The organism is Oceanicella actignis, from assembly GCF_008124525.1.
In the GTDB taxonomy this organism is placed as follows: domain Bacteria; phylum Pseudomonadota; class Alphaproteobacteria; order Rhodobacterales; family Rhodobacteraceae; genus Oceanicella; species Oceanicella actignis.
The window spans coordinates 111,600-224,808 of record NZ_VNHJ01000002.1 but is presented as its reverse complement, the minus strand read 5'-3'; the positions used below and the strand labels follow the sequence as shown (position 1 = coordinate 224,808).

Below are 113,209 nucleotides of genomic sequence, written 5' to 3'. Positions count from 1 at the left end.
GCCCCCGCCGAGGCCGACGCCTTCATCGCCGATTGCCGGGCCATGGACCTGCCGCTGGTCGGGCTCATGTGCATCCCGCCCGTGAACGAAGAGCCCGCGCCCCATTTCGCGCTGCTGCGCAAGATCGCCGAGCGCAACGGCCTGTCCGGCCTGTCGATGGGCATGAGCGACGATTTCGAATCGGCCATCTCGCTGGGCGCGACGACGGTGCGCGTGGGCTCGGCGCTGTTCGGCCCGCGCGAGGCGGGCGGCGGCTCTCGGCCGGCCTGACGGCCCGGCGCGGGCGGCGGAACAGGGCCGCGCCGATCGGGGGGCCGATCCGGGCCGGCATGATGGCGACCGCGATGATCCTGCCCCCAATCCTGGCCGCCCGATCCCGGCCCCCAAATCCCGGCCCCTGATCCGGGCCGCCCAACCGCCCCGACCGAACGAGGCCGCCCCGGCCGGGCGTCCGTCGCGCGCAGGTCGAAGGGCGAAGACCGGCCGCCAGGGCCGCGCAGCGCCCCCAAGACGCGCGCCGCGCCCCGGGCGCGTCGCCCGCCGCCCCGCCCCCTCAACGCCGCGGGGGCGCGAGCGGGCCGGGGCGGATCTCGATGCGGCTCCAGGGCCGCCAGCCGGCCAGGATGCGGCGCAGGTCGCGCTCGGCGAAGGCGACGCAGCCCTGGGTCGGATGGCGCGGCCCGCGCCAGACGTGCAGGAATATGGCGCTGCCCGCCCCCGGCCTTGGCGCGGCGCGGTTCCAGTCGATGTCGCCCACCAGGTCGTAAAGGCGATCGGCGCGGCGCATGCGCTCGGCGCCGAAGCCCCGCCCCAGCCGCACGGGCCGGTTGTAGAGCGGATCGGCCGGATCGTCGGACCAGCCCATCCCCGGCCCGATGGCGCGCGCATCCGCCCGCGGCCTCGGCCCGCGATCGGGCCGCCACCACACCCCCAGCAGGGCGAAGCGCCCGGCGGGGGTGACGCCGTCGCCCTCGCGCTTGTCGCGCGCGATGCCGCCCCGCCCCACCGCGCAGGGCATGAAGCGCCCGCGAAACAGCGCGCCCCAGGGGGTGACGAGCAGATCGTCCGGGCTCACATCAGATGCCCGCTCTTGGCGGCCTTGGTGCGCAGATAGGCGGCGTTGAGCGGGTTCTCGCCCACGATCAGGGGAACGCGCTCGGCCACCGTCAGGCCCGATTGCTCCATCATGCCGACCTTGCGCGGGTTGTTGGTCAGCAGCCGCACCGCCGAAAAGCCCAGCCGCCGCAGGATCGTGGCGCCGATGCGGAAATCGCGCTCGTCATCCTCGAAGCCGATGCGGTGATTGGCCTCGACCGTGTCGAAGCCCTGATCCTGCAGCGAATAGGCGCGCATCTTGTTCGCGAGGCCAATGCCCCGCCCCTCCTGGTTGAGGTAGAGCAGCACGCCCGCCCCCTCCTGCGCCATGCGCGCCAGCGCCGCGCGCAGCTGCGGGCCGCAGTCGCATTTGAGCGAGCCGATCACGTCGCCCGTGAAGCAGGCCGAATGCAGCCGCGCCAGCACCGGCGCGTCGCGGGGCGGATCGCCGATCTCGACCGCGTAATGCTCTTCCGAGCCGTCGCGCGGGCGAAAGACATGCACGCGCCCCGCCTCGGAGGCGGCCAGCGGCACGCGGGCGCGCGCAACCGGGTCCACGACCAGCGCCTCTGCCTCGGCGGCCGCCAGCTCGGCCGCGTCCAGCACCGACAGGCCGTGCTCGGCCGCCAGGGCGCGCGCCTGCTCGGCCCCGCCGGGCAGCTCGGCCACCAGCGCGGCGGGCAGCAGATGCGCCTGCTTGGTCAGGCGGATCGCGGCGCGGTGCAGGTCGGCCGGGCCCTCGCGCCGGGTGCGGAACGGCCCCTTGAGCGGCGCGTCCAGATCCGAGGCCGGATCGGCGGCGCTGCGGATCAGCGCGGCGCCGTCCTCGGGGCCGAGGATGATGCGCGCGATGTCGCCGTCATAGGCCCGGGCCTTGAGCGTTTCGGCCCGCCGCGCCGTGATCGCCAGGTCCAGCGACGCGCCCAGGCGCCGCATGTCCTCGAGCCGCTCGGGCGCCAGCGCCTCGGCCGCGCCGATCAGGGCGGCGCGCGCGCCGCTGGTCAGGGCCGCCGCCGCGCCGATGCGCAGCTCGGCGCGCGCGCGCGCGGCGCGCTCCTCTATGGTCAGGGCAAGGGTCATGGCGCCTCCGGGGTCATGGCGCGTTATATAGGGCGCTGGCGGGCGTTGAAACAATCGCCCGCCGCCGCTGACGCTTGCGTGAAGGCGCAGCGCCGGGGTTTGCGCGCCGCGCGCGGCTGCGCCACATCGAAGGGGTGGCATCGCAAGGCCCCGCCCGGGGCCGCATGACGACGGACGGAGGAGAGAGCATGGCCGCGCTCAAGAAGATCCTGCTGGTGGACGACGACGCCGACCTGCGCGAGGCGCTGGCCGACCAGCTGGTGCTGACCGAGGATTTCGACGTGTTCGAGGCCGAGACCGGCGCCGCCGGCCTCACGCGCGCGCGCGAGCAGATCCACGACCTGGTGATCCTGGACGTGGGCCTGCCCGACATGGACGGGCGCGAGGTCTGCCGCCTGATGCGCAAGCAGGGCGTCAAGTCGCCCATCATCATGCTGACCGGACACGCCACCGACGCCGACGCCATCCTCGGCCTGGACAGCGGCGCGAACGACTACGTCGCCAAGCCGTTCCGCTTTCCGGTCCTGCTGGCGCGCATCCGCGCCCAGCTGCGCCAGCACGAGCAGTCCGAGGACGCGGTCTTCGCGATCGGCCCCTATGTGTTCAAGCCGGCGGCGAAGATGCTGGTGGACGAGAACGACCGCAAGATCCGGCTGACCGAAAAGGAAGCCAGCATACTCAAGTTCCTCTACCGCGCCGGCGACGCCGTGGTGCCGCGCGACGTGCTGCTGCACGAGGTCTGGGGCTACAACGCGGGCGTCACCACCCACACGCTCGAGACGCACATCTACCGCCTGCGCCAGAAGATCGAGCCCAACCCCTCGGAGGCGCGCCTCCTGGTCACGGAATCGGGAGGATACCGCCTGGTGCAGTAGCCGCCCCTTGCCCCGCGCGCGCGGGCGCCTAGATGTATTGCGCCCAAGGAGGAGCGACGCCGCGCGACGGCGGCGCAGGCCGGGTCCCCCTCGCCCGGCCGGATCCTTCTCCAAGGCGGCGCCCGGCGGCCCCCTCCCGCCGGGCGCCTCAGCGCCGCGGACGGGGTGTGCGCCGTCGCCACGGCGCGCTACAAGGGCGGGGTCGCTTCTCCGGAGACCCCGATGCCCCTCACCGTATGCACCTGGAACATCAACTCGATCCGCCTGCGCGAAGGGCTTGTCCTGCGCCTGTTGCGCGAACACGCCCCCGACATCCTTTGCCTGCAGGAGATCAAATCCCCCCTCGACAAGATCCCCCTCGCCGGCTTCGCCGAGCTGGGCTGGCGGCACGTGGTCGCCCGCGGCGAGAAGGGCTACAACGGCGTCGCCATCCTCTCGCGCATCCCGCTCGCCGACGCGGGGCACGAGGACTGGTGCGCCAGGGGCGATTCGCGCCACGTCGCCGCCCGCCTGCCCGACGGCACGCTGCTGCACAACTTCTACATCCCCGCCGGCGGCGACGAGCCCGACCCCGTCGCCAACCCCAAATTCGCCCACAAGCTGGCCTTCCTTGACGAGATGGCCGCCCATTTCGCCGCCGCCGAGGGCCCGCAGATCCTGACCGGCGATCTGAACATCGCCCCGCGCGAGGACGACGTCTGGTCTCATCGCCAGCTTCTGAACGTGGTCTCGCACACCCCCGTCGAGGTCGAGAAGCTGACCGCCGTCATGCGCGCCGGCGGCTGGCGCGACGTGGTGCGCGAGCTCATCCCCCAGGGCAAGCTCTACTCGTGGTGGTCCTACCGCGCGCGCGACTGGTCCGCCTCGGACCGCGGGCGCCGGCTCGACCACATCTGGGCGCGCGGCGGCCCCGAAACCCGCGCCCGCGCCGCCCGCATCCTGCGCGAGGCCCGCGGGTGGGAGCGCCCCTCGGACCACGCCCCCGTCCTTGCCGAATTCGACATCTGAGGCCCCCATGATCCGCTTCCACGCCGAAAACGACGTCGCCACCCTGACCCTCGACCGCCCCGAGCGCCACAACGCGCTCGAGCTGGACGACATCGCCGCCCTGCGCCGCGCCCTCGACCAGGCCGCCGCCGCCAATCCGCGCGCCATGATCCTGACCGGCAAGGGCCGCAGCTTCTGCGCCGGCGTCTCGCTGGGCGACGTGGGCGGCGAGGCCTGGAGCGAAAACCCCCTGACCGCCCTGTGCGACGCGATCGAATCGCTGCCCTTCCCCACCGTCGCGGCGCTGAACGGCGGGGTCTATGGCGGCGGGGCCGAAATCGCGCTGTCCTGCGACTTTCGAATCGGCGTGCGCGGGATGCGCTGCTTCGTCCCCCCCGCGCGCCTCGGCGTTCACTACGAACCGGCCGGGCTGGCCCGCGCCATGCGCGTGATCGGGCTTCAGGCCGCGCGCCGCATGTTCCTGGCCGCCGACGAGTTCACGGACGAGGACCTTCTCCGAATCGGCTTCCTTGACGACCTGACCGCCCCCGAGGACCTGCCCGCCGCCGCCATGGCCCGCGCCCGCCGCCTGGCCGACCTGGCGCCCCTGGCGGTGCAGGGCATGAAGCGCACGCTGGGCGAGCTGTCGCGCGGCGCGCTCGACGCCCAGGCCGCCGCCCGCCGCGTGGCGCGCTGCTGGGCCTCCGAGGACCTGCGCGAGGGGTTGGCGGCGATGCGCGACAAGCGCGCGCCGGTCTTCAAGGGGCGCTGAGCCCTTGCAAAAAAGTTAATCTTTTCAATTCGATGCACCCGCCGCATTTTTCCGCGGCGGGTAACCGTCTCTTATGATTTTCCCCCGATGCTCGTCTCAGCAGCCCAGAAGGGGCCCTCGCGGCGAACGGCCACACCCGGCGCCGCAAACGTCAAGAAGGCGCGGAAGCGGCCGGCAAATCCCGGCCATCGACAATCCGCGGCGCTAAAGCGTCGCCCGCCAAGGGAAGACAGAGCATGAGCAGCATCCTGACCAACAACAGCGCGATGGTCGCGCTCCAGACCCTCAAGGGCATCAACAAGGGCCTCGACCAGGTCCAGAGCCAGATCTCGACCGGCAAGAAGGTCGGCAACGCCAAGGACAACGCCGCCGTCTGGGCCATCGCCTCGGTCATGCAGTCCGACGTCAAGGGCTTCAAGGGCATCTCCGAATCGCTGGCGCTCGGCTCCTCCACCGTCTCGGTGGCCCGCCAGGCGGCCGAAACCGTCACCGACCTTCTGACCGAGATGAAGGGCAAGATCGTCGCGGCGCAGGAAGACAACGTCGACCGCGCCAAGCTTCAGACCGACATCGTCGCCCTGCGCGACCAGATCTCCTCGGTGGTCAGCGCCGCCCAGTTCAACGGCCTGAACCTGGTTGACGGCTCGGTCTCCAGCGCGACCGTTCTCGCCTCGCTCGACCGCGACTCGTCCGGCAACGTGACCGCCAGCCAGATCACCGTGACCGCGCAGGACCTGTCGATCGGGAACTACAGCGCCAACGACGTCTTCGCGGCCGGCGGCGGCTCCGCGACGGTTTCCGGCGATGGCGACACCTTCGTCATGTCGCTCGACAATGGCGGCGGCAACGACTCGATCACGATCCAGGACGGCAGCACCGCCTGGGCGGCCGGCGACAGCATCTCGATCACCATCGGCGAACAGACGGTGACCTATACCGTGACCGCCGAAGACGCGGCCGCCACCACGCCGGCGGACATCGTGGCGGTGGGCCTGAAGAACGCCATCGACGCCCTGGACATCTCGGGTCTGGTGGTCGACTATGACAGCTCCAGCCCGGGCGTGCTCGACTTCACCAACAACGGCGCCGTCGATCTGGCGGTGAGCGGCCAGTTCACGAATGCCGGCGCCGGCGGCTTGGGCGCCCTCCAGGGCATCGACGTCAGCACCGCGGCCGGCGCCGCCTCCGCGCTTGGCAGCATCGAAGGGCTGCTCGACACGGCCATCGACGCCGCGGCCGCCTTCGGCTCGGTCCAGAAGCGCATCGAGATCCAGGCCGACTTCGTGTCCAAGCTGACCGACTCGCTCACCTCGGGCATCGGCTCGCTGGTCGACGCCGATCTGGAAGAGGCCTCGGCACGCCTCCAGGCCCTGCAGGTGCAGCAGCAGCTGGGCACCCAGGCTCTGTCGATCGCCAACCAGGCGCCGCAGAACGTCCTGTCGCTGTTCCGCTGACGCCTCGGCCGGGGCCGGCCGCCGGCCGGCCCCGGACCTGACCGGCCGCCGCCCAGCGCTCGAAAGGCGCGGCGCGGTCCCGCCGCCACCCGACAGCGCCATCCCAGGAACAAGCCATGCAGAACGCCGCCTACGCGCATACGGCCTACGGGAACGCGCAAACCGGTCTGCGCACGCCGCGCCAGGACGAGTATCGCGTGTTCGCCCAGGTCACCAGCCGCATCTCCGACGCCGCCGAACGCGGCAAGGAGGCCTTCCCCGACCTCGCAAGGGCCCTTTACGACAACAACCGCCTGTGGGCGGCCCTCGCCGCGGATGTGCTTCTCGACTCCAACCCCCTGCCGGTCGATCTGCGCGCCCGCATCTTCAATCTCGCCGAGTTCACGCGCCAGCACACGCTCCGCGTTCTCGCCGGCGACGCCGACCCCGCGGTTCTGGTGGACATCAACACCGCCGTCATGCGTGGTCTGCGCGGCTGCACCGGAGACGCCTGATGCCCGGCCTCATCCTGAAGCTCGCGCCCAACGAACGCGTCATGATAAACGGCGTCGTCATCGAGAACGGCCTGCGCCGCTCGCGCCTCAACATCCTGACGCCCAACGCCAACGTCCTGCGCCTGCGCGACGCCATCCATCCCGAGCAGGCCAACACGCCCGTCCGCCGGGTGTGCTACATCGCCCAGCTCGTCCTCGCCGGCGAGGCCGACCCCGCCCTGGGCCGCAAGCAGCTGCTCACGGGCATCGAACAGCTCAGCCAGGTCTTCACCGACCCGGACAGCCAGAAGCGCCTGAACGAAGCCACCGGGCATGTGCTCGAGCAACGCTTCTACCCGGCCCTCAAATCGCTCCGCGCCCTTCTCCCGCGCGAGGCGCGCCTGCTCGAGGTGGCCGCGCAATGACCTTCCAGCCGGCGATCCCCCTGAGCGGGTTTGCCGGTTGGCGCCTGCTCCAACGCACCGAGGCCGCCCAGCGCGAGGCCTTCAACGCGGACCCGCAGATTCAGCGCGACATCGCGTATTTCCGCGCTCACGCCGCCGAAGCGAAAACGGCCGAGGACCTGGTCAACGACCGCCGCCTTCTGAAGGTGGCCCTCGGGGCATATGGCCTCGACGAGGACATCGACAAGAAGGCCTTCATCCGCAAGGTCCTCGAAGAAGGCACGCTCGATCCTGAAAGCTTCGCCAATCGGCTGGTCGACTCGCGCTACCGCGACCTGGCCCGGGATTTCGGATACGGAGACTTCGCCGCCCGCACCAGTCTGTCGACCTTCGTTGAAAAGGTCATTTCGCGGTATCAGGAACGCCAGTTCGAGGCCGCCGTGGGCGATGTCGACAACGACATGCGGCTGGCGATGAACTTCCGACGCGAGATCGGCGACGTCGTGTCCGGCGACAAGAGCGCCTCGACCAAATGGTTCGCCATACTCGGCAACACGCCGCTGCGCGAGGTCGTCACCGCCGCCCTTGGCCTGCCCAACAGCTTCGGCTCGATCGACGTGGACAAGCAGGTCGAGATGCTCGAGCGCAAGAGCTCGGAGATCCTGAAGATCGACGATCCATCCGGCCTCGCCGACCCGGAGGTCATGGAAAACGTCATCAAGCGCTTCTTCATCAAGCAAAGCATCGAAAACGGCTCGACGACCTACAACCCGGCCCTCGCGCTCATCACCGCCGGCCAAAGCTCGTTTCAGAGCATCCTGAACTCCTGATCCGCGTCAGGCGCCGGCGTCCCGCGCGCCGGCCAGGCGGCTGGGCAGCAGCTCGCCCGCATCCTCCACGATGGAATAGGCGACGATGCACACGGCGCTGTGGACCTGCTTGAGCGCGCGAAGCATCTCCTGATGCAGGTTGCTGGTCTCGACGCTGGCCGAACTGTCGCGCAGACGCGCCAGATGGCGGGCCTGCAGCTCCTTCTCCATCTCCCGGATCGCGTCCTTCTCCTCGATCAGGTGCCGGGCGCTTTCCACATCGCCGCTCAGCAACAGGTTCAGCGCCAGCTGCACGTTGCCCAGAACCCGGTCGTGCAGCGCGGTCAGGTCCTTCAGACCGGCGTCCGAAAACCGCCGCCCCTCGTTGTTGAGGCGCCTTGCGATGGCCAGCATCTGGGTCGAGATCTGGTCGGCGGCGTCCTCGAAGCTGTTGGCCATGGCCGCGATCTCCATGGCGCGGCGCGACTGGGCGTCGGTGAGCCGCTCGCGCTGCAGCTTCGCCACATAGAGCTTGATGTCGAAGTGCATGCGATCGACCTGATCCTCGGCCTCGGCGATGAAGCCGGCGACCTCGTCGTCCCACTTGCTGCACAGCCCGAGCACCGGCGCCAGCATGGCGTGCACCATTTCGCCCATGCGCAGGAGCTCGCGCCGCGCGCAGCCCAGCGCCAGATCGGGCGAGTCGAGAACCGAAGGGTCCAGATTGCTGATGCGCGCCGGCCCCGGCGCCGTTCCGCGATCGGGCGCCATGATCGCCGCCAGCCGCAGCGCGCCGCCGGCAAGCGGCAGCGCCAGAAGCGCGACCGCCAGGTTGAACGCCAGGTGCAGGTTCAGCACCTGCTCGGCGGCGCTCGGCCCCAGCCGCGCAAGCTCATGTTCCAGAAACGCCAGCGCCGCCAGCGCGATCATCGCGCCGCCGCCGCGAAACAGCAGGTTCGCCAGAATGATCTGCCGCGCCGCACTCGGCGCCGCCAGCGTCAGCACGGCTGGAATGGCGGCGCCGCCCAGATTGGCGCCCAAAGTCATGGCCCCGGCCGCCTGCGCGGGCAGCATGTCATGAGAAGCGAAGGCGACGAAGGTCAGAACCGCCGCAAGGCTCGAATGCATCGCCCAGGCCAGCAGCGCCCCCAACACGAACGCGCCGACAAGGTCCGACGACAGATAGCCGATGATCACGTTCACGATCGGGCTGTCGCGCAGCGGGGCCGTCGCCTCGCGGATCATGGCGAGGGCGACGAACGCCAGCCCCAACCCGATCAGCATCCGCCCGGCCTGCTTCATGGGCCTGTTGCGCGCGTTCATGAACAGCGCGACGCCAACCAGCAGCAGCGGCGCGGTCAGCGCGCTCACCGGCAGCGAATAGAGCCGCGCCGTCAGCGCCGAGCCGACGTCCGCCCCCAGCGTCATCGCCAGCCCCGCGCGCCCGGCCAGCGCGCCCGCCGAGACGAAGCCGGCGGCCAGGATCGCGACGGCGGTCGAGCTTTGCAGCGCCAGCGCGGCGGGCACGCCAAGGATGGCGGCGCGCAGCGAACCGCCATTCGCCGAGCGCAACGCCGCGCGCAGCTGGGGCATGAATCCGCGTTCGACGCCGGTGCGGATCATCCGCACCGCCCAAAGAAGAAGCGCAACCGCGCCGGCCAGATGAAGCGCGAACCCGACTATGCCGAACCTCCTGCGCAATGGGTGAAAGATGCCGCCGGGCGCCGATGCGCCGGGCGAGCGGGCAATTCAGCACCGAACGGCGCCGCGCGCAACAATCATCCTTGCGCGGCGCGCAAAAAACCGCAACGCTTCGAGCGAAACCGAAAGGAAGAGCGCGCCCCTGCATGCGACCCGCCTGTCGTCGAATCGTCACCGAAGTTTCGCCATGCCGTCGCGCGCAGGGGGCAGAACGCGCCGGATCGAAGCGGCGCGGTCCAGGGCCGCGCCAAACAGGGAGAGAAGACGCATGACCTCGATCACCCGCATCCTTGCCGGCGCGGCCGCGCTGCTGAGCGCCGCCGCCTTCGCCGTCCCGGCCTCGGCCGCCGAGGACTGCCCCCGAGGCGATCTCGACGCGCGCTACTGCGACCGCGACGGCGACCTGGTCGCCGACATTCCCGAGGATCCGTCGCAGTGGCTCGACCCCGACACGCTGATCTTCGCCTACACGCCGGTCGAGGATCCGGCCGTCTACAAGACCGCATGGTCGGACTTCCTGGCGCATCTCGAGAAGGTGACCGGCAAGAAGGTCGTGTTCTTCCCGGTCCAGTCCAACGCCGCCCAGATCGAGGCCATGCGCTCGGGCCGGCTGCACATCTCGGGCTTCAACACCGGCTCGAACCCGCTGGCGGTGAACTGCGCGGGCTTCCGTCCGTTCACGATCATGGCCTCCGACGACGGCAGCTTCGGCTACGAGATGGAGATCATCACCTATCCCGGCTCGGGCATCGAGAAGGTCGAGGACATCCGCGGGCGCAAGCTGGCCTTCACCTCGCCGACCTCGAATTCGGGCTTCAAGGCGCCCTCGGCCATCCTCAAGGCCGATTTCGACATGCTGCCCGAGCGCGATTTCGAGCCCGTCTTCTCGGGCAAGCATGACAACTCGATCCTGGGCGTGGCCAACAAGGATTACGACGCCGCCGCCATCGCCAACTCGGTCATGCACCGCATGATCCGGCGCGGCGTCATCACGCCCGATCAGGTCGTCTCGATCTACAAGTCCGAGACCTTCCCCACCACGGGCTTCGGCGTGGTCTACAACCTCAAGCCCGAGCTGCAGGAGAAGATCAAGGAGGCCTTCTTCACCTTCGACTGGGAGGGCACGACCCTGCAGGAAGAGTTCTCGAAGTCGGGCGAGTCGCAGTTCATTCCCATGAACTACAAGGACTTCTGGGCCGTCATCCGCAAGATCGACGCGGCCAACGGCGTCAAGTACACCTGCCAGTGACAGGAACCGCGCGGCGCCCGCCCCTGGGCGCCGCGCGATCATGAGGCGCGCATGCTCAGACTCGAGAAGCTGACCAAGACCTACCCGACCGGCGACATGGCCCTGCAGGCCGTGGATCTGGAGATTCCCGCCGGGCAGATCGTGGCCCTGATCGGCCCGTCCGGCGCGGGCAAATCCACCCTCATCCGCTGCATCAACCGCCTGGTCGAGCCCAGCTCGGGCGCGGCCTGGCTGGACGACGTGAACCTGACGCGGCTGAGCCAGGCGGCGCTGCGCCGGCAGCGGCGGCGCATGGGCATGATCTTTCAGGAATACGCGCTGGTCGAGCGCCTGACGGTGATGGAGAACGTCCTGTCCGGGCGCCTGGGCTATGTGGGCTTCTGGCGCAGCTTCACGCGTCGCTTCCCGCAAAAGAACGTGGACGAGGCCTATCGCCTGCTCGACCGCGTCGGCCTGCTGGACATGGCCGACAAGCGCGCCGACGAGCTGTCGGGCGGCCAGCGCCAGCGCGTGGGCATCTGCCGGGCGCTGATCCAGGACCCGGCGCTGCTGCTGGTCGACGAGCCGACGGCCTCGCTCGACCCCAAGACCAGCCGCCAGATCATGCGCCTGATCGTCGAGCTGTGCGCCGAGCGCGGGCTTGCCGCCATCATCAACATCCACGACGTCGCGCTGGCGCAGATGTTCGTGAACCGCGTCATCGGCCTGCAGAAGGGCCGCGTCGTCTTCGACGGCCCGCCCGACGCGCTCACCGCCGAGGTGCTGACCCAGATCTACGGCGAAGAGGACTGGGAGGCCACCATCCGCAAGCCCGAGGACGAGGACGAAGCAGAGGCTGCGCCGCTTCCCGCCGGCGCGGGGGGCGCATGACCGTCAGCGAAGCCGAGGCGCAGATGGCGCTCGAGGCGCGGCTGGGCCGCCCCTGGCGCAAGCCGCCGCTGATCCGGCGCGCCTGGCTGCGCTGGGCGCTGGGGATCGGGGCGCTGGTCTATCTGGCGCTGGCCGTCGCCTCGGTCGAGGTCAACTGGGCCCGCGTCTATGAGGGGCTGGACCGCGGCGCCGCCTTCATCGCCGCCTTCATGAGCCCCGACTTCGCCAGCCGCGCCTCGGACATCTACGCCGGGATGCTGGAAAGCATCGTGATGACGGTGGCGGCCTCGGTGGTGGGCATCGGCGTGTCGATCCCCATCGGGCTGGGCGCCGCGCGCAACGTCGCGCCGCTGCCGGTCTATCTGGCCTGCCGCGGCCTGATCGCCGTCAGCCGCGCGTTTCAGGAGGTGATCGTCGCCATCCTGCTGGTCGCGATCTTCGGCTTCGGGCCGCTGGCCGGGTTCCTGACCCTGTCCTTCGCCACCATCGGCTTTCTGTCCAAGCTGCTGGCCGAGGACATCGAGGCCATGGACCGCGTGCAGGCCGAGGCCGTGCGCGCCACCGGCGCGCGCTGGCTGCAATGGATCAATTACGGCGTCCAGCCGCAGTTCATGCCGCGGCTGATCGGGCTGTCCATGTATCGCATCGACATCAACTTTCGCGAAAGCGCGGTGCTGGGGCTGGTCGGCGCCGGCGGCATCGGCGCGACGCTGAACACCGCCTTCGACCGTTACGAGTTCGACACCGCCGCGGCGATCCTGATCATGATCATCGCCATCGTGATGGGGCTCGAATACCTGTCCGGCATTGTCCGCGCGAGGGTGCAGTGATGGCCGAGCGCATCGACCCCCAGGGCCGCCGCATCTGGCGCCGTTTCACCCCCGCGCAGTCGCTCTTGCGCTGGAGCGCGTGGCTGATCGGCGTCGCAGCCTTCGTGTGGTGCTGGAACCGCATCTCGGAATCGACGACGTGGTTCTTCGTGTGGGACGCGCCGCGCATCGCCGGCGACATCCTCGACCGCGCCACCCCGCCCGACTGGTCCTACATCGACCGGCTGTGGGTTCCGCTGTGGGACACGATCAACATCGCCACGCTGGGCACGCTGGGGGCGCTGGTCATGGCCGTGCCGGTGGCGTTCCTGGCGGCGCGCAACACGACGCCCTCGCGCTGGCTGCTGCGCCCGCCGGCGCTGCTGATCATCGTGGCCACGCGCTCGATCAACTCGCTGATCTGGGCGCTGCTTCTGATCGCGATCATCGGCCCGGGCGTGTTCGCGGGCATCGTGGCCATCGCCATCCGCTCGATCGGCTTCTGCGCCAAGCTGCTTTACGAAGCGATCGAGGAGATCGACGAAACCCAGGTCGAGGCCATCGCGGCCACGGGCGCCTCGCGCTGGCAGGTGATGGCCTACGGGATCGTGCCGCAGGTCATGCCCGCCTTCGCCGGCGTCGCGGTGTTCCGCTGGGACATCAACATCCGCGAATCCACCGTGCTTGGGCTGGTCGGCGCCGGAGGCATCGGGCTCGAGCTGTCCTCGTCGCTGAACACGCTGGCCTGGGGGCAGGTGTCGCTGATCCTGCTCATCATCCTTGCCGCCGTCGGCGCGAGCGAGTGGGTTTCGGCCAAGGTGCGCGGGGCGATCATCTGATGACGTTGCAAGAGCGCGAAGCCTCGGGCCCCGAGGCGATCTTCGCATTGTATCTGCGCGCCGCGCCGCGGCTGCCGCGCGCGCCGCGCCGCGGCGCGGCGCGGCCGGCGCCCGATCTGGGCGCGCTGGCCGGCTCGTTCGACCTGTTCGTGCTCGACGCGTTCGGCGTCTTGAACATCGGCGAGCGCGCCGTGCCCGGCGCGGCCGAGCGCATCGCCCGGCTGCGCGCCATGGGCAAGAAGGTGATGGTCGCCACCAACGCCGCGGGTTATCCCAAGAGCCGCCTTCTGGCGCGCTACGCGGCGCTGGGTTTCGACTTCGCGCCGGACGAGGTGGTGTCCAGCCGCGAGACCCTGCTGGCCGCGCTGCAGGACCAGCCCCCGCGCCGCTGGGGCGTGATGGCCGACCCCGCCTGGGGCGAGGAGGAGCTCGAGGGACTGGACGCGCGTTTCCTGCTGGACGATCCCGCCGACTACGCCCGCGCCGAGGGCTTTCTGCTGCTGGGCTCGGGCGCGTGGACGCCCGCGCGCCAGGCCATGCTGGCCGAGACGCTGGCGCGCGATCCGCGGCCGGTTCTGGTCGGCAACCCCGATCTTGCGGCCCCGCGCGACCGCGGCCACAGCCAGGAGCCGGGGCGCTTTGCGCACATGCTGGCCGAGATCCCCGGCGTGACGCCGCAATTCTACGGCAAGCCCTTCGGCGCGATCTTCGAGCGCGTCCTGGCCCGCGCCGGAACCGCCCCCGAGCGCGCGGTGATGGTCGGCGACACGCTGCACACCGACGTTCTGGGCGGGCTTGCGGCGGGCATGTCGGCGGCGCTGGTGACGGATGCCGGCTCGATCCACCAGGGCCGCGCCGGGCGCGACATGGCGCGCGCCGATCTGTGGCCCGATTACGTGCTGCCGCGCATCTGAGGGCCCTGGGCGATAAGTTTTGTCTATCGTCGACGGAAGAATTTCAAATTTTTCCAAATCGCGCAAAGCTGCTACCAATCCCCTGCCAAGCGATGCGCCGCCCCCTGGGCGCGCGTCGCCGACCAGCCGCGCGCATCGCGCCGCGGCCATGACAGGAGAGCACCATGAACGTTCACGCGAGCGGCGGGGGCAAATGCCCCGTCATCCACACGCAGGCGCGCCTCGGGGCGCGCTCGATCCGCGACTGGTGGCCCAACCAGCTCAACCTCCGCATCCTGCACCAGCAGCCCCCGGCGGGCGATCCGCTGGCCGGCAAGGTGGACTATCGCAAGGAGTTCCAGAAGCTTGACCTCGAGGCCGTCAAGCGCGACCTGCACGCCCTGATGACCGACAGCCAAAGCTGGTGGCCCGCCGATTACGGCCATTACGGCGGCCTGTTCATCCGCATGGCCTGGCACTCGGCCGGCTCCTACCGCACCGGCGACGGCCGCGGCGGCGCCTCGCGCGGGAACGAGCGGCTGGCGCCGCTGAACTCGTGGCCCGACAACGCCAACCTCGACAAGGCGCGCCGGCTGCTGTGGCCGATCAAGAAGAAATACGGCGCCCGACTGTCCTGGGCCGATCTGATGATCCTGGCGGGCAACGTGGCCATCGAGTCGATGGGCGGCAAGATCATCGGCTTCGGCGGCGGCCGCGAGGACATCTACGAGCCCGAGGAGGACATCTACTGGGGCCCTGAATCCGAATGGCTGGGCGACTCGCGCCACATGAAGGAGGGCGAGCTCGAAAGCCCCCTGGCCGCCGTTCAGATGGGCCTGATCTACGTCAACCCCGAGGGGCCGAACGGCAATCCCGATCCGCTGGCCTCGGCGCGCGACATCCGCGAGACCTTCGGGCGCATGGGCATGAACGATTACGAGACCGTCGCCCTGACCGCCGGCGGGCACACCTTCGGCAAGACCCATGGCGCGGGCGACCCGGCGCATGTCGGCCCCGACCCCGAGGCCGCGCCGATTCACCAGATGGGCCTCGGCTGGATCTCGACCTACGGCAGCGGCAAGGGCCGCGACGCCATCACCTCGGGCCTCGAGGGCGCGTGGACCCCGAACCCCACCCGCTGGGACACGGGCTATTTCGACGTGCTGTTCGGCTACGAGTGGGAGCTGACCAAGTCGCCCGCCGGCGCCTGGCAGTGGACGCCCATCGGCCTCAAGCCCGAGGACATGGCCCCCGATCCCGAGGATCCCTCGAAGCGCGTGCCGATCATGATGTCCACCGCGGACATGGCCATGCGCATGGACCCCGAGTTCGAGAAGATCTCGCGCCGCTTCCACGCCAACCCCGACGAGTTCGCGGACGCCTTCGCCAAGGCCTGGTTCAAGCTGACCCACCGCGACATGGGGCCGAAGATCCGCTATCTGGGCCCGGACGTCCCCAAGGAGGACTTCCTGTGGCAGGACCCCCTGCCGGCGGTCGATCACCCGCTGATCGAGGCCGAGGACATCCGCGCGCTCAAGGCGCGGCTGCTGGACTCGGGGCTGACGACGGCCGAGCTGGCCAAGGTCGCCTGGGCCTCGGCGGCCACCTTCCGCGGCTCGGACCGGCGCGGCGGCGCCAATGGCGCGCGCATCCGCCTTGCGCCGCAGCGCGGCTGGGAGGTCAACGAGCCCGAGCTTCTGGCCCGCGCCCTGCCGATCTACGAAGCGATCAAGGCCGAGTTCGACGCCGCCGCGCCCGGCGGCAAGAAGGTGTCGCTGGCCGATCTGATCGTGCTGGGCGGCGCGGCCGCGATCGAGAAGGCGGCGCGCGACGCCGGCCATGAGGTCGAGGTTCCCTTCGCTCCGGGCCGCGTCGATGCGGGCGAAGAGCACACCGACGCCGAGTCCTTCGAGGTGCTCGAGCCGGTCTATGACGGCTTCCGCAACTACCTCAAATGCGACTTCGCCGTTTCGGCCGAAGAGCTGCTGCTCGACCGCGCGCAGCTTCTGGGCCTGACCGCGCCCGAGATGACGGCGCTGATCGGCGGAATGCGCGTTCTGGGGCTGAACCACGGCGACTCGCCGCATGGCGTGTTCACCCGGCGCAAGGGCCAGCTGACCCGCGACTGGTTCGTCAACCTTCTGGACATGAGCGTCGAGTGGCGTCCGACCTCCGAGAAGGCCGACCTGTTCGAGGGCCGCGACCGCGAAAGCGGCGAAACGCTGTGGACCGCGACCCGGGTCGATCTGGTGTTCGGCGCGAACTCGCAGCTGCGCGCCATCGCCGAGGTCTACGGCGCCGACGACGCCGACGAGCGCTTCGTGCAGGACTTCGTCGCCGCCTGGAACAAGGTGATGAACGCCGACCGCTTCGACCTGCACGGCTGAACCGCCCGGGCGGGGCCGCGCGCCCCGCCCGACGCGATCCGCCGGCCGAAGCCCGGCCCCGCGCATCCGCCGCGGACAGGGCCGGACGGCAAAAGGAAAGGCCCGCGGGCGCTGCCGCCCGCGGGCCTTCTTCGTTTCCTTGCGTCGATCTCCCGGCTCGCGGGGGCCGCTCAGCAGCCGGTCTGCCGCAGCACCACCCCGACCGTGCGCAGGATCGTCGCGACATCGGCCGCCAGGCTGATCTCGCGCGCATAGCGCGCGTCATGCACGGCGCGGGCCGCGAAGGACGAATCGTTCCGGTCGCCCACCTGCCAGTAGCCCGTCAGCCCCGGGCGCAGCGCGTAGTAGGCCGTGCCGGGATAGAGCTCTTCCTGCTCGGGCAGGAAGGGGCGCGGGCCGACCAGGCTCATCTCGCCGCGCAGCACGTTCCACAGCTGCGGCAGCTCGTCGAGCGAGGACTTGCGCAGGAAGGCGCCGATCCGCGTCACGCGCGGATCGCGGCGCAGCTTCTGACGCTCGCGCCACTCGCGGGCGGCCTCGGGATCGCTGGCCAGCAGCTCGGCCAGGCGCGCCTCGGCGTCGGGCACCATCGTGCGCAGCTTCCAGCAGCGGAAGCGCTTGCCGCCCATGCCCACGCGTTCTTGCGAGTAGAAGGCCGGTCCGCCGTCGCGCCGCACCAGAAGCGCCAGCAGAAACACCACCGGCGCCACGATCGGCGCGGCGGCGATCACAAGCAGAAGATCCAGCGCGCGTTTGCCCCAGCGCGCATAGATCCCGCGCGCGCGGCCCTCGGCTTCGGCCATGCCATGGGCCAAGCCCGAACGCCCCTCGGTCGCTTCGTGATACAATGCCTCATCCCCCATCGTCGGCGAAAATCCGCCGCTCGGCTTGCGCCGATCCGTAAAAATCGCTCCGCCGCTCAAAAAACGACGCGGCACCACAACCACCTCACAGGCGTCAAAGTCCCACAAGGTTTGATAAAATTCAACCTGAATCTGGGTAAATCCCGGCGCGTCCGGCCCGCCCCGCGTGCCGCGGGGCGTGCGGCGCTTGCGCGGCGGCGGCGTTTGTAGTGATATGCGTCCAATGCATTTTCCATCGCGCTGCGCCATGCGCATGCGCCGCTTTCCGGGGGGACGGAACTTGAAGAAACTGGTGTTCGCCGCGATGGGCCTTCTGGCCGCGATTCTCTGGAGCGCCGACCAGGCCGGCGCGCAGGAAGAGCTTTACAAGATCCAGCCGGGCGACCAGCTGGCCGTGTCGGTGCTTGAGGATCCGAATCTGAACCAGACCGTTCTGGTGCGCCCCGACGGCCGCATCACCCTGCCGATCGCCGGCTCGGTCCGCGCCGAGGGGCTTTCCCCCGAACAGCTGCAGGAAGTGCTGCGCCAGCGCTTCGCCCGCGGCTTCGAGATCACGCCGACCGTGACCGTCTCGTTGCGCTACATCGCCGCCCGCGACGAGGTCGTGGACGCCGAAGACGTCGCCACCGTCTTCGTGATCGGCCAGGTCGCGCGCCCGGGCGCGCTCGAGCTGACCCGGCCGACCAACCTGCTGCAGGCCCTGGCGCTGGCCGGCGGCCCGGGGCGCTTCGCGAAGCTGGACGGGATTCAGCTGCGCCGCCACGACGAAGACGGGACCGAGACGGAGGTCATGACCTTCGATTACGAGCGCATCGAAGACGGCATGGCCGCGCTGGGGAACGTCCTTGTCAAGGACGGCGACGTGATCGTCGTTCCCGAACGCGGCCTGTTCGACTGAAGGCGCGCGGCATGGCGCGCATGCGCACGACCCCCGCCGCCCGCCGCCGCGCGCTGGCGGCGACGGCGGCCGCCGCGGCCGCGGCGCTGGCGGGGCCCGGCGCGGCCGACCAGTCGCTGCGGGCGACGCTCAGCCAGACCTTCGCGGCCGCGACGAACCCCACCCTTGCGACGGATGGCGGCGATTCCGGCCTGCGCTCGACGACGCGCCTGAACCTGGCCTACGCCCTCGAAACGCCGCGCTCGTCGCTGTCGCTGGCCACCGGCGTGGACGCGACCCTGGCCACGGGCGACGCCGAGGACGACCTGACGGGCCTGTTCCCCGACCTGTCCGCCGCCTACGCCTACGCCTTCGACGACGCCACGCTGCGCGGCACGTTCGGGCTGGTGGTGCGGCCGGTCAACTACCTGGCCACCGAGGGCGTGCTGGTCGTCGACGAGGGCGGAGAGGTCGCCATCGAGGACCGCGACTTCGAGGACACCTCGACCGAAATCACCTGGCGCGCCGGGCTGAGCCTGTCGCACGAGATCAACGCCCGCAACAGCGTCTCGCTCTCGTTCAACGTCCGCGACACCGACTATTCCAGCGTCGCGGCCGGATCGACGCTGACGCCCACCCGCACGATCTCGGCCGGCGCCGGATGGAGCGTGGCGCTGACCCCGCGCACCGGGGCGGGGCTCAACACCTCGCTCAGCCGCTTCGAGGCGGACGACGCGCGCGACCGCGAATCCTGGACCTGGAGCGCGAACGCCAGCGTCTCGCACGACGCCACGCCGCGCCTGTCGCTGAGCGGGCGCCTGGGCCCCGCGGTGACCTTTTCCAGGCGCACCAGCACCATCACCGGCCGGCGCGAGAGCGACACGCAGCTGTCCGCCGACGCCGGCTTCGGGCTCAGATACGAGGGGCCGGACACGGTCTATTCGCTGGGTCTGAGCAACGACGTCACGCCAAGCTCGCTAGGCGCGCTGAGCAACGTCGCCTCGCTGCGGCTGGGGCTGAGCCACGCCGTCAACGCCGACACCAGCCTGGGCGCGAACGCCACCGTCGCCTTCCGCACGGCCCTGTCCTCGACCGACGAGGACACGATCGAGGACCAGCTCTCGACCGGCTTCGGCATGAGCGTCTCGCACGCGCTGACGCGAACGGTCGACCTGACGGCGGGCTATTCGTATTTCTGGCGCGACACGGAAGGCGAGAGCGGCGACAACCACCGCGTCTACCTGACCCTGAGCAAACGTTTCGACCTGCTGCCCTGAACGCGCCGCCGCGCGCATCCCGGAAGGACGCGATGGAGATCGAGGATCTGGGCCTGCCGGGCCTCAAGCTGATACGCCCGCGCCGCTTCGCCGATGCGCGCGGGTGGTTCTCGGAAACCTGGAACGCCCGCGAGATGGCGGCGGCCGGGCTGGCGCACGACTTCGTGCAGGACAACCACTCGTTCAGCGCCGCGGCGGGCACGCTGCGCGGCCTGCACTACCAGGCGCCGCCCGCCGCCCAGACCAAGCTGGTGCGCTGCGTGGCGGGGGCGATCTGGGACGTCGCGGTGGACGTGCGCCGCGGCTCGCCCACCTTCGGGCGCTGGGCCGCAGCGGTGCTGTCGGCCGAGAACGGCGCGCAGCTGCTGGCGCCGCGCGGCTTTCTGCACGGCTTTCTGACGCTGACCCCGAAGGCCGAGGTCATCTACAAGGTCGACGCTCATTACGACGCGGCCTGCGACGGCGCCGTGGCCTGGGACGACCCCGATCTGGCCATCGCCTGGCCGCTGGCCGAGGCCGGCGTGACGGCGCCGATCCTGTCCGACAAGGACGCCGCCGCGCCGCGCATGGCGCAATTCGCCTCGCCCTTCGTCTACGATCCTTCGCCGCAGGAGGGCGAGGCATGAGCATCAAGCTTCTGGTCACCGGCGGCGCCGGCTTCATCGGCTCGGCCGTCATCCGCAACGCCATGCGCAACGAGGGCGCGCGCGTGGTCAACGTCGACAAGCTGACCTACGCCGCCACCCCCGAGGCGCTGGAGGAATGCGCCGACAGCCCGGACTACGCGCTCGAGCGCGCCGACATCGCCGATCTCGAGGCCATGCGCGCCGTCTTCGCGCGCCATCAGCCCGACGCGGTGATGCACCTGGCGGCCGAATCCCATGTGGACCGCTCGATCGACGGCCCGGCCGAGTTCATCCGCACCAATCTTGTAGGCACCTTCACGCTGCTCGAGGCCGCGCGCGAATACTGGTCCGCCCTTCCCGGCGCGCGCAAGCAGGCGTTCCGCTTCCATCACGTCTCGACCGACGAGGTCTACGGCAGCCTCGGCCCGGACGATCCGCCCTTCACCGAGACCACGCCCTACCGGCCCAACAGCCCCTATTCGGCCTCGAAGGCCGGGTCCGACCACCTGGTGCGCGCCTGGGGCGAAACCTATGGCCTGCCGGTGGTGACCTCGAACTGCTCGAACAATTACGGCCCCTGGCAGTTCCCCGAAAAGCTGATCCCCGTCATGGCCATCGCCGCGCGCGAGGGGCGCCCCATGCCGGTCTACGGCCAGGGCCTGAACGTGCGCGACTGGCTGCATGTGGACGACCACGCGCGCGCGCTGTGGCTGGTGTTGACGCGCGGGCGCGTGGGCGCGACCTACAACATAGGCGGCCGGGCCGAGCGGACCAACATGCAGGTGGTGCGCACCATCTGCGCCTGGATGGACGCGCGCTATCCCGACCGCGCCCCGCACGAGCGCCTGATCGAGCACGTTCAGGACCGCCCCGGCCACGATCTGCGCTACGCCATCGACGCCAGCCTGATCGAGCGCGAGCTGGGCTGGACCCCGCGCGAGACGTTCGAGAGCGGGCTCGACGCGACGCTCGACTGGTTCATGGCCCACGAGCCCTGGTGGCGCGAGATCCGCGCCCGCCGCTATGACGGCAAGAGGCTGGGAACGGGCTGATGCGCATCCTCGTCATCGGCCGCGGCGGACAGCTTGCGCGCGCCCTGGCGGCGGCGAGCAGCCCCCATGAGCTGATCTTTCTGGGCCGCGAGCAGGCCGACCTGACCCGCCCCGACCAGGCCGCGCGGGCCGTGGCCGCGTTGTCGCCCGATCTGGTGGTGAACGCCGCCGCCTACACCGCCGTCGACCGCGCCGAGCAGGAGCCCGCCCTGGCGCACGCCGTCAACGCCGAGGGCGTCGCCGCCCTGGCCCGCGCCGCGGCCGAGGCGGGCTGCGCGCTGGCGCATGTCTCGACCGACTACGTCTTCGACGGCGCGCGGGCGGGCGCGTGGCGGCCCGACGATCCGACCGGGCCCCTTTGCGTCTACGGCGCCTCGAAGCTCGAGGGCGAGCGGCGCGCGCTGGCGGCCAATCCGCGCACGCTGGTCCTGCGCACAAGCTGGGTGTTCTCGCCCTGGGGCAGGAACTTCGTGCGCACCATGCTGGGACTGGCGGCGCGCGAGTCGCTGCGGGTGGTGGACGATCAGATCGGCCGCCCGACCTCGGCGCTGGACCTGGCCGAGGCGATCCTGGCCATCGCGCCGCGCCTGACCGCCCCCGCCGGCGCGCCGGTCTGGGGGGTGCAGCACTACGCCGGCTCGGGCGCGCCGGTCAGCTGGGCGGGCTTCGCCGAGCGCATCTTCGCGCGCGCCGCGGCGCTGGGCATGATCGCGCGCGCGCCGCGCATCGAGCGCATCGGCGCCGACGAATACCCCACCCCGGCGCGGCGTCCGGCCAACTTGACGCTCGACTGCACGGGCTTCGCGCAGGTCTTCGGCGCCCCGCCCGCGCCATGGGAGGAAGGGCTGGAGCGCGTGCTGCGCATCATCCAGGCCGAAGAACCCGAAGCATTTTCAGCCGCAAGGGGTTTGCAGACATGAAGGGCATCATTCTTGCCGGCGGCTCGGGCACGCGGCTGCACCCGGTCACGATCGCGGTGTCCAAGCAGCTGCTGCCGGTCTATGACAAGCCGATGATCTATCACCCGCTCAGCACGCTGATGCTGGCGGGCATCCGCGAGATCCTGGTCATCACCACGCCGCACGACGTCGAAGCCTTCCGCCGCCTTCTGGGCGACGGCGCGCAATGGGGCCTGTCGCTGAGCTACGCCGTCCAGCCCAGCCCCGACGGGCTGGCGCAGGCCTTCGTCATCGGGCGCGACTTCGTCGGCGCCGACCGCGTGGCGCTGGTTCTGGGCGACAACATCTTCTACGGCCACGGCCTGGTCGAGCTGCTGGCCGCCGCCGCCGCGCGCGAAAAGGGCGCGACCGTGTTCGGCTATCACGTGCGCGATCCCCAGCGGTACGGCGTCGTGCATTTCGACGATCAGGGCCGCGCGCTGGACATCGAGGAGAAGCCCGCCGAGCCCAAGTCGAACTACGCGGTGACGGGGCTTTATTTCTACGACAACGACGTGCTCGACATCGCCGCCGCGGTCCGCCCCTCGGCGCGCGGCGAGCTCGAGATCACCGACGTCAACAAGGCCTATCTGCGGCGCGGCGACCTGTTCGTCGAGATCATGGGCCGCGGCTACGCCTGGCTCGACACGGGCACGCATGAAAGCCTGCTCCAGGCGGGCGCCTTCGTGCAGACCATCGAGGACCGCCAGGGGTTCAAGATCGCCTGTCCCGAAGAGATCGCCTGGCGCCAGGGCTGGATCGACGACGAGGCGGCGCTGGCCCTGGCGGCGCCGCTGCGCAAGTCGGGCTACGGGCGCTATATCGAGGATCTGGTCGCCGGCGCCCGCGGCCGCGCCGCCCCCCCGCGCGCCTGACGCCCCGCCCCCGACGCCCCGCCCCCAACGCCCCGCCCCGACCGCAAGCCCCGCGCCGCGCCCGACGGCCGCGCGCCAGCGCCGGCGTGGCCGCCGGCGTCGCCAGGCCCGGCATCGCTCCCGATCGGCGCGGCCGCAAACGCGCGGCCCCCTGCCTCGGCGCCCTCGGGGCCTTGGGCGCGCAAGGTCCGGCCGCCCCCGCGCGTGGGCGCCGCGGCCGCCGGCGCGGCGCGCGCCCGTCCGGCACGCCCGGGCGCCGCGGCCATGCAGACGGCGGATGGCGCCGAACACCCGTCTGGCCGTGCGCGCGCGGGCGCCCTATCCTGCGCCCCGCGGCGCGCCGGGCGCCGCGCGTGCCGCCGGTGCGCCGTCCGGGCGGCGCGCAGGCGGATGAAGCGGAGCGCCGCGTGCTTGTCGTCGATCTTGACCGGACGCTGATCCGGACGGACATGCTTCTCGAGACCTTCTTCGCCGCGCTTGCGCGCGCGCCGCTGCGCACCCTGGCCGCGCTGGGCGCCCTGCGCCGCGGCCGCGCCGCCTTCAAGGCCGCGCTGGCCGACATCGCGCGCCCCGACCCGCGCGCCCTTCCCATCGAGCCCGCGGTCAAGGCGCGCATCGAGGCCGCCCGCGCGGCCGGCGAGCGGGTGGCCCTGGTCACCGCCACGGACGAGCGCGTGGCGCGCGAGATCGCCGACGCGCTGGGCCTGTTCGACGAGGTCCACGGCTCGACGCCCGAGCGCAACCTCAAGGGCGAGGCCAAGGCGGCGCTCCTGACCGCCCTTTGTGGCGAGCGCGGCTTCGACTATGTCGGCGACAGCGCGGCCGATCTGGCGGTGTGGCGCCACGCCCGCACCGCGATCACCGTCGGCGCCGGGCCGCGCCTGCGTCGCCTGGCCGAGGGCGCCGCCCCCCGCGCCGAGCACCTTGCGCCGCCGCCGCCGCTTTCGCGTCGCCTGATCCCGCATCTTCGGGCGCTGCGCCCGCATCAGTGGCTCAAGAACGCGCTGATCTTCGTGCCGCCGCTGGCCGCGCACCGCTTCGACGGCGCGACGCTGGGCGCCGCGGCGCTCGGCTTCGCGTGCTTCAGCCTGACGGCCTCTTGCGTCTACATCGTCAACGACCTGCTCGACCTGTCGGCCGACCGCGCCCATCCGCGCAAGCGCCATCGGCCCCTGGCCAGCGGCGCGTTGCCCATCACGCACGGTTTGGCGATGGCGCCGGTCCTGCTGGGCGGGGCCTTCGCGCTGGCGCTGGCGGCGCTGCCGGCGGGCTTCTCGGCGGTGCTCGCGATCTACTTCGCGCTGACGCTGGCCTATTCGCTGACGCTCAAGCGGCGGCTGGTGATCGACATCTGCACCCTGGCGGGGCTCTACACCTTGCGCGTCTTCGCCGGCGGGGCTGCGACGGGATTGGCCATCTCGCCCTGGACGCTGGCCTTTTTCGGCTTCCTGTTCCTGTCGCTGGCGGCGATGAAGCGCCAGACCGAGCTGGTGGACGGGCTGCGCAGCGGGCGCGCCAGGGCCGCGGGGCGCGCCTATCAGGTCGAGGACCTGCCCATCGTCGCCATGATGGCCGTGGCGGCGGGCTACCTGTCGGTGCTGGTGCTGGCGCTCTACATCTCGACCGACGCGACAAGGGCGCTCTATTCCTCGCCGCAGCTGCTGTGGTGGGCGCTGCCGGTGCTGCTCTACTGGATCAGCCGCATGGTGATGCTGGCCCATCGCGGCCGCATGACCGACGATCCGCTGGTCTTCGCAACCCGCGATCCGGTCAGCCTGGCCTGCGGCGCCGCCACGCTGGCGGCGGGCGCGGCGGGGGCGTGGCTGTGAGCGGGGCGGCGCTGGCCGCGCTTTACGTCGCCTTCGCGGTCGTCGCGGGCGCGGTCAATCTGGGCGCCCAGCGGCTGGTTCTGGCGGCCGCGCCGCCGCCAGAGGGACTGGCCGCGGCGCTGGCGGTGGGGACGGCGGCGGGGCTGGCGACGAAATATGCGCTCGACAAGCGCTGGATCTTTCGCGATCCCAGCCGCGGCGTGCGCGCCCATGCGCGGCGCTTCGGGACCTATGCGCTGATGGGCGTCGCCACGACGCTGATCTTCTGGGGCGCCGAGCTGGCGTTCTGGGCGCTGTGGCGCACCGAGGCCATGCGCGAGCTGGGCGGCGCGCTGGGGCTGGCGATCGGCTATGCGGTGAAATACCGACTGGATCGGCGCTTCGTGTTCACCGGAGGATCGGCATGAGCGAGCGACGCGCGCGCCTGTCGGGCTGGGGGCGGCGGCCGGTCATGGAATGCCCGGTCAGCGCGCCGCGCGACGAGGCCGAGCTGCTGGCCCGCATCGCGCGCGGCCCCGCCGTGGCGCGCGGCGCGGGGCGCGCCTATGGCGATGCGGCGCTGAGCGCGACGGGCGTCATCCTGACCTCGCGGCTCGACCGGATGCTGGAGTTCGACCCCGAAACCGGGCTCCTCACCGCCGAGGCCGGCGTGCTGCTGGCCGACGTGATCGACGCCTTCCTGCCGCGCGGCTGGTTTCCGGCGGTGACGCCGGGCACGCGCTTCGTGACGCTGGGCGGGATGATCGCCGCCGACGTTCACGGCAAGAACCACCACGTCGCGGGCAGCTTCGGGCGCCATGTGGCATGGCTGGACCTGGCCGGGCCGGACGGGGTGACGCGCTGCGCGCCCGACCGGAACCCCGAGCTGTTCGCCGCCACCATCGGCGGCATGGGGCTGACGGGCGTGATCCTGCGCACCGCCTTCCGCATGATCCCGGCCCCGACGGGCTGGATTCGCACGCGCACCGTCGCCGCGCCCGATCTGGAGGCGGCGATGGAGGCCTTCGAGGCCGACGCGGATGCGCCCTATTCCGTCGCCTGGATCGACTGCCTGGCGCGGGGGGCGGCGCTGGGCCGGTCGCTTGTCATGTTCGGCGCGCACGCCGCCCCCGACGAGATCGGCGCCCGCCCGCGCCTGCCCGCCCCGCGCCGGCGCCTGGCCGTGCCTTTCGACGCGCCGGGCTGGCTTCTGGGCCGGCGCAGCATCGGCGCCTTCAACGCCGCCTATCACGCGCTGGGCGCGCGCCGCGCCGGCGAAGGGCTGCAAAGCTGGGAAAGCTATTTCTATCCGCTCGACGCGCTGGGCGGCTGGAACCGGATCTATGGCCGGCGGGGCCTGGTGCAGTTCCAATGCGCGCTGCCGCCCGACGGCGCCCGGGCCGGCCTGCGCGCGCTGCTCGAGCTGACGGCGCGGCGGGGGCCGGGCGCCTTTCTGGCCGTGCTCAAGAAGTTCGGCCCGCAGGAGGGGGGGCTCCTGTCCTTTCCCCGGCCCGGCTGGACGCTGGCGCTGGACTTTCCCGCCTCGGCCGAGGCGCTGGCCCTGATGCCCCTGCTGCACGCGGCCGCGATCGACCATGGCGGCCGCTTCTACCTGGCCAAGGACGCGTGCCTGACCGCGCGCGAATTCGCCGCCTCGGAACCCCGCGCGGACGCCTTCCGGGCGCTGCGCGCGCGCATCGGCGCGGACCGGCTGTTCCGCTCGGCCCAATCTGAAAGGCTCGGACTATGAGCATGCCCTCGCCCGACCGCCCCGCGCTGATCCTGGGCGCGACATCGGACATCGCGCTGGCCTTCGCGCGGCTTCTGGCCGCCGAGGGGCGCGAGCTGATCCTGGCCGCGCGCGACCCGGCGCGGCTTGACGCCGCGTGCAAGGATCTGACCCTGCGCCACGGCGTCAAGGCGACCGCCCTCGCCTTCGACGCGCGCGATCCGGCCTCGGCGGGGGCGCTGCTCGATTCGCTGCCGCTTCTGCCCTCGCTGGTGGTCAGCTTCGTCGGCTGGATGCCGCCGCAGGACGAGACCGCGCGCGATCCCGAACTGGCCCGCGCCGTGATCGAGAGCAACCTTCTGGGCCCGGCCTGGGCGCTGGAAGAGGCGGCGCGCCGCCTTGCCGCCCTCGAGGGGCCGACCGCCATCGTGGGCGTGGGTTCGGTGGCGGGCGATCGCGGGCGCGCGCGCAACTACTGGTATGGCGCCGCCAAGGCGGGGTTCGAGGCGGTCCTGTCGGGGCTGCGGCAGAAATACGCGCGCTCGCGCCTGCATGTGATGACCGTCAAGCCGGGCTTCGTCGCCACGCGCATGACCGAGGGCATGGACTTGCCCGCCGCGCTGACCCTGACGCCCGAGGCGCAGGCGCGCCTGATGCTCGCCGCCCTGCGCCGGGGGCGGCATGTGGCGGTTCACTGGAAATGGCGGCTGGTCATGGGCGTCATTCGGCTGCTTCCCGAAGGGGTTTTCCGGCGGATGCGCTTCTGACCCCGCCCCGCGGCAGGTCGAGCGCCGCCTGATAGGCCTCGACCAGGCGCGCGGCCTCGTTCTCCCAGCGGAATTCGGCCTCGGCCTTGGCGCGGCCCAGCGCGCCCATGCGCCGGCGCCTTTCGGGATCGTCGGCCAGGGCCGCGATGGCGTCGGCCATGGCCTCGGGCGCGCAGGGCCGGGCCACCAGCGCCGCGCCGTCGGCCTCGAAGCCGGCCTGCGTCAGGTCGTATTGCACGATCGGCAGGCCGAGCATCATGTATTCGAAGACCTTGTTCATCGACAGCTTGTCGTTGAACGCCGATTTGGGGTCGGGAATCACGCCGATGTCCAGCGCCGACAGATGCGACAGCAGCCGCTCGCCGCGCAGATAGCCGGTGAAGCGGATGCGGTCCTCCAGCCCCATCTCGGCGCTCAGCCGCCGCAGCGCGTCCAGCTCGGGCCCCTCGCCGATGATGACGCAGCCGATGTCGTCGCGCCCCAGATCGCGCAGACGCCCCATGGCCCGCACCAGATGATCGACCCCGTCCTGCCGCGCCATGATGCCCACATAGCCCGCCAGGACCGGCTTCCACGCGCGCAGCTCGGGATCGGGCGCGACGCGGCGGAAACGCTCGATGGGCGGATAGCTCTTGACCACGAAGACGCGGTCGGGGTCCATGCCCCCGCGCTCGACGGCGATGCGCTTGAAGGTCTCGTTCGTGGCGATCGAGGCGTCGGCGCAGCGAAAGCTCATGCACTCGAAGAAACGCATGGCGGCGTGCAGGGGGCCGCGGCGTTCGAACTTGCTTTCGAACAGCTCGGGGCTGAGGTCGTGGTGGTCGAAGACGAACCGCCGCCCGCCGAACAGCTTGTGCACGAGCGCGACCAGGAACAGAAGATCGGGCGGGTTGCAGGCCTGAACGACGTCGAAACCCTGCTCGCGCCGCACCTTGAACGAAAGCCGAAGCTGGCGCCAGAGCGCGGCCGAGTATTCGCGGATGTAGTCGCGCGCGCGCCGCGCCTCGATGGGCAGCGGGTGGCGGTAGATCTCGATCCCCTCGATCGTCTCGCGCAGGGCCTCGCAACCCTTGCCGACCGGGCAGATCACCGACACGCGCGCGCCCGCGTCGCGCAGCGCCTGCGCCTCTTGCCAGACGCGGCGGTCGAAGGGGACGGGAAGATTCTCGACCAGGATCAACACGCCCCGGCCGGCGAGAGGCCCTCGCGAAGCGGCGGCGCCCCGCCCCTTTAGCCGGCCGTCAAATTCGCTCATGCCCGTCTCCGCATTCGAAAAGCCACGCTCTGAAACCCACGCCGGCGCGCATAGCAGATTGGCACGCCGGAATCGACCTTCTCATGAACGCCGCCGCGCAAGGGGCTTGGCGTTGACGACTCGTTCGTGCTTTCGCCGCATTATTGCGCTAATGAGGCACGTTAACGGCATCTGGTTACGTTTCGATTGCGGCGGGCGGATGGCGAGGCCGGACCGCGGATGCTTGACGGCCGATCGGTTTTTGCGGCAGTCCGAAGGGCGAATTGACGGGCGTGCATTGGGGAAAGTCTTGATGAACCATGGATTGAGGCGGCGCATGATCGCGCTGCTGGCGGGCTGCGCCTTCGCGCTCGCCGGGTGCGATTCGGCCGAGGAGCGGGCGCAGCGGCATTACGAGCGCGCGCTTGAGCTGATCGAGCAGGGCGAGCCCCAGAAAGCCCAGATCGAGCTGCGCAACGTCCTGCGGCTGCAGGAGAACAACGTCGAGGCGCGCTATCGCTTCGCCCGCCTTCTGCACGACATGAAGGATTACAACGGCGCGGCCGGCCAGTATCTGCGCGTGGTCGAGCTGGACCCGCGCCGCGTGGACGCGCGCCTGGCGCTGGCCGAGATCTTCCTGCTCGCCGGGCGGCGCGAGGCCGCGATCGAGGCCGAAAAGCATGTCGACGCCGCGCTGAACGTCGCGCCCGACGATCCGCAGGCGCAGGCGCTCAAGGCGACGGTGGAATACCGCCTGGGCCAGAAGGAAGAGGGCGTCGCGCGCGCGCGCAAGGTGCTCGAGGCGCATCCCGACAACGTGGCCGCGCGCCTTGTGCTGATCGCGGCGGCGCTCGACGCCGAGAAGCTGGACGAGGCCGAATCGCTCGCCGATGAGGGGCTGAGCCGGGCGCCGCGCGATCTGAGCCTGAACATCGTCAAGCTGGGCCTGGTCGAGAAGCGCGGCGATCCGGCGCAGCTGGGCGAGCGGCTGCGCTTCATGGTCGAGACGTTTCCCGACAACGCCGGCTTTCGCCGCGCCTACGCCCGCTGGCTGGACGAGCAGGGCGACGTGCAGGGCGCCGAGGCTCAGCTGCGCGCGCTGGCCGACATGTCGCCCGGCGCGGTCGAGCCGCGCCTGCAGGTGGTGCGCTATCTGAACGCCGCGCGCGGCCCCGAAGCGGCCCGCGCCGAGCTCGAACGCCTCATCGCCTCGCCCGAGCGCAAGGTGGAATACGAGCTGGCGCTGGCCTCGCTGGATCTCTCGCAGGGCAAGCCGGAAGAGGCCGAAAGGCGCCTGCGCGAGGTGGCCGAGCGCGAGGGCGCCTCGGCCGACGGCGACAAGGCCCGCGTCGAGCTGGCGCGGCTGATGCTGCGCCAGGGCCGCGACGACGAGGCGCAGAAGCTGGTCGAAGAGGTGCTGGCCAACGACCCGCGCAACGAGGCCGCGCTGACCCTTCGCGCCTCGCGCCTGATCGACGAGGACAAGCCCGAGGAAGCCATTCGCGACCTGCGCGCGGCGCTGGACGCCGCGCCGCGCAATCCGATCATTCTGCTCAAGCTGGCCCAGGCGCATGAGCGCAACGGCAGCCGCGAGCTGGCGATGGAGCGGTTGGGACAGGCGGTTCAGGCGTCGAATTTCGACCCCGCCATCGCGCTGCGCTACGCGCAGGCCCTGATCGCGCAGGACAAGCGCGACGTGGCCGAGAAGGTGCTGGTCGACGCCCTGTCGCGCCACCCGCAGGATCGCGGCCTGATGGTCGAGCTGGCGCGCCTTCGGCTCGAGCGGCGCGATTTCGGCGCCGCGCTTCAGCTGGCCGAGCGGCTCGAGCAGATCGCCCCCGGCGACGACGCCGCCGCGCGCATCCGCGCCGCGGCGCTGATCGGCCAGCGCCGGGTGGACGAGGCCATGTCTCTGCTCGCCGCCGCCGCGCGCGCCGACGATCCGTCGATCGAGACCATGGCCTCGCTGGTGCGCGGACACCTGGCCGCGGGCGAGCCGGAAAAGGCCGAGGCCTATCTGCGCGAGCACCTGCAAAAGAACCCGAACGACGCGCGCGCCATGATCCTGCTGGGCTCGGTGCAGCTGGCGCGCGGCGACGCGGCCGCCGCCGAGGCGGCCTTCCGCGACGCGGTCAGGGCCGATCCCAAGCTGGCCGACGGCTACGCGAATCTGGCCCGGATGCGTCTGGCGGCGGGCGACGAGGAAGGCGCCGAGCAGGTCCTTCGCGACGGCATCGAAGCGGGCGTGGAAAACGACCTTCCGCTGCGCCTGGCGCTGGCGCTGCGCCTTGATTCGACCGGCCGCACCGACGAGGCGATCGCGCAATACGAGGCGCTTTACGCCCGCCACCCCGACGCGGCGATCGTGGCCAACAACTACGCCAGCCTGCTGGCCGAACACCGCGCCGACGATCCCCAGGCGCTGGCCCGCGCCTATGCCATCGCCAAGCGGTTCCAGAACGCGCGTCAGCCGCATCTGCAGGACACTTACGGCTGGATCATGCATCTGCGCGGCGACGACGCGGCCGCCGAGGCGCCCCTGCGCGCCGCGGCCGCGGCGCTGCCGAACAACGCCCTGGTGCGCTACCACGCCGGGGTCGTCCTGGCCCGGCTGGGCCGCGCGGACGAGGCGCGCGCCCATCTCGAAGCGGCGCTGGAGCTGAGCAAGAAGTCCCCCTTCGGGCGCGAGGACGAGGCCCGCGCCCTGCTCGCCCAGCTTGACGCGCCCGCCCCCGAGGGCCAAAAGCCCGCTCAACCGGATCAGGAGACGCGCGAATGACGCAGTCGGCCAATCGTCCGCGCGGCGTCCCCGGCATCGGCGCAAGGGACCGAGCGCATGCGTGACCTGTCCAAGATGTACACCGCGTTCTTCGGCTTGCGCGAAAGGCCGTTCTCGCTGCTGCCGGACCCCGAGTTCCTCTACTGGGCGCCGCCGCATGCCAAGGCCTACACGATGCTCGAATACGGCATCGCCACGCATGCGCCGATCACCGTCGTCACGGGCGAGATCGGATCGGGCAAGACGACCCTCGTGCGCAAGCTCCTCAACGACATCCCGCAGGATTTCTGCGTGGGACTGATCTCGAACGCCCAGGGCAGCCGCGGCGAGCTTCTGCACTGGGTGCTGATGGCGCTGGGTCAGGAGGCCGACCCGAGCCGCGGCTACGTCCAGCTCTTCAAGCAGTTCCAGGATTTCCTGATCTCCGAATACGCCGCCGGGCGGCGCACCGCGCTGATCTTCGACGAGGCGCAGAACCTGACGCCCGAGACGCTGGAAGAGCTGCGCATGTTCTCGAACATCAACGCGGACAAGGAAGAGCTGCTGCAGCTGATCCTCGTCGGACAGCCCGAGCTGCGCGACCTGATCGCGCGCCCGGATCTGGTGCAGTTCGCGCAGCGGGTCGCTTCGGAATTCCATCTGCGCGGTCTGACCGAAGCCGAAACGGCCGACTACATCGCCCACCGCATGCGCGTCGCCGGGGCCAAGCGCCAGGTGTTCGAGCCGCAGGCCTGCTCGGTCATCCACCGCGCGTCGCGCGGCATTCCGCGGCTCATCAACCAGCTGTGCGACTATGCCCTCGTCTACGCCTTCGCGGACGAGAAGCCCAACGTCGACGAAGGCATCGTGCGCGACGTGCTGGCCGACCGCGGCCCGAGCAGCGTCTTCGCGGACCCCGACGCCCCCGCCGACAAGGCCCGCGCCGCGCCGCCCCGCCCGCGCGAGCAGGCCGAGGCGGAAACGGAAGAGAACATTTTCAACGGCATATGGGAAGCCCGCCGCTGAACGCGGCCGGCCCCGCAAGGTCAAGGCGACATGAACAGCGAATTCGACTTCGGATTGATCACGGCGATCATCAAGCGCCGCCTCGGCCTTGTGCTGAGCTTTGCGATCGCGACATTTCTCATCTTCGCGGCGGTCGCCTATCTGCTGCCGCCCAGATACAAGGCGTCGGCGACCATCCTGGTCGAATCGCAGCAGATTCCCACCAGTCTCGTGCAATCGACCGTGGCCTCGAACGCGGCCGAGCGGATCCGCGTCATCGAGCAGCGCCTGCTGACGCGCGCGACCCTGCTCGACATCGCGGCCAAGCACAGGGTCTTCGCCGACCGGCCCGACATGTCGCCCTCGCAGATCTTCGACGCGATGCGCGACGCCACCACCTTCGAGCTGGTAAACCTTGGAGGACGGCGGGGCGGAAACGCCATCGCCTTCACCGTGACCTTCGAATCTTCCAACCCGCGCGTCGCCGCCGCCGTCGCGAACGAGCTGGTGACGCTGATCCTCGAGCAGAACGTCAAGCTGCGCACCGGGCGCGCCGCCCAGACCTACGAGTTCTTCGAGCAGGAGGTCGCGCGCCTGTCGGACGAGCTGCAGAAGATTGAGAACGAGATCGTCGCCTTCAAGAAGGCCAATCGCGACTCGCTTCCCGAAAGCCTCGACTACCGGCGCGACCGCCTCGCGCTGACGCAGCAGCGCATCTCGCTGCTCGAGCGCGAGCGCGCCAATCTGCTGGATGAAAAGCGCATCCTCGCCGCCGGTCTCGAGGATCCCGAGCTTCTGGCGCAGCAGCTCGACCGGCCGCTGACCGACAACGAGAAGGAGCTGCGCGCGCTCGAGCGCGAGCGCGCGCGCCAGCGCGCCATCCTGGCCGAGAGCCACCCGCGCATCCGCGCGCTGGATGCGCGCATCGCCGCCCTGCGCAAGATCGTCGCCGAAGAGCTGGGCGCCGCCGACGGGGCCGCCGAGGACGCGGGCGCGAGCGGGCGCAACGCCATCATCCGCAAGGTCGAACAGGACATCGCGGTCATCGACAAGCGCATCGCCAACATCGAGGAAGAGATCGCCCAGCTCGACCGCGAACAGCACGAGCTGGAGCGCACGATCTCGCAAACGCCCTCGGTCGAGATGGCGCTGGCCGGGCTCAACCGGCGCTATGCGGGGCTGCAGGCCCAGTATCGCGACGTGCAGGCCAAGCTGGCCAGCGCCGCGACGGGCGAGCAGCTGGAGCTCAAGCAGCAGGCCGAGCGCTTCGAGGTGATCGAGCAGCCCAGCGTGCCCGAGCGCCCGGCCTCGCCCAACCGCCCGCTGATCCTGTTGGCCGGGCTTGGCGCCGGCCTTGGCGGCGGCGTCGCGCTGGCCTTCCTGATCGAGTTCCTGAACCGCCGCGTGCGCCGCCCGTCCGAGATCGTCGCGGCGCTGAACATCGAACCGTTGGCGGTCATCCCGCTGGTGCGCACCGCCGCCGAGATCCGCGCGCAACGCCGCCGCCGCGCGCTGGTCGCGCTCGGCGTGATCGCGGCGACGGCCGGAGGGCTGGCGGCGCTGCATTTCCTTTACCTACCCCTCGACCTTCTGGCCGAGCGCGCGATCGAGAAGGCGCGGCTCGATTCGCTGGTCGGTCTGGTCCGCGCACGGCTGCAGCTCTGAGCCGAGACGGCGCGCGATTTTCGAAAGGACGCAGAATTGGAACGGATCAAGGCAGCGATCGCCAAGGCGCGCATGAGCCGCGAGGACGCCCCCGCCGCCGCGCGCCGCCCGCGCGAGGTGGCGCGGCCGCGCTCAGGCCGCCCCGCGGCGTGGGATCGGCTCGAACAGTTCACCCCGGACCCCGCGCGGCTCGAGCGCGCGCGCATCGTCACTCACGCCAAGGAGGATCCGGCCCATGTGCCCTTCGACATCCTCCGCACGCGGCTGATGAAGATGCTCGAGCGCAACGGCTGGACCTCGGTCGCCATCACCTCGCCGACCAAGGCCTGCGGCAAGACGCTGATCGCCTGCAACCTGGCGCTGAGCTTTGCGCGGCAGAAGGCGCACCGCACGGTGCTGGCCGACATGGACCTCAAGCGCCCCATGCTGGGCGAGGTTCTGGGCCTGAGGACCGAAAGATCCGTCGGCGACTGGCTCAGCGGCGAGGCAAGCGTCACGGAGACCTTTCGCTGCGTGGGCGACTCGCTCGCCGTCGGCGTCAACCGGCAGCCCTTCCGCAACTCGGCCGAGCTGATCCAGGACCCGGTCGCCGCCGAGGCGATCGCGGCCATGAAGGACGAGCTGCGTCCCGACGTGGTCATCTACGACCTGCCGCCGGTGCTGGCCAGCGACGACGCCCTGTCCTTCGCCCAGCATGTGGACGCGGTGCTTCTGATCGCTTCGGCGGGGCAGACCAAGCTGAACGAGCTGGCCGAAAGCGAGCGCCTGATCAGCGACATGGGCACGCTGGGCGGCGTGATCCTGAACCGCTACGACCTGAAGTCGGAAAACTACTACGAATACGACTACGTCTACTGACGCGGCGGCGGGGCGCGTCCGCCGCCGCGCGCGTCAGGCGGCGTCTTGCTCTTGCGGCCCGAGCAGGGCCGACAAGAGCTCGGCCTCGCCGATCAGACCGACGGGCGCGCCCTGATCGACGACGATCACCGGCTGGCCCGTGCGCATGCGCAGGGCCATGACCTCGCGCACCGGGGCGCGGCGCTCGACCCGCGGCCCGTCGGGCGCGGCGCCGGCCAGGGGGCGCATGACGTCCTCGGCCCGCAGCACGCCCATCGGGTTCATGTGCGCGACGAAATCGGCGACGTAGCCGTTGGCCGGCTTGCGCACGATCTCTTGCGGCGATCCGCACTGCACGATGCGCCCGCCCTCCATGATGGCGATGCGGTCGCCCAGCTTGAACGCCTCGTCCAGATCGTGGCTGACGAAGATGATGGTGCGGCGCAGATTGCGCTGCAGGTCCAGCAGCTCGTCCTGCAGGCGGGCGCGGATGAGCGGGTCGAGCGCGGAAAAGGGCTCGTCCATCAGCAGGATCGGCGCCTCGGTGGCGAAGGCGCGCGCCAGGCCCACGCGCTGCTGCATGCCGCCCGACAGCTCGGCCACCTTGCGCTCGGCCCAGTCGGTCAGGCCCACCAGGTCAAGCTGCGCGCGCGCCTTGGCCTCGCGCTCGGCGCGGGGCACGCCGGCCAGCTCCAGCCCGAAGGCGACGTTGTCGATGACGTTGCGCCAGGGCAGAAGGCCGAACTGCTGGAAGACCATGGCGACCCGGCTCAGGCGCAGGCGGCGCAGCGTGCGGGCGTCGGCGGCGGTGACGTCGATCATGCCCTCGCCGTCATCGACCAGAACGCGCCCGCGCGCGACCGGGTTCAGCCCGTTGACCGCGCGCAGAAGCGTGGACTTGCCCGAGCCCGACAGCCCCATGAGCACGACGATCTCGCCCTGCGCGACCTCGAGCGAGCAGTCGTGCACGCCCAGGATCTGCCCCGTCGCCTCCTGCACCTCGGCGCGGCTGCGCCCCTGGTCCATGAGCGGCAGCGCCTCGTCGGGCGAATCGCCGAACACGATCGAGACGTTGTCGAAGATCACGGCCTTGCGGGTCATCGGCGCCCCCTTCCCTGTCCAAGCCGCAGCATCCGGTCGAGGATGATGGCGACGACGACGATGATGAAGCCGCTCTCGAAGCCGAGCGCGGTGTTGACCTGGTTGAGCGCGCGCACCACCGGCACGCCCAGCCCGTCGGCGCCGACCAGCGCGGCGATGACGACCATGGACAGCGACAGCATGATGGTCTGGTTCAGCCCCGTCATGATCTGCGGCAGCGCCCAGGGCAGCTCGACCTTCCACAGCTTTTGCGCCGGGGTGGCGCCGAAGGCGTCGGCGGCCTCGAGCAGCGCCTTGGGCGTCGAGCTGACGCCCAGATGCGTCAGGCGGATGGGCGCGGGCAGCACGAAGATCACCGTGGCGATGAGGCCGGGCGTCATGCCGATGCCGAAGAAGACGATGGCCGGGATCAGATAGACGAAGGTCGGCAGCGTCTGCATCAGGTCAAGGACCGGCTGCATGGCGGCATACATGCGCGGCCGGTGCGCGGCGGCGATGCCGATGGGCACGCCCAGCGCCATGCAGACCACGCAGGCGGACAGCACCAGCGTCAGGCTTTCGGTCGTCTCCTCCCAATAGCCCTGGTTGAGGATGAACAGGAACCCCGCCGCGACCAGCGCGCACAGCTTCCACGACCGCTGCAGCGCCCAGGTCAGCGCCACGAAGACGGCCACCACCGCCAGCGGATGGGGCGTCTGGAACGCCGACAGAAGCGCCGAGATCAGCGCGTCCATCGCGTCGGCCAGCCCGTCGAAGAACCAGGCGCCGTGGGTCTGGAGCCAGTCGAACGCCCCCTTGGCCCATCGCCCGATCGGGATCTTGTTTTCGGTCAGCCAGTCCATGCCCGGTCTCCGATATGATCAGGGGGCGGGCCGCGGCCCGCCCCCCTGCGTCCCGGCGCGGGTCAGAGGCCGAGCGCGGCCTTGACCGCGGCCTTGGCGTCGCCGCCGTCGCGGGTCGTCACGCCCTCGAGCCAGCCGTCGAGCACCTCGGGATGGGCCTTGAGCCAGGCGGCGGCGGCCTTTTTCGGCTCCTGCCCGTCGTCAAGGATGGCGCCCATGATCTCGTTCTCCATCTGCAGCGAGAAGACCAGGTTCTGCAGCAGCTTGTAGACGTTCGGGCAGTCCTTGGCGAAGCCGGCGCGCACGTTGGTGTAGACCGTGGCGCCGCCGTAGTCGGGGCCGAACCAGTCGTCGCCGCCGCTCAGATAGGTGAGCTTGTAGTTGGCGTTCATCGGGTGCGGCTCCCAGGCCAGGAACACGATCGGCTCGCCGCGGCGCGTGGCGCGATCGACCTGCGCCAGCATGCCCTGCTCCGAGCTCTCGACGATCTCGAAGCCCTTGAGGCCGAAGGCGTCCTTCTCGATCATGTCCATGATCAGGCGGTTGCCGTCATTGCCCGGCTCGATGCCGTAGATCTTGCCGCCCAGCTCGTCCTTGTGCGCGGCGATGTCCTTGAAGTCGCGGATGCCCAGCTTGGCGCCGTGCTCGTTGGTGGCCAGGGTGTATTTCGCGCCCTCGAGATTGGCGCGCACGACCTCGACCGAGCCGTCCTCGCGATACGGGGCGATGTCGCCTTCCATGGTGGGCATCCAGTTGCCCAGGAACACGTCCACGTCGCCCTTCTTCATCGAGGCGTAGGTGACGGGCACGGACAGGACCTTGACGTCCACGTCGTAGCCCAGCGCCTCGAGCACGACCTGCGTCGCGGCGGTGGTGGCGGTGATGTCGGTCCAGCCGACATCGGCGAAGGTGACCTTCTCGCACGCGGCCTGCGCGGCGGGCGCGGCCATCATCGCGGCGGCCAGCGCGCCCATGATGGCGGTCTTGAGCGATTTCATCGATGCATTCCTCCTTTGCGGCATCGCGGACCGGGCTGCGGCGGGCGATGCATTGTTCTTGATTGACGAGTCAGTTAAAAACCATACTGTCCGCCGAAAGCAACCCCCTGGTCCCGGAGGCCACCATATGCCGAAAATCGGGATGGAGCCTATCCGCCGCGCAGAAATCATCCACGCCGCGATCCGCGAGATCGGCCGCGCCGGCTCGCTGGACGTGACCGTGCGCCAGATCGCCGACCGGGCGGGCGTGTCCTCGGCGCTGGCGCATCACTATTTCGGCAACAAGGACGGCATCTTCCTGGCCGCGTTCCGCAGCATCCTGGACGAGTTCGGCCGCGCGGTGCGCACGCGCCTCGCGGCGGCGCGCACCCCGGACGAACGTCTGGACGCGATTCTGGGCGCCAGCTTCGACCCCGAGCAGTTCTCGGACGAGATCGTCTCGGCCTGGCTGGTCTTCTACGTTCAGGCGCATCATGTGCCCGAGGCGGCGCGGCTGCTGCGCATCTATGCGCGGCGGCTCGATTCGAACCTGCGCCACGCCATCCGCGCGATGCTGCCAGGCGCCCCGCGCACCCGCGCCGCCGAGCTGGCCGAAGGCGCCGCCGCCATGATCGACGGCTTCTACATCCGCCACGCGCTGCGCCCGGCCCCGGCCGACGGCGCCGCCGCCCGGGCGCGGGTGCGCGACTATGTGCGCATGGCCGCGCGCGAGCTGGCCGGCTGACCCGAGGAGCGCGCCATGGCCGACAAGCCCAACATCCTGATCTTCATGGTCGATCAGCTGACCGGCACGCTGTTTCCCGACGGCCCGGCCGAGTGGCTGCACGCGCCCAATCTCAGGTGGCTGGCGGCGCGCTCGACCCGATTCGCCAACGCCTACACCGCCAGCCCGCTCTGCGCGCCGGGCCGCGCCAGCTTCATGGCCGGCCAGCTGCCCAGCCGCACCCGCGTCTACGACAACGCCGCCGAATTCGCGTCCGACATCCCCACCTACGCCCACCATCTGCGGCGCGCGGGCTGGCACACCTGCCTGTCGGGCAAGATGCATTTCGTCGGCCCCGACCAGCTGCACGGCTTCGAAGAGCGCCTGACCACCGACATCTACCCGGCCGATTTCGGCTGGACGCCCGACTACCGCAAGCCCGGCCAGCGCATCGACTGGTGGTATCACAACATGGGCTCGGTCACCGGCGCCGGGGTGGCCGAGATCACCAACCAGCTCGAATACGACGACGAGGTCGCCTACCACGCCACGCGCAAGGTCTATGACCTTGGCCGGCGCAAGGACGACCGCCCCTGGTGCCTGACGGTCAGCTTCACGCACCCGCACGACCCCTATGTCGCGCGCCGCCGCCACTGGGATCTTTACGAGGACTGCGCGCATCTGCTGCCCGAGGTCCCCGCCATTCCCTACGGGCGGCACGACCCCCACGCGCGGCGCATCTTCGACGCGAACGACTGGCGCAGCTACGACATCACGGACGAGCACATCCGCCGCGCGCGCCGGGCCTATTTCGCCAACATCTCGTATCTGGACGAGAAGATCGGCGAGGTGCTGCACGCGCTCGAGGCCACGCGGCAGGAGGCGATCATCCTGTTCCTGTCCGACCACGGCGACATGCTGGGCGAGCGCGGGCTGTGGTTCAAGATGTGCTTCTACGAGGGCTCGGCCCGCGTGCCGCTGATGATCTCGGCCCCGCAGATGGCGCCGGGGCGCGTGGCGGCGCCGGTCTCGACCATGGACGTGGTCCCGACGCTGGCCGAGCTGGCGGGCGTGTCGCTGGACGAGGTCATGCCCTGGACCGACGGCCAGAGCCTGGTTCCGCTGGCCGCCGGCGGCGCGCGCACGGCTCCGGTGGCGATGGAATACGCCGCCGAGGCGTCCGAGGCGCCGCTGGTCGCGCTGCGCGACGGGCGGTGGAAATACGTCGTCTGCAAGCTGGACCCGCCGCAGCTGTTCGACCTCGAATCCGACCCGCACGAACTCGACAACCTTGCCGGCGACCCCGCCCATGCCGAGGTCGAGGCGCGTCTGGCGGCCGAAATCGCCCGCCGCTGGGACCTGGACGCCTTCGACGCCGCCGTGCGCGAAAGCCAGGCGCGGCGGCTGATCGTCTACGAGGCCCTGCGCAACGGCGCCTATTTCCCGTGGGACCACCAGCCGCTGCTCAGGGCGTCCGAGCGCTACATGCGCAACCACATGGATCTGAACGTTCTGGAGGAAACCCAGCGTTTCCCGAGAGGAGAATGATGCGCGCGCAACCCGAGGCTTCGCATTTCATCGACGGCGCCTTCGTCGAGGACGCCGCCGGCGCCCCGATCGACGTCTTCCACCCCGCCACCGGCGAGGTCATCGCCCGCGTCCATTCCGCCACGCCCGCGGTGATCGACCGCGCGCTGGAAAGCGCCCGCGCCGCCCAGGCCGTCTGGGCCGCGACCGCCCCGGCCGAGCGCGGGCGCGTGCTGCGCCGCGCGGCCGACATCATCCGCGCGCGCAACCGCGAGCTGTCCGAGCTCGAGACGCTCGACACCGGCAAGCCGCTGCAGGAAACGCTGGTGGCCGACGCCACGTCGGGCGCCGACGCGCTCGAGTATTTCGGCGGGCTGGCCGACGCGATCACGGGCGAATACATCCCCCTCGGCGGGCCGGGCGACGATTTCGTCTACACCATCCGCGAACCGCTGGGCGTGTGCGTGGGCATCGGCGCCTGGAACTACCCGACCCAGATCGCCTGCTGGAAGGCGGCGCCGGCGCTGGCCTGCGGCAACGCCATGGTGTTCAAGCCCTCCGAGACGACGCCGCTTTGCGCGCTCGAGGTCGCGCGCATCATGATCGAGGCGGGCGCGCCGCCGGGGCTGTTCAACGTGGTCCAGGGGCTGGGCGACGTGGGCGCGGCGCTGGCGACCGATCCGCGGGTGGACAAGGTGTCGCTGACCGGCTCGGTTCCCACCGGCGCCAAGGTCTATTCGGCCGCCGCCGCGCAGCTCAAGCACGTGACCATGGAGCTGGGCGGAAAGTCGCCGCTCATCATCTTCGACGACGCCGACCTCGAGGACGCCGTCGGGGGCGCCATGCTGGGCAACTTCTACTCGACGGGGCAGGTGTGCTCGAACGGCACGCGCGTCTATGTGCACCGCGCGATCAAGGAGCGCTTCCTGGCCCGCCTGGCCGAGCGCACGGCCGCCATCCGCATCGGCGACCCGCTGGACGAGGCGACGCAGCTGGGCCCCGTGGTCAGCGCCGCCCAGCACGCCAAGGTGATGAGCTACATCGAGCTTGGCAAGCGCGAGGGCGCGCGCCTGGTCTGCGGCGGCCAGGCCCTGCCCGGCCCCGGCTGGTGGGTGCAGCCCACCGTCTTCGCCGACGTGACCGACAACATGCGCATCGCCCGCGAAGAGATCTTCGGACCCGTCATGTGCGTGCTCGACTTCGAGGACGAAGAGGACGTGATCGCCCGCGCCAACGACACCGAGTTCGGCCTCTCGGCCGGCGTGTTCACCCGCGACCTCAAGCGCGGGCACCGGGTCATCGCGCGCATCCGCGCCGGCGCGTGCTGGATCAACGCCTACAACCTGGCGCCGGTCGAGGCCCCCTTCGGCGGCATGCGCAAGTCGGGCGTGGGGCGCGAGAACTCGCGCGCGGCGCTCGATCACTATTCGCAGATCAAGAGCGTCTATGTCGGCATGAAGCCGGTCGACAGCCCCTACTGACGCCGGAGCCGCCGATGAGCCACGACATGGAAGCCGATTACGTCATCGTCGGCGCAGGTTCGGCCGGCTGCGCCATGGCCTACCGCCTGTCCGAGGACGGAACCCGCTCGGTGCTGGTGCTGGAGCATGGCGGCACCGACGCCGGCCCCTTCATCCAGATGCCGGCGGCGCTGAGCTATCCGATGAACATGAGCCTCTACGACTGGGGCTACCGCACCGACCCCGAGCCGCATCTGGGCGGGCGGCGGCTGGCCTGCCCGCGCGGCAAGGTGATCGGCGGCTCGTCCTCGATCAACGGCATGGTCTATGTGCGCGGGCATGCGCGCGACTTCGACCACTGGGCCGAGCAGGGCGCGGCGGGCTGGTCCTTCGCCGAGGTGCTGCCCTATTTCAAGCGCATGGAAGACTGGCACCCCGGCGGCCCCTTCCCCGACGCCGGGCCGGGCGATCCGCGCTGGCGCGGAAAGGGCGGCCCGCTGCACGTCACGCGCGGCCCGCGGCGCAACCCGCTTTACCGCGCCTTCGTCGAGGCGGGCGCGGCCGCCGGCTACGAGCGCACCGACGACTACAACGGCGAGAAGCAGGAAGGCTTCGGCCCCATGGAGCAGACGGTCTGGAAGGGCCGCCGCTGGTCCGCGGCGAACGCCTATCTGCGCCCGGCGCTGCGGCGGCCCAACTGCGACCTGCTGCGCTGCTTCGCGCGCCGCGTCGTGATCGAAGAGGGGCGCGCGGTCGGGGTCGAGGTCTCGCGCGGGGGGCGCACCTTCACCGTGCGCGCGCGCCGCGAGGTCATCCTGGCGGCGTCGGCCATCAACTCGCCCAAGCTGCTGCTTCTGTCCGGCATCGGCCCGGCGGCCGAGCTGGCCGAGGCGGGCATCGCCCCGCTGGTCGACCGCCCCGGCGTGGGGCGCAACCTGCAGGATCATCTCGAGCTTTACATCCAGCAGGCCTGCACGCAGCCCATCACGCTCTACAAGCACTGGAACCTGCTGGGCAAGGCGCTGGCCGGCGCGCAATGGCTGTTCTTCAAGTCGGGGCTGGGCGCGTCGAACCAGTTCGAAAGCGCGGGCTTCATCCGCTCGCGCGCGGGGGTGGAATACCCCGACATCCAGTTCCACTTCCTGCCCTTCGCGGTGCGCTACGACGGCAAGGCGGCGGCCGAGGGGCACGGCTTCCAGGCCCATGTGGGCCCCATGCGCTCGCCCTCGCGCGGGCGCGTGAAGCTGCGCTCGGCCGACCCGCGCGAGGCGCCCTCGATCCTGTTCAACTACATGAGCCACGAGCAGGACTGGATCGACTTTCGCCGCTGCATCCGCGCCACGCGCGAGATCTTCGCGCAAAAGCCCTTCGACCCCTTCCGCGGCCCCGAGATCTCGCCGGGGGCGGATGTGCGCTCGGACGACGAGCTGGACGCCTTCGTGCGCGAGCACGCCGAAAGCGCCTATCACCCCTGCGGGACCTGCCGCATGGGCGCGCGGGACGATCCGATGGCGGTGGTCGACCCCGAATGCCGGGTCATCGGCGTCGAGCGGCTGCGCGTGGCCGACAGCTCGATCTTCCCGCGCATCACGAACGGCAACCTGAACGCGCCCTCGATCATGGTCGGCGAGAAGGCCTCGGATCACATCCTGGGCCGCACGCCCCTGCCGCCCGAGAACCTGCGCCCGTGGATCAATCCGCGCTGGCGCGAGAGCGACCGCTGACCGCGCGGGGCGAATCGGCCCGCCCGATTCGCCCCCGATTCACCCCCGAATTCGCCCCCCGGATTCGCCCTCCGACCCGCCCCGCGCATCGCGCCGCGGGCGCCGCGCGCCGCGTCCGCGGCCTGGCCGACGCGCGATCGGGCGCGATCAAGGGCCGCCGGGGCCGCACGCGCGCGAATGCGAAAGCAAACGCGCCTTCTCGCGCGGATTGCCGGTTTTACCTTTTCTTAATTCAGCCGCCGATCACCCCGCCCGCGGCATTCTGCACGCAGGCTCTGCGCGCTGCGATCACGGTCGCCCGGCGCGACGGAACGGAGCCTGCGGCAACGCCTCGACCGCGCATCGCGACGCAGCCCGAGGCGCGTCAGGCCGCCTTCGCGCGAAGGAAGTTTGGGGCGAGGCGCGAAGGGACCGAGGCCTGGAACACGGCGGTCGGCTCGCCATGGGCGAGGCCGGCCGTTTGCGCGAGCGCCCCGCGCCGCTTCGACGCGCCGCCCTCACGCGACAGCCGTCACGTTCCCTTGCGTTACTACTATTGGGCACTTGATCGCGGGCGGCCGCGCTGACACGCTCGGATGCGCGGGGAGAAATCCCCGGAACCCGCCTTGGCCGCCGCGCGCGGCGCAAGGCGCCACATGGGAGGAAGACGCATGGCCTGGACCGCGCCGAAAATCGAAGAAGTCTCCTGCGGCATGGAGATCAACATGTATTTCCCCGCCGAGGGCGAAGACGACCTGTTCTGACCGTTCCGACGCGCCACGGCGCCGGCCGAGCGCCGGCGCCGGGCGCCCTTGGCATCCGCGCAAGAGGCCGACGCCATGCGCCTTAAGGTTCTGGGGGCCGCGGCGGGCGGCGGCTTGCCGCAGTGGAACTGCGGCTGCGCCAATTGCAACGCCGCGCGCGCCGGGCGCATTCCCGCGCTGACCCAATCCTCGATCTGCGTCAGCGCCGACGGCGAAAGCTGGGCCGTCATCAACGCCTCGCCCGACATCCGCGCCCAGATCGCCGCCACGCCCGAGCTGCACCCGCGCGCGCTGCGCCACTCGCCCATCGCCTCGGTGCTGGTCACCAACGGCGACATCGACCATGTGGCCGGGCTCCTGATCCTGCGCGAGAAGACGGCCTTCGACCTGTTCGCCACGCCCGCGATCCACGCCGTGCTGGCCGACAACCCGATCTTCGGCGCGCTCGACCCGGCGCTGGTCGCGCGCCGCACGGTCGCGCTCGAGCGCCCCTTCTCGCCGGCGCCGGGGCTGAGCGCGCGCCTGTTCGCCGTGCCCGGCAAGGTTCCGCTCTATCTCGAGGGCGAGGAGGAGCGCCTGGTCACCGACGCCGAGGGCGAGCAGACCGTGGGCGTGGCCCTGCGCGCCGAGGCGGGCGGCCCCGAGGTCTTCTACATTCCCGGCTGCGCGCGCATGACCCCGGCCCTGGCCGAGCGGCTGCGCGGCGCGGCGCTGGTGCTGTTCGACGGCACCGTCTGGGAGGACGACGAAATGCCCCGCGCCGGCGCCGGCGCCAAGACCGGCAAGCGCATGGGGCACATGTCGATGCGCGAATCCATCGCCGCCTTCGCCCCGCTGGGCGTCGCGCGCAAGGTGTTCGTGCACATCAACAACACCAACCCGGCCCTCGACCCCGCCTCGCCCGAACGGGCCGAGGCCGAGGCGGCGGGCTGGACCATCGCCCATGACGGAATGGAGCTTGCGCCATGACCCAGACCGCCCCGCAGGACCGCGCCGCCTTCGAGGCCCGCCTGCGCGCCATCGGCGACGCCCGCTACCATGACAAGCACCCCTTCCACCGGCGGCTGCATTCGGGCGGCTGCTCGCCCGACGAGGTGCGCGCCTGGGTCATCAACCGCTACTATTACCAGAGCCGCATCCCCATGAAGGACGCCGCCTTCATGTCGCGCGTCTCCGATCCGGCGCTGCGCCGCGCATGGCGCAAGCGCATCGAGGACCATGACGGGACCGACGCGCGCGAAGGGGGCATCGCCCGCTGGCTGCGGCTGGCGCAGGCGGTGGGGCTCGACCCCGACTACGTCGCCTCCGAGCGCGGCGTGCTGCCCGCCACCCGCTTCGCGGTGGACGCCTATGTGCGCTTCGTGCGCGACATGCCGCTGCTCGACGCGGTGGCCTCGTCGCTGACCGAGCTGTTCGCGCCGAAGATCCACGCCGAGCGCATCGAGGGCCTGCTGCGCCATTACGACTTCGCCGACGACGCGGCGCTGTCCTATTTCCGCAAGCGCCTGACCGAGGCCCCCGAGGACGTCGCCTTCGGCCTGGCCTGGGTGCTGGACCACGCCGACACGCGCGAAAAGCAGGACGCCGCCGCCGCCGCGCTCGAGTTCAAGACCGACGTGCTCTGGGCCCAGCTCGACGCGCTGTGGTCGGCCTATGTCGAACCGGCCCGCATCCCGCCCGGCGCCTGGCGCCCCGGCGAGGGCCTGCTGGAGCGCGCCGCATGAGCGCCCCCGGACCGGCCCGCAACCGCGCGCCCGCGCCGCCCGCGCCCATCGACCCGGCGGCGCGCCCGGCGCTGCCGCGCGGCGTGCGCGTGCGCTGGGACGCGGTGCGCCAGGGCTGGGTGCTGCTGGCGCCCGAGCGCGCGCTGCGCCTCGACCAAATCGGGGTGGCGATCCTGGAACGCGCAGACGGCGCGCGCAGCTTCGCCGACATCGTGGCCGATCTGGCCGCCGCCTACGACGCGCCGCCCGAGCGCATCGCCGCCGATGCGGGGCGCTTCCTGTCCGCCCTGGCCGCGCGGCGCATGATCGAGCTGCGCCCATGACCGCCCCCGACCCCCAGACCGCGCCCCGCCAGGCGCCCGAGGCGCCGCCGCCACCCATCGCCATGCTGGCCGAGCTGACGCATCGCTGCCCGCTCTCGTGCCCCTATTGCTCGAACCCGCTCGAGCTGACCGCGCGCAGCGCCGAGCTGTCGGCCGAGGAATGGGCCGACGCCTTTCGCCAGGCGGCCGCGCTGGGGGTGCTGCAGCTGCACCTGTCGGGGGGCGAGCCGGCCTCGCGCCGCGACCTTGAACAGATCGTCGCCGCCGCGGTCGAGGCCGAGCTCTACACCAATCTCATCACCTCGGGCGTGGGCCTGACCCCGCGCCGCCTCGAGGCGCTGGACGAGATCGGGCTCGACCATGTGCAGCTGTCGCTGCAGGGCGTCGAGGCCGGCCCCGCCGATCAGATCGGCGGCTATCGCGGCGGCTTCGCGCGCAAGATGGAGGTCGCGCGCGAGATCGCGCGCATCGGCTTTCCGCTGACCATCAACGCGGTGATGCACCGGCGCAACCTGGACCGGCTGGAAGAGACCATCGAGCTGGCCCTGCGCCTGGGCGCGCGCCGGCTCGAGGTGGCCTGCGTGCAGTTCCACGGCTGGGCGATGCGCTCGCGCGCGGCGCTGCTGCCCACGCGCGAGCAGGCGCTGCGCGCGCGCGACGTGGTGGCCGAGGCGCGCGAGCGGCTGCGCGGCGTGATGGTCATCGACTTCGTGCCGCCCGACTATTACGCCGAGTTCCCCAAGGCCTGCATGGGCGGCTGGGGCTCGACGGGGCTGAACGTCGCGCCCGACGGGCGGGTCTTGCCCTGCCATGCGGCCGAGACCATTCCCGGGCTCAGCTTCGACAATCTGCGCCGGCGCCCGCTGGCCGAGATCTGGCTGCGCTCCGAGGCCTTCGCCGCCTTTCGCGGCTTCGACTGGATGGAAGAGCCCTGCGCCTCGTGCGAGCGCAAGACGCGCGACTTCGGCGGCTGCCGCTGTCAGGCGCAGGCCATGACGGGCCGCGCAAGCGCGACCGACCCGACCTGCTCGCGCTCGCCCGACCGCGCGGCGCTGGACGCGGCGCTGCGCGAGGCCGCCGAGGCCGGCGCCGAGGCGCCGCTGGTCCCGCGCGCCCCCGCCCCGGGCTGAGCGCCCCAAGGGCGCGGGGCGAACCCCGCCGCGCCCGGCGCCGGGGACGGGCGGCCGCGATCGGCGCGCGGCGACCGTCGGGACGCGCGCAGCGACCCGCTGAACGCGAGCGCGCGCGCGCCGCGCAAGGCCGGGCGACGCCCACCCGCGCCAAGCCCGTCGAAGGGGCGCGCGGCCGGATGCGCCGATCCGTCGCCCCCGGCCGCCCGACGGCCCGCAAGCCGCTGCTCGGATCGGCCGCGCGCCCAGCCGCAGCTCGCCCGATCGACCGCCCGGCCCGACGCACCGCTCGTCCTGCCGGCAAGCCCGGCCCCGCTCGGCCCGCGGCTCCACCCGGCCCCGTCGGGCCCCAACTTGCCCGATCACCCGCCGACCGGACGTCCCACCCGGCCTGACGACCCGCTCGACCTGCCGGCAAGCCCGGCCCCGCCCTGCCCGACGCCCCGCTCGGCCCCCGGCTCCACCCGGCCCCGCCGGGCCCCAACTTGCCCGATCACCCGCCGACCGGACGTCCCACCCCGCCTGACGACCCGCTCGACCTGCCGGCAAGCCCGGCCCCGCCCTGCCCGACGCCCCGCTCGACCTGTCGGCCCGCCAGCCCCGACGCCCCGCGCGGCCCGCAGCCCCACCCGGCCCCGCCCGGACCGGCGCCCCATTCGGCCAACCCTCCGGGCCCGCCGGCCCGCCAGCCCCGCCGGGCGCCAGCTCGCCCGTTCAGGCGCCCGACCTGACGTCCCACCCGGCCTGACGCCGCGCCGCCCGCCGGCCCGCCCGGTCCCAACTCGCCCGCCCAACGTCACGCTGCGCGCAGTCCTCTCGACCCGCCCGCCCCCAAGCGCCGCACGCGCCCCAACCTGCCCGGCCCGGCCTGCGGCGCTTAGGGGACCCGGGCCATGCCTGATCGCGCCCCGGCGGACCGAACGGCCTGGCGCCGCTCCGCCCTTTCCGCCCCGTGGCGAAGCTTCGCCGGGCGGCGCGGCGCTTGCGCCGGGCGGGCGGGGCGGACTATGAGCGTTGCGCCGCGACGCGAAAGGAAACGCATGCGCATACTCCACGTCCTGCCCGACGCCGAGATGGGCGGCGGCCATGTGAACGCCCTGCGCCTGACCGCCGCGCTGGCCGAGCTGGCGCCCGGCGCCGCCGAGGCGCGCTTCCTGCTGCCCGCAGACGCGTCGCCGACGCTGCGCCGCGCCTTCGCCGAGGCCGGCGCCTCGTGCGCGTTCGGCCGCCACCGGGGGCGCCGCGGCCTTGCGCGGCTGGCGCTGGACATCGCGCGCGAGGGGCGCGGCGCCGACATCGTCCATGCCCACGGCCTGCGCGCCGCCCTGGCCGCGCGCATGGCCCGCGCGGCCTGCGGGGGGCGCTTCGGCCTGCTCTACAACGTGCGCGGCACCCATGTCGCCAGCTGGCGCAACCAGCGCCTCGCCCGCGCCCTGCAAGGCGCGGCGCTGCGCGGGGCCGACGCGGTGGCGCTGGTCAGCCAGGCCGACGCGCGCCTGAACGCCGAGCGCTACGGCCTGGACGCGCATCCCCTGGCGGCGGTGATCCCGAACGGCGTCGCCGCGCCGCCCGGCCCGCCCCCGGCGGACGAGGCGCGCGACCTCGACGTTCTGTTCGTCGGCCGCCTGACGGCGCAGAAGGACCCCGAGGCCTTCGCCTGGACGCTGGCCCATCTGACGCGCCTGCGCGGACGCGCCCCGCGCGCGCTGGTCATCGGCGGCGGCGAGCTTGAAGGCGTCCTGCGCGCGCGCCTCGCCGCGCTGGGGCTCGACGAGGTCCGCCTTTCGCCCGCCCTGCCCAACGCCCAGGTGCAGCAGGCCATGCGGCGCGCCCGCCTCCTGGTCATGACCTCGCGCTGGGAGGGGCTGCCCACGGTGGCGATCGAGGCCGCGCTCAACGGCGCCGCGCCGGTGGGCTTCGACGTGTTCGCCGAGACCATCCCCCCCGCGCTGCGCGCCCCGCTGGTCGCCCCCGCGCGCGACCCGGCGGCGCTGGCGGCGCTGGCGGCGGCGCTGCTCGACGCGCCCGAGCGGCGCGCGGCGCTGGCCGGGGCGCTGCGCGAACACGCCCTGGCCGCCTTCTCGCCCGAGGCCATGGCGCGCGGATACCTCGCGCTTTACGCGCGCATCAATCCCGCGCGCAGCGCGTCAACGGTTCCTTGACCCGCGCTTTTTATGGTCGAGCGAAGGCCGAAAATGGCTTATCCACGGCGGCACGGACCCTTGCAGCCGCCAAGCGGGAACAGCCGATGACCAGACAAGCGCCGATCCGCGACGCAAGCCGCGCCGCCGCGATGGCCGCCGCCGCCGAGGAAGACTCGTTCGACCTGCGCGAGACGCTGCGCACGCTCTGGCGCAAGCGGCGGCTCATCGCGCTGCTGACGGCCGCGCAGCTGGGCCTGGCGCTGTGGCATCTGACGACCGCCACCCCCTATTACGAGGCCGTGGCCAAGGTCATGCTCGACACCTCGGAAAACCAGGTGATCGACCTGCAGGCCGTGGCGGGGGGGCTGTCCTCGGATTACGAGATGATCAACACCCAGATCGAGGTGCTGCAGTCGCGCGCCCTTCTGGGCCGGGTGGTGGACAAGCTGGGGCTCGAGAACGACCCCGAATTCAACCCCGACCTGGCCCCGGACGAAAGCGGCCCGCTGAGCGCCGCCCTGGACGCGGCGCGCGCGGCGCTGGGCGGCCTGAAGCGGCTGCTGCGCGAGGAAGAGGCGCCCCCCGCCGCCGCGGCGGACGAGTTCGGCCCCGAATTCATGCGCCGCCAGACCGCCATCGACCTGCTGCAGGGCGCGATGAGCGCGGTCAACATCGACGGCTCCTATGTGTTCGAGATCTCGGTCTGGACCGAAGACCCCGTCAAATCCGCCCGCATCGCCAACGCCATCGCCGAGCAATACATCCTCGACCAGCTCGAGGTGAAGTTCGAGGCCACCCGCAAGGCGACCGAATGGCTGAGCGCGCGCGTGGCCGAGCTCAAGGAGCAGCTCGAGCGGGCCGAGGCCGCGGTCAAGGACTTCTCGGCCCGCGCGGCGCTGGTCAGCCCGCAGGCCCTGGCGGCGAAGGAGCGGCAGATCAAGGATCTGCGCGCGCGCCTTGCCGAGATGAGCGCGCAGCTCGACGACGTCGAGGCGCGCCTGGCCCGCGCCCGCGCCGCGGCCGACGGCGCAGAGCGGGCGCGCCTGCTGGGCCTTGGCGCCGACGCGCCGCAGGCGCGGATCGACGCCGCGCTGGCCGCGCTCGAGGCCGACCGGGACCGGTTGGCGCGCCAGGTCGCGCTGGTGCGCGACAGCCTGGCGCAGCTCGAAGACGAGGTGCGCGCCCAGTCGCGCGACCTGGTGCAGCTGATGCAGCTGCAGCGCGAGGCCGAGGCGTCGCGGCTGATCTACGAGCATTTCCTCTCGCGCATGAAGGAGACCTCGGTTCAGCAGGGCATCCAGCAGGCCGACGCCCGCATCCTGTCCGAGGCCATACCGCCCGCCGCGCCCGGCGAGCCGCGCTGGAAGCGCACGCTGGCGCTGGCCCTTGTCGGCGGCCTGATGCTGAGCACGCTGATCGTGCTGACGGCGGGTCTGCTGCGCAGCGTCGTGCGCTCGCGCGAGGAGCTCGAGGCGCTGACCGGCGAGGCGGTGCTGGGCGTCATCCCCGTCGCCCCCACGCGCCGGCGCCGCGCGCTGGCCGAATACATGACGCGCAAGCCTTCCTCGCGGCTGGCCGAGGCGGTGCGCGACCTGCGCACGGCGATCCTGATGTCGGATCTGGACGACCCGCCGCAGGTGATCATGACCACCTCGTCCATGCCCGGCGAGGGCAAGAGCACCACCGCCCTTCTGCTGGCGCAGAACAGCGCCATGATGGGGCGCAAAGTGCTGGCGATGGAGTGCGACCTGCGCCGCACGGTCTTCGCCGAATACTTCCCCGCCGCGCGCGACAGGCCCGGCCTGATGAAGGTGCTGGCCGGCCAGGCCGCGCTGGACGAGGCGCTGCATGTGGACGAGGCTTCGGGCCTGCACGTCCTGCGCGGCGAGCGCAGCGCCGTCAACGCCGCCGACGCCTTCAGCTCGGCCCGCTTCGGCGAGCTGATCGACCAGCTGCGCCAGCGCTACGACATGATCGTCATCGACACGCCGCCGGTGCTGGCCGTGCCCGACGCGCGCGTGATCTCGCGCCATGCCGACGCGGTGCTGTTCGTGGTGCGCTGGAACGTCACCCGGCGCGAGATGATCGCCGCCAGCCTGACGCTGCTGCGTCAGGTCAAGGCGCGCGTGGCGGGGCTGGCGCTGACGCAGGCCGACCCGCGCCGCATGGCGCGCGAGGGGTTCTACGGCTACGGCCCGGCGGGGTCGAACCGCTATTACCAGGACTGACCCGGCGAAGGGACCGCCCCGATGCTCGACCTTGCGCGCCTGCGCCCGCTCGACCAGCTTCCGGCCCGCGCCTGGCGGCGCTTCGGGCGCACGCCGGCGGGCCACGCACTGGCCGCGCGCCTGGGCCCCGAGGCGCGGCCCGAACGGTGGGTGTTCGTCACCGGCTGCTACAATTCGGGCACCACGCTGCTGGCCGACGCGCTGCGCACGCATCCGCAGGTGATGGGCCCGCCCGCCGAGGGGGTCTATCTGACCGACCGCCTGTCGCATCCAGAGGCGCTGGGCTGGCCGCGCATGTGGCATGTCTGCCTTGATCGGCTCGAGCAGCGGCCCGAAGACTTCTCGCCCGACGACCTGCGCCGCATCCGCCGCCAATGGGGCTTCTGGTCCGGCCCGCCGCGGCCGGTCCTGGTCGAGAAGTCCATCGCCAACACCTACCGCATGCCGCTGCTGCAGCAGCTGTTCCCGGGCGCGATCTTCATCCATGTGCTGCGCGACGGCGCGGCGGCGGCCGAGGGCATCCGCCGCAAGGCCCGTCCGGCCGAGCGCGGCAACCCCCAGGGCCTGATCCGCTATCCCATCGAGCTGTGCATCCGCCAATGGCGCGCCAGCGTCGAGCTTGCGGCGCGCGACCGCCCCCGGCTCGAGCGCTTCATCGAGGTCCGTTACGAGGACCTGACCCGCGACATCGACGCCGAGCTGGCCCGCCTGGCCGAGTTCATCGGCATCGCGCCCTTCGCGCGCTCGCATGCCGGCGTCAAGCGCGTGCATGGCGAGGAACGGCCCGTCGCGGATCTCAACGCCGCGAGCCGCGCGCGCCTGTCGGCCGAGGACCGGCGCATCATCGACCGCGAGGCCGGAGACCTGCTGCGCGCGCTCGGCTATCCGCCGGCGGATGCAGACGCATGAGCGGCGCGCGCGCGACCTGGCCCGCGCCCGAGACGCGCGCGCGGGCGCTGTCCGAGGGCACGGCGGCGCTGCTGATGACCATGGCAACGCTCGGCGCGATCAAGAACCCGGCCGAGCTGCCGCTTTACCTGCGCGCGCTGGCGCCGCTCGCGGGGCTTGGATTCCTGGCGGCGACGGGGCGGCTGCTGACGCTTGCCGCGCCGATCTATGCGATGCTGTGCCTTGGGGTGCTCGGCACGCTCGCCGTCAATCCCGACCCGCTGGCGCTGGTCAAGATCGCGCAGATCTTCCTCATGGTCGCGCTGGCGCATTTCGTCTCGACCCGCCCGCCGCACGAGCTGACCAACATGGCCGCGCGGATCCTGCTGCCCGTGGCGCTGATCGCGATCCCGCTCGAGATCGCGGTCGGAGAGCCCGAAAGCGTGCGCAGCCTGGGCGGGCTGACGCTGCCGCGCTTCATGGGCCTGGCGGGCTATCACACCCACAGCGCGGGGCTCTATTTCTTCCTGGCGATCCTGTTTCTGGCCCATCGCCGTCCCTGGCCGGCGCTGTTCTTCGCGCTCGCCACGCTGACCACGGGCAGCCGGGGCTTCGCCATGGCCGGGCTGGCGGCGCTGGCGGTGCATCTGGCGCCCGGCGCGCGGCTGAAATTCGCAAGCGCCGCCGCGCTGCTCGGCGCCGCCGCGACGACGCCGCTGTGGATCTGGGCGCTGGACCAGGCGCTGTCGCCCCAGGCGCGGGCCTGGCTGACGCTGGCCACCACCAAGCGCTACGAGCACTGGCTGACCTACATCAACATGGGGCTGAAGAACCCGCTTCTGGGCGTCGGCTACGGCGCGGGTCCCGAGGCTTACGACCGCTATCACGTCGCGACCCTGTCCTTCTTCGAGCGCGAGCAGCAGGCGCACAACCTCTACATCTCGACCTTCGGCGAGTGGGGCCCGCCGGCCTGGGCGCTGCTGACGCTGTTCCTGGCGATCGTGCTGCTGAAGGTGGCAAGATACGCGCCGCGCCATCTGCCGGTGCCGGTCTATGTGACGACGCTCTACACCCTGCATGACGGCATCACCGAATGGGTCTTCTGGGTGGGCGTCGGCGTGGCCCTGGCGCACGCCAATCTCGAGCGCGCGCGCCGGCGCTTCGCTCCGGGCGCGGCGCCATGAGCCGCCTTGCGCGCGCCTTCGGCGGGCTGGCGGCGTTGAATGCGGCGGGGGCGGGGGCGCAATTCCTGATGCACGCGGCGCTGGCCGCCGCACTGGGCGCAAGCGACTATGGAAGGTTGAGCTACGCGCTGGCCCTGGCGACGACCCTGTCGCTGGCTTGCGCTCTGGGCTGGCCCCTGGCGCTGCTGCGCCACGTGCACGCGCACGCCGCCGCCGGCCGCTGGCCGCAGCTGCGGGCGCTGGCCCGCCGCGCGCTGGCCCAGCCCATGGTCGCGGCGGCGCTGGGCGCGGCGCTGCTGCTCGGCTTGGGCGCGGCGCTGGGGCGCGCCGGATTCGCCCTGGCCGACGCCGTGGCCTGGACGGCCGCCCTTCTTCCGGCGCTGACGCTGACGCGGCTGAGCGAACGCGCCTTGCAGGCCGTCGGCAGGCCGGCGGCGTCGCTGTTGCCCGAACAGATCGTCGCGCCCGCGGCCGTGCTCCTGGCCACGGCCGCAGGCGCGGCGGGCGACTGGCGCGCGGCGCTGGCGGTCTATGCAGCGGCGCTGGCGGTGGGCGCGGGGCTGGGCTGGCGCCGCTTTCTGACCGCCCTGCCGGACGAGGCGCGCCGCGCCGCGCCCGCCGCCGATCCCGAGGTCGCCGGGCGCGAGCTGGCCGCGCTGGCCGCGGGGATGCTGGGCAAGCGGCTTCTGGGGCGGCTCGACACGCTGATCCTGGGTCTTGTCGCGCCGCCCGCCGTGGTCGGCGCCTATGGAGCCGCGTCGCGCCTGTCGCAGCTGGCGCTGCTTGGCGCGCGGACGGCGGGCAAGATGTTTCCCGCGCGCATCTCGGCCGCCTGGCATGGCGGGCGCAAGGCCGAGGCGCGGCGGCAGCTTCGCCTGGCCGCCATCGTCTCGCTGCTGGGCGCGGCGCCGCCCGCGGCGCTTGCGCTGGCGGCGCCGGGCTGGCTTCTGGGCTGGTTCGGTCCCGATTTCGCCGCCGCCGCGCCCGCGCTCGTCATTCTGACGCTGGGCGCGCTGGTTCTGGCCGCCTCGGGCGTGGCCGAGCTGGCGCTGCCGGTTCTGGGCGCGGCAGGGGCGTTCGCGGGCGCGGCGTGGCTTGCGGTCGGGATCAACGCGGCGCTTCTGGCCGCGCTCGCTCCGGGCTGGGGGGCGACGGGCGCCGCGCTGGCCACCATGGCCGCATGGTGCGCCCTTGCCGCCGCGCAGCTGCGCCGGCTGGCGACGCAGCTGCGCTGAGCGGACGAGATCAGAGCAGGTCGGGCAGCCGCCCCTCGATCTCGAACACCGACACCGAGTCCACCCACGCCACGTCGTCCAGCGCCTGGGACTGGGTGTCGAGGTTGAAGACCAGCCGCACGGTCCCCGCCGTCTGCACCTTGAAGAAGACCGGGAACCACCACCAGCCGCTTTGCGCGCCCTGGCCCGGCGCGGGAACCGGCGCGGGCAGGGTCGCCGCCCACCACGGGAAGATGCCCGCGCCGCTTTGCTGACCCGCGGGATCCTCGACGCGGAAGCGCGGCGTCGGCGCCCCAAGCGCTCCGCCCCAGTCGGCGCCCGTCTGGCCGAAACGCGCGATCGCAAGCGCCATCAGCGCGTGCCCCTCGAGATGCGCGGGCACGGTCCAGTCCAGCCGGAAGCTGGTCGCCGCGCTCTGGCCGCCGCCTTCGAGCCGGATCGACCCCGCGCCCGTCAGCCGGTTCGCCGGATCGGCGTCCACCGAAACCGTGCCCGCGCTGACCGTCATCCCGGCCGTCGAGCCGCCATCCATCGCGACCGCCACCTTGCGCAGCCGCTCGGGGCTCACGGCCAGACCGGCGGGCGCGCCCTCGCACTCGATGAGCGACAGCCACTCGGACATGCTCTCGAGCCCGTTTTCGTCCCAGAATGTCGGCAGATCGCCCAGCACGATGCGCCCGGGCGTGTCGGACCCCGAGCGGCGTGCGCGCGCGAAGGCCGCCCGCGGCGATCCGCCCAGCAGCTGGGCGCGCGCCATGAAGCCGCGGCTGCGCACATGGATCTGCGCGCCGTCCTCGGCCAGATAGGCGCACTTGGCCTTTCGGATCAGATGCTTGAGCGGCGCCTCGATGTTGACGCGCGCGCCCTCGCCGATGGCGTGAACCGAGGCTTCGGGTTCGCCGCTGGCGCCCGAGAACGAGACCTCGCCGGGATTCTCGAGATAAGTGCCCAGCAGATTGACCGTCACGCCGCGGTTGTGGCCCATGCCGCGCCAGGGAATCACCTGCCCCTCGATCGCCGTCGTTCCCGGCGGCGCGGGGTCGGGGTCGGGCGTGGCCACGACCTTGAGCAGCCCCTCGTAGCCCGAGTTGAGACGCCCGCCCACGACGTTGACGCGCACCTCCTCCTGATACTGCGAGCCCTCGACGAACAGCAGATGGCCCGTCGCCGAGGCCAGGATCGAGCCGCCGGTGATCTCGCCGATGCAACGGGCGTGCACCGCATGGGCGCCGGGCGTGAGAATGCCGCTGGCGTCGCGCGCGCCGGCCAGCGCGATGTTGCTGTTCACGATCTTCCAGGCCGTCGTCTCCCAGTCGTAGAAGACGCAGGCCTTCTCGGCCTTCTCGACGCGGCAGCCGCGGATCTCGGGGTTGGCGTTGTTGCCCTCGTGATAGAAGCAGTAATCGGCGACGTATTCGCCCGAGACCAGCATGTCCTCGACGATGAAGCGCCACCCCGAGGCGCCGCAGTGAAAGCGGGCGTCCTTGGCGGTGAACAGCACGCCGCTGGTCATCGGCCCCAGTCCGCGCAGCTTGATGTCGTGCCCGGTCACGTCCAGGCGCTGGGCGCAGGCGTGAAAGCGGGTGAACAGCGCCTCTCCGCCGCCGCGCGAGGCCAGGCAGTCGATCATGTCCTGCAGCGCCCAGCCGTCGTCGGTCACGCCGTCGCCGACGGCGCCGGCCATCTGCGGGGTCAGGACCTCTTCGGCGATTTCCCAGATCACGGCGCCGCCGTTCGAGGTCACCCACAGCGGATGCGCGGGCGCCTGATCGACCACGCGCCAATGCGCGCCGCCGCCCGCGCCCTCGGCGCGCTCGAGCACGCGCACCAGCGTTCCCGGCTCGGTTTCCGGGTGATCCGCCGCCTGCAGATCGGCCAGCGTCGGATAGACGAAGGGCGTCGCCAGCATCGCCGTCGCCTGCGCGGCGGTCAGCGCCTGGGGCGGCCCGTCGGCGCCCGGCGCGCGGCCCAGCAGCGTGCCCGCGGGCAGGTCGGCCAGCTTGGCCAGCCCGACCCCGCCATCGGCGATCGCCGCCCCATGCACCGAGCCCTCCGGCGCCGCGCCGGGCGCGAAGCCGCCCGCGCCGTCGGGCGCGCGCAAAATCCCATGCGGAATCGTCCAGCGGGGCGAAAACGCCCTCAGATCGTCCATGCCACACCTCTTTCGGGAAGAACGGCCGCGCGCCCGAACGGATGCGGGGGCGCTTCGGCTGCGTCCCGAATGGTTACCAGCAAAGCGTTAAGTTCCGGTTTACGCCGCCGCGCCGCGGGCCCCTGAGGCGATATGTTACAAGATTATTGTTGATTGCATAAACAGTGTCACATATCATCCATCCCGACAGGCCGGACCCGCGCCGCAGGTCCGACCCAGCTGGCGGAGGAAACGCATGTATTCCCAAGGGTTGATCGGCGCCGACGGCGCCACGCACGAGGACGAGGAATTCCTGGCCCGCTTCCAGGCGCGAATCGACGCCGAAGAGAAGATCGAGCCGAACGACGAAATGCCCGAGGGCTATCGCAAGACGCTCATCCGCCAGATCGCGCAGCACGCCCATTCGGAGATCGTCGGCATGCTGCCCGAGGGCAACTGGATCACCCGCGCCCCCAGCCTGCGCCGCAAGGCCGCGCTGCTGGCCAAGGTGCAGGACGAAGGCGGCCACGGCCTTTACCTTTACGCCGCCGCCGAAACCCTGGGCGTCAGCCGCGAGGAGCTGACCGAGCAGCTTCTGGACGGGCGGGCGAAATACTCTTCGATCTTCAACTATCCGACCCTGACCTGGGCCGACATCGGCGCCATCGGCTGGCTGGTAGACGGCGCCGCGATCATGAACCAGATCCCGCTGTGCCGCTGCTCCTACGGCCCCTACTCGCGCGCCATGATCCGCGTGTGCAAGGAGGAAAGCTTCCACCAGCGCCAGGGCTACGAGATCATGCTGACGCTGTGCCGCGGCACCGAGAAGCAGAAGGCCATGGCGCAGGACGCCCTCAACCGGTGGTGGTGGCCCTCGCTGATGATGTTCGGCCCGCACGACACCGACAGCGTGCATGGCGAGCAGTCCATGAAGTGGAAGATCAAGCGCTTCTCGAACGACGAGCTGCGCCAGCGCTTCATCGACGCCACCGTGCCGCAGGCCGAGTATCTGGGCCTGACCATTCCCGACCCCGAGCTGCGCTGGAACCCGGACAAGAACGGCGGCAAGGGCGGCTACGACCACGGCCCCATCGACTGGGACGAGTTCTGGACCGTCGTCAAGGGCGGCGGCCCCATGAACCGCGAGCGCATCCGCGCCCGCCGCAAGGCGTGGGAAGACGGCGCCTGGGTGCGCGAGGCCGCCCTCGCCCACGCGCGCAAGCGCGCGGCCCGGCGCCAGGCGGCCCGCGCCGCGGCCGAATGAGCCCCGCCCCCGCAGGAGAAAAGCCATGACCGAAGAAACCCCGCTCTGGGAGGTGTTCATCCGCCCCCGCAACGGTCTGAGCCACAAGCATGTCGGCTCGGTCCATGCGGCCGACGCCGAACTGGCCCTGCAGGCCGCGCGCGACGTCTACACGCGCCGCGGCGAAGGCGTGTCGATCTGGGTCGTCCCGTCCCGGGCAATCGTCGCCTCGGACCCCGCCCGCAAGGACGAGAATTTCGAGCCCGCCGCCTCGAAGATCTACCGTCACCCCACCTTCTACGACATTCCCGAAGAAGTGGGGCACATGTGATGGAGCAGAGGCTCAAGGACGCGCTGTTCCGTCAGCTCGTTCGGCTGGGCGACGACTGCCTGATCCTGGGGCATCGCCTGTCCGAATGGTGCGGCCATGCGCCCATGCTCGAAGAGGACCTCGCCATGCCCAACATGGCGCTGGACCTGATCGGGCAGGCGCGCGCGCTCTACACCCTTGCCGGCGAGATCGAGGGCAAGGGCCGCGCCGAGGACGACTTCGCCTATCTGCGCGAGGAGCGCGAGTTCACGAACTGCCTGCTGGTCGAGCGCCCCAACGGCGACTTCGCGCACACCATGCTGCGCCAGCTCTACTTCGCCGCCTTCATGCAGCCCTACTGGCACGCGGCCCAAGGCTCGGCTCATGACGGCTTCGCGGCGATCGCGGCCAAGGCCGTCAAGGAAATGGCCTACCATGTGCGCCATGCGGGCGAGTGGGTCATCCGCCTTGGCGACGGCACCGAGGAAAGCGCGCGCCGCATGCGCGAGGCGGTGGACGAGCTGCACCGCTTCACCCCCGAGCTGTTCGAGACCGACGCGGTCACCGACGCGCTGGCCGAGGCGGGCCTGGCGCCCGACCCCGCATCGCTGCGGCCCGAATGGGACCGCGTGGTGGACGAGGTGTTCCGCGAGGCGCGGCTCGAGCGTCCGCAGCGGTTCTTTCCCCGCTCGGGCGGGCGCGCCGGCCTGCATGGCGAGGATCTGGGCCACCTGCTGACCGAGCTGCAATATGTGGCTCGCGCGCATCCGGGGGCGCGCTGGTGAGCGAGCTGGACCGCCGCCGCGCATGGCAGGTCGCCGCCGCCGTGCCCGACCCCGAGATCCCGGTCGTGACGGTGGCCGATCTGGGCATCCTGCGCGACGTGCGCATCGAGAACGGCGTCGCCGTCGCGCAGGTCACGCCCACCTATATCGGCTGCCCGGCGACGCTGGCCATCGAGCTGGCGGTCGAGGCGGCGCTGCGCGATGCGGGTTTCGAGGCCCGGGTCGAGCGCGTCATGTCGCCCCCCTGGACCACCGACTGGATCACCGAAGAGGGGCGCGAGAAGCTGCGCGCCTACGGCATCGCCCCGCCCGTCCAGGGCGGCAACTCGACCCGCGCCCTGTTCGGCGAGACCGCCGCCCCCTGCCCGCGCTGCGGCTCGGACGACACCGAGCGCGTGTCCGAGTTCGGATCGACCCCCTGCAAGGCGCTCTATCGCTGCCGCGCCTGCAAGGAACCCTTCGACTATTTCAAGTGCCTGTGACGAGGATCGCCCGATGGCCCATGGATTCCACGAGCTGACCGTGCGCGAGGTGCGCCCCGAGGCCCCCGATGCCGTCTCGGTGCTGTTCGACGTGCCCGAGGCGCTGCGCCCGGCCTTCGCCTTCCGCCCGGGCCAGCACCTGACGCTGCGCGCCACGATCGACGGGCAGGACCTGCGCCGCGCCTACTCGATCTGCTCGACCCCCGAGGGCGGGCTTCGCGTGGGCGTGCGCAAGCTCGAGGGCGGGCGCTTCTCGACCTTCGTGTGCGAGCGCCTGCGCCCCGGCGACCGCATCCAGGTCATGCCCCCCGACGGGCGCTTCGGCGTCGATCCGGGCGGGCGGCACGATTACCTGCTGCTCGCCGCCGGCTCGGGCGTGACGCCGATCCTGTCCATCTGCCGCGCCGTGCTCGAGAACGAGCCCGAAAGCCGCGTGACCATGATCTACGGCAACCGCGCGACCGAGACGATCATGTTCCGCGAAGAGCTCGAGGACCTGAAGGACCGCTTCATCGACCGCTTCGAGCTGATCCATGTCCTCAGCCGCGAATCGCAGGATGTCGAGCTGCTGCACGGCCGCATCGACGCCGAGCGCCTGCGCCGCATGGCCCGCGCGGGGCTGATCGACCCGGCCCGGCACGACGCCGCCTTCATCTGCGGCCCGGGCGAGATGATCGAGACCGCCGCCGGCGCCCTGCGCGAAATGGGCATGCCCGAAGAGCGCATCCATTTCGAGCGCTTCACCCCGGCCGAGGACGCCGCCCCGCGCCCGGTCTCGGACGCCGCCGCACGCGCCGCCGAGCAGGGCGCGGTGATCGAGGCGGTGCTGGACGGCGCGCGCAAGAGCTTCCGCGTCACGCGCCCCGGCCAGACCGTGCTCGAGGCCGCGCAGGCTTCGGGGCTCGAGATCCCCTACTCCTGCGCGGGCGGCATGTGCTGCACCTGCCGCTGCAAGGTGGTCGAGGGCGAGAGCGAAATGGCGGTGAACTATTCGCTCGAGCCGTGGGAGGTCGAGGCCGGCTACACCCTGGCCTGCCAGACCCGCCCGCGCAGCGAAAGGCTGGTGCTGGACTTCGACGCGGTCTGACCGCGGCCCCGGCCCGATCCGGGACCGGATCGGGCGCCCCGGCCGGCCCGGCCGCGATCCGGCGCGGCGGCGGGCCCGGTCGCTCGCGGATCCGCCGCGGGGGCGGGCCCGGTCACTCGCGCGGCGGCAGGGGGCGCGGCTTGCCGTTCTCGTCGATGGCGACGAAATGGAACACCGCGTCGGTCACGCGCATGGTCTCGCCGCTGGGCTGGCGAGTGATCCACACCTCGACGCCGATGGTCATCGAGCTGCGCCCTTCGCGCATGATGTGCGAGTGGATCGAGACCAGATCGCCCACATGCACCGGGCGGTGAAAGGTCATCGCCTCGACCGAGACCGTGGCCACGCGCCCGCGCGCGCGGGTGCGCGCGGGCACCGAAGCGCCCAGGTCCATCTGCGCCATCAGCCAGCCGCCGAAGATGTCGCCATTGGCGTTCGTGTCCGCCGGCATGGCGATGGTCTGCAGCGTCACCGGCCCGATGGGCCGGCCCTGTTCGGGCGCGCCGCTCACTGCGCTTCGGGACCGCCGGCGTCGGCGGGCGCCTCGGCCTCGGCGCCCTGGCCGTCGGCCGCGTCCTGTTCGCCCGCGCCGGCCGGGCGCGCGGCGGCGACGCCGACCATGGCCGGGCGCAGCAGCCGCCCCGAGATGGTGAAGCCGTGCTGCATCACCTGGATCACCGTGCCCGGCTCGGCGTTCGGAACCGGGGCCTCGAACATCGCCTGGTGCAGCTTGGGATCGAACTTCTCGCCGATCTCGGGCGTGACCTGCTCGATCTTGTTCTTGGCGAAGGCGGCCAGCAGCTCGCGCTGGGTCAGCTCGATGCCCTCGATCAGGGCGCGGGCGTGCTTGCGCGCGGCCTCGTCGGCGGCGGCCAGCGCCCGGCCCAGATTGTCGTAGACGTCGAGCACGTCGCGCGCCAGCTTCGTGCCGCCATAGGCCTCGGCCTCCTTGCGGTCGCGCTCGGCGCGCTTGCGGATGTTCTCGGCCTCGGCCAGCGCGCGCATCAGCTTGTCGCGCAGCGAATCGCGCTCGGCGCGCAGGGCTTCGAGCTCGGCCTCGACCGGGTCCGCGGGCTCGGGCGCGGCCGAGGCGCCCGCCTCGGCTTCGGCCTGGGCTTCGGGCTGCTCGATGCGGTCGTTCTCGTGATTCTGGTTCTGCGACATGGTCATCCCTTCATGCCGCGCCGCCGGTCCGACATCAGCCGCCCCATCAGGCGGGCGGTGTAGTCGACGATGGGAACGACGCGGCCATAGTTCAGGCGCGTGGGGCCGATCACCCCGATCGCGCCGATGATTCGACGTTCCGCATCCATATATGGCGAAATCACCAGAGATGAACCCGAAAGCGAGAACAACTTGTTCTCGGAGCCGATGAAGATGCGCACGCCCTCGCCCTCTTCGGCCAGGTTGAGCAGCTGAAGCAGGTCCTCCTTGCGCTCCATGTCGTCGAGCAGGCGGCGCATGCGCTCGAGCTCCTCCTCGCTGGCGACGTCGTCCAGCAGGTTGGCCGCGCCGCGCACGATGACCCGCTCGGGATGCGCGCCGCCGTCGCCCTGCCAGATCTCGGCGCCGCGCTCGACCAGCTGGGCGGCCAGCGCGTCAAGCTCGCGGCGGCGGGCGGCGATCTCTTCGTGGATGACGGCGCTGGCCTCGCTCAGCGTGCGCCCGCGCAGCGCCGCGTTGAGAAAGTTCGCCGCCTCGCGCATGGCCGAGGGCGTCAGCCCCGGCGGCGGCGCGAACAGGCGGTTCTCGACCGCGCCGCTCTCGGTCACGATCACCACCAGCGCCGCCTCGGGCGACAGCGAAACGAACTCGATATGCTTGATGGGCTCTTCGGTCTTGGGCGCGAAGACCAGGCTTGCGCCGCGGGTCAGCCCCGACAACAGCGCCCCCGCGCGCGCCAGCATGCCCGTCAGATCGCCCGCGGCGCGCTCGTCCGCGGTCAGGCCGCTTTCGATGCGCTGACGCTCTTCGGGCGAGATGTCGCCGATCTCGAGCAGCCCGTCCACGAACAGCCGCAGGCCCATCTCGGTCGGCACGCGGCCGGCCGAGACATGGGGGCTGCCCAGCAGCCCCAGATGCTCCAGATCCTGCATCACGTTGCGCACCGTGGCCGGCGAAAGCGCGTTGTCCATGCTGCGCGACAACGTGCGCGAGCCGACGGGGTCGCCCGTCTCGAGATACGTCTCGACAAGGCGCCTGAAGATCTCGCGGCTGCGGTCGTTCAGGTCGCTGAGCCTGGCCGGCTGGCCGGTCATGTGCGCGTCGCCTTTCGAAAACTGCCTTGTCATGTCCGGAATCTAGGCGCCGCCGCCCGCTCGGTCAATCGGCCCCCGCGCCCCGGGCAAGGCATGGACCCCGGCGCGCGCCAAGAGTATGACAGGCGCCGTAGGAAAGCCACGAGGACATTGCACATGCGCCCATCCGGCCGCGAAGCGGACCAGCTCCGCCCCGTCTCCATCGAAACCGGCGTCGCCAAGCACGCCGAAGGCTCGTGCCTGATCCGCATGGGCGACACCCATGTTCTGTGCACCGCCTCGATCGAGGATCGCACCCCGCCCTGGATGCGCAATTCGGGCCTTGGCTGGGTCACGGCCGAATACGGCATGCTGCCCCGCGCCACCAATACCCGCAACCGGCGCGAGGCGGCGCTGGGCAAGCAGTCGGGCCGCACGCAGGAAATCCAGCGCCTGATCGGCCGCGCACTGCGCGCGGGCGTGGACCGCGTCGTTCTGGGCGAGCGCCAGATCACCGTCGATTGCGACGTCATCCAGGCCGACGGCGGCACCCGCTGCGCGGCCATCACCGGCGGCTGGGTGGCGCTGCGCCTTGCCGCCGAGAAGCTGGTGCGCGCGGGCGAGGTGTCCGAGAACCCCATCGTCGATCACGTGGCGGCGGTTTCGTGCGGCATCCATGGCGGACGCCCGGTGCTGGATCTGGACTATGCCGAGGACAGCGAGGCCGGCGCCGACGCGAACATCGTCATGACCGGCTCGGGCGGCCTGGTCGAGGTGCAGATGTCGGCCGAGGGCGCGCCCTTCAGCCGCCAGGAACTGGACGTGATGCTCGAGCTGGCGCACAAGGGCGTGGCCCAGCTGGTCGCCGCGCAGAAGGCGGCGGTGGAGGGCGCATGAGCCGCAAGCTGACCGGCCCGCGGCTGCTGATCGCCACCCACAACGCCGGCAAGCTCGAGGAATTCCGCGCGCTGCTGGCGCCCTATGGGCTTGCGCCCGTCTCGGCCGCCGAGCTGGGCCTGCCCGAACCGGCCGAGACCGAGGACACGTTCGAGGGCAACGCCCGCATCAAGGCCCACGCGGCCGCCAAGGCGGCGCAGATGCCCGCCCTCGCCGACGACAGCGGAATCGCCATCGACGCGCTGGGCGGCGCGCCGGGCGTGCGCACCGCCGACTGGGCCGAAACGCCCCAGGGGCGCGACTTCGTCATGGCCATGCGCCGCGCCCATGACGAGCTGCTGCGCTCGGGCGCGCCGCAGCCCTGGCGGGCGCGCTTCGTGTGCGTGCTGTGCCTGGCCTGGCCCGACGGCCATGACGAGCTGTTCCGCGGCGAGGTCGAGGGAACCTTCGTCTGGCCCATGCGCGGGGCGCTGGGGCATGGCTACGACCCGATCTTCCAGCCCGAGGGCCACGCGCTGACCTTCGCGCAGATGGACCCAGCCGAGAAGAACGCCATGTCGCACCGCGCCCGCGCCGTCGCGCTGCTGCGCCGCAAGCTCGAGCAGGGCGCATGAGCGTGCGGCGCATCTCGACCGGCTCGAGCTTCGAGCGCGACTACGCCTATTCGCGCGCCGTCGTGCGCGGGCCGTGGTGCTTCGTCTCGGGGACCACCGGCTACGACTACGCCGACATGACCATGCCCGAGAGCGCCGCCGAGCAGGCCGAGAACGCCTTCGCCACCATCGCCCGCACCCTGCGCGAGGCGGGCTTCTCGATGCGCGACATCGTGCGCGTGCAGTATCACGTCAGCGATCCCGCCCACTGGCAGGCGGCGGCGCCCGTCGTGCGCCGCTGGCTGGGCGACGCGCCGCCCGCCGCGACGCTGATCGTGGCCGGGCTGCTGCGCCCCGAGATGAAGATCGAGATCGAGGCGACGGCGCTGCGCGACGTCTGAGCGCCGCCCGCGCCCGGAAAGGACGCCCCATGCCGCCCGAACCCTTCGCCATCCGCCCCGGCGACGCGCCGCCCGCCGCCCGGCCGGCGCCCCGCCCCTCGGCGCCGGAAGGCGCACCCGACCCCGACCGCAACCGCGCCACCGCCCCCGCACCCGACCCCGGCGCAACCGAGGACTGGCGCGCGGGCGGCTTCGGGATCTACGTCCACTGGCCGTTCTGCAAGTCGAAATGCCCCTATTGCGACTTCAACTCGCACGTCTCGGCCCATGTCGACCATGACGCCTGGCGCCAGGCGCTGATCGCCGATCTAGAGGCCGCCGCGCGCCTGACCCCGGGGCGGCGGGCGCGCACGATGTTCTTCGGCGGCGGCACGCCCAGCCTCATGCCGCCGGCCACCGTCGCCGCGCTGATCGACGCCGTCGAGCGGCTGTGGGGCTTCGAGCCCGGCGCCGAGATCACCCTCGAGGCCAACCCCACCTCGGTCGAGGCGGCCGCCTTTCGCGGCTACGCGGCCGCGGGGGTCAACCGCGTCTCGATGGGGGTGCAGGCGCTGAACGACGCCGACCTGCGCGCGCTGGGGCGCACGCATGGCGCGGCCGAGGCCATGGCCGCCTTCGACGTGGCGCGCGCCGTCTTCCGACGGGTCAGCTTCGATCTGATCTATGCGCGCCAGAACCAGACCCCGCAGGCGTGGGAGGCAGAGCTGCGCCGCGCGCTGGACCTGGCGGCGGACCATTTGTCGCTCTACCAGCTGACCATCGAGCCGGGCACCCGCTTCGCCCAGCTGCACGCGCGCGGCCGCCTGCGCGGCCTGCCCGCCGACGACGACGCCGCGCGCATGTACGAGCTGACGCAGGAGCTGTGCGAGGCCGCCGGCATGCCCGCCTACGAGATCTCGAACCACGCCCGCCCGGGCGACGAGAGCCGCCACAACCTGATCTACTGGCGCTATGGCGACTATGTCGGCGCGGGTCCCGGCGCCCATGGCCGCCTGACGGTCGAGGGCCGCCGCCTGGCGACCGAGAACCTGCGCGCGCCCGGCGCCTGGCTCGAGGCGATGCGCGCGGGCCGTCCGGCCGCGTCCTTCGAAGAGATCGCCCCCGAGGATCAGGCCGCCGAATACCTGCTCATGTCGCTGCGCCTCGCCGAAGGAACCGACCCCGCGCGCCATGCCCGGCTGGGCGGGCGTCCGTTTGACCCCGAGCGGGTGGCGCGGCTGGTCGAGCAAGGAGTCCTGACCTGGCGCGCCGAGCGCCTCGCCGCCACGCGCAAGGGGCGCGCGCTGCTGGATGCGGCGCTGCGCGAGCTTGTGGCCTGAACGCCCTCGCCCTGCGCGCCCGCAGGCGCTAGACAGGCCCCATGAAGGTGTTCTGGTTCCTGGTCGGCGCGCTCAGCCTGCTTCTGGCGGTCATCGGCATCGTGCTGCCGCTGATGCCGACGGTGCCGTTCCTGCTGCTGGCGGCCTACGCCTTCGCGCGGTCCTCGCCGGCGTTTCACGACTGGCTGATCTCGCATCCCGTGCTGGGCAAGCCCATTCTCGACTGGCGCAGGAACGGCGCCATCCGCCGCCCGCTCAAGCTGTGGGCGCTGGCGTCGCTGTGCTTCGTGTTCGGGATGTCGGTGGCCCTGGGCGCGCCGCTTTGGGTGCTGGCGGCGCAGGCGCCGGCGCTGCTGTGCGTCGGGATCTTCATCTGGACGCGTCCCGAGGGCGAACGCCCCCCCGCCGACCAGAGCCCGCGGCCGCCCGGCGATGGCGGCGTCTGACCGCGCCGCGCGGCCCCGAGGCCGCAAGGCGCGGGCCGGGCGGACCGCGGCGGCCCGCCCGGATCCGGCCTCAGCCGCGGATGGCGGCCTTGAACGGCGCGGCGAACTTGAAGCGCGGGGCCATGTGGGCCTCGGCCATCTTCTTCTCGCCGGTCTGCGGGTTGCGCACTTCGCGCGCGGCGCGCTCGGCCGCGTCGATCTTGCCCAGACCGTTGATCGTCACGGTCTTGCCCTGCTTCAGCGCGGCCTCGGCGACGCGCGGAAGCGCGGCCAGCACGGCGGCGACGCTGGACTTGGTCTCGCCGCTGGCCTCGGCAAGCGCGGTGACGAGTTCATCTTTCTTCACGGGTGGTCCCTCCGTTCTCGGACAATGCGTCGTTCGATCGCCGCCCCACAACACCGTAATCGCGGGCAAAGTCAAGCGTGGACAGGCTTCGCGCCGCCCGCGGGGGCGCGCTTACCCTGCGTCGTCGAGCAGATCGCGCAGCTCGTAGAGCAGCTCGAGCGCCTGGCGCGGCGTCATGTCGTCGGGCGAAAGCTCGCGCAGGCGCCGCTCAACCTGCGAGGGCGCGCGCGCCGGCGCCGGGGCGGGCGCCGGGCGGGCCGCCGAGAACAGCGGCAGATCGTCCGCCAGCGCCCGCACGCGCTCGCCCCCCTCGCGGCGGTCGCCGCGCTCGAGCGCCTCGAGCACCTCGCGCGCGCGGGCGATCACCGCCTCGGGCAGGCCGGCCAGCCGCGCCACCTGCACGCCGTAGGACCGGTCGGCGGCGCCCGGGCGCACCTCGTGCAGGAAGATCACCTCGCCCTCCCACTCGCGCACCGCGACCGAGGCGTTGCGCAGGCCGGGCAGGCGGGCCGCCAGGGCGGTGAGCTCGTGATAATGGGTGGCGAAAAGCGTGCGGCAGCGGTTGACGTCGTGCAGATGCTCGAGCGTCGCCCAGGCGATGGACAGCCCGTCATAGGTCGAGGTGCCGCGCCCGATCTCGTCGAGGATGACCAGCGCGCGCGGGCCCGCCTGGTTGAGGATGGCGGCGGTCTCGACCATCTCGACCATGAAGGTCGAGCGCCCGCGCGCCAGATCGTCGGCCGCGCCGACGCGGCTGAACAGCTGATCGACGACGCCGATGCGCGCGCGCGCCGCCGGCACGAAGGCGCCCATCTGCGCCAGCACGGCGATGAGCGCGTTCTGCCGCAGGAAGGTGGACTTGCCCGCCATGTTCGGGCCGGTCAGAAGCCAGACGGGGCGGGCGTCGTCGCCCTCGGCGCTCAGGTCGCAGTCGTTGGGCACGAAGCTTTCGCCCGCGCGCCGCAGGGCCTGCTCGACGACCGGGTGGCGGCCGCCCTCGATCTCGAACTCGCGCCCCGGCAGGATCTGCGGGCGGGTCCAGTCCTCTTGCGCGGCAAGCTCGGCCAGCGCCGCCGACAGGTCGATCTCGGCCAGCGCGCGCGCGGCGGCGGCGATGGCGGGGGCGCGCTCGAGCACGGCGGCGCGCAGCTCCTGAAAGCGGCGCTGCTCGATCTCGAGCGCGCGGGCGCCGGCGTTGTGGATGCGCGTCTCCAGCTCGGACAGCTCGACGGTGGTGAAGCGCACCGCGTTGGCCAGCGTCTGGCGGTGGATGAAGGTCTGCGACAGCGGCTCGGACATCATCCGCGACGCGTGCGTGGCCGGGGTTTCGACGAAATAGCCGAGCACGTTGTTGTGCTTGATCTTGAGCGCGTTGATCCCGGTGCGCTCGACATAGCTTCCCTGCAGGCGGGCGATCACGCCGCGGCCCTCGTCGCGCAGGCTGCGCGCCTCGTCCAGCTCGGGGTCGAAGCCGGGCGCTATGAAGCCGCCGTCGCGCGCCATGAGCGGCGGCTCGGCGATCAGCGCGGCGTCCAGAAGGCCCACCAGCGCATCATGCCCGCACAGCGCCTCGAGCGCGCGGGCGATGCGCGCGGGCGCCTCGGCCCCCGACAGCGCCGCCGCCAGATCCTGGGCGCGGGCCAGCGCATCGCGGATCGCGGCCAGGTCGCGCGGCCCCCCGCGCTCGAGCGCAAGGCGCCCCAGCGCGCGCTCGATCTCGGGCGTCTTGCGCAGCGCCTCGCGGGCGGCGCCGGCAAGGTCGCGCCGGTCCAGGAACCAGTCCACGGCGTCGTGGCGCGCGGCGATCTCGTCGCGGTCGGTCGAAGGCGCCGCCAGCCGCGTCTCGAGCAGCCGCGCCCCCGCCCCCGTCACCGTGCGGTCGATGGCCGCCAGCAAAGAGCCCTCGCGCCGGCCCGACAGGGTGCGCGTCAGCTCGAGATTGCGGCGCGTCGCCGCATCCAGCCGCATGGCCCCGCCCGGCCCCTCGACCGCGGGCGGGCGGATCATGGGCAGCTTGCCGCGCTGGGTCAGCTCGACATAGGCCACCACCGCGCCCATCGCCGCCAGCTGCGGGCGGGCGAAGGCGCCGTAGGCGTCCAGCGCCTCGACCCCGAACAGGGCCTTGAGCCGCGCCTCGGCGCCGGCGCTGTCGAAGCTGGACCGGGGCAGCGGGGTCAGCACCGCCCCCGCCTCGCGCGCAAGCGAGCCCAGCGCCTCGTCGCCCGCCGCGGCCTCCGAGGCCAGCAGCTCGGACGGCGCCAGCCGCGCCAGCATCGGCCCCAGCGCCGGGCGCGGGCAGGCGGCGACGTGGAAATCGCCCGTCGAGACGTCGAGCCACGCCACCGCTCCCTCGCCGCGGATCTCGGCCCATGCGGCCAGGTAGTTGTGCGAGCGCGCGTCCAGCAGGCTGTCCTCGGTCAGCGTGCCGGGGGTGACCAGGCGCACCACGTCGCGCTTGACCACGGCCTTGTGGCCGCGCTTCTTCGCCTCGGCCGGATCCTCGAGCTGCTCGCACACCGCAACGCGGAAACCCTTGCGGATCAGGGTCTGCAGATAGCTTTCGGCCGAGTGATGCGGCACGCCGCACATCTCGATGTCGCGGCCCAGATGCTTGCCCCGCCGCGTCAGCGCGATGTCCAGCGCCGCGGCCGCCTGCACCGCGTCCTCGAAGAACAGCTCGTAGAAATCGCCCATCCGGTAGAACAGCAGCGCGTCGGGATAGCGCGACTTGATCTCCAGATACTGCGCCATCATCGGCGTGGCGCCGGCGACGTCGACGCCGCCCTGCGCCGGCTTGGTGTTGCTCCGGGTCATGTCCTGTCCGTCCGTCGGATCCCCAAGGGCGGATAGCATGGCGCGCGGCGCGACGGAACCGGCGCGAAAACTGCGCTTGCGGCCGCCTGCGCGGCGCGATAAACGAACAAAAACCGCGACCGTCGCGCAATAAAATTACCAACGGAGCCCAGATGACCGACCGCAACGCGCAGCTCGACAAGGAAGCCCTGGCCTTCCACCGCCTTCCCCGCCCCGGCAAGCTGCAGGTGTCGGCGTCCGTTCCCATGGCCACGCAGCGCGACCTGTCGCTGGCCTACTCGCCCGGAGTCGCGGCGCCGGTGCGCGCCATCGCGGCCGACCCGATGGCCAGCTACGAATACACCTCGCGCGGGAACATGGTCGCCGTCATCACCAACGGCACGGCCATCCTGGGCATGGGCAATCTGGGCGCGCTGGCCGCCAAGCCGGTGATGGAGGGCAAGGCCGCGCTGTTCAAGCGCTTCGCGGACGTCGACGCCATCGACCTCGAACTGGCCACCGAAGACCCCGACGCCTTCTGCGACGCGGTGCGGCTGCTGGCGCCCAGCTTCGGGGGCATCAACCTCGAGGACATCAAGGCGCCCGAGTGCTTCATCATCGAGCAGCGCCTGAAGGACGAGCTCGACATCCCCGTCTTTCACGACGACCAGCACGGCACGGCGGTGATCTGCGTCGCCGGCCTGATCAACGCCCTGCACCTGACGGGCAAGCGCATCGAGGACTGCAAGATCGTGGTCAACGGCGCCGGGGCGGCCGGCATCGCCTGCATCGAGCTGGTCAAGGCGCTGGGCGCCCGGCACGACAACTGCATCCTGTGCGACACGCGCGGGGTCATATATCGCGGCCGCGAGCAGGGCATGAACCAGTGGAAGGCCGCCCATGCGGCCGACACCGCCGACCGCACGCTCGAGGACGCCATGCGCGGCGCGGACGTGTTCCTGGGCGTGTCCGCCAAGGGAGCCGTGACCGCCGAGATGCTGCGCGCCATGGCGCCGAACCCGGTCATCTTCGCCATGGCCAATCCCGACCCCGAGATCACCCCCGAAGAGGCCCGCGCCGTGCGCGCCGACGCCATCGTCGCCACGGGGCGCTCGGACTATCCGAACCAGATCAACAACGTCCTCGGCTTTCCCTATCTGTTCCGCGGGGCGCTCGACATCCACGCCCGCTCGATCAACGAAGAGATGAAGCTGGCCGCCGCGCACGCCCTGGCCGATCTGGCGCGCCACGACGTGCCCGACGAGGTCGCCCTGGCCTACGGGCAGAAGCTCAGCTTCGGGCCCGACTACATCATCCCCACCCCGTTCGATCCGCGGCTGATCCATGTCGTGCCCATGGCCGTGGCGCGCGCGGGCATGGAAAGCGGCGCCGCCCGCCGCCCGATCGAGGACTGGGACGCCTACGAGCTGTCGCTCAAGGCGCGCATGGACCCCACCGCCTCGATCCTGCAGGCGCTGTTCGCCCGCGCGCGCGCGCGCCAGGCCCGCATCTGCTTCGCCGAGGGCGACGACGAGCGCGTGGTGCGCGCCGCCGTCGCCTTCGGCCGCGCCGGGCTGGGCAAGCCTGTCGTCGTCGGCCGCGAAGAGCAGGTGCGCGCCATTCTCGAATCCGCCGGCATGCCCGAGGCGTTCGACGAGCTCGAGATCGCCAACGCCGCCAACACGCCCCATCTCGCCCGCTACGAGGACTTCCTCTACCGCCGGCTTCAGCGCAAGGGCTTCGACGCGCGCGACTGCCACCGCCTGGCCTCGCGCGACCGGCACGTCTTCGCGGCGCTGATGACCGCGCACGGGCAGGTCGACGGCATGGTCACCGGCGCGACGCGCAAATCGGCCCATGCGCTGGACCTGATCGGCCACGTCTTCGACGTGCAGCCCAAATCGGGCGTGGTCGGCGTCACCGCCGCGATCATCAAGGGCCGCATGGTCCTGATCGCCGACACGCTGGTGCATGAATGGCCCGACGCCGAGGATCTTGCCGACATCGCCGAGGCGGCCGCGCGCACGGCCCGCCATCTGGGGCTGGAGCCGCGCGTGGCGTTCCTCAGCTTCTCGACCTTCGGCTATCCGGTGTCGGAACGCGCGACCAAGATGGCCGAGGCGCCCAAGGTTCTTGACGCGCGCGGCGTGGATTTCGAGCATGACGGCGAGATGACCGCCGACGTGGCGCTCAACGCGCAGGTCATGGCGCAATACCCCTTCTGCCGGCTGAGCGGCCCGGCCAACATCCTGGTCATGCCCGCGCGCCATTCGGCGTCGATCACGGTCAAGATGCTGCAGGAGCTTGGCGGCGCCACGGTGATCGGCCCGCTCCTGACGGGGATCGACCGCCAGGTGAAGCTGTGCTCGACCACGGCGACGGTGTCGGACGTGCTCAACATGGCGGTGATGGCGGCCTGCGAGGTGGGCTGAGCGCCCGCCCCGCGCCGCCCGCTCCCGCGCATGCGCGCCGCGGCCTCAGCCGGGGAAGGGGATCGGCCGCAGGTCCTTGCGCATGTAAAGCGGGTGGCGCGGCGCGCCGTCCCTGGTCAGGCCCAGGCAGAACAGCGCGCGCCCGTCGGCGCGCAGCGCCTCGACGGTCTCGCGCCCGTAATGGCGCAGGCGCGGGTGCAGCGCGCCGAAGGCCAGCATGATCAGATCGGCCTGCGCCGCCTGCTCGCGGATCACGTCCAGATTGACGGGGCTGCGCGGCGCCACGCCCTCGGCCAGCAGATCGGCCGGCCGCGTGGCGCGCCAGTCCATCACGTTCGTCTTCACGAAGCGGCGAAAGCCCCATGCGCGCGAGTAGTCCGACTCGCGCCGCACGGTGGGGTCGTCGACGTCGGCCTCGGCGGTCGAGGGGTTCATGCCGATCCACAGCGCCGTGCCCGCGCCGTCGGGATACTCGCGCGTCAGCAGGGGGCGATAGCGCCCGCAGGGCGAGAACACCGCCTCGCCCGTCACGTCGCCCGCAAGGCGCAGCCGCACCTTGCCGCCCGGATCGTGGCGGCGATGCGCGCTCATGCCGCCGCCCGCGGCGCGCGCCGCGCCGTCTGCGTCAGCAAGATGCCCGCCCCCGCCACCGCCACGCCCAGCGCGTCGCGCCAGCTCAGCGGCTCGGCCAGCATGACCGCGGCGATGAGCACGCCCAGGCCCGGGTTCAGGAAGTGAAAGCTCGCCGCCCCGACCGGACCGATGCGCTTGACCAGCAGGAACCAGACCACCGTCGCCAGAACGCCCGGGACCAGCGTCGTGTAGGCGAAGGCCGCCAGCATCGGCGCGGTCAGGCGCAGATCCGCCGCGCTTTCGAACGCCAGCGCGACCGGCGCCAGCGTCGCCGCGCCCGCCAGCATCTGCAGGCCGACGATCATCAGCACCCGGTTGCCCGGCGACACGCCCCGCACCAGCAGCGTCGCCGCCGCCAGCGCCGCCGCGGCCGCCAGGCACAGCGCCGCGCCCGCCAGGTCGGCCGCGCCCGAGGCGCGCGCGCCCATGACCAGCGCCACCCCCGCCACGCCCAGCGCCAGCCCCAGCGCCCCCGCCGGGCGCAGCCTCTCGCCCAGGAACAGCCAGCCGGCCAGCGCCACCATCAGCGGCATCAGGCTGGCGATCACCGCCGCCAGCCCCGCATCCACCCATGTCATGGCGTAGAAGTTCAGCCCCAGGTAAAGGCTGTTCTGGCAAACGCCGAACACGCCCACCAGCAGCCATTGCCGGCGCGTCAGGTCCATGCGCTGCCCCATCAGCGCCGCAAGCGCGCAGGCCAGCGCCCCCGAGATGAGGAAGCGCGCCGACAGCGCCATGAAGGGCGGCGCGTCGGCGACCACGAACTTGGCCGAGGTGAAGGCGCTGGACCACATCAGCGCGAAGGCCAGCCCCATGGCCAGCGCCACGGCGTCGAAGCGGCGTGCGGCGGAGGCGGCGGGGGTTGGGGTGGAGGGCGCGCTGCTCATGTCCGCTGTGTATCATTCCCGCACCGGCGCGCCAGCCCTGATTCGCGCCGCGGGCGCTTGCCGCGCCGATGCGCGCCGTTTTGTGATCACGCCGCTTTTTCGCGTGATCACAAAAGCCGCTTTTCCGGCCTTCGCGCCAAGGCGTCGTTGCGTCGCGGGGCGGAAACTGGATACAAGGCGTCGGTCGGCCGCGCCCGCGCGCACCCGGCGCCGACGCCGCGCGCGCCCCTCCGGGTCGCAGGCGGCGGCAACTCGGCCGGCCTGTCGGAACGCCTCGGAGGACGTCCAGGACATGAACATTCACGAATACCAGGCCAAGCAGCTCCTCAGGGAATACGGGGCGCCGGTGGCCGACGGCCGCGTCGTCACGCGCGCCGAAGAAGCCAAGACCGCCGCCGGCGAGCTTGACGGGCCGCTCTGGGTGGTCAAGGCCCAGATCCACGCCGGCGGACGCGGCAAGGGCCGCTTCAAGGAGCCGGACGCCGGCGACAAGGGCGGCGTGCGCCTTGCGCGTTCGGTCGAGGAGGCCGCCGAAGAGGCGCGCCGCATGCTCGGCCGCACGCTGGTGACCCACCAGACCGGCCCGGCGGGCAAGCAGGTCAACCGCATCTACATCGAGGAAGGCGCCGACATCGAGCGCGAGCTGTATCTGGCTCTGCTGGTGGACCGCGAGACCTCGCGCATCAGCTTCATCGCCTCGACCGAGGGCGGCATGGACATCGAGGAGGTCGCCGCCGCCACCCCCGAGAAGATCGTCACCTTCTCGGTCGATCCGGCGACGGGCGTGTCGGGCTTCCACGGCCGCAAGGTCGCCTTCGCGCTGGGCCTCAAGGGCCAGGCCTACAAGGACTGCGTCAAGCTGGCCGGCCAGCTTTACAAGCTGTTCGTCGAGAAGGACGTCAACCTGCTCGAGATCAACCCGCTGATCGTCATGACCGACGGCCGGCTGCGCTGCCTCGACTGCAAGATGAACTTCGACTCGAACGCGCTCTACCGCCATCCCGAGATCATGGCCCTGCGCGACGAGAGCGAAGAGGACCCCAAGGAGCTCGAGGCGTCGAAATACGACCTCAACTACATCGCGCTCGACGGCGAGATCGGCTGCATGGTCAACGGCGCCGGCCTGGCCATGGCGACGATGGACATCATCAAGCTCTATGGCGGCGAGCCGGCCAACTTCCTCGACGTGGGCGGCGGCGCCACCAAGGAGAAGGTCGCCGAGGCCTTCAAGATCATCACCTCGGACCCGAACGTGAAGGGCATCCTGGTGAACATCTTCGGCGGCATCATGCGCTGCGACGTCATCGCCGAGGGCATCGTCGCCGCGGTCAAGGAGGTCGGGCTGTCGGTGCCGCTGGTCGTCCGGCTCGAGGGCACGAACGTCGAGCTTGGCAAGAAGATCATCAACGAAAGCGGTCTGGACGTGATCGCGGCGGACAACCTGTCCGACGCGGCCGAGAAGATCGTGAAGGCGGTGAAAGCCGCGAAGGAGACGAACTGATGGCCGTCCTCGTCGATGAGAACACCAAGGTGATCTGCCAGGGCCTGACCGGCGCGCAGGGCACCTTCCACACCGAGCAGGCGATCGCCTACGGCACGAAGATGGTCGGCGGCGTGACGCCGGGCAAGGGCGGCAGCACCCATATCGGCCTGCCGGTCTTCGACACGGTGGCCGAGGCCGTGGCCGCCACCGGCGCCGACGCCACCGCCATCTACGTTCCGCCGCCCTTCGCGGCCGACGCGATCCTCGAGGCGATCGACGCCGAGATGCGGCTGATCGTGTGCATCACCGAGGGCATCCCGGTGCTGGACATGATGAAGGTCAAGCGGGCGCTGCAGGGCTCGAAATCGACGCTGATCGGCCCGAACTGCCCAGGCGTCATCACCCCAGACGCGTGCAAGATCGGCATCATGCCCGGCCATATCCACAAGCGCGGCAAGGTGGGCGTGGTGTCGCGCTCGGGCACGCTGACCTACGAGGCGGTCAAGCAGACCACCGACGTCGGCCTTGGCCAGTCCACCTGCGTGGGCATCGGCGGCGACCCGATCAAGGGGACCGAACATATCGACGTGCTCGAGTGGTTCCTGGCCGACGACGAGACCGAGGCCATCATCATGATCGGCGAGATTGGCGGCTCGGCCGAAGAGCAGGCGGCCCAGTTCATTGCCGACGAGCGCAAGCGCGGCCGCGCCAAGCCCATCGCCGGCTTCATCGCCGGGCGCACGGCCCCTCCGGGCCGGCGCATGGGCCATGCCGGCGCCATCATCGCCGGCGGCAAGGGCGGCGCCGAGGACAAGATCGAGGCGATGAAGTCGGCCGGCTTCGTCGTCGCCGACAGCCCCGCCGGGCTGGGCGAGGCGGTCCTCAAGGCGATGGGCCGCTAACCTTGCAGAAACCGGCGCGGCCCCACAAAGGGGCCGCGCTTCGCAATCGGCCGGAGCGCCCCCGGCAAGGGGTGATCCGGACAGCGCCGGGCGGGACGGCCCGCCGGGCATCAGCCAGGGAGCGAACGCTCAAGGCGTCTTCGCGCAGCGGAACATGACCGACCAGAGCCCCAACAAGGTCTTCCATTCGACTTCATTCCTGCAGGGCCACAACGCCGCTTTCGTCGAGCAGCTCTACGCCCGCTACGCGCAGGATCCCAACGCGGTGGACGAAAGCTGGCGCAGCTTCTTCAAGGCGCTCGGCGACGCCCCCGATCAGGTGACGCGCGAAGCCCGCGGCCCCTCGTGGCAGCGCGCCGACTGGCCGCCCGTCCCGCATGACGAGGTGACCGCCGCCCTGACCGGCGAGTGGGGCGAGGAGAAGACCCCCGCGAAGCTGACCGAGAAGCTCCAGGCCAAGGCGCAGGAAAAGGGCGCCAGCCTGACCGACGCGCAGACGCGCCAGGCGGTGCTCGATTCGATCCGCGCGCTGATGCTGATCCGCGCCTACCGCATCCGCGGCCATCTGATCGCCGATCTGGACCCGCTGGGCCTGCGCCGCGTCGAACCGCATCCCGAGCTGGACCCGCGCACCTACGGCTTCGACGAAGCCGACATGGACCGGCCGATCTTCATCGACAACGTGCTGGGGCTGGAAACCGCCACGCTGCGCGAGATCCTGGCCATCGTCCAGCGCACCTATTGCGGCACCTTCGCGCTGCAGTTCATGCACATCTCGAACCCCGAAGAGGCCGCCTGGCTCAAGGAGCGGATCGAGGGGCTGGGCAAGGAGATCGTCTTCACCAAGGAGGGGCGCAAGGCCATCCTCCAGAAGCTGGTCGAGGCCGAGGGCTTCGAGAAGTTCCTGCACGTCAAATACACCGGCACCAAGCGCTTCGGCCTTGACGGCGGCGAGTCGCTGGTCCCCGCGATGGAGCAGATCATCAAGCGCGGCGGCGCGCTGGGCGTGAAGGAAATCGTCATCGGCATGCCCCATCGCGGCCGCCTGTCGGTGCTGGCCAACGTGATGGGCAAGCCCTACCGCGCCATCTTCCACGAATTCCAGGGCGGCAGCTTCAAGCCCGACGACGTCGACGGCTCGGGCGACGTGAAATACCATCTCGGCGCCTCGTCGGACCGCGAGTTCGACGGCAACAAGGTGCACCTGTCGCTGACCGCCAACCCCTCGCATCTCGAGGCGGTGAACCCCGTCGTTCTGGGCAAGGTGCGCGCCAAGCAGGCGCAGCTGGGCGACGTCGAGCGCAAGCAGGTGCTGCCGGTGCTGCTGCATGGCGACGCGGCCTTCGCCGGGCAGGGCGTGGTGGCCGAGTGCTTCGGCCTGTCGGGGCTCAGGGGGCACCGCACGGGCGGCACCATCCACATCGTGGTCAACAACCAGATCGGCTTCACCACGGCGCCGCACAACTCGCGCTCGTCGCCCTACCCGACCGACATCGCGCTGATGGTCGAGGCGCCGATCTTCCACGTCAACGGCGACGACCCCGAGGCCGTGGTCCATGCCGCCAAGGTCGCGACCGAGTTCCGCCAGAAATTCGGCAAGGACGTGGTCATCGACATGTGGTGCTACCGGCGCTTCGGGCACAACGAGGGCGACGAGCCCATGTTCACCCAGCCGCTGATGTACAAGCGCATCAAGCAGCACAAGACCACGCTGCAGCTCTACACCGAGCGCCTGGTGCGCGACGGCCTGATCCCCGAGGGCGAGATCGAGGACGAGAAGGCGCGTTTCCAGGCCCTTCTGAACGACGAGTTCGAAGCCGCGAAATCCTACAAGCCCAACAAGGCCGACTGGCTTGACGGCCGCTGGAGCGGCATGGGCCCCGGCGCGGGCGAGTATCAGCGCGGCGAGACGGCCGTGCCGCTCGAGACGCTCAAGGAAGTGGGCATGGCGCTGACCCGCCTGCCCGAGAACTTCCACCCGCACCGAACCATCGTGCGCCTGCTCGAAAGCAAGCGCGAGATGATCGAGACGGGCGAGGGCGTGGACTGGGCCACCGCCGAGGCGCTGGCCTTCGGCACGCTTCTGCTCGAGGGCTTCCCCGTGCGCCTGTCCGGTCAGGACAGCACCCGCGGCACCTTCTCGCAGCGCCACTCGGCCATCATCGACCAGGAAACGGAAGAGCGCTGGTATCCGCTCAACCACATCCGCCCCGACCAGGCGCAGTTCGAGGTCGTGGACTCGATGCTGTCCGAATACGCGGTGCTGGGCTACGAATACGGCTACTCGCTGGCCGAGCCGCGCGCGCTGGTGGCCTGGGAGGCGCAGTTCGGCGACTTCGCCAACGGCGCGCAGATCATGATCGACCAGTTCATCAGCTCGGGCGAGCGCAAGTGGCTGCGCATGTCGGGCCTGGTCATGCTGCTGCCCCACGGCTACGAGGGTCAGGGCCCCGAGCATTCCTCGGCCCGGCTCGAGCGCTTCCTGCAGCTGTCGGCCGAAGACAACTGGATCGTCGCCAACTGCACCACGCCGGCGAACTACTTCCACATCCTGCGCCGTCAGCTGCACCGCACCTTCCGCAAGCCGCTGGTGCTGATGACGCCCAAGTCGCTGCTGCGTCACCGCCGCTGCGTCTCGTCGCTGGCCGACATGGCCGAGGGCTCGTCCTTCCACCGCGTCCTGCCCGACGACGCCGAGCTGGGCCGCTCGGAGCTCAAGCTCGCGCCCGACGAGAAGATCCGCAAGGTCGTGATCTGCTCGGGCAAGGTCTATTACGACCTGCTCGAGGCGCGCGACGAGCGCGGGCTCGAGGACGTGTATCTGCTGCGGCTCGAGCAGTTCTATCCCTTCCCCGCCATCTCGATGACCAAGGAGCTGTCGCGCTTCAAGAACGCCGAGATCGTGTGGTGCCAGGAAGAGCCCAAGAACCAGGGCGGCTGGTTCTTCGTCGAGCCGAACATCGAATGGGTGCTGGGCCGCATCGAGGCCCGTCACGCCCGCCCGAGCTATGCGGGCCGCGCGGCGTCGGCCTCGCCGGCGACGGGCCTCGCCACGAAACACAAGCAAGAGCAGGAAGCGCTCGTCAACGACGCGCTGGCCTGAGAGGAGCTGGACAAATGAGCGTAGAGGTCAGGGTTCCCACTCTGGGCGAATCCGTCACCGAGGCCACCGTCGCGACCTGGTTCAAGAAGCCGGGCGACCGCGTCGAGGCCGACGAGATGCTGTGCGAGCTGGAAACCGACAAGGTGACGGTCGAGGTGCCCTCGCCCGCCTCGGGCGTGCTCGCCGAGATCGTGGCGAAGGAAGGCGACACCGTGGGCGTGGACGCCCTGCTCGCCGTCGTCGACGAGGCCGCGGGCGCGGCCGCCAAGCCTGCGGCGCCGGCCCCCGCGGCCGCAGCGAAATCCGCCCCCGAGCCCGCCGCCAAGGAGGATGCGCGCATGGTTGACGTGATGGTTCCCGCGCTGGGCGAAAGCGTGACCGAGGCCACCGTCGCGACCTGGTTCAAGAAGCAGGGCGAGGCCGTGAGCGCCGACGAGATCCTGTGCGAGCTCGAGACCGACAAGGTGTCGGTCGAGGTTCCGGCCCCCGCCTCGGGCGTTCTGGCCGAGATCCTGGCCCCCGAAGGCGCGACCGTCGCCGCGGGCGGCAAACTGGCCGTGATCGCCGCCGGCGAGGGCGCCGCCGCGGCCCCGGCGCCCGCCGCGCAGGCCGAGGCGTCCGCCGCGCAGGCCGCCGCGTCGGGCGCGAAGGATGTCGAGGACGCGCCCTCGGCCAGGAAGCTGATGGCCGAGGCCGGCCTGACCCGCGATCAGGTTCAGGGCTCCGGCCGCGACGGCCGCGTGATGAAGGAGGACGTGCAGCGCGCCATCGCCGCCGCGGCCGCCGCGCCGGCCCAGGCCCCCGCGCCCTCGGCCGCGCCGCGCCCGCCCGTGGCGGCCTCGGACGCCGCGCGCGAAGAGCGCGTGCGCATGACGCGCCTGCGCCAGACCATCGCGCGCCGCCTCAAGGACGCCCAGAACACCGCCGCCATGCTGACCACCTACAACGAGGCGGACATGTCGGCGATCATGGAGCTGCGCAACGCCTACAAGGACCAGTTCGAGAAGAAGCACGGCGTCAAGCTGGGCTTCATGTCCTTCTTCGTGAAGGCGTGCGTGCACGCGCTCAAGGAAGTGCCCGAGGTCAATGCCGAGATCGACGGCCAGGACATCGTCTACAAGAACTACTACCACATGGGCGTCGCGGTGGGCACGCCCACCGGCCTTGTGGTGCCGGTGGTGCGCGACGCCGACCAGCTGAGCTTCGCGCAGATCGAGAAGAAGATCGCCGAGCTGGGCCGGCGCGCGCGCGACGGCAAGCTGTCGATGGCCGAGATGCAGGGCGGCACCTTCACCATCTCGAACGGCGGGGTCTACGGCTCGCTCATGTCCTCGCCCATCCTCAACCCGCCGCAGTCGGGCATTCTGGGCATGCACAAGATCCAGGACCGCCCCGTGGCCGTGAACGGCCAGGTGGTCATCCGCCCGATGATGTATCTGGCGCTCAGCTACGATCACCGCATCGTCGACGGCAAGGGGGCGGTCACCTTCCTCGTGCGCGTGAAGGAGGCGCTCGAGGATCCGCGCCGCCTGCTGATGGATCTTTGAGGTCCCGGGGGGCCGCCCGCCGCGGCCCCGCCTTCGCCTGACGGCCGGTCCGCCGGCCCACAACGGAGAGAACTCATGTCGGAATACGACGTCATCGTGATCGGCGGCGGCCCGGGCGGCTATGTCTGCGCGATCCGCGCGGCGCAGCTGGGCCTCAAGACCGCCTGCGTCGAAGGGCGCGGCGCGCTCGGGGGCACCTGCCTCAATGTCGGGTGCATCCCCTCCAAGGCGCTGCTGCACGCCTCCGAGATGGTGCACGAGGCCCAGAGCTCGTTCGCCAGGATGGGCATCGCGGCCAAGGACGTCTCGGTCGATCTGAAGAAGATGATGGACTACAAGAACGGCGTCGTCGCCTCGAACACCCAGGGCATCGAGTTCCTGTTCAAGAAGAACAAGGTCGACTACGTCCGCGGCTGGGGCCGCATCGTCGGCAAGGGTCAGGTCGCGGTCGACGGCGACAAGCCCGCGACGCTGTCCGCCCGCAACATCGTCATCGCCACGGGCTCCGAGGTCGCCGTCCCGCCCTTCGCCAAGATCGACGAGAAGCGCGTGCTGTCCTCGACCGGCGCGCTGGAGCTGACCAAGGTTCCCAAGCGCCTGGTCGTGATCGGCGCCGGCGTGATCGGGCTCGAGCTCGGCTCGGTCTGGAAGCGCCTGGGCGCCGAGGTGACGGTGGTCGAGTATCTTGACCAGATCACCCCCGGCATGGACGGCGAGGTCTGCAAGCAGCTGCAGAAGATCCTCAAGAAGCAGGGTCTGAACTTCATCCTCGGCGCGGCGGTGCAGTCGGTGGACGCCAGCGGCAAGGAGGTCAAGGTCGCCTACAAGCTGCGCAAGGACGACAGCGCGCATGAGCTGGCCTGCGACGCCGTTCTGGTGGCCACGGGGCGCAAGCCCTACACCGCCGGGCTGGGGCTTGAGGAAGCGGGCGTGGCGCTGGACGAGCGCGGCCGCGTGGCGGTGGATTCGCATTTCCGCACCTCGCTCGAGGGCTGCTATGCGATCGGCGACGTCATCGCCGGGCCGATGCTGGCCCACAAGGCCGAGGACGAGGGCTACGCCGTGGCCGAGATCATCGCCGGCAAGGCGGGGCATGTGAATTACGGCGTGATCCCCTCGGTGATCTACACCGCGCCCGAAGTCGCCGCCGTCGGCAAGACCGAAGAGCAGCTCAAGGAAGAGGGCCGCGCCTACAAGGTCGGCAAGTTCCCCTTCATGGGCAACGGCCGCGCCAAGGCCAACTTCGCCACCGACGGTTTCGTCAAGCTTCTGGCCGACGCCGAGACCGACCGCATTCTGGGCGCGCACATCATCGGCCCGGCGGCGGGCGACCTGATCCACGAGATCTGCGTCGCGATGGAGTTCGGCGCGGCGGCCGAGGACGTGGCCCGCACCTGCCACGCGCACCCGACCTTCTCGGAAGCGGTGCGCGAGGCCGCGCTCGCCTGCGGCGACGGCGCGATCCACGCCTGAGCGCGCCGCGGCCGACGCCCCATCGCCCGCCGGTCCCGCGCCGGCGGGCGATGTCGTTGCGGCCTTGCCGCGCCGAGGGGGACGGAACCCGGCCTCGGGATCGCCCGCGCACGGGCACGCGACGACCGCCCCGACCCGCGCGGCCCCCGAAGGCGCGCGGGCTCGGCAGCCCCCCGCACGGGCCGGCCGACGCGCCGGAAGCTCGGCCGGGCGCCTGGCCCGAAAACCCCGATCGCCGCCAGGGCGCGGCGCGCGACGCGCCGGCCGTTTTCAGGCGAGGCGGGCCCATCGCCGATGGCCCTGGCCAGACCCGTCGGCCGTTGCCGATACGGGCCGCGAGCGGCGGCGAAAGCGGCGCCGCCCGGCGCGCAGGCATGAAGCGAGGCCGCCGCCCCCGGATCTTCGGCGGGCGCGCGATCATCGCACGGGCGCCGGGCCCCCGCCTCTGTCGCCCCTGCCGCCATGCGAAACGCCCGCCGGCGCGGGGCCGGCGGGCGCGTCAGGGCGGGGCTGGCGGGGGGTCAGAGCGAGGCGTCCAGCGCCGCCACGATGGCGTCGCCCATCTGCGAGGTGCTGGCGGGCGTTCCGCCCTCTTTCTGCATCAGGTCGGCGGTGCGCACGCCGTCGTCCAGAACCTTCTCGACCGCCTTTTCCAGCCGCGTGGCCTCCTCGCCCAGATCGAACGAGTAGCGCAGCGCCATGGCGAAGCTGAGGATGCAGGCGCAGGGATTGGCCTTGCCCTGGCCGGCGATGTCGGGCGCCGAGCCATGCACCGGCTCATACAGCGCCTTGGGCCGGCCGTTGGCCATGGGCGCCCCCAGGCTGGCCGAGGGCAGCATCCCCAGCGAGCCGGTCAGCATGGCGGCGCAGTCGGACAGGATGTCGCCGAACAGGTTGTCGGTCACGATCACGTCGAACTGCTTGGGCCAGCGCACCAGCTGCATGGCGCCGGCGTCGGCATACATGTGGCTCAGCTCGACGTCCGGGTATTCGTTGTCGTGCACCCACTGGACCTCTTCGCGCCAGAGAATGCCCGACTCCATGACGTTGGCCTTCTCCATCGAGCAGACCCGGTTGTTGCGCCGGCGCGCCAGCTCGAAGGCCGAGCGCGCCACGCGCCGGATCTCTTCGGTGGTGTAGCGCTGGGTGTTGATGCCGACGCGCGAGCCGTCGGGCAGCGTCTGGATCCCGCGCGGCTCGCCGAAATAGATGCCCGAGGTCAGCTCGCGCACGATCATGATGTCGAGCCCCGCGACGATCTCGGGCTTGAGGGACGAGAAATCGGCCAGCGCGTCGAAGCACTGCGCCGGGCGCAGGTTGGCGTAAAGGTCCATCTCCTTGCGCAGGCGCAGCAGGCCGCGCTCGGGCTTCACCGAGAAGTCCAGCGAATCGTATTTCGGGCCGCCCACCGCGCCCAGCAGCACCGCGTCCACGGACTGCGCCTTGGCCATGGTCTCGTCCGTCAGGGGCGTGCCGTGGGCGTCATAGGCCGCGCCGCCCACCAGATCCTCCTCGACGTCGAAGACGATGCCCCGCTTGGCGCCGAACCAGTCGATGACCTTGCGCACCTCGGCCATGACCTCGGGGCCGATGCCGTCGCCGGGCAGGATCAGAAGTGAGGGGTTGGACATGTCGCGCTCCCTGAAATTGCGTTCCGCCCAGCGCGTAGCCCCCAAGCGGCCCGCGGTCAAGGCGCCCGCTCAGGGCCGCGGCGACGCGCCGGCGCCGGGCGCGAGCAGATCGACCCACACAAGGCGGTGGTCCGAGCTGGCCGGGCGCCGTCCGCCCTTGACCAGCCGCGCCAGCGGATCGTGCGGCGCGGGCCAGAACACCCCCGCCCCCGCAACCCGCAGCCCCGCCGCCGGCAGCACATAGTCCACGCGCAGGTTGCCCGGCCCGCCCTTGTCGCGCCAATCGGCGGTGTCGAAGGCCGGATCGCCCCGGTGGCGCGCGTTCTCGCCCCCCTGCGCCGCGGCGGCGGCGGCCGCGCCGGGGCTGGCGGGGCGCGGGTCCTGCACCAGCGGCGAGGCCAGGAGCGCCCGTATGGGATCGCGCCGCGCCTCGCCGTCCTGGGGATCGGCGTTGAGATCGCCCATGATGACGAAGGCCGCGCCCGCCGGCAGCCCCCCCGCGACGCCCGCATCGTCGACGATCCAGTCGGCGCCGGCCAGGTAGTCGAGCCAGAAGCGGATCTCGTCGTGATTGCGGCGGCCGTTGCGGTCCTCGGGCCCGTCGAAGACCGGCGGCGTGGGGTGGCTGGCCAGGATCCGCAGCTCGACGCCGCCGGGCAGCATCGCCGGCACGTCCCAATGCGACTTCGAGGACAGCCGCAGCGCCGGCGCCGCCGGACCGTAATGCGCGACCGGCAAGAGCGAGTCGGGCATCTGCGCCCATTTCAGCAGCCGGAAGCTGCGCGCGCGCGCCGCGTCGATGGGAAAACGGCTGAGCAGCGCCATGCCATACTGGCCGGGGAAGGCGCCCCAGCCGAAGGCGTCGCCCGGCCCCGTCGCGACGCCGTCGCCGTCAAGGTCAAGGCCCGAGGGCTCGCCCGCATTGACGGGGGCCGAGAACAGGTGCGGATAGTCCACGCCCGGCAGCCCGTCGGCCGGCCTGCGCAAGACATCGGCCAGCGCGCGCAGGGCCAGGCCCTCGGGGTCGTGATCCAGCTCGTTGATGAGCAGGATGTCGGGGCGCACGCGGCGGATGATCTCGGCCACGGCGCGCGGCTGGGGATCGCGCCCCTGGGCGATCGCCTTCCACGCCAGCCCCGGCCCGCGCCGCGAGAGCGAGGCGTTGAACGTCGCCACGCGGATGGCCCCCGCGGCGGGCGGCGGCGGCCACGCGCCCGCCTGCTCGGCCGCCGCGGCCGCGGGCAAGGCGGCAAGTCGGCACGCCGCGGCCAGGGCGGCCCCGGCGACGAAGGCGCGCCGCCCGATCATTCGCGCGCCCTGCGGACCAGAAGCGCGATCTTCAGGATGATCGCGCCGCGCAGCACCGTCAGCGGCGGCGCCGCGCCCCACAGCGCCGCGGCCCAGACCAACGCCAGCGGCTCGCGCAGCGCGGCCGGGTCCAGCAGGCCGCCCGCCTTGGAGGCCACGATCAGCATCAGATAGGGCGCGGCCAGCCCGGCCAGCGTCACGAGGACGCTCAGCCGCAGCAGGCGGCGCTCGAGATCGCGCCCATAGGCGGTTTCAAGCGTGGGCATGTTGAACCACAGATTGAAGGTCTCGCGCTCCATTGGCCAGGGAAAGATCCACAGCAGCGCGCCGAAGAACGCCGCGCCGATGACCCCGGTCAAGAAGCCCAGCGCCGCCGCGCCGCGCAGCGCTTCGGCCTGCCGCGGCGCGGCGGGATCGGCCAGCAGCTCGACCGCCAGGCGCACCGGGCTGAGCGGAAAGTCCAGCAAGGCGCCCAGCCGCAGCGCCAGCCGCGCCAGCTCGGGCGAGAACGAGTCCACCCCCGCCAGCGCGCGCGCATAGAAGGTCAGCAGCAGCAGCGCGGCCGAGAACACCGCGAAGCGCGCGCGGTTGTAGGGCGGCGCGAAGCGGAAATCGACCAGCCCCGGATTCGGCGCGCCATATTCGAACATGACGAAGGCGCCCGCGATGAGGCCGATGATGGCGCTGACCTCGCGGGCGCTGGCCGATGCGCCGGGAATCAGAAGAGAGGGCGCCGCGATGACGAGCGCGACGAGAAGCGCACGGATCAAGGCTCCGGGCAGCCTTCTCATCGCGCCCTCCTCATCCCGGAGTTGCGGCGCCCACAGGCATGATCAGCTCGCCGCGCGCAGCCAGGGGCGCTCGGCGGCCATGCGCGCCTCGTAGGCGTCGATGCGGTCCACCTTGGCCATGGTCAGGCCGATGTCGTCCAGACCGTTGAGCAGGCAGTGCTTGCGGAACGGATCGATGTCGAAGCGGATCTCGCCGCCGTCGGGGCCGGTGATGGTCTGCGACTCGAGATCCACGGTGACCACGGCGTTGGCGCCGCGGCGGGCGTCGTCCATCAGCTTGTCCACGTCCTCCTGCGGCAGGACGACGGGCAGGATGCCGTTCTTGAAGCAGTTGTTGTAGAAGATGTCGGCGAAGCTGGGGGCGATGATGCAGCGGATGCCGAAATCGGCGATCGCCCAGGGCGCATGCTCGCGCGACGAGCCGCAGCCGAAATTCTCGCCCGTCACCAGGATCTTCGCCTCGCGATAGGCGGGCTGGTTCAGGACGAAATCGGGGATCTCGCGGCCGTTCTCGTCATAACGCATCTCGTCGAACAGGTGCTTGCCCAGCCCCGTGCGCTTGATGGTCTTGAGGAACTGCTTGGGGATGATCATGTCGGTGTCGACATTGATCAGCGGCAGCGGCGCTGCGACGCCGGTCAGCTTGACGAACTTTTCCATGGGCGGCTCCGTTGGATTTCAACTTCTGGTAAACCACGCGGCCATGCGCGACGCAAGGCGCGGGGCCGACATGCCGAAGGCCCCGCGCAACGCGCGGGGCCTTGCGACGCGGTCTTGAGGGCGCGTCTCAGGCCAGCGAGGGCTCGATCGACTTGCAGGCCGCGACCAGGCCGCGGACGGCCTCGACGGACTTGTCCAGCATGGCCTGCTCTTCCTTGTTGAGCTTGATCTCGACGATCTTCTCGATGCCGCCGGCGCCGATCACCGTGGGCACGCCCACATAGATGCCGTCGAGGCCGTAGGGGCCGTCCACATGGGCCGCGCAGGGCAGCACGCGCTTCTGATCCTTCAGATAGGCCTCGGCCATGGCCACCGCCGAGGCGGCCGGCGCGTAGAAGGCCGAGCCGGTCTTGAGCAGGCCGACGATCTCGGCGCCGCCGTCGCGGGTGCGCTGGACGATGGCGTCGAGCTTCTCGCGCGTGGTCCAGCCCATTTCGACCAGGTCGGGCAGCGGAATGCCGGCCACGGTCGAGTAGCGCGTCAGCGGCACCATGGTGTCGCCATGGCCGCCCAGCACGAAGGCGGTGACGTCCTTGACCGAGACGCCGAACTCCTCGGCCAGGAAGTAGCGGAAGCGCGCCGAGTCGAGCACGCCGGCCATGCCGCAAACCTTCTCGTGCGGCAGGCCCGAGAACTCGCGCAGCGCCCACACCATGGCGTCGAGCGGGTTGGTGATGCAGATGACGAAGGCGTTCGGCGCGTGGGCTTTGATGCCCTCGCCCACCGCCTTCATGACCTTGAGGTTGATGCCCAGCAGGTCGTCGCGGCTCATGCCCGGCTTGCGCGGCACGCCGGCGGTGACGATGCACACATCCGCGCCGGCGATGGCGGCATAGTCGTTCGCGCCCTTGAAGGCGGCGTCGAAGCCGTCGACGGGCGAGCTTTCGGCGATGTCGAGCGCCTTGCCCCGCGGCACGCCCTCGGCGATGTCGAACAGCACGACGTCGCCCAGCTCCTTGAGGCCGATGAGATGGGCCAGCGTGCCCCCGATCTGGCCGGCGCCGATCAGCGCGATCTTGGCTCTGGACATCTTGTCACTCTCCGCAATTGGTGGATTTCGAGCCCGGGGCATACTGCCAATCGGCCGTTTTCGCAAGCGCGAAGGGCGCGCGCCGCCGCGGCCGCGCCGCAAAGGCGCCGCGATCGCGCCGCATTCGGCGCGCGCGGCGCGGCCCGATGCGGGAGCCGACGTGGGGGCCGGCGCGAGATCCGATGCGGGGGCCGGGTCAGGCGACCTCGGGCACCAGGCCCTTTTCGGCCGCCAGCTCGCGCATGCGCTTTTGCAGCTTCTCGAAGGCGCGGACCTCGATCTGGCGCACGCGCTCGCGGCTGACGCCGTAGACCTTGGCCAGATCCTCGAGCGTGACGGGGTCGTCCTTGAGGCGGCGCTCGGTCAGGATGTGGCGCTCGCGCTCGTTCAGGTCCTGCATGGCCTCGAGCAGCAGGGCGCGGCGCGCCTCCAGCTCGTCGCGCTCGGCATAGGCCTCGGCCTGGTCGGCGTCCTCGTCGGCCAGCCAGTCCTGCCACTCGGCCGCGCCGTCGCCGTCGGACTTGATCGGCGCGTTGAGCGAGGCGTCGCCGCCGGCCATGCGCCGGTTCATCGAGATCACCTCGTCCTCGGTCACGCCCAGCTTCTGCGCGATCTCCTTGACGTTCTCGGGCCGCAGGTCGCCATCCTCGAGCGCGCCGATGCGGCCCTTGGCCTTGCGCAGGTTGAAGAACAGCTTCTTCTGCGCGGCGGTGGTGCCCATCTTCACCAGCGACCACGAGCGCAGGATGTATTCCTGGATCGCGGCGCGGATCCACCACATGGCGTAGGTGGCCAGGCGAAAGCCCTTGTCGGGATCGAAGCGTTTGACCGCCTGCATCAGCCCCACATTGGCCTCCGAGATCACCTCGGCCACCGGCAGGCCGTAGCCGCGGTAGCCCATGGCGATCTTGGCCGCCAGGCGCAGATGCGAGGTCACCAGCTTGTGCGCCGCCTCGGTGTCGCCATGGTCCGCCCATGCCTTGGCGAGCATGTATTCCTCTTCGGGTTCGAGCATCGGGAACTTCCGGATCTCCTGCAGATACCGGCTCAGGCCCTGCTCCGGAGAGGGGGCGGGAAGTTTCGCGTAGCTCATCATGTCCCTCCTTGTCGCCGACGCGCGGCCGGCGTGGTCATATGGTTGGCGCGCGGCGCGGGCGCAAGCCCTTGGGGGCGATCAATCTTCCGCCTCCGGCCCCGGCGCGCCGCCGCGCAGCGCCGCGATCAGCGCGGCCATGTCCGGCGGCGGCGGCGCCGAGAAGCGCAGCTCGCGCCCGGTGATCGGGTGTCGAAAGCCCAGCGTCGCCGCGTGCAGCGCCTGGCGCGGGAACGCGGCCAGGGCCTCGGCCGCCGCCTGCTCCAGCGCGCCGCGGCGCACGGGGCGGGCGCGCCCATAGACCGGATCGCCCACCAGCGGATGGCCGCAATGGCTCAGATGCACCCGGATCTGGTGCGTGCGCCCGGTCTCGAGCCGGCACTCGATCAGCGCCGCCGCGCCGCCGACACCCTCTTGAACGCGCGGGCCGAAGATTTCCGTCGCGCGGAATCGCGTCACCGCCCGCCGCCCGCCCGAGGCGCACACCGCCATCCGCTTGCGGTCGGCGCGGTGACGGTCGATCTGCGTCTCGAGGCGCATCCACCCGCCGGGCTCGACGCTCAGCCCCGGCAGGCCGCGCAGCCGCGGATCGCCCGGATGCGGCGCGCCCCAGCACACCGCAAGGTAGCTGCGCTCGAGATCATGGGCGGCGAACTGCGCGGCCAGGCCCTGATGGGCGGCGTCCGTCTTGGCCGCCACCAGCACGCCCGAGGTGTCCTTGTCGATCCGGTGCACGATGCCCGGCCGCCGCTCGCCCCCGACGCCCGAAAGCGATTCGCCGCAATGGGCGATGAGCGCATTGACCAGCGTGCCCGATTCGGCCCCCGGCGCGGGGTGCACGACCATGCCCGGCGGCTTGTCGATCACGATCAGCGCGTCGTCCTCGTAAAGCACCCGCAGGGGAATGGCCTCGGGCGCGGGCGCGGCGGGCGCCGGCGGCGGCGGCGAAACGCGCCAGGTCTGTCCCGCCTGCGCGCGCGCGCGCGGCGCCGCGGCCGCGCCGTCGGGGCCGCGCACGGCGCCCGCCTCGATCAGCGCCTGGATGCGCGAGCGCGACAGCCCCGCCCCCGCCGGCGCCAGGGCGGCCAGCGCCTTGTCCAGCCTTTCGCCGGCCATGGATTCGGGTATGACGAGGGTCACCGCCCCGTCGTCGTTCGTGGAAGGATGCGTCATGACCCGGAACCTAGCGCGAGACCCGCTCGAGGAGGAGCAGGAATTCCCCGAACCGCCCCGCATCAAGGCGCTGCGCCGCGCGGTGATGGGGCTGATGCTGGTGCTGGCGCTGGGCATGGCGCTGATCGCGGCGACGATCGCCTGGCGGCTGACGCGCGCCGCGCCCGCCGGCGCGCCGGCGCCGGTGCGGGCCGAATCGCTGGTTCTGCCCGAGGGCGCAGAGCCCCTGGCGCTGGGCGGAGACGCCGCCGCGATCATGGTGTTGACGCGCATGCCCGACGGCGCCGAATGGCTGCTGGGCCTGTCGCGCGAGGACGGCCGCGAGCTCTATCGCGTGCCGGTGCGCCGCGCGCCGCCGCAGGATGCGCGCGCCGGCGACTGACGGCCTGCGGCCGGGCGCGGGGGCGCCTGGCCGAAAGCCGCCGCGGCCACGCGCAACAGCCGCTTGACAAGCGCGCAAGCCCCCTCTAAATAGCGCGCCACACCGCACGTCGGGCCTGCGTCCCCTTCGTCTAGCGGTTAGGACGCCACCCTCTCACGGTGGAAACAGGGGTTCGATTCCCCTAGGGGATGCCAAATTTCCAATTCTCCTCGGCTCCCGAGGATCTTGAGGGCGTCGTCGCCAACCCGCGCAACGGGCTGGCCGCGACGCCCTTTCGTTCGCCCTCGACACCCGCCCGAGAATCGCCGACGCGCCCCTTTGGGCGCCTTGGTCGACTCAGCCTGCACGGGCCTGTGAGCGGCGCGGCGCCCAACTCGGGCGGAGCGCGGATGCGCCGTCCACGCGCAAGGGCCGGCGGACCCGGGGCGAGGGGAGCTCTTCGTGAGATCTGAATTCACGCTCCGGCTGCGGCCTGGGCGCGGGCCTGCGGCTACGGCGGGCGAATCGATTCGCCCAAAAAAGACGCATCCTCGGATCACACAAAGATGCGAAAACGCGCAATCCCTGCATTCCTGCACAAATCGTGGGCATTCTGGCGCCGCAGTGCAGCATCGGCGGGGCGGAAAGCTTGATTCCCTCGACGAGGGTCCGACAGCATGCCTGTGCGGCTCGTGGTCACAAGGCTCGGCGCCGCATGAAGAAGGAAAGAGGTGTGCGGCGGCGATCGCCTGGCCGGGTTCCTGCCGCCGCACGGTTTGCAACGGATGTTGCGGGGACATGCCTGCCATAACGGTCGCCTTGACGCAATGCGCCCTTCTTCCGGGGGCCGCGGCGCAGGCGCGACCGGCAGGTCTCCGCACCCTCGAGGAGATGTGGGGAAACATGCTCGGTCGCAGAGAATTCCTGAAGATGGGCGCCGCCGGAACGGCGCTGCTCTCGGCGCCGTCGATCCTGCGCGCGGCCACGGACGGCCCGATCAAGGTCGGCGTGCTGCACTCGCTTTCGGGCACGATGGCGATTTCGGAGACGACGCTGAAGGACGTCATGCTCATGCTCGTCGAAGAGCAGAACAAGAAGGGCGGGCTGCTGGGGCGCGAACTGCAGCCGGTGGTCGTCGACCCCGCCTCGGACTGGCCGTTGTTCGCCGAGAAGGCCCGCGAGCTGATCGAGAAGGATCGGGTCGCCGCCGTCTTCGGCTGCTGGACGTCCGTGAGCCGCAAGTCCGTGCTGCCCGTGTTCAAGGAGCTGAACAACCTGCTGTTCTACCCCGTGCAATATGAGGGCGAAGAGAGCGAGCGCAACGTCTTCTACACCGGCGCCGCGCCCAACCAGCAGGCCATTCCGGCGGTCGATTATCTGATGAGCGAGGATGGCGGCGGCGTCGAGCGCTGGGTGCTGGCGGGCACCGACTACGTCTATCCGCGCACCACGAACAAGATCCTCGAGGCCTATCTGAAGTCCAAGGGCGTGGCGCCCGAGGACATCATGGTCAACTACACGCCCTTCGGCCACTCCGACTGGCAGACGATCGTCTCGGACATCAAGGCCTTCGGCTCGGCGGGCAAGAAGACGGCCGTGGTCTCGACCATCAACGGCGACGCCAACGTGCCCTTCTACAAGGAGCTGGCCAACCAGGGCATCTCGGCCGAGGACATTCCCGTCGTCGCCTTCTCGGTCGGCGAGGAGGAGCTTGCCGGGCTCGACGCCGCGCCGCTGGTCGGCCACCTTGCCGCCTGGAACTACTTCATGTCGGTGGACACGCCCGAGAACGCCGACTTCATCGCCAAGTGGCACGCCTTCACCGGCGACCCGAACCGCGTGACCAACGACCCGATGGAAGCCCACTACATCGGCTTCAACATGTGGGTGAAGGCGGTCGAGAAGGCCGGCACGACCGACCCGGACGCGGTGATCGACGCCATCGTCGGCGTCTCGGCCCCGAACCTGACCGGCGGCTGTTCCACGATGATGCCCAACCACCACGTCACCAAGCCCGTGCTGGTGGGCGAGATTCAGGAGAACGGGCAGTTCGACGTGGTGTGGGAGACGCCCGGCCTCGTCGTCGGCGACGCATGGTCGGACTATCTGCCCGACAGCGCCAAGCTGATCTCGGACTGGCGCGCGCCGATGTCCTGCGGGAACTTCAACGTCGAGCTGGGCCGCTGCGGCGGCGCCGGCTGACGCGCGCGGCCCGGCGGCCGGACCGGCGGCGGGCCCGGCCCGCCGCCCTGCGCCCGCCGCATGGCGGCCCTTCCCGAAACCAGTCTCATCGCTTGTCGGAAAAGATGAAAAACGTGCTCGCCTTGCCCCTTCGCCCGTATCTTGCGGCCTTGCTGACGGCGCTTGCGCTGATGATGCCTTCCGCCAGCCGCGCCGCCGGCTTCGAGGAGCTTGTGGCGCGCCTGCCCGAGGGCGGCTATTCGGACCGCGCGCAAACCATCGACGCGATCGCCCGGACGGGCGACCCGCGCGCCGCGCAGCTGTTCGAGGCCCTGCTCGAGGGGCGGCTGCATGCGCGCAAGGCGGACGGGCGCGTCGTCATCCTTGTCGAGGGCGCGGCCGGCGCGACGGCCATCGATGCGCTCAGCGGCGAAAGCCTTGGCGAAGCGCCGGCCCGCTCCACCGAAAGGATCAAGGTCAACAACCGGCTGCGCGGGATGCTGCGCAGCGCGATCGGGGCGCTGTCGCTGACGAGCCCCGACCGCGAAACGCGGCTGAGGGCCGCACAGTCGGTCCTCAAAAGCGGCGATCCGGCCGATATCGAAGCCCTGGACGCCGCCTTGTCGGCCGAGTCCGACAGGGAGGTCGCCGCCGCGCTGGCCGAAGCCCGCGCGGCGGCGATCCTGAACGCAAAGGCCCCCGTCGCGGAAAGACGCGCCGCGGTCGCCATCCTGGCGGCGCGCGGGGATGCGGCGGCGCAGGCGGCGCTCGCGCCCCATGCGTCCGATCCGGCGATCGTAGCCGAGGTCGCCGCCGCGCTGGCCCGGATCGAGCGCACGCAGCGGATGTGGGGCGTCGCGCAGAACGTCTGGTATGGCCTGTCGCTGGGCTCGGTGCTGATGCTTGCCGCGATCGGGCTCGCCATCACCTTCGGGGTGATGGGCGTGATCAACATGGCCCATGGCGAGCTGGTCATGCTGGGCGCCTACACGACCTTCGCCGTGCAGGAAGCGATCCGCGGGTCTGCGCCGTGGCTTTTCGACTTCTCGCTGCTCATCGCCGCGCCTCTGGCGATGCTGGTCGCCGGCGGCGTCGGAATCGCCATCGAGCGCGGGATCGTGCGCCATCTCTACGGCCGCCCGCTCGAGACGCTGCTGGCCACATGGGGGGTGAGCCTGATCCTTCAGCAGGCGGTGCGCACGATCTTCGGGCCGAACAACCGCGAGGTCGGAAATCCATCGTGGATGTCCGGGGCCTTCGAGATCGGGCAGATGACGGTCACCTGGAGCCGGCTGTGGATCCTGATCTTCGCGCTCGCCGTCTTCTTCGCCCTGCTGCTCGTGCTCCGGCGCAGCTTCTTCGGGCTGCAGATGCGCGCGGTGACGCAGGACCGCCCGATGGCCGCCGAGATGGGCATCGACACCGGCCGCGTCGACGCGCTCACCTTCGGGCTTGGCGCGGGCATCGCCGGGCTTGCCGGGGTGGCGCTGAGCCAGATCGACAACGTCAGCCCCAATCTCGGCCAGAGCTACATCGTCGACAGCTTCATGGTCGTCGTCTTCGGCGGCGCGGGCAATCTGTGGGGCGCCCTCGCGGGGGGCTTCGGGCTTGGCGTCGTGAACAAGTTTCTCGAACCGTGGACCGGGGCGGTGCTGGGCAAGATCCTCGTGCTGGCGTTCATCATCCTGTTCATCCAGAAACGGCCCCGCGGGCTTTTCGCCCTGCGCGGCCGCGCAGCGGAGGCCTGAGCATGGCCCGCATCATCGACCGCCGCATGGCGATCTTCCTTGCCGGCCTGTTCATCCTGACGGTGGGCCTGCCCGTCGCCAGCTCGGCCGCGGCCGGCGAGCTGGCGCCGGCCTACCTCGTCTCGCTCGTCGGCAAGTATCTGTGCTACGCGCTGCTTGCCGTCGCGCTCGATCTTGTCTGGGGCTTGTGCGGCATCCTCAGCCTTGGCCATGGCGCCTTCTTCGCGCTGGGCGGCTATGCGATGGGGATGCATCTGATGCGCCAGATCGGGCCGCGCGGCGTCTATGGCGATCCGGTGCTGCCCGACTTCATGGTGTTCCTGAACTGGCAGGAGCTGCCCTGGTTCTGGCTCGGCTTCGACAGCTTCTGGTTCGCCGCGCTGATGGCGATGGCGGCGCCGGGGCTGCTGGCCTTCGTCTTCGGCTGGTTCGCCTTCCGCAGCCGGGTCAGCGGCGTCTACCTGTCGATCATCACCCAGGCGATGACCTATGCGCTGATGCTCGCCTTCTTCCGCAACGAGATGGGCTTCGGCGGCAACAACGGGCTGACCGACTTCAAGGAGATCCTGGGCCTCGACCTGACCGCCGCCTCCACCCGCACGGGGCTGTTCGCGGCCTCGGCGCTCGCGCTGGCGGGGGGCCTGCTGATCGCGCGCTGGATCGCCGCATCGAAGCTCGGCCGGGTGCTGGTGGCGATCCGCGATGCGGAAGAGCGCGCGCGCTTTCTCGGCTACCGGGTCGAGCACTACAAGCTTTTCGTCTTCGCCGTCTCGGCGGTGATGGCGGGCGTGGCGGGCGCGCTTTACGTGCCGCAGGTCGGCATCATCAACCCCGGCGAGTTCTCGCCGGCGAATTCCATCGAGATCGTCATCTGGGTCGCGCTCGGCGGGCGGGGCACGCTGGTCGGCGCCGCGCTCGGCGCGATGCTCGTCGCTCTGGCGAAGACGCTGTTGACCGCGTGGCTGCCCGAGCTGTGGCTGTTCGCGCTGGGCGGGCTGTTCGTGCTGGTCACGCTGTGGCTGCCGCGCGGCGTTCTGGGCGCGCTCGAGGACGGGCTCGGTCGGCTTCGCCCGGCGCGCGCGGCCGCCCCCGAGGAGGCAAGGGCATGAGCGGCTCGCTTCTCTATCTCTCCGGCGTGAGCAAGAGCTTCGAGGGCTTCCGCGCCATCGACAATCTCTCGCTCGTGGTCCTTCCGGGCGAACTGCGCGCGGTCATCGGGCCGAACGGCGCCGGCAAGACCACGATGATGGACATCGTCACCGGCAAGACCCGCCCCGACGAAGGCGAGGTGTTGTGGAAGGAGACCGTGGATCTGACCCGCGCCGACGAGGTCGAAACCGCCCGGCTCGGCATCGGCCGCAAGTTCCAGAAGCCCTCGGTGATCGAAAGCCTGACCGTGGCGGAAAACCTGGAGCTGGCGCTGAAGGGGCCGCGCGGGGTGGGCGCGACCCTGTTCGGGCGGCGCACGCGCGAGGAGGCGCGGGAAATCGAGCGGCTTCTTGCGCTGGTCCGGCTCGAAGAGGCGCGCGATGCGCTCGCCGGCAGCATGTCGCACGGGCAGAAGCAGTGGCTCGAGATCGGCATGCTTCTGGCGCAGGATCCCGAGCTTCTGCTGGTCGACGAGCCGGCCGCCGGCATGACCGATGCCGAGACGATGCGCACCGCCGAGCTTCTGCGCGAGATCGCCGGCAGGCATGCGGTGGTGGTGGTCGAGCACGACATGGAGTTCGTTCGCGCGCTCGGCTGCAAGGTGACGGTGCTGCATCAGGGACGGGTGCTGGCCGAGGGCTCGCTCGCGCATGTCTCCGCCAACGCCGAAGTCATCGAAGTCTATCTGGGGCGCTGAACGATGCTTGAAGTGAAGGACATCGACCTTTTCTACGGCGCGAGCCGGGCGCTCAAGTCGGTCTCGCTCGCGGCGCGGCCGGGCGAGGTGACGGCGGTGATGGGGCGCAACGGGGTGGGCAAGACCTCGCTGATCCGCGCCATCACCGGCCGCCGGCGCATCGCCCGCGGCGCCATTGTGTGGAACGGCGCGGACGTCGCGGCCCTGCCCGCCCACCGGCGCGCGCGCCTCGGCTTCGGCAGCGTGCCGCAGGGGCGCGAGATCTTTCCCCTCCTCACCGTGCGGGAAAACCTCGAGACCGGCTTTGCCTGCCTGCCGCGCGGCGAGCGGCGCCTGCCCGAGGAGGTGTTCGAGCTGTTCCCGGTGCTCGCGGAGATGCTGGGCCGTCGCGGCGGCGATCTTTCGGGCGGGCAGCAGCAGCAGCTTGCCATCGCGCGGGCGATGGTGACCCGCCCGAGGCTTCTGGTGCTGGACGAGCCGACCGAGGGCATCCAGCCCTCGATCATCAAGGATATCGGCCGCGCCATCGCCTGGCTGCGCGACCAGGGGCAGATGGCGATCGTTCTGGTCGAGCAGTATTTCGAGTTCGCACGCGACCTTGCCGACAGCTTCGTGGTGATGGACCGGGGCGAGGTGGTCATGTCGGGACGGCGGCGGGAAATGGTCGAGGCCGATGTTCGACGCCTGCTCACCGTCTGAGCGCGGCATGACGCACCAGCGCGCCCGCGGGCATGTGGCCGTCAGCTTTGCCGGCGAGCGGCTCGGGCGGCTCGCGCAGGCGGGCTGCGGGCGGATCATGATGCCGAGGAACGCCGGCGGCCCGCCGCTTGCGGTGGTGCTCAACACCGCCGGCGGCCTCACGGGCGGCGATCGCTTCGCGGTCGAGGCGGAGCTGAGCGAGGGCGCGCGGCTTGCGATGACCACGCAGGCGGCCGAGCGCGCATACCGCTCGATCGGCGGGGCGGCGCGGGTGGAGAGCCGGCTGCGGATCGGCCGGGGCTGCACGCTGTGGTGGCTGCCGCAGGAAACGATTCTTTTCGAGCGCAGCGCGCTCGCGCGAAGGCTCGAGGTCGAGATGGCCGAGGATGCGTGCTTCATCGGCCTCGAGATGCTGGTCCTGGGCCGCCGCGCCATGGGCGAGACGCTTGCGGCCGCGCAGCTTGCGGACCGCTGGCGCATCCGCCGCGGCGGGCGGCTTGCGCAGGCCGAGGCGCTGCGGCTCGGGGGCGACATGGCGGCGCTTGCGCGCGCGCCGGCGCTGCTCGACGGGGCGCGGGCGATCGGGTTGATGAGCTGCCTTGCGCCCGGGGCCGAAGCGCTTCTGCCGCAGGTGCGCCAGGCGCTCGCGCGCGACGATCTGCGCGCCGCCGCCTCGGCCTGGGAGGGGCGTATCGTGGTACGCATGCTGGCGCCCGATCTCGCCCCGCTCAAGGCGCTGGCGGCGCGGCTTGTCGGGGTGCTGGGCGCGCAGGTTCCGACCGTCTGGCAGATATGAGGAGGCAGGATCAGGATGAAGCTCACGCCCAGGGAAAGAGACAAGCTCATGGTCAGCGTCGCGGCGATGGTGGCCCGGGCGCGAAAGGCGCGGGGGGTGAAGCTCAACCACCCCGAGGCGGTCGCCCTCATCGCCGATTTCGTCGTCGAGGGCGCGCGGGACGGGCGGCGGGTGGCCGATCTGATGGAGGCCGCGGCGCATGTGATCCGGCGCGAGGACTGCATGGAGGGCGTGCCCGAGATGATCGACGAGATCCAGGTCGAGGCGACCTTCCCCGACGGAACCAAGCTGGTGACGGTGCACCGGCCGATCCGTTGATCCGCCTCGGGCGAGGCATTCGGACCAGGATGACGAGGACAAGGCGATGATTCCGGGCGAACTCTTCCCCCTCGAGGGCGAAATCGAGCTGAACGCGGGCCGCGAAGCGCTGACGCTGGAGGTCGCCAACACCGGCGACCGGCCGGTGCAGGTGGGCTCGCACTACCACTTCGCCGAGACCAACGCGGCGCTCGACTTCGACCGGGCGCGGGCGCGCGGCATGCGTCTCGACATACCCGCCGGCGCCGCGGTGCGCTTCGAGCCCGGCCAGCGGCGCGAGGTGCGGCTTGTGCCGATCGCCGGGGCCAGGCGGATCTACGGCTTCCGGCAACAGGTGATGGGAGAGTTGTGATGCCCTTCAGGATCTCGCGCGCCGATTACGCCCACATGTATGGCCCCACCGTCGGCGACCGCGTGCGCCTTGCCGACACCGAATTGATCATCGAGGTCGAGCGCGACCTCGCCGCCTACGGCGAAGAGGTGAAGTTCGGCGGCGGCAAGGTGATCCGCGACGGAATGGGGCAGTCTCAGCGCAGCCGCGCCGAGGGGGCGATGGATACTGTCGTCACCAATGCGCTGATCGTCGATCACACCGGCATCTACAAGGCCGATGTCGGCCTCAAGGACGGGCGGATCGCGAAGATCGGCAAGGCCGGCAACCCCGATACGCAACCCGGCGTCGACATCGTCATCGGCCCGGGAACCGAGGTGATCGCCGGCGAGGGCAGGATCCTGACGGCCGGGGGCATCGACAGCCACATCCATTTCATCTGCCCCCAGCAGGTCGAGGATGCGCTGCATTCGGGCATCACCACCATGCTGGGCGGCGGAACTGGGCCCGCCCATGGCACGCTCGCCACCACATGCACGCCGGGACCGTGGCATATCGGGCGGATGCTGCAGGCGGTCGACGGTCTGCCGATGAACTTCGGCTTTGCGGGCAAGGGAAACGCCTCGCTTCCCGCCGCGCTTGTCGAGCAGGTGGAAGCGGGGGCCTGCTGCCTCAAGCTGCACGAGGATTGGGGCACGACGCCGGCCGCCATCGACAACTGCCTGACGGTTGCCGACGACATGGACGTGCAGGTGATGATCCATACCGACACGCTCAACGAAAGCGGCTTCGTCGAAGCGACCATCGGCGCCTTCAGGGGCCGCACGATTCACGCCTTTCACACCGAGGGCGCGGGCGGCGGCCACGCCCCCGACATCATCCGCCTGGCCGGCGAGCCCAATGTGCTGCCGGCATCGACCAACCCGACCCGGCCCTATACGGTGAACACGCTCGAAGAGCATCTCGACATGCTCATGGTCTGCCATCACCTCGACCCGAGCATCCCCGAGGACGTCGCCTTCGCCGAAAGCCGGATCAGGCGCGAGACCATCGCCGCCGAGGACATATTGCACGACATCGGGGCCTTCTCGATCATCGCCTCGGACAGCCAGGCGATGGGCCGGGTGGGCGAGGTGATCATCCGCACATGGCAGACCGCCGACAAGATGAAGAAGCAGCGCGGGCGCCTGCCCGAGGAAACCGGCGACAACGACAATTTCCGCGTCCGCCGCTACATCGCCAAATACACGATCAATCCCGCCATCGCCCACGGGATCGCGCACGAGACCGGCTCGGTCGAGGAAGGCAAGCGGGCGGATCTGGCGCTGTGGGACCCGGCCTTCTTCGGGGTCAAGCCCGAGATGGTGCTGATCGGCGGCGCCATCGCCATGAGCCAGATGGGCGATCCGAACGCCTCGATCCCGACGCCGCAGCCCGTGTATTCGCGCACCATGTTCGGCGCGCTCGGACGCGCGGTCGAGGCAAGCGCCGTGACCTTCGTCAGCGCGGCGGCCGAGGCGGCCGGAATCGGCGCGCGGCTTGGCCTGCGCAAGCGGACTGCGGCGGTCGGGGGCGTGCGCGGCATCGGCAAGAGGGACATGGCGCTCAACGCCGCGCTGCCGAAGATCGAGGTCGATCCCGAGACCTACGAGGTCCGCGCCGACGGCGAATTGCTGACCTGCGAGCCGGCCGAGGCGTTGCCCATGGCCCAACGCTATTTCCTGTTCTGAGCGCAAGGCATGACTCTTCCCATCGCTCGCGCCACCATCCATGCGCACCGCGGCGACGCCCGGGTGACGCTCACCCATGAACAGCGCTTCCTGCGCCGAAAGGTGCTGACCACCGACGCCGGCGAGGCGTTTCTGGCGGACCTGCCCGAAACCGCCGCGCTCGACCATGGCGACGCCTTCGTGCTCGACGACGGCCGCCTGGTCGAGGTGGTCGCCGCCCCCGAGCCGCTTTACGAGATCGCCGGCGACCTTGCTCGCCTCGCCTGGCATCTGGGCAACCGACATACGCCCTGTCAGATCGAAGAGGGACGGCTGCTCATCGCGCGCGATCACGTGCTGGGCGAGATGATCCGGCGGCTGGGCGGGCGCATTCGCGAGGTCGTCGAACCCTTCGCCCCGGAAGGCGGCGCCTATGGCCACGGACGCACGCATGGCCATTCGCATTGAACAGCCGATGGACGCGCAGATCTTTCTGACCCTTGCGCGCTGGCTCTCGCCCGCCTTCCCGACCGGAGGCTTCGCCTTCAGCCACGGCCTCGAGGCCGAGGCGGCGGCGGGGCGGGTGCGCGACGCCGAAACGGCGCGGGACTGGTTGGCGGCGGTGCTGGAGCACGGCGCCGGACGCAACGATGCGATCCTGCTTGCGGCAAGCTGGCGGGCGGCGAACGCCCAGGAGCGCGAGGAACTCGCCGATCTGGCGCTGGCGCTGGCTCCCGGCGCCGAGCGCGCGCGCGAAAGCGCCGCCCAGGGCGCGGCTTTCGCCGCCACGCTCGAACGCACGGGCGAGGCGGATCTGCCCCCTTGGCCCTTGCCGGTGGCGGTCGGCGCGGCCGCGCGGGGGGCCGGCCTTCCTCTCGAGGCCGTCCTGCTGGCCTATCTGCAGAACTTCGCCGCCAATCTCGCCACCATCGCGGTGCGCCACGTCCCGCTGGGCCAAAGCGCGGGACAGGGGATCCTGGCCGGCCTTGCGCCCCTGATCGCGCGCGTCGCGGCCGAGGCCCTGCGATCCTGCCTGGACGATCTTGGCGGCTGCGCCCTGGCTTCGGACATGGCCAGCCTCGAACACGAAACCATGACGACAAGGATCTTCCGCTCATGACCTCACCAAACGGCCCGCTGCGCGTCGGCATCGGCGGCCCCGTCGGCGCCGGCAAGACCACGCTGACCGCCGCGCTCGCGCGCGCGCTTGCTCCGCGCCTGTCGATGGCGGTCATCACCAACGACATCTACACCCGCGAAGACGCCGAATTCCTGATGCGCGCCCAGGTGCTGCCGCTGGATCGCATCCGCGGCGTCGAGACCGGGGGCTGCCCGCATACCGCGATCCGCGAGGACGCCTCGATCAATCTTGCCGCATTGGCCGAGCTGCGCGAAAGGTTTCCCGACCTCGATCTGGTGCTGATCGAGTCGGGCGGCGACAATCTTGCGGCCACATTCAGCCCGGAACTGGTGGATCTGACGATCTACGTCATCGACGTCGCCGCAGGTCAGGACATTCCCCGCAAGGGCGGCGCGGCGCTGACCCGCTCGGACCTGCTGGTGGCGAACAAGTGCGATCTGGCGCCCCATGTCGGGGTGTCGCTCGAGACATACCGGCAGGACGTCGAGGCCATGCGCGAGGGCCGTCCCCATGTGATGGCCGAGCTGCGCGCGGGACGGGGGCTTGAAGAGATCGTGGGTTTCCTCGGCGACGCGGGCGGCCTGACGCTCGCTCCGGACGAAACCGCCGCATCATCCCCCGCCTCGCGATAGGGGCGCCCGTCCCGACGCGCAAGGCCGACGGCGCGGCGCCGAGGCGGCGCCCCCAACGCGCGCGCGGCGACCGTCGGCAAGAGCCTCGGTCCGGCCCATTTCAGCGATATCCGCGCCCCCGGCGCGCGGCGGGCCCGGCGCCGTTGCTCAGCCGCAGCCGCAGCTGCTTTTCGACCTCGACGACGGCGAAGAAGGCCAGGCCGACGCCGATCACGACCGCGCCGTCGGTCAACGACACCGGCCGGGTGGCGAAGACCGCCTGCATGAAGGGCGCATAGGTGAAGAGCATCTGCGCGCCCACCACCACGATGACCGCGATCCAGACCGCCTTCGTGCCGCGCACCGCCTCCCATGTCAGCGACGTGAGATGGAAGTTGCGGATGAAGAAAAGGTGGAACACCTCGAGCACGATCAATGTGTTGACGCACAGCGTCCGGGCCAGCTCGACCGAATGGCCGCGACCCGTGGCGTAGTTGAACATTCCGTAGGCGCCGGCGACGAACAGGACCGAGACGAAGATCACATGCCAGACCAGGGTGCGGTCGAGCACCGGCGCGTCCGCCGCTCGGGGCGGGCGCCGCATGATCCCCGGTTCGGTCCGTTCGAACGCCAGGGCGATGCCCAGCGTGGCGGCGGTTGCAAGATTGACCCACAGGATCTGCAAGGCCGAAAGCGGCGCCGCCAGCCCTGCCAGAAGCGCCACCACGACCACCGCGGCCTCGCCGGCGTTGGTGGGCAGGGTCCAGCTTATGACCTTGCGGATGTTCTCGAACACGGTGCGGCCCTCGCGCACCGCCGCCGCGATCGAGGCGAAGTTGTCATCGGTCAGCACCAGGTCGGCCACCTCCTTGGCGGCGTCCGAGCCGGCGACGCCCATGGCGATGCCGGCGTCGGCGCGCTTGAGCGCCGGAGCGTCGTTCACGCCGTCGCCCGTCATGGCCACGATCTCGCCCGCCTGCTGCAGCGCGATCACCAAGCGCAGCTTGTGCTCGGGCGTGGTGCGGGCGAAGACGTTGGTCAGCCGCGCCTCCTCGACCAGCATCGCGTCGTCGAGGCGGTCGAGGTCGCGCCCCGTCAGCACCCGTTCAGGCGCCTCGATCCCGATCATCGCGGCGATGGCCGACGCGGTTGCGGGATGGTCGCCGGTGATCATCTTCACCCTGATGCCGGCCTGCCGGCACTCGGCCACGGCGGCGATCGCCTCGGCGCGCGGGGGGTCGATCAGGCCCGCCAGGCCAAGCAGCGTCAAGCCGCCCGTCAGGGTTTCGGGGGTCGGCCGTTCGTCCGCGCTCGCCTCGCGGCGCGCGATGGCGATCACCCGCATGCCCTGCGCGGCCATGCGCTCGGTCTCGGCCTGCCAGAACTCGGCGCGCAGCGGGCGCGGGCGGCCGTCGGGCGCCATCTCGCCGTCGCAAAGCGCCAGGATCGCCTCCGGCGCGCCTTTCGCATGCAGGCGGACGGCGCCGTCGGGCATCCGATCGAGCGTGGCCATGTAGCGATGCGCGGCGTCGAAGGGAATCAGCGCCAGCCGGGCGATGCCCGAGCGCTCCTGCAGCCGCCCGGCCCGCTCGGCCAGCACCAGAAGCGCCGCCTCCATCGGATCGCCCGCGATGGTTCGGCCCTCGGGGCGATCGACAAGCGCGCCGTCGTTGCAGGCCATCGCGGCTTCGACAAGCGCGGAGATCGCGGCATCCTCGCCGTTCGTCTCGCCCAGGGGGCGAATTTCGCCGCCCGGCAGATAGCCCTCGCCCGTCACCTCGTAGCGCTCGCCCGAGGTCGCCGCCTCGGCGACCATCATCTCGTTGCGGGTCAGCGTGCCGGTCTTGTCGGTGCAGATCACCGTCAGCGCGCCCAGGGTCTCGATGGCGGGCAGTCGGCGGACGATGGCGTGACGCTCGGCCATCTTGCGCACGCCCACGGCAAGCGTGATGGTCAGCACCGCCGGCAGACCTTCGGGGATCGCCGCCACCGAAAGGCCGACGACGGTGAGGAACAGCTCCTCGAACGGGTGGCGCCGGACGAAATGCCCGTAGACCAGCAGAATGGCTGCGCCGAGCAGGATCAGGGCGGTGATCCAGCGGGCGAAGGCGTCCATCTTGCGAAGCAGCGGCGTGGTCAGCTCCTCGACGTTCGAGAGCATGCCGCTGATCCGGCCGATCTCGGTCGCCGCGCCCGTGGCGGCGACGACGGCGCGGCCCTGCCCCGCGACGACCAGCGTGCCCGAGAACAGCATCGAGCGCCGCTCGCCAAGCGGCGCGTCCGCCGCCGCGGGTTCGGTCGACTTGTCCACCGGCACGGATTCGCCCGTGAGGATCGCTTCCTGCGCCTTCAGCCGGACGGCCTCGATCAGCCGGGCGTCGGCCGGCGCCCGGTCGCCGGCTTCGACCAGGATCACGTCGCCGGGGACCAGCTCGGCCGCGGGAATGCGCAGCCGCTTGCCCTCGCGCAGGACCGTCGCCTGCGGCGCAAGCATCCGCTGCAGCGCAGAGATGGCGGCTTCGGCGCGGCCTTCCTGCATGAAGCCGACAAGCGCGTTGACCAGCACGACGGCGAGGATCACCCCGGTATCGATCCAGTGGTCAAGCCCGGCGGTGATGGCCGCCGCGACAAGCAAGACGTAGATCAGCAGATTGTTGAATTGCCGCAAGAAGCGCCGCACCGGCCCCGCGCGTCGGCGCTCGGGAAGCACGTTCGGCCCGTGCCGACGCAGCCGCGCCGCGGCCTCGGCCTGGCTCAACCCCTGACGCGACGAAGCCAGCGCGGCCAGCGCCTCTTCGCATGACAGGGCATGAAAGGGAACGCCGCCGGGGGCCCGCGGCGCCCCGTTCGAAGGCGTTTCGCCTTGCGGGCCGGCTCTGCCTGCCGCGCCCGGGTCTTGCACGTCTTCCATCGGCTTCCTCGCGTCACGTCCGGCTTCGCCCTTGCCCCGTCGCGGCGATCCGCAGGAGCGATCGAGGGCGCAGGCGCACGGATGGCCCGGTCAAGACCGCCCGACCGATCCATGACAGCCCGCGGAGGATCGGGCAAGGTCGCTCGGGGCGTTCGAGCGGCCGAGGCGATCGTTCCGCCGGCGCGCGGGACGGCTTGGCGAAGCGCGCGAGCGCGGGCAAGGACCAGGCCCCCGCCGGCGGACGGCCGCCTTTTCGCCGTCGCTGCTCGCCCATGAGGCGGTTGTTCCGCCCCGCGTCGCGCCGAAGAGAGGCCCGCGGGAAGAGACCGCGCGAGATCTGCCGCCCTTGGCAAGAGCATGACGGACCGCGCCGAGTCTGAGGAATCCTCCCAACTTGACCGCCGGTCGCCGCAAAATATGGCGTTCTTGATCAACATTGCTTTTTTTCTGACGGGTATTCGCCATGCAGACATTGAAATATTTGCCATCTTCCTTGCGCGCCATGCTGGCCGCCGCTTCGGCCGCGCTGGCGCTGACCGCGGCTTCGGCCCATGCCGCCGTGCTGGAGTGGTCTTTCTCGGGAACGATCTCGGCCGGAAGCGCATCGGGTCCCGACGCAGGCACGGCGAGCGGCGTCTTCCGCTATGACACCGACACCGGCCAGATCCATGACGTCCGCATCGCCACGCCGCCGGGGTCGCCCTCGGGCGGCCTGATCTTCGATGCGCATCTGGGCGAGTCCTTCTATACCAGCTTCGGCGGGCTGACGTTCGGGCAAAGCGGCGCGGACCCGAGCGCCGAGCAGACGGCTTTCATGCTGGCGGGCCTTTGGCTTGCCGATCTGGGCGCGCCCGGCTCGAAACCGATTTCGGAGCGGGCGTTCGCCGAGTTCCGCTGCCCTTCGCGTTCCGAATGCGCCCAAGGGGTCGGTTCGTCCATCACCAACTGGCGCGGCGGCGAGGCGACCGGACGGGTGGTCGCCGTCTCGGCCATTCCGGTTCCGGCCGGATTGCCGCTTCTCGCGACGGGATTGGTCCTGTTGGGATGGACGGCGCGGCGCAAGGCTTCGATCGCGCCCTGATCCGCCTCGGGCCCTCGCCCAGCCGGCGAGGCGGCTCGGGATCGGCCTTGCCGCAGCCGCGCCCGGCCCGGTCCGCGCGGCGGGCGGGGCGGAACAGCTCGAAATCCGCCGGGGCACCGGGGACCGCCCGCCTTGCCCAAGGCGGCGCAGGCGCCGATCGAACGCCGCGAGGCGCGGATCAGATCATTCGACGCCGCGCGCGCGGGCTCGGCGCCGAAGGGTTCGCCCGCGCGTCGCTCGGCGCCGGCGCAAACGGACCGGCGCGCGGCGCGCCGCCGCGGTCGTGATCGTCGTGCGGGGCCGCGCCGCGTTCAGCGCGCGCCCCGGGCCGCGGCGGCCCCGGGCGGGTCCAGCGCCCAGACGATCTCTTCGCCGCGCCGCCCGGCAAGGCGCGCCGGCCCCACCAGCCGCCAGCGCGGCGGCGCGCCGCCCGCCGCGTCCATGAGCTCTTGCGAGGCGCAGGCCGCGCAGCCCAGCGCGCGCGTCAGACCCTCGAGCCGGGCCGCGACGTTGACCGAGTCGCCCAGCACCGCCAGCTCGAGGCGCTGGCGCGCGCCGACGTCGCCCACGATCACCGGCCCGAAATGCACGCCCACCGATATGGCCAGCGGCGCGCGCCCGACCGCGCCCGGCCCCTGGCGCATAGCCGCGTGCCGGTCCACGATCCGCTCGGCGCAGGCCAGCGCGGCGCGCGCGGCCATGCGGCGGCGCTCGGCTTCGGGCGCGCGGGCTGCGCCGGGCGGATCGGCCGCCGCGCCGAAGGTGGCCATGGCCCCGTCGCCGATGAACTTGTCGAGCACGCCACCGGCCTCGAACACCGCCTCGGCGGTGGCGGACTGCACCTCGCGCAGCAGGCGCAGCACCTCTTGCGGGCTTTGCGTTTCGGCCCAGCCGGTGAAGCCCACGAGGTCGGCGAACAGCACCGCCGCGTGACGCTCGATCCCCTGCGCGTAAGGCCAGTCGCGCTCGGCCAGGCGGGCCGCCAGCTCGGGCGGGACATAGCGCGCCAGATCGGCCGCGCGCCGCTCGAGCTCGGCCTGCCGGCGCGCCATCCGCCGCGAGGCCCCCGCCGCCGCCGCCAGCACGCCCGCCGCCGCCGCCAGCGCCGCCGCCTGCAACGCCAGAAGTCGCAACGGCGCCCCCGACCCGGCCGCCAGCGCCGCCGCCGGCCACAGCGCCGCCGCCCATGCCCCGCCCCACAGCAGCAGGGCCGGACGAAGGCTGAGCGCCAGCCAGGACAGCGCCAGGTGGAACAGCCCCACCCCGCCGCCCAGCGCCGCCGGCGCCGGGCCGCCGCCCAGCGGATCGGGCGTGGCCAGGAACAGCGCCAGCGCGCCGATGTCGAGCGCGGCGAAGGCGAAATCGGGCCAGGCGCGCTCGGACCAGATCCGCGCGGCCGCGACATGCAGCCCGCCCAGCGCCGCCAGAACCGCCATGAAGCCGAGGTTCCAGAGCGCGTCCGGCCAGTCCGAGACCAGCGCCACCACCGGCGCCAGCGCGGCCAGCGCCCCCGCGCGCGCAAGGGCGCCGATGCGCCGGCGGCGCTCGGCCTCGCGCCGCATCGCGGCGGCGAAGGGCGCTTCGCCCGCCCGCTTCTTCATCGCGCCCCCTTCAAGCTGACCGCCGGATCTTGCGGCCCGGCGCGCGACAAGGCAAGCGCCGGGCTTGACGAGGCCGCGCGGCGGCGAAACAGTCGGCCCGATCGAAGGGCGCCCCGCGCGCCCGACCAAGGCCCCGCGCGGGCGAGAACGAGCGAAGGAGCCCGAGGCATGAGCGCCGAGCCGCAAGAGACCGAACTCGAAACCGTCCGCTACGCCGTGTCGGGCCCCGTGGCGCTGATCGCGCTCAACCGGCCCGACAGCCTCAACGCCTTCGACGCGGCGCTGCGGCGCGACCTGCTGGACGCCTTGCGCCGCGCCGAGCAGGACGAGGCCGTGCGCGTCGTGGTGCTGGCCGGCGAGGGGCGCGCCTTCAGCGCCGGCGCCGATCTGCGCGCGGGCGTGCCGGGCGAGGACGTCACGCGCGTGCTCAACGAAGAGTTCAAGCCCTCGATCGACGCGATCATGCGCTCGGCCAAGCCCTTCGTCGCCGCGATCCACGGCGCCTGCGCGGGCATCGGCGCGGCCTACGCGCTGGCCTGCGACCTGGCGGTGATGGAGGAGGACGCCTACATCTACCAGGCCTTCGCGGCCATCGGGCTGGTTCCCGACGGGGGCAACCACTGGCATCTGGTGCGGGCGCTGGGATACAAGCGCGCCTATCAGGCGATCGTCGAGGCGCCGCGCATCACGGCCGAGGAATGCCTGCGTGCGGGCATGGTCAACAAGGTGGTTCCCGCAGGCCAGGCGCGCGCGGCGGCGCTCGAATGGGCGGCCCGGCTGGCCCAGGGCGCGCCGCGCACGCTGCGCTACGCCAAGCAGATCCTGCGCGCGGCCGAGGGCGGCGATTTCGAGACCACCTTCCGCCTCGAGGCCGAGCTCCAGGCCCTGTGCGCCGGCAGCGAGGACACGCGCAACGCAGTCGCCGCCTTCTTCCGCAAGGAAAAGCCCGTCTTCACCGGCGCCTGAGCGCCAGCTTGCGGAGCGCCCCATGTCCGACCGCGCCCAGCGCAGCGTCGCCGTCGCCGGAGGAGGGCTGGGGGGCCTGGCCGCCGCGCTGGCCTTTGCGCGCATGGGCTGGCGCGCGACGGTGGTCGAACGCGCCGAGGCCCTGCGCGAGGTGGGCGCGGGGATCCAGCTGTCGCCGAACGCGATCAAGGCGCTCGACCATCTGGGCGTGGGCGACGAGGCGCGCGCCGCGGGCTTCGCGCCGCAGGCGGTCGAGCTGCGCGCCTGGCGCAGCGGCCGCCTCGCCTGGCGGCTGGCGCTCAACCCGCAGATCGAGCGCCGCCACGGCGCGCCCTATCGCCAGATCCACCGGGCCGACATGCTGGACATCCTGGCGCGCGCGGCGCTGGCGGCGGGGGTCGAGCTGCGCCTGGGCTGCGAGGCGCTGGGGGTGAGCGAGGACGCGCTGCAAACCGACCGCGGCCCGTTGCGCGCCGATCTGATCGTGGGCGCGGACGGGGTGCGCTCGCGCTTGCGGGCGGCGGCGGCGGGCGCCTCGTCGCCGCGCTTTTCGGGCAATGTGGCGTTCCGCGGGCTGGTCCGCGCCGACCGCCTGCCCGGAGGCGCCGCGCCGCCCTGCGCGACCGTGTGGATGGGGCCGCGGCGGCACCTGGTGCATTATCCGCTGCGCGGCGGCGAGATCGTCAACTTCGTCGCCGTGATCGAGCGCGCCGCCTGGACCGAAGAGGGATGGAGCCGCCCGGGCGACCCCGAGGCGCTGCGGGCCGAGTTCGCCGACTGGCACCCGCAGGCGCGCGCGATCCTGGATGCGGCGGACGAAACCTTCGAATGGGGCCTGTTCGGGCACGACCCCCTGCCCAGCTGGCGGCGCGGGCGCCTTGCGCTGCTGGGCGACGCGGCGCATCCGACCACGCCCTTTCTTGCGCAGGGCGCGGCCATGGCCTTCGAGGACGCGGTGGTGCTGTCGCGCGCGGTCGCGGCGCATGGCGTCGCCGACGGGCTTGTCGCCTACGAGGCCGCGCGCAAGCCCCGCGCCACGCGCCTTCAGCAGGCGGCGCGGCGCACGGGGCGGCGCTTTCACGCGCGCACGGCGCTGGACGGGCTGGCGAAATTCGCGGCGCTCGAGCTGTTCGCCCGCCTTGCGCCCGGCCGGGCGGCGGCGCTCAACGACTGGATCTACGGCTACGATCCGGCCCGGGCGCCCGTCTGAAGGCGCCCCTCGGAACCGGCCCGCCCCGCGAAGGTCGCCAGCCCTTCGCCCCGCCGCGGCGCCGGCGCGCGGGCGCCATCCGCATGGCGCGCCGCCCCTGCGATCGGCCGGGCGCCATCTTGCGCGCACCCGTCCCCGCGCCGTCCATGGCTGCGCCCAAGGGCGGCGCCGCCCCGGCGGCCCGTGCGCGCCCATCCGCCCGCTACGCGTTGGGCGCGGGGCGCATGCGGCGGCGCGGGGCCTCGGCCAGCCCGGCCGATCGATCCGGACGATCGGCCCATCCGGCCCGCCGCCGCGGCGTCACGCCTGCGGCGCGACGCGCACGACGCGCAGCGTCAGGTTGATGCGGCCGCCCTGGGGCAGCAGGGTCGAGCTGCCGAAGCGCACCCGGTCCACGCCGTGATAGGCCAGCCGCGCCGGTCCGCCCAGAATGGCGACGTCGCCGCTTTCCAGCACCGCCGAGCGCGTCGGATCGCCGCGCCGCGTCCCGCCCACGCGGAACACCGCCGCGTCGCCCAGCGAGATCGACACCACCGGCGCGGCGAACTCGCCCTCGTCGCGGTCCTGATGCAGGCCCATGCGGGCCTTCTCGCCGTAATGGTTGATGAGGCAGCAATCCGGCGGCTCGGGCCAGTCCGAAAGCGCCTCCCACACCGCCAGGGCGCCGGGCGGGATGGGCGGCCAGGGCGTGCCGGCCGGATGGCGCGCGGCGTAGCGATAGCCCTGGCGCGAGGACACCCAGCCCACGCGGCCGGCCGAGGTCATGCGCACGCTCATCGGCTTGCCCCAGGGCGTGACGGGGCGCATGAAGGGCGCCGCGCGAACCGCCTCGCGCACCTGATCGAGCAGCGCGCGCTGCGCCTCGCGCCCCAGAAACCCCTTGAAGATCCTGACCCCGTTCAGCTCCAGCGCCGTCATGCGTTTGCCTCCGCCGCCGCACTCGCCCACCCAGCCTAGCGCGCGGGGCGCGGCCGGCAAGCCGCAGGGCGCCGATTCCGGCCGCGGGCCGCGCCCCCCGCGCTTGCGGCCCGCACGAGCGGCCCCTATATGCGAGGCGAACCGCGGGCGTTGTCGTTTCGGCAAGGCCCGCATGGGATGAAGGACGGGGGCCGCGCCGGACCCGCCCTTGAAGATCGCCGAAAGAAGGATCGCAAAATGTCGAAAGTCATCGGTATCGACCTCGGGACCACGAACTCCTGCGTCGCCGTCATGGAAGGGTCGCAGCCGAAGGTGATCGAGAACTCCGAGGGCGCGCGCACCACGCCCTCGATGGTCGCCTTCACCGAGGATGAGCGCCTCGTCGGCCAGCCGGCCAAGCGCCAGGCGGTGACCAACCCCGAGAACACCCTCTTCGCCGTCAAGCGCCTGATCGGCCGCCGCATGGACGACCCGGTCGTCCAGAAGGACATGAAGATGGTGCCCTACAAGATCGTCGAGGGCCCCAACGGCGACGCCTGGGTCGAGGCGCGCGGCCAGAAGTATTCGCCCAGCCAGATCTCGGCCTTCATCCTGCAGAAGATGAAGGAAACCGCCGAGGCCTATCTGGGCGAGAAGGTCGAGAAGGCGGTCATCACCGTTCCCGCCTACTTCAACGACGCCCAGCGCCAGGCCACCAAGGACGCCGGCAAGATCGCCGGGCTCGAGGTGCTGCGCATCATCAACGAGCCCACCGCGGCGGCGCTGGCCTATGGCCTGGACAAGGAAGGCGACAAGACCGTCGCGGTCTATGACCTGGGCGGCGGCACCTTCGACGTCTCGATCCTCGAGATCTCGGACGGCCTGTTCGAGGTGAAGTCGACCAACGGCGACACCTTCCTGGGCGGCGAGGACTTCGACATGCGCATCGTCGATTACCTCGCCTCCGAGTTCCAGAAGGAGCACGGCGTCGATCTGCGCAAGGACAAGCTGGCGCTGCAGCGCCTGAAGGAAGCGGCCGAGAAGGCCAAGATCGAGCTGTCCTCCAGCCAGCAGACCGAGATCAACCAGCCCTTCATCTCGATGGATCCCAAGTCGGGCACGCCGCTGCACCTGGTGATCAAGCTGACCCGCGCCAAGCTGGAAAGCCTGGTCGAGGACCTGATCGCCCGCACGCTCGAGCCCTGCAAGGCCGCGCTCAAGGACGCGGGCATCTCCAAGACCGACATCGACGAGGTGATCCTGGTCGGCGGCATGACCCGCATGCCCAAGGTCGTCGAGGAGGTGACCAAGTTCTTCGGCAAGGCCCCGCACAAGGGCGTCAACCCCGACGAGGTGGTGGCGCTGGGCGCCGCGATCCAGGGCGGCGTGCTGCAGGGCGACGTGAAGGACGTGGTGCTGCTGGACGTCACCCCGCTCAGCCTCGGGATCGAGACGCTGGGCGGCGTGTTCACCCGTCTGATCGACCGCAACACCACCATCCCGACCCGCAAGAGCCAGGTGTTCTCGACCGCCGAGGACAACCAGACGGCCGTCACCATCCGCGTCTTCCAGGGCGAGCGCGAGATGGCCGCGGACAACAAGCTGCTGGGCCAGTTCAACCTCGAGAACATCCCGCCCGCGCCGCGCGGCGTGCCGCAGATCGAGGTGACCTTCGACATCGACGCCAACGGCATCGTCTCGGTCTCGGCCAAGGACAAGGCCACCGGCAAGGAGCAGAAGATCACCATCCAGGCCTCGGGCGGCCTGTCCGACGAGGACATCGAGCGCATGATCAAGGAGGCCGAGGCCAACGCCGAAGCCGACCGCAAGCGCCGCGAGCTGGTCGAGGCCCGCAACCAGGCCGAAAGCCTGATCCACTCGACCGAGAAGTCGCTCAAGGAGCATGGCGACAAGGTTGACGAGGCCACCCGCAAGGCCATCGAGGACGCCGTCGCCGCGCTCAAGGGCACGCTCGAATCCGAGGACGCGGCCGAGATCAAGGCCAAGTCGCAGGCCCTGACCGAGGCGGCCATGAAGCTGGGCGAGGCGATCTACAAGGCCCAGGCCGCCGAGGCCGAAGGCCAGGCCGCCGAGGGCGGCGCCGAGCAGAAGGCGTCGGGCCAGGACGACGACGTGGTGGACGCCGACTTCACCGAGGTGAAGGACGACGACGCGAAGAAGTGACGTCCGGGGCCGCTCGGCCCCGCGGCGCGGCCTGGCCCCGCCCCCGGCAGCGGGGGCGGGGCCGCTGCGTGAAACGGCTCCCGCGTTAGGAGATCGACATGGCGAAACGCGACTATTACGAAGTCCTCGGCGTCTCCCGCAACGCGACGGAGGCCGAGATCAAGAAGGCCTACCGGGCCAAGGCCAAGGAGCTGCACCCCGACCGCAACGCCGACCGCCCCGAGGCCGAGGCCTTGTTCAAGGAGGTGAACGAGGCCTACGACGTTCTCAAGGATCCGCAGAAGAAGGCCGCCTACGACCAGTTCGGCCACGCCGCCTTCGAGGCCGGCGGCCCCGGCGCCGGCGGGTTCCGCCATGGGGGGCCGCAGGGCGACGCGGAT

General features: G+C 71.4%; 102 protein-coding genes and 1 tRNA gene (2 of these 103 only partly in view). 77 read left to right on the top strand and 26 right to left on the bottom strand.

Translation table 11 applies throughout. From position 1 onward, the window contains the following. Positions 1–270 carry the 3' end of a YggS family pyridoxal phosphate-dependent enzyme gene (locus LY05_RS03745; protein WP_148922148.1) on the top strand. It extends 402 nt beyond the left edge of the window, so only the last 270 of its 672 coding nucleotides appear in the window; its start codon lies off the left edge, out of view; it ends in the stop codon at positions 268–270. Between the two features lie 283 nt (positions 271–553). On the opposite strand, the gene LY05_RS03740 is transcribed toward LY05_RS03745, so the two are convergent. Together LY05_RS03740 and ribA are read right to left on the bottom strand one after the other, a co-directional pair. Next, entirely contained in the window at positions 554–1,075 is a 522-nt protein-coding gene (locus tag LY05_RS03740; RefSeq protein WP_072746863.1) for a L,D-transpeptidase family protein, read from the bottom strand. After that, positions 1,072–2,175, bottom strand: a complete 1,104-nt coding sequence (gene ribA, locus LY05_RS03735) for a GTP cyclohydrolase II (protein WP_072746864.1) — start codon at positions 2,173–2,175, stop codon at positions 1,072–1,074. The genes LY05_RS03740 and ribA overlap by 4 nt, the downstream gene beginning before the upstream one ends. A gap of 188 nt (positions 2,176–2,363) precedes the next feature. Between ribA and LY05_RS03730 the strand changes: the two genes are divergently transcribed. The 7 genes from LY05_RS03730 to LY05_RS03700 all read left to right on the top strand — a co-directional run bounded on the left by LY05_RS03730 (position 2,364) and on the right by LY05_RS03700 (position 7,970). Further along, positions 2,364–3,050 carry a response regulator transcription factor gene (locus LY05_RS03730; RefSeq protein WP_072746865.1) on the top strand — a complete coding sequence of 229 codons (687 nt, stop codon included), beginning with the start codon at positions 2,364–2,366 and terminating at the stop codon, positions 3,048–3,050. Between the two features lie 222 nt (positions 3,051–3,272). Then, positions 3,273–4,058 (top strand): exodeoxyribonuclease III, encoded by a 786-nt coding sequence (locus LY05_RS03725; protein WP_072746866.1) that lies wholly within the window; start codon positions 3,273–3,275, stop codon positions 4,056–4,058. Between the two features lie 7 nt (positions 4,059–4,065). Continuing rightward, positions 4,066–4,809, top strand: coding sequence for an enoyl-CoA hydratase/isomerase family protein (locus LY05_RS03720; protein WP_148922147.1), 744 nt, complete (start codon positions 4,066–4,068; stop codon positions 4,807–4,809). A gap of 236 nt (positions 4,810–5,045) precedes the next feature. Continuing rightward, positions 5,046–6,263, top strand: a complete 1,218-nt coding sequence (locus tag LY05_RS03715) for a flagellin N-terminal helical domain-containing protein (protein WP_148922146.1) — start codon at positions 5,046–5,048, stop codon at positions 6,261–6,263. Between the two features lie 116 nt (positions 6,264–6,379). After that, a complete protein-coding gene (flaF, locus tag LY05_RS03710; RefSeq protein WP_072746869.1) occupies positions 6,380–6,757 on the top strand; it encodes a flagellar biosynthesis regulator FlaF in 378 nt (125 codons plus the stop codon). Beyond that, the gene (flbT, locus tag LY05_RS03705) at positions 6,757–7,161 is read left to right on the top strand and encodes a flagellar biosynthesis repressor FlbT (protein WP_148922145.1); all 405 of its coding nucleotides are present in this window, start codon (positions 6,757–6,759) and stop codon (positions 7,159–7,161) included. Before flaF ends, flbT begins: the two co-directional genes overlap by 1 nt. Beyond that, positions 7,158–7,970 (top strand): DUF1217 domain-containing protein, encoded by an 813-nt coding sequence (locus tag LY05_RS03700; RefSeq protein WP_072746871.1) that lies wholly within the window; start codon positions 7,158–7,160, stop codon positions 7,968–7,970. The genes flbT and LY05_RS03700 overlap by 4 nt, the downstream gene beginning before the upstream one ends. A gap of 6 nt (positions 7,971–7,976) precedes the next feature. Here the strand turns inward: LY05_RS03700 and LY05_RS03695 are convergent, their stop codons facing one another. Next, positions 7,977–9,650, bottom strand: a complete 1,674-nt coding sequence (locus LY05_RS03695; protein WP_282957553.1) for a Na/Pi cotransporter family protein — start codon at positions 9,648–9,650, stop codon at positions 7,977–7,979. A 268-nt stretch (positions 9,651–9,918) separates the two neighbouring features. Here LY05_RS03695 and phnD point away from each other — a divergent pair, with 268 nt between their 5' ends. The 6 genes from phnD (at position 9,919) to katG (ending at position 16,697) form a co-directional block, all read left to right on the top strand. After that, the gene (gene phnD / locus LY05_RS03690; RefSeq protein ID WP_072746872.1) at positions 9,919–10,899 is read left to right on the top strand and encodes a phosphate/phosphite/phosphonate ABC transporter substrate-binding protein; all 981 of its coding nucleotides are present in this window, start codon (positions 9,919–9,921) and stop codon (positions 10,897–10,899) included. Between the two features lie 51 nt (positions 10,900–10,950). After that, the gene (gene phnC, locus LY05_RS03685; RefSeq protein ID WP_148922143.1) at positions 10,951–11,769 is read left to right on the top strand and encodes a phosphonate ABC transporter ATP-binding protein; all 819 of its coding nucleotides are present in this window, start codon (positions 10,951–10,953) and stop codon (positions 11,767–11,769) included. After that, a complete protein-coding gene (gene phnE, locus LY05_RS03680) occupies positions 11,766–12,599 on the top strand; it encodes a phosphonate ABC transporter, permease protein PhnE (protein WP_148922142.1) in 834 nt (277 codons plus the stop codon). Before phnC ends, phnE (LY05_RS03680) begins: the two co-directional genes overlap by 4 nt. Then, the gene (gene phnE / locus LY05_RS03675) at positions 12,599–13,417 is read left to right on the top strand and encodes a phosphonate ABC transporter, permease protein PhnE (RefSeq protein ID WP_072746875.1); all 819 of its coding nucleotides are present in this window, start codon (positions 12,599–12,601) and stop codon (positions 13,415–13,417) included. The genes phnE (LY05_RS03680) and phnE (LY05_RS03675) overlap by 1 nt, the downstream gene beginning before the upstream one ends. Continuing rightward, entirely contained in the window at positions 13,417–14,331 is a 915-nt protein-coding gene (locus LY05_RS03670) for an HAD-IIA family hydrolase (protein WP_148922141.1), read from the top strand. The genes phnE (LY05_RS03675) and LY05_RS03670 overlap by 1 nt, the downstream gene beginning before the upstream one ends. A 164-nt stretch (positions 14,332–14,495) precedes the next feature. Then, complete coding sequence (katG, locus tag LY05_RS03665) at positions 14,496–16,697, top strand: catalase/peroxidase HPI (protein ID WP_148922140.1); 2,202 nt, start codon at positions 14,496–14,498, stop codon at positions 16,695–16,697. Positions 16,698–16,867: 170 nt separating this feature from the next. On the opposite strand, the gene LY05_RS03660 is transcribed toward katG, so the two are convergent. Continuing rightward, on the bottom strand, positions 16,868–17,545 hold the full coding sequence (locus LY05_RS03660) for a sugar transferase (RefSeq protein WP_249041846.1): 678 nt from the start codon (positions 17,543–17,545) through the stop codon (positions 16,868–16,870). 295 nt (positions 17,546–17,840) lie between these two features. On the opposite strand from LY05_RS03660, the gene LY05_RS03655 reads away from it, so the two are divergent. From LY05_RS03655 to LY05_RS03610, 10 genes are all read left to right on the top strand, one after another. After that, complete coding sequence (locus LY05_RS03655) at positions 17,841–18,458, top strand: polysaccharide biosynthesis/export family protein (RefSeq protein WP_170258804.1); 618 nt, start codon at positions 17,841–17,843, stop codon at positions 18,456–18,458. Positions 18,459–18,469: 11 nt separating this feature from the next. After that, positions 18,470–19,714, top strand: coding sequence for a hypothetical protein (locus tag LY05_RS03650; RefSeq protein ID WP_148922137.1), 1,245 nt, complete (start codon positions 18,470–18,472; stop codon positions 19,712–19,714). A gap of 32 nt (positions 19,715–19,746) precedes the next feature. Further along, a complete protein-coding gene (rfbC, locus tag LY05_RS03645; protein ID WP_148922136.1) occupies positions 19,747–20,340 on the top strand; it encodes a dTDP-4-dehydrorhamnose 3,5-epimerase in 594 nt (197 codons plus the stop codon). A gap of 2 nt (positions 20,341–20,342) precedes the next feature. Further along, positions 20,343–21,392: a dTDP-glucose 4,6-dehydratase gene (rfbB, locus tag LY05_RS03640; RefSeq protein ID WP_148922361.1), complete on the top strand. Its 1,050-nt coding sequence runs from the start codon at positions 20,343–20,345 to the stop codon at positions 21,390–21,392. Further along, on the top strand, positions 21,392–22,312 hold the full coding sequence (gene rfbD / locus LY05_RS03635; RefSeq protein WP_148922135.1) for a dTDP-4-dehydrorhamnose reductase: 921 nt from the start codon (positions 21,392–21,394) through the stop codon (positions 22,310–22,312). The genes rfbB and rfbD overlap by 1 nt, the downstream gene beginning before the upstream one ends. Beyond that, on the top strand, positions 22,309–23,205 hold the full coding sequence (gene rfbA / locus LY05_RS03630) for a glucose-1-phosphate thymidylyltransferase RfbA (protein WP_148922134.1): 897 nt from the start codon (positions 22,309–22,311) through the stop codon (positions 23,203–23,205). The genes rfbD and rfbA overlap by 4 nt, the downstream gene beginning before the upstream one ends. Positions 23,206–23,558: 353 nt before the next feature. Next, positions 23,559–25,034, top strand: coding sequence for a UbiA family prenyltransferase (locus tag LY05_RS03625; protein WP_428842385.1), 1,476 nt, complete (start codon positions 23,559–23,561; stop codon positions 25,032–25,034). Continuing rightward, positions 25,025–25,441: a GtrA family protein gene (locus tag LY05_RS03620; RefSeq protein ID WP_245728426.1), complete on the top strand. Its 417-nt coding sequence runs from the start codon at positions 25,025–25,027 to the stop codon at positions 25,439–25,441. Before LY05_RS03625 ends, LY05_RS03620 begins: the two co-directional genes overlap by 10 nt. Then, positions 25,438–26,763: an FAD-binding oxidoreductase gene (locus tag LY05_RS03615; protein WP_148922133.1), complete on the top strand. Its 1,326-nt coding sequence runs from the start codon at positions 25,438–25,440 to the stop codon at positions 26,761–26,763. Before LY05_RS03620 ends, LY05_RS03615 begins: the two co-directional genes overlap by 4 nt. After that, positions 26,760–27,509, top strand: a complete 750-nt coding sequence (locus LY05_RS03610; protein ID WP_072746886.1) for an SDR family NAD(P)-dependent oxidoreductase — start codon at positions 26,760–26,762, stop codon at positions 27,507–27,509. Before LY05_RS03615 ends, LY05_RS03610 begins: the two co-directional genes overlap by 4 nt. Here LY05_RS03610 and LY05_RS03605 read toward each other — a convergent pair. After that, on the bottom strand, positions 27,463–28,764 hold the full coding sequence (locus LY05_RS03605; RefSeq protein ID WP_148922132.1) for a glycosyltransferase family 4 protein: 1,302 nt from the start codon (positions 28,762–28,764) through the stop codon (positions 27,463–27,465). The two genes, LY05_RS03610 and LY05_RS03605, sit on opposite strands and share 47 nt — an antisense overlap. A 316-nt stretch (positions 28,765–29,080) precedes the next feature. Between LY05_RS03605 and LY05_RS03600 the strand changes: the two genes are divergently transcribed. The 4 genes from LY05_RS03600 to LY05_RS03585 are packed head-to-tail and all read left to right on the top strand — an operon-like array spanning position 29,081 to position 35,029. Further along, on the top strand, positions 29,081–31,522 hold the full coding sequence (locus tag LY05_RS03600) for a tetratricopeptide repeat protein (protein WP_170258800.1): 2,442 nt from the start codon (positions 29,081–29,083) through the stop codon (positions 31,520–31,522). 57 nt (positions 31,523–31,579) lie between these two features. Continuing rightward, entirely contained in the window at positions 31,580–32,527 is a 948-nt protein-coding gene (locus tag LY05_RS03595; RefSeq protein ID WP_211356274.1) for an ExeA family protein, read from the top strand. Positions 32,528–32,557: 30 nt separating this feature from the next. Continuing rightward, positions 32,558–34,171 (top strand): GumC family protein, encoded by a 1,614-nt coding sequence (locus LY05_RS03590; protein ID WP_148922130.1) that lies wholly within the window; start codon positions 32,558–32,560, stop codon positions 34,169–34,171. Between the two features lie 36 nt (positions 34,172–34,207). Next, positions 34,208–35,029 (top strand): CpsD/CapB family tyrosine-protein kinase, encoded by an 822-nt coding sequence (locus tag LY05_RS03585; RefSeq protein WP_148922129.1) that lies wholly within the window; start codon positions 34,208–34,210, stop codon positions 35,027–35,029. Between the two features lie 33 nt (positions 35,030–35,062). Here the strand turns inward: LY05_RS03585 and choV are convergent, their stop codons facing one another. From choV to LY05_RS03570, 3 genes are all read right to left on the bottom strand, one after another. Continuing rightward, positions 35,063–36,109: a choline ABC transporter ATP-binding protein gene (gene choV / locus LY05_RS03580; protein ID WP_148922128.1), complete on the bottom strand. Its 1,047-nt coding sequence runs from the start codon at positions 36,107–36,109 to the stop codon at positions 35,063–35,065. Continuing rightward, the gene (gene choW, locus LY05_RS03575) at positions 36,106–36,951 is read right to left on the bottom strand and encodes a choline ABC transporter permease subunit (protein WP_072746893.1); all 846 of its coding nucleotides are present in this window, start codon (positions 36,949–36,951) and stop codon (positions 36,106–36,108) included. Before choW ends, choV begins: the two co-directional genes overlap by 4 nt. A 62-nt stretch (positions 36,952–37,013) precedes the next feature. Beyond that, positions 37,014–37,949, bottom strand: a complete 936-nt coding sequence (locus tag LY05_RS03570; RefSeq protein ID WP_083581219.1) for a choline ABC transporter substrate-binding protein — start codon at positions 37,947–37,949, stop codon at positions 37,014–37,016. Positions 37,950–38,076: 127 nt separating this feature from the next. On the opposite strand from LY05_RS03570, the gene betI reads away from it, so the two are divergent. The 14 genes from betI to LY05_RS03500 all read left to right on the top strand — a co-directional run bounded on the left by betI (position 38,077) and on the right by LY05_RS03500 (position 54,962). Beyond that, entirely contained in the window at positions 38,077–38,673 is a 597-nt protein-coding gene (gene betI / locus LY05_RS03565; RefSeq protein WP_148922127.1) for a transcriptional regulator BetI, read from the top strand. Positions 38,674–38,688: 15 nt separating this feature from the next. After that, positions 38,689–40,200 carry a choline-sulfatase gene (gene betC / locus LY05_RS03560; protein ID WP_148922126.1) on the top strand — a complete coding sequence of 504 codons (1,512 nt, stop codon included), beginning with the start codon at positions 38,689–38,691 and terminating at the stop codon, positions 40,198–40,200. Further along, entirely contained in the window at positions 40,200–41,660 is a 1,461-nt protein-coding gene (gene betB / locus LY05_RS03555) for a betaine-aldehyde dehydrogenase (RefSeq protein WP_148922125.1), read from the top strand. The genes betC and betB overlap by 1 nt, the downstream gene beginning before the upstream one ends. 26 nt (positions 41,661–41,686) lie before the next feature. Continuing rightward, positions 41,687–43,363 carry a choline dehydrogenase gene (gene betA / locus LY05_RS03550; RefSeq protein ID WP_148922358.1) on the top strand — a complete coding sequence of 559 codons (1,677 nt, stop codon included), beginning with the start codon at positions 41,687–41,689 and terminating at the stop codon, positions 43,361–43,363. Positions 43,364–43,998: 635 nt separating this feature from the next. Beyond that, entirely contained in the window at positions 43,999–44,106 is a 108-nt protein-coding gene (gene pqqA, locus LY05_RS03545; protein ID WP_072746898.1) for a pyrroloquinoline quinone precursor peptide PqqA, read from the top strand. Between the two features lie 75 nt (positions 44,107–44,181). Then, positions 44,182–45,075, top strand: coding sequence for a pyrroloquinoline quinone biosynthesis protein PqqB (gene pqqB / locus LY05_RS03540; RefSeq protein WP_148922124.1), 894 nt, complete (start codon positions 44,182–44,184; stop codon positions 45,073–45,075). Next, positions 45,072–45,830 carry a pyrroloquinoline-quinone synthase PqqC gene (gene pqqC, locus LY05_RS03535; protein ID WP_072746900.1) on the top strand — a complete coding sequence of 253 codons (759 nt, stop codon included), beginning with the start codon at positions 45,072–45,074 and terminating at the stop codon, positions 45,828–45,830. The genes pqqB and pqqC overlap by 4 nt, the downstream gene beginning before the upstream one ends. Further along, positions 45,827–46,153, top strand: coding sequence for a pyrroloquinoline quinone biosynthesis peptide chaperone PqqD (pqqD, locus tag LY05_RS03530; protein ID WP_148922123.1), 327 nt, complete (start codon positions 45,827–45,829; stop codon positions 46,151–46,153). The genes pqqC and pqqD overlap by 4 nt, the downstream gene beginning before the upstream one ends. Continuing rightward, entirely contained in the window at positions 46,150–47,283 is a 1,134-nt protein-coding gene (gene pqqE, locus LY05_RS03525) for a pyrroloquinoline quinone biosynthesis protein PqqE (protein ID WP_072746901.1), read from the top strand. Before pqqD ends, pqqE begins: the two co-directional genes overlap by 4 nt. A gap of 1,040 nt (positions 47,284–48,323) precedes the next feature. Next, positions 48,324–49,445, top strand: coding sequence for a glycosyltransferase family 4 protein (locus tag LY05_RS03520; protein ID WP_170258798.1), 1,122 nt, complete (start codon positions 48,324–48,326; stop codon positions 49,443–49,445). An 86-nt stretch (positions 49,446–49,531) separates the two neighbouring features. Then, a complete protein-coding gene (locus tag LY05_RS03515) occupies positions 49,532–51,655 on the top strand; it encodes a GumC family protein (protein WP_148922121.1) in 2,124 nt (707 codons plus the stop codon). A gap of 21 nt (positions 51,656–51,676) precedes the next feature. Continuing rightward, positions 51,677–52,564: a sulfotransferase family protein gene (locus LY05_RS03510; protein ID WP_148922120.1), complete on the top strand. Its 888-nt coding sequence runs from the start codon at positions 51,677–51,679 to the stop codon at positions 52,562–52,564. Beyond that, positions 52,561–53,727 (top strand): O-antigen ligase family protein, encoded by a 1,167-nt coding sequence (locus LY05_RS03505; RefSeq protein WP_072746904.1) that lies wholly within the window; start codon positions 52,561–52,563, stop codon positions 53,725–53,727. The genes LY05_RS03510 and LY05_RS03505 overlap by 4 nt, the downstream gene beginning before the upstream one ends. Beyond that, positions 53,724–54,962 (top strand): lipopolysaccharide biosynthesis protein, encoded by a 1,239-nt coding sequence (locus tag LY05_RS03500; protein ID WP_170258796.1) that lies wholly within the window; start codon positions 53,724–53,726, stop codon positions 54,960–54,962. Before LY05_RS03505 ends, LY05_RS03500 begins: the two co-directional genes overlap by 4 nt. Positions 54,963–54,972: 10 nt before the next feature. Here the strand turns inward: LY05_RS03500 and LY05_RS03495 are convergent, their stop codons facing one another. Further along, the gene (locus LY05_RS03495; RefSeq protein WP_148922118.1) at positions 54,973–57,114 is read right to left on the bottom strand and encodes a hypothetical protein; all 2,142 of its coding nucleotides are present in this window, start codon (positions 57,112–57,114) and stop codon (positions 54,973–54,975) included. A gap of 235 nt (positions 57,115–57,349) precedes the next feature. Here LY05_RS03495 and paaA point away from each other — a divergent pair, with 235 nt between their 5' ends. Genes paaA through paaE form a run of 5 tightly spaced genes read left to right on the top strand, consistent with a single transcriptional unit; the run spans position 57,350 to position 61,000 of the window. Next, positions 57,350–58,357, top strand: a complete 1,008-nt coding sequence (gene paaA / locus LY05_RS03490; protein WP_148922117.1) for a 1,2-phenylacetyl-CoA epoxidase subunit PaaA — start codon at positions 57,350–57,352, stop codon at positions 58,355–58,357. A 25-nt stretch (positions 58,358–58,382) separates the two neighbouring features. Then, complete coding sequence (paaB, locus tag LY05_RS03485) at positions 58,383–58,667, top strand: 1,2-phenylacetyl-CoA epoxidase subunit PaaB (RefSeq protein WP_148922116.1); 285 nt, start codon at positions 58,383–58,385, stop codon at positions 58,665–58,667. Continuing rightward, positions 58,667–59,431, top strand: coding sequence for a 1,2-phenylacetyl-CoA epoxidase subunit PaaC (gene paaC, locus LY05_RS15245; RefSeq protein ID WP_148922115.1), 765 nt, complete (start codon positions 58,667–58,669; stop codon positions 59,429–59,431). Before paaB ends, paaC begins: the two co-directional genes overlap by 1 nt. Continuing rightward, positions 59,428–59,913: a 1,2-phenylacetyl-CoA epoxidase subunit PaaD gene (paaD, locus tag LY05_RS03475; protein ID WP_245728427.1), complete on the top strand. Its 486-nt coding sequence runs from the start codon at positions 59,428–59,430 to the stop codon at positions 59,911–59,913. The genes paaC and paaD overlap by 4 nt, the downstream gene beginning before the upstream one ends. A gap of 13 nt (positions 59,914–59,926) precedes the next feature. Then, the gene (gene paaE, locus LY05_RS03470; protein ID WP_072746910.1) at positions 59,927–61,000 is read left to right on the top strand and encodes a 1,2-phenylacetyl-CoA epoxidase subunit PaaE; all 1,074 of its coding nucleotides are present in this window, start codon (positions 59,927–59,929) and stop codon (positions 60,998–61,000) included. 112 nt (positions 61,001–61,112) lie between these two features. Here the strand turns inward: paaE and LY05_RS03465 are convergent, their stop codons facing one another. The 3 genes from LY05_RS03465 to hrcA are packed head-to-tail and all read right to left on the bottom strand — an operon-like array spanning position 61,113 to position 63,258. Then, positions 61,113–61,511 carry an acyl-CoA thioesterase gene (locus LY05_RS03465; RefSeq protein WP_245728428.1) on the bottom strand — a complete coding sequence of 133 codons (399 nt, stop codon included), beginning with the start codon at positions 61,509–61,511 and terminating at the stop codon, positions 61,113–61,115. After that, the gene (gene grpE / locus LY05_RS03460) at positions 61,508–62,164 is read right to left on the bottom strand and encodes a nucleotide exchange factor GrpE (RefSeq protein WP_148922114.1); all 657 of its coding nucleotides are present in this window, start codon (positions 62,162–62,164) and stop codon (positions 61,508–61,510) included. Before grpE ends, LY05_RS03465 begins: the two co-directional genes overlap by 4 nt. 2 nt (positions 62,165–62,166) lie before the next feature. Continuing rightward, a complete protein-coding gene (gene hrcA / locus LY05_RS03455; protein ID WP_072746912.1) occupies positions 62,167–63,258 on the bottom strand; it encodes a heat-inducible transcriptional repressor HrcA in 1,092 nt (363 codons plus the stop codon). 156 nt (positions 63,259–63,414) lie between these two features. On the opposite strand from hrcA, the gene rph reads away from it, so the two are divergent. Genes rph through LY05_RS03430 form a run of 5 tightly spaced genes read left to right on the top strand, consistent with a single transcriptional unit; the run spans position 63,415 to position 66,893 of the window. Continuing rightward, on the top strand, positions 63,415–64,134 hold the full coding sequence (gene rph, locus LY05_RS03450; RefSeq protein WP_072746913.1) for a ribonuclease PH: 720 nt from the start codon (positions 63,415–63,417) through the stop codon (positions 64,132–64,134). Continuing rightward, entirely contained in the window at positions 64,131–64,748 is a 618-nt protein-coding gene (locus tag LY05_RS03445) for a non-canonical purine NTP pyrophosphatase (RefSeq protein ID WP_148922113.1), read from the top strand. Before rph ends, LY05_RS03445 begins: the two co-directional genes overlap by 4 nt. 2 nt (positions 64,749–64,750) lie before the next feature. Then, positions 64,751–65,128, top strand: a complete 378-nt coding sequence (locus LY05_RS03440) for a RidA family protein (protein ID WP_148922357.1) — start codon at positions 64,751–64,753, stop codon at positions 65,126–65,128. 29 nt (positions 65,129–65,157) lie between these two features. Beyond that, positions 65,158–66,447, top strand: a complete 1,290-nt coding sequence (hemW, locus tag LY05_RS03435) for a radical SAM family heme chaperone HemW (RefSeq protein WP_148922112.1) — start codon at positions 65,158–65,160, stop codon at positions 66,445–66,447. A 41-nt stretch (positions 66,448–66,488) separates the two neighbouring features. Further along, positions 66,489–66,893, top strand: a complete 405-nt coding sequence (locus LY05_RS03430) for a YbaN family protein (protein WP_148922111.1) — start codon at positions 66,489–66,491, stop codon at positions 66,891–66,893. 70 nt (positions 66,894–66,963) lie between these two features. On the opposite strand, the gene LY05_RS03425 is transcribed toward LY05_RS03430, so the two are convergent. Further along, positions 66,964–67,239, bottom strand: coding sequence for an HU family DNA-binding protein (locus LY05_RS03425; RefSeq protein ID WP_072746916.1), 276 nt, complete (start codon positions 67,237–67,239; stop codon positions 66,964–66,966). A 111-nt stretch (positions 67,240–67,350) separates the two neighbouring features. Next, a complete protein-coding gene (gene mutS / locus LY05_RS03420) occupies positions 67,351–70,053 on the bottom strand; it encodes a DNA mismatch repair protein MutS (protein ID WP_249041844.1) in 2,703 nt (900 codons plus the stop codon). Positions 70,054–70,205: 152 nt separating this feature from the next. Here mutS and LY05_RS03415 point away from each other — a divergent pair, with 152 nt between their 5' ends. Further along, positions 70,206–72,464, top strand: a complete 2,259-nt coding sequence (locus LY05_RS03415; protein ID WP_148922110.1) for an NADP-dependent malic enzyme — start codon at positions 70,206–70,208, stop codon at positions 72,462–72,464. Between the two features lie 45 nt (positions 72,465–72,509). Here the strand turns inward: LY05_RS03415 and LY05_RS03410 are convergent, their stop codons facing one another. Then, a complete protein-coding gene (locus LY05_RS03410) occupies positions 72,510–73,055 on the bottom strand; it encodes a DUF1643 domain-containing protein (RefSeq protein WP_083581226.1) in 546 nt (181 codons plus the stop codon). After that, the gene (locus LY05_RS03405) at positions 73,052–73,984 is read right to left on the bottom strand and encodes a DMT family transporter (RefSeq protein WP_148922109.1); all 933 of its coding nucleotides are present in this window, start codon (positions 73,982–73,984) and stop codon (positions 73,052–73,054) included. The genes LY05_RS03410 and LY05_RS03405 overlap by 4 nt, the downstream gene beginning before the upstream one ends. A 292-nt stretch (positions 73,985–74,276) precedes the next feature. Here LY05_RS03405 and sucC point away from each other — a divergent pair, with 292 nt between their 5' ends. From sucC to lpdA, 5 genes are all read left to right on the top strand, one after another. Further along, positions 74,277–75,485, top strand: coding sequence for an ADP-forming succinate--CoA ligase subunit beta (gene sucC / locus LY05_RS03400; protein WP_072746919.1), 1,209 nt, complete (start codon positions 74,277–74,279; stop codon positions 75,483–75,485). Next, positions 75,485–76,369, top strand: coding sequence for a succinate--CoA ligase subunit alpha (gene sucD / locus LY05_RS03395; RefSeq protein ID WP_072746920.1), 885 nt, complete (start codon positions 75,485–75,487; stop codon positions 76,367–76,369). Before sucC ends, sucD begins: the two co-directional genes overlap by 1 nt. Before the next feature lie 154 nt (positions 76,370–76,523). Further along, positions 76,524–79,472: a 2-oxoglutarate dehydrogenase E1 component gene (locus tag LY05_RS03390; RefSeq protein WP_072746921.1), complete on the top strand. Its 2,949-nt coding sequence runs from the start codon at positions 76,524–76,526 to the stop codon at positions 79,470–79,472. A gap of 14 nt (positions 79,473–79,486) precedes the next feature. Then, positions 79,487–81,019 (top strand): 2-oxoglutarate dehydrogenase complex dihydrolipoyllysine-residue succinyltransferase, encoded by a 1,533-nt coding sequence (gene odhB, locus LY05_RS03385; protein ID WP_148922108.1) that lies wholly within the window; start codon positions 79,487–79,489, stop codon positions 81,017–81,019. A gap of 75 nt (positions 81,020–81,094) precedes the next feature. Then, complete coding sequence (gene lpdA / locus LY05_RS03380; RefSeq protein WP_148922107.1) at positions 81,095–82,492, top strand: dihydrolipoyl dehydrogenase; 1,398 nt, start codon at positions 81,095–81,097, stop codon at positions 82,490–82,492. 521 nt (positions 82,493–83,013) lie between these two features. Here lpdA and leuB read toward each other — a convergent pair. The 7 genes from leuB to LY05_RS03345 all read right to left on the bottom strand — a co-directional run bounded on the left by leuB (position 83,014) and on the right by LY05_RS03345 (position 90,238). Beyond that, a complete protein-coding gene (gene leuB / locus LY05_RS03375) occupies positions 83,014–84,123 on the bottom strand; it encodes a 3-isopropylmalate dehydrogenase (protein WP_148922106.1) in 1,110 nt (369 codons plus the stop codon). A 69-nt stretch (positions 84,124–84,192) separates the two neighbouring features. After that, positions 84,193–85,431, bottom strand: coding sequence for an endonuclease/exonuclease/phosphatase family protein (locus LY05_RS03370; RefSeq protein ID WP_148922105.1), 1,239 nt, complete (start codon positions 85,429–85,431; stop codon positions 84,193–84,195). Continuing rightward, complete coding sequence (locus tag LY05_RS03365) at positions 85,428–86,201, bottom strand: hypothetical protein (RefSeq protein ID WP_148922104.1); 774 nt, start codon at positions 86,199–86,201, stop codon at positions 85,428–85,430. The genes LY05_RS03370 and LY05_RS03365 overlap by 4 nt, the downstream gene beginning before the upstream one ends. A gap of 63 nt (positions 86,202–86,264) precedes the next feature. Beyond that, on the bottom strand, positions 86,265–86,882 hold the full coding sequence (gene leuD, locus LY05_RS03360) for a 3-isopropylmalate dehydratase small subunit (protein ID WP_072746927.1): 618 nt from the start codon (positions 86,880–86,882) through the stop codon (positions 86,265–86,267). Positions 86,883–87,009: 127 nt separating this feature from the next. Further along, positions 87,010–87,972 carry a malate dehydrogenase gene (mdh, locus tag LY05_RS03355; protein ID WP_148922103.1) on the bottom strand — a complete coding sequence of 321 codons (963 nt, stop codon included), beginning with the start codon at positions 87,970–87,972 and terminating at the stop codon, positions 87,010–87,012. A gap of 196 nt (positions 87,973–88,168) precedes the next feature. Continuing rightward, entirely contained in the window at positions 88,169–89,068 is a 900-nt protein-coding gene (gene rpoH, locus LY05_RS03350; protein WP_072746929.1) for an RNA polymerase sigma factor RpoH, read from the bottom strand. A 78-nt stretch (positions 89,069–89,146) separates the two neighbouring features. Next, positions 89,147–90,238: an RluA family pseudouridine synthase gene (locus LY05_RS03345; RefSeq protein WP_148922102.1), complete on the bottom strand. Its 1,092-nt coding sequence runs from the start codon at positions 90,236–90,238 to the stop codon at positions 89,147–89,149. On the opposite strand from LY05_RS03345, the gene LY05_RS03340 reads away from it, so the two are divergent. The 14 genes from LY05_RS03340 (at position 90,237) to ureG (ending at position 102,000) form a co-directional block, all read left to right on the top strand. Continuing rightward, positions 90,237–90,620, top strand: a complete 384-nt coding sequence (locus tag LY05_RS03340) for a DUF6476 family protein (RefSeq protein ID WP_148922101.1) — start codon at positions 90,237–90,239, stop codon at positions 90,618–90,620. The two genes, LY05_RS03345 and LY05_RS03340, sit on opposite strands and share 2 nt — an antisense overlap. Before the next feature lie 119 nt (positions 90,621–90,739). Then, positions 90,740–90,814: transfer RNA gene (locus tag LY05_RS03335), tRNA-Glu, on the top strand. A gap of 688 nt (positions 90,815–91,502) precedes the next feature. Beyond that, a complete protein-coding gene (gene urtA / locus LY05_RS03330; RefSeq protein WP_245728429.1) occupies positions 91,503–92,801 on the top strand; it encodes an urea ABC transporter substrate-binding protein in 1,299 nt (432 codons plus the stop codon). A gap of 113 nt (positions 92,802–92,914) precedes the next feature. Beyond that, the gene (gene urtB, locus LY05_RS03325; protein WP_249041843.1) at positions 92,915–94,528 is read left to right on the top strand and encodes an urea ABC transporter permease subunit UrtB; all 1,614 of its coding nucleotides are present in this window, start codon (positions 92,915–92,917) and stop codon (positions 94,526–94,528) included. Between the two features lie 2 nt (positions 94,529–94,530). Continuing rightward, a complete protein-coding gene (gene urtC, locus LY05_RS03320) occupies positions 94,531–95,637 on the top strand; it encodes an urea ABC transporter permease subunit UrtC (protein WP_148922099.1) in 1,107 nt (368 codons plus the stop codon). Continuing rightward, positions 95,634–96,374: an urea ABC transporter ATP-binding protein UrtD gene (urtD, locus tag LY05_RS03315; protein ID WP_072748084.1), complete on the top strand. Its 741-nt coding sequence runs from the start codon at positions 95,634–95,636 to the stop codon at positions 96,372–96,374. The genes urtC and urtD overlap by 4 nt, the downstream gene beginning before the upstream one ends. Positions 96,375–96,377: 3 nt before the next feature. Further along, a complete protein-coding gene (gene urtE, locus LY05_RS03310; protein ID WP_072748085.1) occupies positions 96,378–97,073 on the top strand; it encodes an urea ABC transporter ATP-binding subunit UrtE in 696 nt (231 codons plus the stop codon). Between the two features lie 7 nt (positions 97,074–97,080). Beyond that, positions 97,081–97,869: an urease accessory protein UreD gene (locus LY05_RS03305; protein WP_170258789.1), complete on the top strand. Its 789-nt coding sequence runs from the start codon at positions 97,081–97,083 to the stop codon at positions 97,867–97,869. Positions 97,870–97,884: 15 nt separating this feature from the next. Further along, entirely contained in the window at positions 97,885–98,187 is a 303-nt protein-coding gene (locus LY05_RS03300; RefSeq protein WP_148922097.1) for an urease subunit gamma, read from the top strand. Between the two features lie 46 nt (positions 98,188–98,233). Next, on the top strand, positions 98,234–98,539 hold the full coding sequence (locus LY05_RS03295) for an urease subunit beta (protein ID WP_072748088.1): 306 nt from the start codon (positions 98,234–98,236) through the stop codon (positions 98,537–98,539). Beyond that, positions 98,539–100,248, top strand: coding sequence for an urease subunit alpha (gene ureC / locus LY05_RS03290; RefSeq protein ID WP_148922096.1), 1,710 nt, complete (start codon positions 98,539–98,541; stop codon positions 100,246–100,248). Before LY05_RS03295 ends, ureC begins: the two co-directional genes overlap by 1 nt. Positions 100,249–100,257: 9 nt before the next feature. Next, a complete protein-coding gene (locus LY05_RS03285) occupies positions 100,258–100,695 on the top strand; it encodes an urease accessory protein UreE (protein ID WP_148922095.1) in 438 nt (145 codons plus the stop codon). Then, positions 100,679–101,347: an urease accessory protein UreF gene (locus LY05_RS03280; RefSeq protein WP_428842384.1), complete on the top strand. Its 669-nt coding sequence runs from the start codon at positions 100,679–100,681 to the stop codon at positions 101,345–101,347. The genes LY05_RS03285 and LY05_RS03280 overlap by 17 nt, the downstream gene beginning before the upstream one ends. Next, positions 101,344–102,000, top strand: coding sequence for an urease accessory protein UreG (gene ureG / locus LY05_RS03275; RefSeq protein WP_148922094.1), 657 nt, complete (start codon positions 101,344–101,346; stop codon positions 101,998–102,000). Before LY05_RS03280 ends, ureG begins: the two co-directional genes overlap by 4 nt. Positions 102,001–102,100: 100 nt before the next feature. Here ureG and LY05_RS03270 read toward each other — a convergent pair whose 3' ends face one another. After that, positions 102,101–104,890 (bottom strand): HAD-IC family P-type ATPase, encoded by a 2,790-nt coding sequence (locus LY05_RS03270; RefSeq protein WP_148922093.1) that lies wholly within the window; start codon positions 104,888–104,890, stop codon positions 102,101–102,103. A 502-nt stretch (positions 104,891–105,392) separates the two neighbouring features. Between LY05_RS03270 and LY05_RS03265 the strand changes: the two genes are divergently transcribed. After that, positions 105,393–105,971, top strand: coding sequence for a hypothetical protein (locus tag LY05_RS03265; protein WP_148922092.1), 579 nt, complete (start codon positions 105,393–105,395; stop codon positions 105,969–105,971). 311 nt (positions 105,972–106,282) lie between these two features. Here the strand turns inward: LY05_RS03265 and LY05_RS15520 are convergent, their stop codons facing one another. Beyond that, positions 106,283–107,572 (bottom strand): adenylate/guanylate cyclase domain-containing protein, encoded by a 1,290-nt coding sequence (locus LY05_RS15520; RefSeq protein ID WP_148922091.1) that lies wholly within the window; start codon positions 107,570–107,572, stop codon positions 106,283–106,285. A gap of 168 nt (positions 107,573–107,740) precedes the next feature. On the opposite strand from LY05_RS15520, the gene LY05_RS03255 reads away from it, so the two are divergent. Both LY05_RS03255 and LY05_RS03250 read left to right on the top strand, forming a co-directional pair. Further along, positions 107,741–108,538 carry an enoyl-CoA hydratase/isomerase family protein gene (locus LY05_RS03255; protein ID WP_072748095.1) on the top strand — a complete coding sequence of 266 codons (798 nt, stop codon included), beginning with the start codon at positions 107,741–107,743 and terminating at the stop codon, positions 108,536–108,538. A gap of 22 nt (positions 108,539–108,560) precedes the next feature. Next, a complete protein-coding gene (locus LY05_RS03250; protein ID WP_148922090.1) occupies positions 108,561–109,748 on the top strand; it encodes an FAD-dependent monooxygenase in 1,188 nt (395 codons plus the stop codon). 300 nt (positions 109,749–110,048) lie between these two features. On the opposite strand, the gene LY05_RS03245 is transcribed toward LY05_RS03250, so the two are convergent. Then, positions 110,049–110,666: an alpha-ketoglutarate-dependent dioxygenase AlkB gene (locus LY05_RS03245; protein WP_148922089.1), complete on the bottom strand. Its 618-nt coding sequence runs from the start codon at positions 110,664–110,666 to the stop codon at positions 110,049–110,051. Between the two features lie 237 nt (positions 110,667–110,903). Between LY05_RS03245 and dnaK the strand changes: the two genes are divergently transcribed. Further along, positions 110,904–112,829, top strand: coding sequence for a molecular chaperone DnaK (gene dnaK / locus LY05_RS03240; protein ID WP_148922088.1), 1,926 nt, complete (start codon positions 110,904–110,906; stop codon positions 112,827–112,829). A gap of 98 nt (positions 112,830–112,927) precedes the next feature. Further along, positions 112,928–113,209 carry the 5' end (the start) of a molecular chaperone DnaJ gene (gene dnaJ / locus LY05_RS03235; protein ID WP_148922087.1) on the top strand. Its footprint extends 870 nt past the window's final position, so 282 of the gene's 1,152 nt are visible here — the first part of the coding sequence; it begins with the start codon at positions 112,928–112,930; the stop codon falls past the right edge of the window.

Coding starts and splice junctions, on each gene's coding strand:
- LY05_RS03650 (WP_148922137.1), top strand. CDS start 18,470: ATGGCGCGCATGCGCACGACCCCCGCCGCCCGCCGCCGCGCGCTGGCG.
- mutS (WP_249041844.1), bottom strand. CDS start 70,053: ATGACCCGGAGCAACACCAAGCCGGCGCAGGGCGGCGTCGACGTCGCC.
- urtE (WP_072748085.1), top strand. CDS start 96,378: ATGCTTGAAGTGAAGGACATCGACCTTTTCTACGGCGCGAGCCGGGCG.
- LY05_RS03265 (WP_148922092.1), top strand. CDS start 105,393: ATGCTGGCCGCCGCTTCGGCCGCGCTGGCGCTGACCGCGGCTTCGGCC.
- urtD (WP_072748084.1), top strand. CDS start 95,634: ATGAGCGGCTCGCTTCTCTATCTCTCCGGCGTGAGCAAGAGCTTCGAG.
- choV (WP_148922128.1), bottom strand. CDS start 36,109: ATGACCCGCAAGGCCGTGATCTTCGACAACGTCTCGATCGTGTTCGGC.
- LY05_RS03345 (WP_148922102.1), bottom strand. CDS start 90,238: ATGACGCATCCTTCCACGAACGACGACGGGGCGGTGACCCTCGTCATA.
- paaB (WP_148922116.1), top strand. CDS start 58,383: ATGACCGAAGAAACCCCGCTCTGGGAGGTGTTCATCCGCCCCCGCAAC.
- LY05_RS03605 (WP_148922132.1), bottom strand. CDS start 28,764: ATGAGCGAATTTGACGGCCGGCTAAAGGGGCGGGGCGCCGCCGCTTCG.
- sucC (WP_072746919.1), top strand. CDS start 74,277: ATGAACATTCACGAATACCAGGCCAAGCAGCTCCTCAGGGAATACGGG.
- rph (WP_072746913.1), top strand. CDS start 63,415: ATGCGCCCATCCGGCCGCGAAGCGGACCAGCTCCGCCCCGTCTCCATC.
- phnC (WP_148922143.1), top strand. CDS start 10,951: ATGCTCAGACTCGAGAAGCTGACCAAGACCTACCCGACCGGCGACATG.
- betA (WP_148922358.1), top strand. CDS start 41,687: ATGGAAGCCGATTACGTCATCGTCGGCGCAGGTTCGGCCGGCTGCGCC.
- LY05_RS15520 (WP_148922091.1), bottom strand. CDS start 107,572: ATGAAGAAGCGGGCGGGCGAAGCGCCCTTCGCCGCCGCGATGCGGCGC.
- LY05_RS03295 (WP_072748088.1), top strand. CDS start 98,234: ATGATTCCGGGCGAACTCTTCCCCCTCGAGGGCGAAATCGAGCTGAAC.
- LY05_RS03285 (WP_148922095.1), top strand. CDS start 100,258: ATGACTCTTCCCATCGCTCGCGCCACCATCCATGCGCACCGCGGCGAC.
- LY05_RS03505 (WP_072746904.1), top strand. CDS start 52,561: ATGAGCGGCGCGCGCGCGACCTGGCCCGCGCCCGAGACGCGCGCGCGG.
- LY05_RS03415 (WP_148922110.1), top strand. CDS start 70,206: ATGACCGACCGCAACGCGCAGCTCGACAAGGAAGCCCTGGCCTTCCAC.
- phnE (WP_148922142.1), top strand. CDS start 11,766: ATGACCGTCAGCGAAGCCGAGGCGCAGATGGCGCTCGAGGCGCGGCTG.
- paaA (WP_148922117.1), top strand. CDS start 57,350: ATGTATTCCCAAGGGTTGATCGGCGCCGACGGCGCCACGCACGAGGAC.
- urtC (WP_148922099.1), top strand. CDS start 94,531: ATGGCCCGCATCATCGACCGCCGCATGGCGATCTTCCTTGCCGGCCTG.
- pqqD (WP_148922123.1), top strand. CDS start 45,827: ATGAGCGCCCCCGGACCGGCCCGCAACCGCGCGCCCGCGCCGCCCGCG.
- LY05_RS03430 (WP_148922111.1), top strand. CDS start 66,489: ATGAAGGTGTTCTGGTTCCTGGTCGGCGCGCTCAGCCTGCTTCTGGCG.
- LY05_RS03270 (WP_148922093.1), bottom strand. CDS start 104,890: ATGGAAGACGTGCAAGACCCGGGCGCGGCAGGCAGAGCCGGCCCGCAA.
- LY05_RS03300 (WP_148922097.1), top strand. CDS start 97,885: ATGAAGCTCACGCCCAGGGAAAGAGACAAGCTCATGGTCAGCGTCGCG.
- LY05_RS03280 (WP_428842384.1), top strand. CDS start 100,679: ATGGCCATTCGCATTGAACAGCCGATGGACGCGCAGATCTTTCTGACC.
- flbT (WP_148922145.1), top strand. CDS start 6,757: ATGCCCGGCCTCATCCTGAAGCTCGCGCCCAACGAACGCGTCATGATA.
- LY05_RS03600 (WP_170258800.1), top strand. CDS start 29,081: ATGATCGCGCTGCTGGCGGGCTGCGCCTTCGCGCTCGCCGGGTGCGAT.
- phnD (WP_072746872.1), top strand. CDS start 9,919: ATGACCTCGATCACCCGCATCCTTGCCGGCGCGGCCGCGCTGCTGAGC.
- LY05_RS03670 (WP_148922141.1), top strand. CDS start 13,417: ATGACGTTGCAAGAGCGCGAAGCCTCGGGCCCCGAGGCGATCTTCGCA.
- lpdA (WP_148922107.1), top strand. CDS start 81,095: ATGTCGGAATACGACGTCATCGTGATCGGCGGCGGCCCGGGCGGCTAT.
- choW (WP_072746893.1), bottom strand. CDS start 36,951: ATGGACTGGCTGACCGAAAACAAGATCCCGATCGGGCGATGGGCCAAG.
- rfbD (WP_148922135.1), top strand. CDS start 21,392: ATGCGCATCCTCGTCATCGGCCGCGGCGGACAGCTTGCGCGCGCCCTG.
- pqqA (WP_072746898.1), top strand. CDS start 43,999: ATGGGAGGAAGACGCATGGCCTGGACCGCGCCGAAAATCGAAGAAGTC.
- LY05_RS03410 (WP_083581226.1), bottom strand. CDS start 73,055: ATGAGCGCGCATCGCCGCCACGATCCGGGCGGCAAGGTGCGGCTGCGC.
- rfbA (WP_148922134.1), top strand. CDS start 22,309: ATGAAGGGCATCATTCTTGCCGGCGGCTCGGGCACGCGGCTGCACCCG.
- betI (WP_148922127.1), top strand. CDS start 38,077: ATGCCGAAAATCGGGATGGAGCCTATCCGCCGCGCAGAAATCATCCAC.
- paaC (WP_148922115.1), top strand. CDS start 58,667: ATGGAGCAGAGGCTCAAGGACGCGCTGTTCCGTCAGCTCGTTCGGCTG.
- leuB (WP_148922106.1), bottom strand. CDS start 84,123: ATGTCCAACCCCTCACTTCTGATCCTGCCCGGCGACGGCATCGGCCCC.
- LY05_RS03500 (WP_170258796.1), top strand. CDS start 53,724: ATGAGCCGCCTTGCGCGCGCCTTCGGCGGGCTGGCGGCGTTGAATGCG.
- pqqB (WP_148922124.1), top strand. CDS start 44,182: ATGCGCCTTAAGGTTCTGGGGGCCGCGGCGGGCGGCGGCTTGCCGCAG.
- LY05_RS03250 (WP_148922090.1), top strand. CDS start 108,561: ATGTCCGACCGCGCCCAGCGCAGCGTCGCCGTCGCCGGAGGAGGGCTG.
- LY05_RS03700 (WP_072746871.1), top strand. CDS start 7,158: ATGACCTTCCAGCCGGCGATCCCCCTGAGCGGGTTTGCCGGTTGGCGC.
- LY05_RS03570 (WP_083581219.1), bottom strand. CDS start 37,949: ATGAAATCGCTCAAGACCGCCATCATGGGCGCGCTGGCCGCCGCGATG.
- ureC (WP_148922096.1), top strand. CDS start 98,539: ATGCCCTTCAGGATCTCGCGCGCCGATTACGCCCACATGTATGGCCCC.
- grpE (WP_148922114.1), bottom strand. CDS start 62,164: ATGTCGCAGAACCAGAATCACGAGAACGACCGCATCGAGCAGCCCGAA.
- pqqE (WP_072746901.1), top strand. CDS start 46,150: ATGACCGCCCCCGACCCCCAGACCGCGCCCCGCCAGGCGCCCGAGGCG.
- LY05_RS03595 (WP_211356274.1), top strand. CDS start 31,580: ATGCGTGACCTGTCCAAGATGTACACCGCGTTCTTCGGCTTGCGCGAA.
- mdh (WP_148922103.1), bottom strand. CDS start 87,972: ATGTCCAGAGCCAAGATCGCGCTGATCGGCGCCGGCCAGATCGGGGGC.
- LY05_RS03520 (WP_170258798.1), top strand. CDS start 48,324: ATGCGCATACTCCACGTCCTGCCCGACGCCGAGATGGGCGGCGGCCAT.
- rfbC (WP_148922136.1), top strand. CDS start 19,747: ATGGAGATCGAGGATCTGGGCCTGCCGGGCCTCAAGCTGATACGCCCG.
- LY05_RS03590 (WP_148922130.1), top strand. CDS start 32,558: ATGAACAGCGAATTCGACTTCGGATTGATCACGGCGATCATCAAGCGC.
- hrcA (WP_072746912.1), bottom strand. CDS start 63,258: ATGACCGGCCAGCCGGCCAGGCTCAGCGACCTGAACGACCGCAGCCGC.
- LY05_RS03715 (WP_148922146.1), top strand. CDS start 5,046: ATGAGCAGCATCCTGACCAACAACAGCGCGATGGTCGCGCTCCAGACC.
- ribA (WP_072746864.1), bottom strand. CDS start 2,175: ATGACCCTTGCCCTGACCATAGAGGAGCGCGCCGCGCGCGCGCGCGCC.
- LY05_RS03405 (WP_148922109.1), bottom strand. CDS start 73,984: ATGAGCAGCGCGCCCTCCACCCCAACCCCCGCCGCCTCCGCCGCACGC.
- hemW (WP_148922112.1), top strand. CDS start 65,158: ATGCCGCCCGAACCCTTCGCCATCCGCCCCGGCGACGCGCCGCCCGCC.
- LY05_RS03445 (WP_148922113.1), top strand. CDS start 64,131: ATGAGCCGCAAGCTGACCGGCCCGCGGCTGCTGATCGCCACCCACAAC.
- LY05_RS03390 (WP_072746921.1), top strand. CDS start 76,524: ATGACCGACCAGAGCCCCAACAAGGTCTTCCATTCGACTTCATTCCTG.
- urtA (WP_245728429.1), top strand. CDS start 91,503: ATGCTCGGTCGCAGAGAATTCCTGAAGATGGGCGCCGCCGGAACGGCG.
- ureG (WP_148922094.1), top strand. CDS start 101,344: ATGACCTCACCAAACGGCCCGCTGCGCGTCGGCATCGGCGGCCCCGTC.
- pqqC (WP_072746900.1), top strand. CDS start 45,072: ATGACCCAGACCGCCCCGCAGGACCGCGCCGCCTTCGAGGCCCGCCTG.
- rpoH (WP_072746929.1), bottom strand. CDS start 89,068: ATGATGAGCTACGCGAAACTTCCCGCCCCCTCTCCGGAGCAGGGCCTG.
- paaE (WP_072746910.1), top strand. CDS start 59,927: ATGGCCCATGGATTCCACGAGCTGACCGTGCGCGAGGTGCGCCCCGAG.
- dnaK (WP_148922088.1), top strand. CDS start 110,904: ATGTCGAAAGTCATCGGTATCGACCTCGGGACCACGAACTCCTGCGTC.
- LY05_RS03510 (WP_148922120.1), top strand. CDS start 51,677: ATGCTCGACCTTGCGCGCCTGCGCCCGCTCGACCAGCTTCCGGCCCGC.
- LY05_RS03515 (WP_148922121.1), top strand. CDS start 49,532: ATGACCAGACAAGCGCCGATCCGCGACGCAAGCCGCGCCGCCGCGATG.
- LY05_RS03615 (WP_148922133.1), top strand. CDS start 25,438: ATGAGCGAGCGACGCGCGCGCCTGTCGGGCTGGGGGCGGCGGCCGGTC.
- LY05_RS03720 (WP_148922147.1), top strand. CDS start 4,066: ATGATCCGCTTCCACGCCGAAAACGACGTCGCCACCCTGACCCTCGAC.
- katG (WP_148922140.1), top strand. CDS start 14,496: ATGAACGTTCACGCGAGCGGCGGGGGCAAATGCCCCGTCATCCACACG.
- leuD (WP_072746927.1), bottom strand. CDS start 86,882: ATGGAAAAGTTCGTCAAGCTGACCGGCGTCGCAGCGCCGCTGCCGCTG.
- betC (WP_148922126.1), top strand. CDS start 38,689: ATGGCCGACAAGCCCAACATCCTGATCTTCATGGTCGATCAGCTGACC.
- LY05_RS03340 (WP_148922101.1), top strand. CDS start 90,237: ATGACCCGGAACCTAGCGCGAGACCCGCTCGAGGAGGAGCAGGAATTC.
- sucD (WP_072746920.1), top strand. CDS start 75,485: ATGGCCGTCCTCGTCGATGAGAACACCAAGGTGATCTGCCAGGGCCTG.
- LY05_RS03370 (WP_148922105.1), bottom strand. CDS start 85,431: ATGATCGGGCGGCGCGCCTTCGTCGCCGGGGCCGCCCTGGCCGCGGCG.
- LY05_RS03495 (WP_148922118.1), bottom strand. CDS start 57,114: ATGGACGATCTGAGGGCGTTTTCGCCCCGCTGGACGATTCCGCATGGG.
- odhB (WP_148922108.1), top strand. CDS start 79,487: ATGAGCGTAGAGGTCAGGGTTCCCACTCTGGGCGAATCCGTCACCGAG.
- betB (WP_148922125.1), top strand. CDS start 40,200: ATGCGCGCGCAACCCGAGGCTTCGCATTTCATCGACGGCGCCTTCGTC.
- LY05_RS03725 (WP_072746866.1), top strand. CDS start 3,273: ATGCCCCTCACCGTATGCACCTGGAACATCAACTCGATCCGCCTGCGC.
- LY05_RS03730 (WP_072746865.1), top strand. CDS start 2,364: ATGGCCGCGCTCAAGAAGATCCTGCTGGTGGACGACGACGCCGACCTG.
- phnE (WP_072746875.1), top strand. CDS start 12,599: ATGGCCGAGCGCATCGACCCCCAGGGCCGCCGCATCTGGCGCCGTTTC.
- LY05_RS03255 (WP_072748095.1), top strand. CDS start 107,741: ATGAGCGCCGAGCCGCAAGAGACCGAACTCGAAACCGTCCGCTACGCC.
- LY05_RS03245 (WP_148922089.1), bottom strand. CDS start 110,666: ATGACGGCGCTGGAGCTGAACGGGGTCAGGATCTTCAAGGGGTTTCTG.
- flaF (WP_072746869.1), top strand. CDS start 6,380: ATGCAGAACGCCGCCTACGCGCATACGGCCTACGGGAACGCGCAAACC.
- LY05_RS03610 (WP_072746886.1), top strand. CDS start 26,760: ATGAGCATGCCCTCGCCCGACCGCCCCGCGCTGATCCTGGGCGCGACA.
- LY05_RS03305 (WP_170258789.1), top strand. CDS start 97,081: ATGACGCACCAGCGCGCCCGCGGGCATGTGGCCGTCAGCTTTGCCGGC.